The 115,343-nt window shown below is 47.9% G+C and carries 77 protein-coding genes (2 of these 77 running past the window's edge); 7 read left to right on the top strand and 70 right to left on the bottom strand.

Going from position 1 to position 115,343, the window contains the following annotated elements:
* Positions 1-793: the 5' portion of a glycoside hydrolase family 88 protein gene (locus tag GQF01_RS13810; protein ID WP_202556332.1), read on the bottom strand. Its footprint begins 359 nt before the window's first position; 793 of the gene's 1,152 nt are visible here — the first part of the coding sequence; it begins with the start codon at positions 791-793; its stop codon lies off the left edge, out of view.
* 12 nt (positions 794-805) lie between these two features.
* Positions 806-3,328, bottom strand: coding sequence for a glycoside hydrolase family 2 TIM barrel-domain containing protein (locus GQF01_RS13805; RefSeq protein WP_161407338.1), 2,523 nt, complete (start codon positions 3,326-3,328; stop codon positions 806-808).
* A gap of 121 nt (positions 3,329-3,449) precedes the next feature.
* Here GQF01_RS13805 and GQF01_RS13800 point away from each other — a divergent pair, with 121 nt between their 5' ends.
* The 3 genes from GQF01_RS13800 to GQF01_RS13790 all read left to right on the top strand — a co-directional run bounded on the left by GQF01_RS13800 (position 3,450) and on the right by GQF01_RS13790 (position 6,240).
* Positions 3,450-4,349, top strand: a complete 900-nt coding sequence (locus GQF01_RS13800) for an AraC family transcriptional regulator (RefSeq protein ID WP_161407337.1) — start codon at positions 3,450-3,452, stop codon at positions 4,347-4,349.
* 28 nt (positions 4,350-4,377) lie between these two features.
* Positions 4,378-4,851, top strand: a complete 474-nt coding sequence (locus GQF01_RS13795; RefSeq protein WP_161407336.1) for a MarR family transcriptional regulator — start codon at positions 4,378-4,380, stop codon at positions 4,849-4,851.
* Between the two features lie 147 nt (positions 4,852-4,998).
* On the top strand, positions 4,999-6,240 hold the full coding sequence (locus GQF01_RS13790; RefSeq protein WP_161407335.1) for an MFS transporter: 1,242 nt from the start codon (positions 4,999-5,001) through the stop codon (positions 6,238-6,240).
* A gap of 90 nt (positions 6,241-6,330) precedes the next feature.
* Here the strand turns inward: GQF01_RS13790 and GQF01_RS13785 are convergent, their stop codons facing one another.
* The 10 genes from GQF01_RS13785 to GQF01_RS13740 all read right to left on the bottom strand — a co-directional run bounded on the left by GQF01_RS13785 (position 6,331) and on the right by GQF01_RS13740 (position 18,530).
* The gene (locus GQF01_RS13785) at positions 6,331-6,657 is read right to left on the bottom strand and encodes a hypothetical protein (protein WP_161407334.1); all 327 of its coding nucleotides are present in this window, start codon (positions 6,655-6,657) and stop codon (positions 6,331-6,333) included.
* Positions 6,658-6,677: 20 nt separating this feature from the next.
* Positions 6,678-7,376, bottom strand: a complete 699-nt coding sequence (locus tag GQF01_RS13780) for a pirin family protein (RefSeq protein WP_161407333.1) — start codon at positions 7,374-7,376, stop codon at positions 6,678-6,680.
* Between the two features lie 75 nt (positions 7,377-7,451).
* Positions 7,452-7,865, bottom strand: a complete 414-nt coding sequence (locus tag GQF01_RS13775) for a DoxX family protein (protein WP_328803458.1) — start codon at positions 7,863-7,865, stop codon at positions 7,452-7,454.
* Between the two features lie 108 nt (positions 7,866-7,973).
* Positions 7,974-8,858 carry an SGNH/GDSL hydrolase family protein gene (locus tag GQF01_RS13770; RefSeq protein ID WP_161407332.1) on the bottom strand — a complete coding sequence of 295 codons (885 nt, stop codon included), beginning with the start codon at positions 8,856-8,858 and terminating at the stop codon, positions 7,974-7,976.
* 92 nt (positions 8,859-8,950) lie between these two features.
* Positions 8,951-10,633: an extracellular solute-binding protein gene (locus GQF01_RS13765; protein ID WP_407945404.1), complete on the bottom strand. Its 1,683-nt coding sequence runs from the start codon at positions 10,631-10,633 to the stop codon at positions 8,951-8,953.
* Between the two features lie 117 nt (positions 10,634-10,750).
* Positions 10,751-11,647 carry a carbohydrate ABC transporter permease gene (locus GQF01_RS13760; protein WP_161407331.1) on the bottom strand — a complete coding sequence of 299 codons (897 nt, stop codon included), beginning with the start codon at positions 11,645-11,647 and terminating at the stop codon, positions 10,751-10,753.
* Between the two features lie 18 nt (positions 11,648-11,665).
* Entirely contained in the window at positions 11,666-12,562 is an 897-nt protein-coding gene (locus GQF01_RS13755) for an ABC transporter permease (protein WP_328803457.1), read from the bottom strand.
* 481 nt (positions 12,563-13,043) lie between these two features.
* The gene (locus tag GQF01_RS13750) at positions 13,044-15,350 is read right to left on the bottom strand and encodes a helix-turn-helix domain-containing protein (protein ID WP_161407328.1); all 2,307 of its coding nucleotides are present in this window, start codon (positions 15,348-15,350) and stop codon (positions 13,044-13,046) included.
* Positions 15,351-15,543: 193 nt separating this feature from the next.
* Positions 15,544-17,136, bottom strand: coding sequence for an ATP-binding protein (locus GQF01_RS13745; protein WP_161407326.1), 1,593 nt, complete (start codon positions 17,134-17,136; stop codon positions 15,544-15,546).
* A 287-nt stretch (positions 17,137-17,423) separates the two neighbouring features.
* Positions 17,424-18,530 carry a glycoside hydrolase family 172 protein gene (locus GQF01_RS13740; protein ID WP_161407325.1) on the bottom strand — a complete coding sequence of 369 codons (1,107 nt, stop codon included), beginning with the start codon at positions 18,528-18,530 and terminating at the stop codon, positions 17,424-17,426.
* Positions 18,531-18,646: 116 nt separating this feature from the next.
* Here GQF01_RS13740 and GQF01_RS13735 point away from each other — a divergent pair, with 116 nt between their 5' ends.
* Positions 18,647-19,516 carry a helix-turn-helix transcriptional regulator gene (locus GQF01_RS13735; protein WP_161407324.1) on the top strand — a complete coding sequence of 290 codons (870 nt, stop codon included), beginning with the start codon at positions 18,647-18,649 and terminating at the stop codon, positions 19,514-19,516.
* Positions 19,517-19,824: 308 nt separating this feature from the next.
* Here GQF01_RS13735 and GQF01_RS13730 read toward each other — a convergent pair whose 3' ends face one another.
* Entirely contained in the window at positions 19,825-21,111 is a 1,287-nt protein-coding gene (locus GQF01_RS13730; RefSeq protein ID WP_161407323.1) for a Gfo/Idh/MocA family protein, read from the bottom strand.
* Positions 21,112-21,149: 38 nt separating this feature from the next.
* Positions 21,150-23,852, bottom strand: a complete 2,703-nt coding sequence (locus GQF01_RS13725) for a family 78 glycoside hydrolase catalytic domain (protein WP_328803456.1) — start codon at positions 23,850-23,852, stop codon at positions 21,150-21,152.
* A 350-nt stretch (positions 23,853-24,202) separates the two neighbouring features.
* Between GQF01_RS13725 and GQF01_RS13720 the strand changes: the two genes are divergently transcribed.
* Genes GQF01_RS13720 through GQF01_RS13710 form a run of 3 tightly spaced genes read left to right on the top strand, consistent with a single transcriptional unit; the run spans position 24,203 to position 29,498 of the window.
* Positions 24,203-24,889, top strand: coding sequence for a DUF5011 domain-containing protein (locus tag GQF01_RS13720; protein ID WP_161407322.1), 687 nt, complete (start codon positions 24,203-24,205; stop codon positions 24,887-24,889).
* Between the two features lie 18 nt (positions 24,890-24,907).
* Positions 24,908-26,848 carry a phage tail protein gene (locus GQF01_RS13715; protein WP_161407321.1) on the top strand — a complete coding sequence of 647 codons (1,941 nt, stop codon included), beginning with the start codon at positions 24,908-24,910 and terminating at the stop codon, positions 26,846-26,848.
* Positions 26,849-26,864: 16 nt separating this feature from the next.
* The gene (locus tag GQF01_RS13710) at positions 26,865-29,498 is read left to right on the top strand and encodes an Ig-like domain-containing protein (protein WP_161407320.1); all 2,634 of its coding nucleotides are present in this window, start codon (positions 26,865-26,867) and stop codon (positions 29,496-29,498) included.
* Between the two features lie 386 nt (positions 29,499-29,884).
* On the opposite strand, the gene GQF01_RS13705 is transcribed toward GQF01_RS13710, so the two are convergent.
* From GQF01_RS13705 to GQF01_RS13430, 56 genes are all read right to left on the bottom strand, one after another.
* Entirely contained in the window at positions 29,885-30,649 is a 765-nt protein-coding gene (locus tag GQF01_RS13705; protein ID WP_161407319.1) for an SDR family oxidoreductase, read from the bottom strand.
* A 100-nt stretch (positions 30,650-30,749) separates the two neighbouring features.
* Positions 30,750-32,915 (bottom strand): hypothetical protein, encoded by a 2,166-nt coding sequence (locus tag GQF01_RS13700; RefSeq protein ID WP_161407318.1) that lies wholly within the window; start codon positions 32,913-32,915, stop codon positions 30,750-30,752.
* Positions 32,916-32,929: 14 nt separating this feature from the next.
* On the bottom strand, positions 32,930-34,852 hold the full coding sequence (locus tag GQF01_RS13695) for an ABC transporter ATP-binding protein (protein ID WP_235959631.1): 1,923 nt from the start codon (positions 34,850-34,852) through the stop codon (positions 32,930-32,932).
* Positions 34,853-34,899: 47 nt separating this feature from the next.
* Positions 34,900-36,258, bottom strand: a complete 1,359-nt coding sequence (locus tag GQF01_RS13690; protein ID WP_161407317.1) for a four-carbon acid sugar kinase family protein — start codon at positions 36,256-36,258, stop codon at positions 34,900-34,902.
* 37 nt (positions 36,259-36,295) lie between these two features.
* Positions 36,296-37,555 (bottom strand): ribulose-bisphosphate carboxylase large subunit family protein, encoded by a 1,260-nt coding sequence (locus tag GQF01_RS13685; protein ID WP_328803455.1) that lies wholly within the window; start codon positions 37,553-37,555, stop codon positions 36,296-36,298.
* A complete protein-coding gene (locus tag GQF01_RS13680) occupies positions 37,549-38,223 on the bottom strand; it encodes an aspartate/glutamate racemase family protein (RefSeq protein WP_161407316.1) in 675 nt (224 codons plus the stop codon). Before GQF01_RS13680 ends, GQF01_RS13685 begins: the two co-directional genes overlap by 7 nt.
* Positions 38,224-38,236: 13 nt before the next feature.
* The gene (locus tag GQF01_RS13675; RefSeq protein WP_161407315.1) at positions 38,237-40,228 is read right to left on the bottom strand and encodes an alpha/beta hydrolase family protein; all 1,992 of its coding nucleotides are present in this window, start codon (positions 40,226-40,228) and stop codon (positions 38,237-38,239) included.
* Positions 40,221-41,546, bottom strand: a complete 1,326-nt coding sequence (locus tag GQF01_RS13670; RefSeq protein WP_161407314.1) for a Gfo/Idh/MocA family protein — start codon at positions 41,544-41,546, stop codon at positions 40,221-40,223. The genes GQF01_RS13675 and GQF01_RS13670 overlap by 8 nt, the downstream gene beginning before the upstream one ends.
* Before the next feature lie 162 nt (positions 41,547-41,708).
* On the bottom strand, positions 41,709-44,858 hold the full coding sequence (locus GQF01_RS13665) for an S-layer homology domain-containing protein (protein WP_161407313.1): 3,150 nt from the start codon (positions 44,856-44,858) through the stop codon (positions 41,709-41,711).
* 449 nt (positions 44,859-45,307) lie between these two features.
* Entirely contained in the window at positions 45,308-45,625 is a 318-nt protein-coding gene (locus tag GQF01_RS13660) for a MocE family 2Fe-2S type ferredoxin (RefSeq protein WP_145655747.1), read from the bottom strand.
* Positions 45,622-46,716, bottom strand: a complete 1,095-nt coding sequence (locus GQF01_RS13655) for a fatty acid desaturase family protein (protein WP_161407312.1) — start codon at positions 46,714-46,716, stop codon at positions 45,622-45,624. The genes GQF01_RS13660 and GQF01_RS13655 overlap by 4 nt, the downstream gene beginning before the upstream one ends.
* A 28-nt stretch (positions 46,717-46,744) precedes the next feature.
* The gene (locus GQF01_RS13650) at positions 46,745-47,647 is read right to left on the bottom strand and encodes a sugar phosphate isomerase/epimerase family protein (RefSeq protein ID WP_161407311.1); all 903 of its coding nucleotides are present in this window, start codon (positions 47,645-47,647) and stop codon (positions 46,745-46,747) included.
* Between the two features lie 34 nt (positions 47,648-47,681).
* Complete coding sequence (locus tag GQF01_RS13645) at positions 47,682-48,776, bottom strand: Gfo/Idh/MocA family protein (RefSeq protein ID WP_161407310.1); 1,095 nt, start codon at positions 48,774-48,776, stop codon at positions 47,682-47,684.
* A complete protein-coding gene (locus GQF01_RS13640; RefSeq protein WP_161407309.1) occupies positions 48,769-49,773 on the bottom strand; it encodes an aldose 1-epimerase in 1,005 nt (334 codons plus the stop codon). The genes GQF01_RS13645 and GQF01_RS13640 overlap by 8 nt, the downstream gene beginning before the upstream one ends.
* A gap of 13 nt (positions 49,774-49,786) precedes the next feature.
* The gene (locus tag GQF01_RS13635; RefSeq protein ID WP_161407308.1) at positions 49,787-51,520 is read right to left on the bottom strand and encodes a glycoside hydrolase family protein; all 1,734 of its coding nucleotides are present in this window, start codon (positions 51,518-51,520) and stop codon (positions 49,787-49,789) included.
* Positions 51,521-51,537: 17 nt separating this feature from the next.
* Positions 51,538-52,422, bottom strand: a complete 885-nt coding sequence (locus tag GQF01_RS13630; protein ID WP_161407307.1) for an ABC transporter ATP-binding protein — start codon at positions 52,420-52,422, stop codon at positions 51,538-51,540.
* 1 nt (position 52,423) lies between these two features.
* The gene (locus tag GQF01_RS13625; protein ID WP_161407306.1) at positions 52,424-55,339 is read right to left on the bottom strand and encodes an ABC transporter permease; all 2,916 of its coding nucleotides are present in this window, start codon (positions 55,337-55,339) and stop codon (positions 52,424-52,426) included.
* Positions 55,340-55,351: 12 nt separating this feature from the next.
* Positions 55,352-56,380, bottom strand: coding sequence for an efflux RND transporter periplasmic adaptor subunit (locus tag GQF01_RS13620; protein ID WP_161407443.1), 1,029 nt, complete (start codon positions 56,378-56,380; stop codon positions 55,352-55,354).
* Positions 56,370-57,077 carry an ABC transporter ATP-binding protein gene (locus GQF01_RS13615; protein ID WP_161407305.1) on the bottom strand — a complete coding sequence of 236 codons (708 nt, stop codon included), beginning with the start codon at positions 57,075-57,077 and terminating at the stop codon, positions 56,370-56,372. Before GQF01_RS13615 ends, GQF01_RS13620 begins: the two co-directional genes overlap by 11 nt.
* Before the next feature lie 87 nt (positions 57,078-57,164).
* Positions 57,165-58,556 (bottom strand): S-layer homology domain-containing protein, encoded by a 1,392-nt coding sequence (locus GQF01_RS13610; RefSeq protein ID WP_161407304.1) that lies wholly within the window; start codon positions 58,554-58,556, stop codon positions 57,165-57,167.
* A 57-nt stretch (positions 58,557-58,613) separates the two neighbouring features.
* Positions 58,614-59,978: an ABC transporter substrate-binding protein gene (locus GQF01_RS13605; protein WP_161407303.1), complete on the bottom strand. Its 1,365-nt coding sequence runs from the start codon at positions 59,976-59,978 to the stop codon at positions 58,614-58,616.
* A gap of 37 nt (positions 59,979-60,015) precedes the next feature.
* Complete coding sequence (locus GQF01_RS13600; protein ID WP_161407302.1) at positions 60,016-61,014, bottom strand: hypothetical protein; 999 nt, start codon at positions 61,012-61,014, stop codon at positions 60,016-60,018.
* Positions 61,015-61,088: 74 nt separating this feature from the next.
* Complete coding sequence (locus GQF01_RS13595) at positions 61,089-62,405, bottom strand: ABC transporter substrate-binding protein (RefSeq protein WP_161407301.1); 1,317 nt, start codon at positions 62,403-62,405, stop codon at positions 61,089-61,091.
* A gap of 123 nt (positions 62,406-62,528) precedes the next feature.
* On the bottom strand, positions 62,529-63,239 hold the full coding sequence (locus GQF01_RS13590) for a hypothetical protein (RefSeq protein WP_161407300.1): 711 nt from the start codon (positions 63,237-63,239) through the stop codon (positions 62,529-62,531).
* Between the two features lie 30 nt (positions 63,240-63,269).
* Entirely contained in the window at positions 63,270-64,010 is a 741-nt protein-coding gene (locus GQF01_RS13585) for a hypothetical protein (RefSeq protein WP_161407299.1), read from the bottom strand.
* A 27-nt stretch (positions 64,011-64,037) separates the two neighbouring features.
* The gene (locus tag GQF01_RS13580) at positions 64,038-64,742 is read right to left on the bottom strand and encodes a DUF4831 family protein (protein ID WP_161407298.1); all 705 of its coding nucleotides are present in this window, start codon (positions 64,740-64,742) and stop codon (positions 64,038-64,040) included.
* Between the two features lie 50 nt (positions 64,743-64,792).
* Positions 64,793-65,710 (bottom strand): carbohydrate ABC transporter permease, encoded by a 918-nt coding sequence (locus tag GQF01_RS13575; protein WP_407945405.1) that lies wholly within the window; start codon positions 65,708-65,710, stop codon positions 64,793-64,795.
* A 66-nt stretch (positions 65,711-65,776) separates the two neighbouring features.
* Positions 65,777-66,637, bottom strand: a complete 861-nt coding sequence (locus GQF01_RS13570; protein WP_145655765.1) for a carbohydrate ABC transporter permease — start codon at positions 66,635-66,637, stop codon at positions 65,777-65,779.
* On the bottom strand, positions 66,634-68,907 hold the full coding sequence (locus GQF01_RS13565; RefSeq protein WP_161407296.1) for a DUF5696 domain-containing protein: 2,274 nt from the start codon (positions 68,905-68,907) through the stop codon (positions 66,634-66,636). The genes GQF01_RS13570 and GQF01_RS13565 overlap by 4 nt, the downstream gene beginning before the upstream one ends.
* On the bottom strand, positions 68,904-71,018 hold the full coding sequence (locus GQF01_RS13560; RefSeq protein WP_161407295.1) for a YIP1 family protein: 2,115 nt from the start codon (positions 71,016-71,018) through the stop codon (positions 68,904-68,906). Before GQF01_RS13560 ends, GQF01_RS13565 begins: the two co-directional genes overlap by 4 nt.
* Positions 71,005-74,166, bottom strand: coding sequence for a glycosyl hydrolase (locus tag GQF01_RS13555; protein ID WP_161407294.1), 3,162 nt, complete (start codon positions 74,164-74,166; stop codon positions 71,005-71,007). The genes GQF01_RS13560 and GQF01_RS13555 overlap by 14 nt, the downstream gene beginning before the upstream one ends.
* Complete coding sequence (locus GQF01_RS13550; RefSeq protein WP_161407293.1) at positions 74,147-76,222, bottom strand: beta-galactosidase; 2,076 nt, start codon at positions 76,220-76,222, stop codon at positions 74,147-74,149. Before GQF01_RS13550 ends, GQF01_RS13555 begins: the two co-directional genes overlap by 20 nt.
* The gene (locus GQF01_RS13545; protein WP_161407292.1) at positions 76,219-79,386 is read right to left on the bottom strand and encodes a glycoside hydrolase family 2 TIM barrel-domain containing protein; all 3,168 of its coding nucleotides are present in this window, start codon (positions 79,384-79,386) and stop codon (positions 76,219-76,221) included. The genes GQF01_RS13550 and GQF01_RS13545 overlap by 4 nt, the downstream gene beginning before the upstream one ends.
* Positions 79,387-79,411: 25 nt before the next feature.
* The gene (locus tag GQF01_RS13540) at positions 79,412-81,490 is read right to left on the bottom strand and encodes a hypothetical protein (RefSeq protein ID WP_328803454.1); all 2,079 of its coding nucleotides are present in this window, start codon (positions 81,488-81,490) and stop codon (positions 79,412-79,414) included.
* Positions 81,442-84,513 (bottom strand): glycosyl hydrolase 2 galactose-binding domain-containing protein, encoded by a 3,072-nt coding sequence (locus tag GQF01_RS13535; RefSeq protein WP_161407441.1) that lies wholly within the window; start codon positions 84,511-84,513, stop codon positions 81,442-81,444. Before GQF01_RS13535 ends, GQF01_RS13540 begins: the two co-directional genes overlap by 49 nt.
* Positions 84,514-84,545: 32 nt before the next feature.
* Positions 84,546-86,195 carry a hypothetical protein gene (locus GQF01_RS13530; protein ID WP_202556340.1) on the bottom strand — a complete coding sequence of 550 codons (1,650 nt, stop codon included), beginning with the start codon at positions 86,193-86,195 and terminating at the stop codon, positions 84,546-84,548.
* Positions 86,188-87,063 carry a sugar phosphate isomerase/epimerase family protein gene (locus GQF01_RS13525; protein ID WP_161407290.1) on the bottom strand — a complete coding sequence of 292 codons (876 nt, stop codon included), beginning with the start codon at positions 87,061-87,063 and terminating at the stop codon, positions 86,188-86,190. The genes GQF01_RS13530 and GQF01_RS13525 overlap by 8 nt, the downstream gene beginning before the upstream one ends.
* Positions 87,060-88,154 carry a Gfo/Idh/MocA family protein gene (locus tag GQF01_RS13520; protein ID WP_161407289.1) on the bottom strand — a complete coding sequence of 365 codons (1,095 nt, stop codon included), beginning with the start codon at positions 88,152-88,154 and terminating at the stop codon, positions 87,060-87,062. Before GQF01_RS13520 ends, GQF01_RS13525 begins: the two co-directional genes overlap by 4 nt.
* 588 nt (positions 88,155-88,742) lie before the next feature.
* Entirely contained in the window at positions 88,743-91,097 is a 2,355-nt protein-coding gene (locus GQF01_RS13515) for a glycoside hydrolase family 95 protein (RefSeq protein WP_161407440.1), read from the bottom strand.
* 21 nt (positions 91,098-91,118) lie between these two features.
* Complete coding sequence (locus tag GQF01_RS13510) at positions 91,119-92,564, bottom strand: DUF5060 domain-containing protein (protein ID WP_161407438.1); 1,446 nt, start codon at positions 92,562-92,564, stop codon at positions 91,119-91,121.
* A 22-nt stretch (positions 92,565-92,586) separates the two neighbouring features.
* Positions 92,587-94,023, bottom strand: a complete 1,437-nt coding sequence (locus GQF01_RS13505; protein WP_161407288.1) for a DUF5605 domain-containing protein — start codon at positions 94,021-94,023, stop codon at positions 92,587-92,589.
* Between the two features lie 39 nt (positions 94,024-94,062).
* Positions 94,063-94,962, bottom strand: coding sequence for a carbohydrate ABC transporter permease (locus GQF01_RS13500; protein ID WP_161407287.1), 900 nt, complete (start codon positions 94,960-94,962; stop codon positions 94,063-94,065).
* Complete coding sequence (locus tag GQF01_RS13495; RefSeq protein WP_161407286.1) at positions 94,963-95,943, bottom strand: carbohydrate ABC transporter permease; 981 nt, start codon at positions 95,941-95,943, stop codon at positions 94,963-94,965.
* On the bottom strand, positions 95,930-98,905 hold the full coding sequence (locus GQF01_RS13490) for an extracellular solute-binding protein (RefSeq protein WP_161407285.1): 2,976 nt from the start codon (positions 98,903-98,905) through the stop codon (positions 95,930-95,932). The genes GQF01_RS13495 and GQF01_RS13490 overlap by 14 nt, the downstream gene beginning before the upstream one ends.
* A gap of 18 nt (positions 98,906-98,923) precedes the next feature.
* Positions 98,924-100,045, bottom strand: a complete 1,122-nt coding sequence (locus GQF01_RS13485) for an ABC transporter ATP-binding protein (protein ID WP_161407284.1) — start codon at positions 100,043-100,045, stop codon at positions 98,924-98,926.
* A gap of 198 nt (positions 100,046-100,243) precedes the next feature.
* On the bottom strand, positions 100,244-101,134 hold the full coding sequence (locus GQF01_RS13480; protein ID WP_161407283.1) for an AraC family transcriptional regulator: 891 nt from the start codon (positions 101,132-101,134) through the stop codon (positions 100,244-100,246).
* 119 nt (positions 101,135-101,253) lie between these two features.
* Positions 101,254-102,321 carry a sialidase family protein gene (locus GQF01_RS13475; protein ID WP_161407282.1) on the bottom strand — a complete coding sequence of 356 codons (1,068 nt, stop codon included), beginning with the start codon at positions 102,319-102,321 and terminating at the stop codon, positions 101,254-101,256.
* On the bottom strand, positions 102,318-104,474 hold the full coding sequence (locus GQF01_RS13470) for an MGH1-like glycoside hydrolase domain-containing protein (RefSeq protein ID WP_161407281.1): 2,157 nt from the start codon (positions 104,472-104,474) through the stop codon (positions 102,318-102,320). The genes GQF01_RS13475 and GQF01_RS13470 overlap by 4 nt, the downstream gene beginning before the upstream one ends.
* An 80-nt stretch (positions 104,475-104,554) precedes the next feature.
* Positions 104,555-105,580, bottom strand: a complete 1,026-nt coding sequence (locus GQF01_RS13465; RefSeq protein WP_161407280.1) for a sialidase family protein — start codon at positions 105,578-105,580, stop codon at positions 104,555-104,557.
* Positions 105,577-107,955: a glycoside hydrolase family 95 protein gene (locus GQF01_RS13460; protein ID WP_161407279.1), complete on the bottom strand. Its 2,379-nt coding sequence runs from the start codon at positions 107,953-107,955 to the stop codon at positions 105,577-105,579. The genes GQF01_RS13465 and GQF01_RS13460 overlap by 4 nt, the downstream gene beginning before the upstream one ends.
* A 20-nt stretch (positions 107,956-107,975) precedes the next feature.
* The gene (locus tag GQF01_RS13455; RefSeq protein ID WP_235959612.1) at positions 107,976-110,693 is read right to left on the bottom strand and encodes a hypothetical protein; all 2,718 of its coding nucleotides are present in this window, start codon (positions 110,691-110,693) and stop codon (positions 107,976-107,978) included.
* 6 nt (positions 110,694-110,699) lie between these two features.
* Positions 110,700-112,013, bottom strand: a complete 1,314-nt coding sequence (locus GQF01_RS13450; RefSeq protein WP_161407278.1) for an alpha-L-fucosidase — start codon at positions 112,011-112,013, stop codon at positions 110,700-110,702.
* A gap of 418 nt (positions 112,014-112,431) precedes the next feature.
* Positions 112,432-113,058, bottom strand: a complete 627-nt coding sequence (locus GQF01_RS13445) for an SGNH/GDSL hydrolase family protein (RefSeq protein ID WP_161407277.1) — start codon at positions 113,056-113,058, stop codon at positions 112,432-112,434.
* Positions 113,059-113,079: 21 nt separating this feature from the next.
* Positions 113,080-114,000: a dihydrodipicolinate synthase family protein gene (locus GQF01_RS13440; protein WP_161407276.1), complete on the bottom strand. Its 921-nt coding sequence runs from the start codon at positions 113,998-114,000 to the stop codon at positions 113,080-113,082.
* A 4-nt stretch (positions 114,001-114,004) separates the two neighbouring features.
* Positions 114,005-114,928, bottom strand: coding sequence for a 4-hydroxy-tetrahydrodipicolinate synthase (dapA, locus tag GQF01_RS13435; RefSeq protein ID WP_161407275.1), 924 nt, complete (start codon positions 114,926-114,928; stop codon positions 114,005-114,007).
* 77 nt (positions 114,929-115,005) lie between these two features.
* On the bottom strand, positions 115,006-115,343 hold the 3' portion of the coding sequence (locus tag GQF01_RS13430) for an iron-containing alcohol dehydrogenase (protein WP_161407434.1). It continues 811 nt past the right edge of the window; 338 of the gene's 1,149 nt are visible here — the last part of the coding sequence; its start codon lies off the right edge, out of view — the gene reads right to left on this strand; the stop codon is at positions 115,006-115,008.

The following is a 115,343-nucleotide window of genomic DNA, read 5'->3' as shown; positions in this document are numbered from 1 at the left end:
AATAATTCGCGACACGCTGCGCCGCACGCAAGTAACGCACTTCTCCCGTGTAACGGTAGACGTTCGCCAGACCATGCAGCGCCCACGCGGCTCCGCGGCTCCAAGCGGACAGCGGTCCAGCACCCTGACCGCCCAAAGATTCAATCAGCTCGCCTGTCTTCGGATCGAAGCTCAGGATATGATTGACCGATCCGTCTTCGCGGACAAACTTGTCAACGACCGTATCCGCATGGGCCCGAGCGATTTGCTCGAAGCGCGGATCGCCTGTCATTTCCGCTGCCCAGAAGAGGATGGACAGGTTCATGGTCGAGTCGACGATGGCCCAGCCAATTTTCTCCTGATTCCATGCACGAAGGAAGCTGCCAGCCAGATTAAATCGGCCAGCCAAGAAATTAGCAGCCTGCAGACCGCGGCGCAATCCGTCACTGTCACCTGTCAATTTATGCTTAATGACGGCTGTAGGCAAGTACTGAAAGCCCACATCGTGATGAAAGTTGTTGGTCCGAATGCTGGCTTGCTCCAGCTTCTCGTCCCATTTCCACGCGGCTTCCTTATAATGCTCTTTACCTGTCACATCATAAAGAATCCACAGAATGCCCGGCCAGAAACCGGATGTCCACCAATCAATCCGCATGTCATCATAAAGTCCATCTTCCTTGGCTACATGTGGGGACTTCTCTCCAAGCTGCTCGATCATCCGATCCACTTTTACCTGCAGCGCTTCCCATACCTGGGGCATGATTTCTTCAAATTTCTGAGCACTCGTCCATGTTGCTGTTTGATTTACACTCATCGTTTTGACCTCCTATTCATGGTTTGAAGCTTTAACTACAACTACCTTGGTAACGGTAGGCATTCCCTCGCAAGCTGCACTGATAACAGAGGTATAATGACGCTCATCTCGGCCGCCGCCAGGCTTCGAAGCAAGAGATGAGGCTGGGCCGCCTGCACTTACAAAATCCGTCACCGTAATTCCAGCTGGTAAGCCGCCATACGGATCGATATAAATACCTGCCCGCCCTGATGCAAGTTGGGTAAGCCGCGAACCATGGATCGTGCCCAAGTTATCCAGCAGCTTCCCGTCACCAGCTAGTCCAAATCGCACAAAAGCCGCCGCATCCGGGCAAAATACACCCGCAGCATCGTACGCGAGTACTTCTGCGTATACTCGCCCGTCTTCCAACGTTTCTGTCGTCAGCTCCAGCTGGACCGGCTCTCCCCAAGACTCCGTTTGATAATGAAAGCTCAGCTCGTCACTCACAACAATGCCGTTACGAACCGCCTCCGCACGCAGGTGGTTCTCCCCAGGACGCAGTTCCGTCTCCCAACGCAAGCCTGCGCATGGGAAATCCTGCGAGTCGCGCCGCTTCACGCCAAGACTCTCGCCATTGAGGAACAGTTCCACTTCCTCCGCATTGGCATACATTTTGATCATCTTCCGTTCGCCTTCAGCTCCCCAGCGTACCGGCATGGAATGACCGTATAGGCGCACCATCGGTTTCTCCGACCAATAGGATTGGAAAACATAATAAGCTTCTTTCGGCGTCAGATCCCGCTCGACGATCCCTTTCATATTCAAATAAGGAATAGGCGAATCCGGCCGCACTGGCGTTGAGAAATCCTTAAACGACCACTGCGCGGCTCCTGTCAACCAGCTCATAGTCTCTTGCGATTTCAAATACCAATCGATCATTTCACAGAAATAGGTCTCGGACCAATCGCCATCACGAGACACGCGCGGCTCGCCGCCGGTCAGCAAGTAGTCGCCATCACGCTCGTCTGTTGCACCTTCGGCTTGCTTCATAAATGTGAAGCCCGTGTAGGTTTCCTCGACATGCCGCGTCGGCAAATTATCAGCGCCCCATTCCATGTGGAAAAAGGAATCCACATTCTCGAAGGCTGCTTTGCTGCTTGACTCATAGTCCGTATAGACACCGCGATACCAACCTGCCCATATGGAAGGCGAATACACATCAATGATGTCCTTGCAAAATTCACAGCGGCGAATCGACGTTAGTCGGCTTGGGTCCAGGAGATGAGAAAGCTCATGCAGTTCTTTCATGAAAGCACGGATTTCCTGCTGATCGAAGTAATCAAAATCGCATTCCCAGTCGTTCTCATTCCCTAATCCCCATAGGATAATTGACGGGTGGTTGTAATGCTGTTCAATCATCGCTGTGAGCATGTCGATACACTGTTCACGATAAGCCGGTCCGCCAAGACCGCCGCGGCACCACGGAATCTCTTCCCAGACGAGGAGCCCAAGCTCATCGCATAAGTCGAGCACGATTCGTGATTGTTGATAGTGGCCAAGGCGGATGAAATTAGCGCCCATATCTTTGATCAACTGCATTTCTTCACGAATCAAATCCTCGCTCATCGCTGCGCCTACGCCAGCATGATCTTCATGGCGATGTGTTCCGCGCAGCAGAAGACGTTCACCATTTAGCTTAAATGGCCCCTGCTTTACAAATTCAAAACTGCGAAAACCAAAGCGTTCTGTCACCACAGTTTCGCCATCTTCACAAACCAGCGCCACGGAGCAGTCATATAAGTTCGGCTCTGTCACTGACCATAGATGTGGCTGAGGAACTTCCAAAGCAGCGAGCTCCTTCTCCCCTTGCCAAGCAGGTAACGTGACTTCAGATTGCCCGATAACAGCGCCATCCTGCTGCTTTACCGTGATTGTCAAAGTCACATTGCCAGCAACCGCTTCCGGATTGTATAGCTTAGCACGCACTTTGATTTTCCCGTTGTCTGCTTTTCCACCAGTAATCTCATCCAGATCAGTTAGCACATGCACGCTGGACAATGAAATTTGTGGTACATAAACAAGATTCAAATAGCGGTACACCCCGCCATACAGATTGAAATCGCTTGCATCAGAAGGAATGGTCTCTAGCTCCCTGCTGTTATCACAGGCAATTGCAACTGGAACCTGTCCGGCATAACGCTCTATTCCCTTAGCCCGCTGAGCGGCATCCGTGATGTCAACGGTAAACTCATCGTAACCGCCAAGATGCGAATCCACCTTTTCCGTGTAAACATACACATCCGTTCGCTGTCCTGCACCTTCGAAATGCAGCAGTGTTCTCCCCTGCAGATACGGGTTATCGACCGCAAGCCGACTGCGGTACCAGCCTTGTCCTTGATAGTACTTACTGTCCGGGTCCATGACATCGTACCCATTGTAAGTGTGGGGAAGCGTGACCGTTTCCCACGGCACGTTATAGTGATTTTGCAGTTTATCTCCCCGCCATACCTCCCAAGCACCGCCTAAGGATCCGCGATAATGCTCCCAATTTTCGTTTAACCTGCGCTTTTTCATGAACCCGTCGTTCCTCCTCTAGCTGCTCAATAACCTATCTTCATCGTACCAAAAAAAAAGCGAATAAAGTTTAGCCCTCTTATGATAAAATGTTGTTAGATTACGATGAGGAGTTTTCGTTATGAAGCTAATGAACTATATGAATTTAAATGTTCATCCTGTGCAATTATCGTTTTTCAAAAATAGAACGCAAGAGTTCGAAGAAATCTTTCACGCTCACCAGGGGATGGAGCTTCTCATCGTCCATGAAGGTAGAGGTATCGCCATAATTGAGCAACAAATCATTGAAATGACACCAGGGGCGATTTTTTGCTTCCGACCTTTTCAGCTGCATCGACTTCGTATGTATAATCTTCCGCAAGAAAGTTATGTTCGCTCGCTTTTCGTTCTCGAACCCGCGGTCTTGGAGGCTGCACTCGCTGCTTTTCCGTCTCTGCAAGAATTCTTGCGTAAACTGTGGAAAGATCCGTTATCTCCCCAATCTTTCCATCGATCAGATCTTACGGAGCTGGAGCAATTATTCCGTCAGTATGCACCAAGAATTGAGGCTGCTGTCGATCAAGGCACCGAAAGACTGCTTGAGGAGCAGCTGCTGTTCCTAACAGCTTTTATTCACCAAGTACGCACAGGTTTCGAGGCCACAGTCACTTCTCAAACAGACTTAGCGCAAGTGCACCCGCGCAAAAGCTCAACAACGGCTGAACGCATGCTCTCCTGGATCGAAGAGAACTATAGCAAGCCGTTCAAGCTGGAGGACCTCGCACAAGCTGTTCATCTCACTCCGAACCACGTATCTGCTACGTTCAGGCAATCAATTGGCAGTACGATTACCGAATATTTGACCGCCAGACGTATTCGTCAAGCCTGTTGGCTGCTCAAAACAACCGACATGTCGGTCCAAGACATTGGGGAAGCCGTTGGGCTCGGTAATTTTTCATACTTTTGCCAACTATTCAAGAAACACGTCGGCTACACACCATACACATTTAAAGGAATGCATCGTTATGAAGAGCTTACCTAATGAAGTCGGGCATACAGGAGGACAGGCCATGAACAAAGAAGATCAGGTCATCATTGGTTTCAGGGACGTTTTCAACAAGATGGTTTGGCTTAATAAGTTTAAAATGGAAGGCAGCCTTAAGGGGTATACGTCAACTGAGGTACATTGCATCGAATACATTGGAAGACATGTAGATTCCAACGTGACGAAACTGGCGGAATCCTTTTACATGACAAGCGGTGCCATAAGTAAACTGACCAAGAAGCTCATCATGAAAGGCCTTATCGAAAGCTACCAGAAGCCAGATAATAAGAAAGAAATTTATTTTAGGCTTACCGAGCAAGGAAAAGCAATTGACAAAATCCATGAGGACCTCCACAGAGAGTTTCAAGAGCGGGATAAAGCGGTATTCGAGCAGGTAACGGAGAAACAATTTGACAGTATGCTGAGCTTTTTGGAAACGTATAGCAAGCATTTGGATGCAGAGATAAAGAAACAGGGGATAGATCCCAAATCGGAATAAATAGGAATCATATAAAAACCACGGCAGCCGGGCTCTTATGAGAACAGGCTGTCTTTTTGTCGTCCCATTTTTGTTGACAAGGAAGGAATATCATGATACTTTTGTTTCCTAGGAAGCAAAATAACCTCTTTTAGAAGGAGAATGTAAGTGTCTATTTTCAAATCATCCAATAAACAGAACACAGAACAAGCCGTAGATAAACACGCTCTGGCTTTCGGCCTTATCTCTGTATTTCTTTGCGGAATTGGGTTCAGCATCATAGCGCCTATCGTCCCATTCTTAGTCCAGCCCTATACAAGTAGTCCAGGAGAACAAGCGATTGTTGTGACGCTGCTAACCTCTGTTTATGCACTCTGCGTGTTCTTTGCGGCCCCCGTACTTGGGGCTTTGAGCGACAAATATGGCCGTCGTCCATTGCTCTTCCTATGCTTTATGGGGTCCGCAATCGGCTACTTCGTTTTTGGCATAGGAGGAGCTTTATGGATTCTATTCGTGGGGCGCATCATTGAAGGGATAACTGGCGGCAGCATAAGCACGATCTTCGCTTACTTTGCAGATATCATTCCACCAGAGCAGCGAACCAAATACTTTGGCTGGGTGAGTGCGGTCGTAGGTGCAGGCACTATCATTGGCCCAACGCTGGGCGGATTACTGGCCAAGTTCAGTTATTCTACGCCGATGTATTTTGGTGCTGTAATCACTTTATTGAACGTTCTTTATGGATTCTTATACATGCCTGAGAGCCTTAGTAAGACTAATAGACTGAAGGACATTCCCTTGGCAAGGCTGAACCCTTTTACACAGCTTACAAGCCTACTTTCTATGAAAAGCTTACAAAGGCTGCTGATCTCCGCTTTCTTACTTTGGATTCCCAATGGATCTTTACAGGCCGTATTTTCACAATTTACTGTGGATACTTTCAGTTGGAAGCCTGCTCTAATCGGCATTATGTTCTCCATTATGGGTTTCCAAGATATCCTTTCACAGGGTTTTATCATGCCAAAACTTCTTATGAAGCTTAGTGATGCACAAATAGCCATTCTGGGAATGGTCTCGGAGATTGCAGGCTACACACTTATTGCGCTGTCAGCTTTGTTCTCATTTTATCCTCTTTTTATCGCTGGCATGTTTATATTTGGTTTTGGTGATTCGATCTTTGGCCCATCATTCAACGGGATGCTTTCCAAGTCTGTCGATGCTAGTGAACAAGGCAGGATTCAGGGAGGCAGCCAATCGATCCAGGCCTTAGCAAGAATGATTGGCCCCATCATTGGAGGTCAAATCTATGTATCGCTTGGTCATGCCGCACCGGCTTTTATGGGGATGATCCTTATATCTGCGGCAGCGCTAGTTCTGTATAAGGGGACTAGGCAGAAGAGGAGCGTATAGTCCAACAACCTGCTCTGCGGTAAAAATAAAAAGCTGTCGCAGACGTAGAAAATTCTACTTTGCGACAGCTTTCTTCTATTATATGTGATTTCACATGTCAAACTCATCCGGCACATAATCGATCCGGGACTGAGCCTTGATTATCAGTTGCTGGAGTTGATCTTCGTACCTAACCGGCCCCTCTTTGACGTAGAACCAGATCTTACGAGTTGGCTGATCATCAAACTCCTGAAAGAGAAATACATTAAGCTCATGCTTCCAGTTAAGCAGTTCCTCGATAGCCGCGTTCTTCGGTGTGGAAACCGTAATGCGCCAGCCCTCACCCTCTGGATGTACCTCATAACTTAGTGAATCAGTTCCCGAGTGAATGAATGTACGGCCTCCGACGGCATGTTTAACAATGAGTACTTCTTTCATTACATACCTCCTTGGTTCCGTTATGGAAGGTCAATCAACATCATAAATGCGTCTTTCTCTGCCTCAATACTCAGATAGGATTCGGACTCGATGCGAGCCGTATCGCCTTCATTGAGCTGCTGTCCATTTACAGTAACTTGCCCTTCGATGACAAACATGAACACTCGGCGCCCTTCTTCTTGCTCAAATGGCAGCGACTTCCCTTGATCCAGCCGACTCAAATAAAGTGTCACGTCCTGATTAATCATCGCCGCCTGCTCAGATCCCTCTGGTGTCACAACAGGTAACAGCGTATTACGCAACTGCTTAGAGTCGTAGGGGCGAGTTTCATACGTCGGGAACAGTCCCAGCTCACGCGGCTCAAACCACAGCTGCAGAAACCGGGTAGGTTCTGTTTTGGAAGCATTAAATTCAGCATGCACGACCCCAGTGCCCGCGCTCATCCGCTGCACTTCTCCCGCAGAAGTAATCTCCGAGTTGCCTAGATTATCCGAATGCTGAACAGCACCTTCAAGCACAATCGTCACAATCTCCATATCGCTGTGAGGGTGAGCGCCGAATCCTCTACCCGCTGCTACCACATCATCGTTACAAACACGCATAACCCCAAAGTCGGTATTATTCGGATCATAATATTCACCGAACGAGAAACTTAATCGGCTTTGAAGCCATCCTGCATTAACTTGGTAACGGTTCTCTGCCGCATAAATCTGAATCATAGGAACCCCTCCGTTTCAAACTCCACCGACCTATTATTTACAAGAAAGAAACGCCTATACCTTGTATTTGAACGCTTATAGTGCTGTCGATTGACCCTTTTTAAAGAAGGAATCGATCGCAAGTTTATGGCTTCCGTTGAATAGCAGATATACAGCCATACCGATCAAAGCTAGATCAAGCTCATATCCGGCCATTTGGCCATTTCCAAGAAAACCGACAGCCAGCTTCACTTTGAACGTTGCGATGAGCAGGATAATTGCCAATATTGCGGACACAATACGTGTACCTAGTCCTAGAATCAGAGCAATCCCACCTACCAATTCGATCGTTGCCACTACATAAGCCATGGATCCGGGAATGCCAATGCTTTCGAACCAACCTGCAATATTACCGATTCCTCCTTGAAACTTTGCAACACCATGTGACAAAAAGATGATTCCGAGCAACACTCTTAAAACCAATGCGCCCATTTGTTGATAACTCTTCACGCTATTTACTTCCCCTTCCAAAGCTAACTTTTTTAAAGTATTGAACTTTATGTTCGTATAATATCTTTATTTGCTTACTTTTGTCAAGCAACTAAATAAAACCACCTCCTAATAGCTAGAAGAATGGTTTTTAATTTGCATCGCTAGCTGCTTGCTTTCTTGCAAAGCCTCCTCCAGAGGTAAAGCTGCAGCTTTATTGGGATTGGAATGACCGATATGTTCTTTCCAAGCTGCGCTTAACACTTTCTGGCGCTGCAAAACGAGCTGAAAGAATGGTGAACTCTCTGGTTGATCGACGAACGTTGGACGGATCTCACAACTTAAAGCAAACAATTGACGGAGAAGTGTTTCGGCGATTACCCAATGACCGTCTGCCAGAGGATGAATCCCGTCACCAGATCGATAGTCAGGATCGTTCATTCGCGCTTGTTCCCTGGCCTGCAGCAGCGGATCATAGATATTCACTGCAGCAGCACCCTCCAGAGAAAGCAGCCAACGTGCATACGATCTAAGAACATCATTGTAATGTTCATAGGGAGTCATATAGCTGTATGCTTTTACATCATAACCATCAGCAAGAAGGGTCTCTGGCCTAATAGCGGATGAGTCAAATGGCGGAGGCGTCATAACGATAGCCTTGGCACCACTTGATGAGACGATTCGGATAGCTTCCAGCAGCCCATCTTGATAAGCTCGAAACCGTTCTTCGGAAAAAGGCGAATAGATCCCATCGTTCATGCCATAACCTAACACAACCCAATCGGGTTCGCATGCGGTTAGCGCACGCTCGATCCGTTCATGGACACAAGGCCGCGGAAATGGATGATCTTCCTCAGATAAACCCGAAGCTGTCTCACTAGGCACACCAAGGTTAATCAATGTGAATTGCTGATCGGGAAAGTGCCGAAGCAGGCAGGCCTCTAAATAGGCAATAAACGTTCCCTCAGCCGTTATACTGTCCCCTAGGAAAAGGATTCTCTTTTCATCCGTCATCCAAGTTACCCCCGAGTTAATGTTGTCGCAAGCGAAAATGAGGCTGTCGAGCAGGTCATTCCTGACCCCGCACGACAGCCTCACGCCAAACCTTATTTTTTAATCGCTGCCGTATCGTACGCTTTTTGAAGAATTTCAAGATATCTGCCGAGCTTCAGGTTGTCGAGACCTTTCACATAAGCGTCCCAATCTTTGTTCAAATCTTTGTTCCCCGTAATGAACTGGAGTGAGCTTTGCTCGATATAATTCTTGATGTTCGTTTGAAGAATACTCGCCTCATCCGTCAGCGCCGGATCAATCCAGATCGCCCACATTGGGAATAGTTCTTTCGGTTCATGCCCTTGGTACAGCAGCGTTGCGTCATACAATCTGCGTTCATAATTGGCGGAATCGTAAACATCCGTGCCTTGTACGATGCTGTCGCGATATTCCTGAGGCTGGTAGAAATGCCCCATGCCGCTCCATCCCGCGTTACGAGGCGGCTGCCCGTCAACCGCAGGAATCGTCGCGATTTGTGGCGTAACCCCTTTGCCCAGCGCTACTTCGCCTTCCTTCGGCTTTCTCCAGTCAATGCCTTCCATACCGGATGCCGCATTCGTTTGGCCTTCCATCGTGAACATGTAATCGACCATTTTGATCAAAGCAACCTGCGCTTCTTTGCTCGCCTTATTCGTGATGACGAATTTCGCACCTGGAATCAAGCCGCCGCCATCATGTGTGGACAGTGATCCGTGCGGCCCTGTAAGAGGCGGAACTGGGTTATAGTCAGCTGAGTTTTTATTGCCTTTATCGATATTAACGAAAATAGCTGGATGCATGCCTGCCCCTGCCCCAAGAATTTGACCGGACCCGTTCTCTCCGATTTTCTTGAAAGCCTCGGCATTTTGAGTAAACGCGCCTGGATCGATCAAACCTTCATCGTATAACGACTTAATATACGTCAGGCCTTCTTTCCATTCCGGCTTATTAGCCACTGTATCCGCTTTCCCATTCACTAAGTTCAAATAATTGCGGTCGTCGTCATAGATGAAGCCATTCATCAGGAACGGGATAACCCGTACACCGAAATCTTCCGTTGAACCGCTAAGCGGAACTTCATCAGCCTTTCCATTGCCATTCGGATCATTCTTTTTGAAGGCTTGAAGCACCTTTTTGAAATCCTCCGTCGTTTTCGGCATCTCAAGGTTTAACTTCTTCAACCAGCTTGTGTTGATCCACATTTTGTTCGGATAAGAGCAGTGGAAACATTGCGTATAAGAACCAAGACCATAAATTTTGCCGTCTGGTGCTGTAATAAAGCTTTTGAACGTTGCATCCTTCTCCATTGCCGCTTTGATCGTTGGAGCGTATTGGTTAATCAAATCATTAAGGGGCAGCAAGACGCCTTGCTTACCGAACTTCAAGAGATCCGCTTGGGAGAACTGATCGATATACGCAGTTAGCATATATGCTTCTGGATAGTCACCGCTCGCTAACGAGATTTGGCGCTTTTCTTTCGCACCGTCGTAGGGAATAACATCGAACTTGAACTTCGCATTAAATTTACTTTCCAAATGCTTCGTGAACAGGTTCGTATTCAAATCAATATCGTTCGCCTGCTGCGCAAAAACGCTGATTTGTACAGGTTTGCTTGCTGTAGCTGCGCTCAGCGAAGCTGTATCTGTAGAAGGCTTCGACGATGCCGATGGCGATGCCTCTTGTGTACTCGTACATGCAGCAAGAATCATACTGAACATGATGATGAAAATCAAAGCGCTGACCGATCTTCTTTTCAATGATATCCGCTCCCTTTATTGTTTTGAAAAGCTAACTTATAGGTTCATCCTTAGCCTGTAAGTTGTCGTCGATCACCCCTTTCAATTCTTCAAAGCATCGCCTTATCCCTCTTTCTGCTAACCTTTAACAGATCCAACTAACATCCCTTGCACAAAATAGCGCTGCACAAACGGGTAAATGATCAGCACCGGAATCGTCGCAACAACAATGAGCGAATATTTGAGGAGCTCAGCAAGCTGCTGTCTTTCAACCAATTTCAAAGCATCCGTCGCATTCGAGCTGTTATTCAAAATAATAATGCTGCGCAAAATGAGCTGAAGTGGGAACAGCTGAGCCGTTTTGAGATAAATAAGCGCATCGAAATAAGCATTCCACTGGCCTACCGCGTACATAAGAAATAAAACAGCGATAATCGGTTTGGACAACGGAATCACGACGCTCCACATAAATCTGAGGTCACTACAGCCGTCAATCTCACTTGAATCAATAAGTTCATCGGGAATCGAATTTTGAAAGAACGTTCGAGCAATGATGACCTGCCAGACCCAGATGGCATTGGGAATTAATAAGGCCCATCTCGTATCAATAAGTCCCATTTGCTTCACGACCAAATAAGTAGGAATGAGTCCGCCGGTAAATAACAGCGTGAATGTGACTAACATCATGAGGACGTTTCGTCCCTTAAAGGTTTTGCGTGCTAGCGGATAAGCGATCATGATCGTAAGCGCTACCGAAATCAGCGTGCCAACGGCTGTATAGAACAAGGAGTTCGCATAACCAGTGATGATTTTCGGATTATCCACGAGTTGCGCGTATCCCTTAAGAGAAAATTCCACCGGCCATAACCACACACGCCCTGACGTCACGGCTGCTGGTGAACTGAATGAGGAGCTAAAAATATAAATCAGCGGATACAAAACGATCACCAAGAGGAGACTCAGGATCACATAGACACTAATGACAAATATCCTATCGCCCGCTGACTCTCGGATCGTTGTTTTCACGGTGTTCATCGCATGGTTCCTCCCTTCTCACCAAATACTCGTATTCGAGAGCCGCTTCGCTACCCGATTAACGACAACTAACAAAATTAAATTGATACAGGAATTAAATAAGCCGACGGCCGTCGCAAAGCTATAGTTGGCGTTTAAGAGGCCGATTTGATACACGTAAGTAGCAATGATTTCTGAATTCATTTTGTTCAGCGGGTTTTGCAGCAAATAAATTTTCTCGAAGCCTAATGACATGACACTGCCAACGTTCAAAATAAAAATGATCGTGATCGTCGGCAGAATGCCCGGCAAATCAATATGGCGGATCTTCTGAAACCGCGATGCGCCATCTACTTTGGCTGCTTCATATAGCGAAGGATCGACACCAGCCAGCGCAGCTAGAAAGATAACAGCGGAATAACCAGCGGTCTGCCAAATATCCGACCATACATAGATCGAGCGAAACATCCCCGGCTGCCCGAGAAAATTAATGGAGTCCATCCCCATATGATTCATGGCCACATTCACGAAACCAAGTCGGGGTGCTAGAAACAGCATGATAATGGAAACCATGACAACGGTGGAAATAAAATACGGTGCAAATGAAACTAATTGCACAAAACGTTTAAACTTGCCATTTCGTATCTCATTAAGCGCCAGCGCTAATAAAATAGGAATTGGGAAGCCGGCGAGAAGTAAATAGCCGCTAATGAGCAGCGTGTTTTTGATTAAAGTCCAGAAGAGCGGATTCTCAAAAAACAGCTGAAAATGCTTAAAGCCTACCCATGGGCTTCCCCAAATCCCCTTGGTTACGTTGTAATCCTTAAAGGCAAGGACGGCATTCAGCATTGGATAATATTTGAAAATAATAAAAAATAAAGATGGCGGGATTACGATTAGATACAGCTGCCAATGTTTGATAAGACTCTTTTTCACATGCTCCCTCCTACAGTCCGATAAAGTGTGATAGCGCTTTCTATATGGCTGATTATAGGTGGCTGCCAAGGCTATCGTATAGGTACATTTGCGTCAAATTGCGAACATAAAGCCCGAATATAGCAGGGCACTTACCTTAGTGAACGTCCATTTAACCCGCTTCCTCCACCATCCAGTCAATCCACTGTCCACTCACGCTGCTCACGATTCAGCCAACTCCCACCATATGGCTAGAATTCCATTTAGCCTTATCTTGAGAGAACTGAGGTACCCTATTTTGGAGAAAAACAAGCTGATTCCTTGTTATGGGGAACTACAAGGCCTTATTCAGCCTCTATGCACGGTTTTCGGATAAAATCGGCTAAATAACGAACTGTAGTTCCCTTGCAGATGGAAAGTGTGCTTTTTCATAAAAAATAGCGGATCATTGTTCCCTCTAAATAATAAAAAACCTAACCGCAGCAGCAGTTAGGTTTTTGTATTATTCCTCGACCGATTGTCTGAACGAGCTTGGCGAAACGCCCATCACTCGCTTAAAAGCCCGGCGGAAAGAATGTGAACTGTTGTAGCCGACATGCGAAGCAATTTCGTCGACGTTGTACTGGTTTCTTTTCAGAAGACTCGCTGCGTGATCCATACGAACTTTCTCCAGATGATCGGATAAGTTCGTCCCCGTCACCTCTTTATACAGCTGGGAGATGTATTTCTCAGGCCGCTCTACATGCTCCGCAATTCGGTACAAATTAAGATCTGGATCTGCATATCTCGCTGCGATAAATTCATTAATTTGTTTCACCGTTCGAGAGTGAGCATCATTCTTTTTACTCGTGATAAGACCGCACATGTCCGCAATAATCTCATTTATTTCTCGGGAAATAAGTTCGATGGATTCACTGGTCACAATAGCTATGATGCGATTTTTGATTTTCTCGAAGGAGTGGGATTCCATAATCGCTTTCTGATCGAGCAGCTTGAGCAGCGTTCCCTTCAATTCCCCGATGAACTGGTGCTTCATCTCCATGGAAAGCTCACGATTCTCCGTATTCTGCTCGATCATTGACTTGACGATACGTCCTGCTTCCTCTTCATCGCCTGCTCTAATTGTGCTAATCAATCGCAGCTCCAAATCGATGGGATAATAGTAGGTATTGCTCTCAATCCGTGTATCGCCCAACCATACGATTCCTTTTTTGTTCATATATATGGCGTTTTCCAAGGCTTGCCGAGCTTGCTCGTAGGAACGGCTAACCTCCATAACAGAGGTGAAAGGATCGCTTATCCCAGCTGTTATCGTAATGCGATATTCACCAAAGGCAAGATTGACAAGCCTGCTCAAGAGCGCCTCGATATCCTCTTTGCTGACTTCCTCCACAGCTTCTTGATCGCCAGATGTAAAAAGGAGAACCAATCGATCTGAACCCAAATCGGTCATATGAACAAGTACACGACTTTCATCTTCCATCAAAATTTGTTTCAGAATCAATCTGGCAGCGCTCAATTCATTCAGAATTTCAACGCTTTCCATATCGGAGTACCCATTGATTTGCACAATACCTGTGTATCCGGAATTGAAGCTGACACCAGTATCCGCCTGAGCAGCCGCAGACATGATCTCTTCTTTCGTTTGAAACTCTCCTGCAATTAGTCGCTTGTAGAACGCATCCCGAATCAATGGAAGCTGACGCTTGAGCTCGGATTCTAAGTGCTTGCTGTTCATCAGAATATTCGAAATGTTCCCCTGTATAAAATCATATTCATTGCGTGCTAGTGCCGCTTCCTTGCCAAAGTGCTCTTTCATGACCTGAAGCAGCCTATTGATTGGAAGCGTGTTACGGTACGAAAGCAAGTAGCCTACAAGTAGCCCTATCAACAGGGCAGCCCCCGTTACCGACCAGGTGATATACTTAATTTTATTCGCATTCTCCATTAAAACATGTCTTGGAATCCCCGTACTGTAGACCCAACCTGTTGATTTGGAACGAATTTTGATTACAAGATCATCTTTATAAAATTGGCTGATGGACTCTTTATTGAAGTGCGAATCCGCAGAGAGCTGTTCAATTTCCGGCTGAGTAATTCCCTGAGAGCTAATGGTATGTCCTTGTGCGTCGCTAATGTACATCCAGCTTCCCGTGTCATTTCGCAAGCCGGATAACACGCTGTTAATCGTTTTTTCATCAATAATCGTAACAACCGTAGCTGGAGAAGAGTCACTGAAACTGTCTAGTGGAAGCGATTGCATGAAAGTAATAACAGAAGTTTGTGTTCCACCTGTAATGAACGGACTCAGCGGCATAATTTCACTGCTATGCGTTTTTTCTAGAATGTTTTTTTTCCATTCATCTAAGGAAAGATTGGTATAATGCGATGTCTGATAATAATGTTCCGGTCGAAAATAAGCGTTCCCAGGCGTCACAAGGACGTTAACCTTGGTGAAATAAATAAAAAAGTGCTTCAGAAAGTCATTAGTCTGACTATAAGCCATAATATCCTTGGATATTTTCCATATCCCATACACATTGGTTTTCTGATCTATTACGCTTTCATTCAAAAGTACACTTAGATCCTGATTCAAAGCCAGCTGCCTTGTGAAGCTCTCCACCTCAGCCATTCTGCGCTCCAAAATCTCCTGACTTTTCTGCAGTTGCGTCACATTGTTTTCAATCGAAATGGACTGCGTGACAGCAATGGAGGTGCGGTATGACATGTACCCCGCGATACTGGGAATGATTAAAATAAGGATGTACGAAAATAGAAACTTCCGAAACACGCCTGAGAATTTGGGCACTGATAACTCCCCTTTCTATGAGAGCGCTTACTCCACAACTTATTATATAGAATTAGGGAATCAACGCCTAGGGTACAATTATGCTGACTACCATACAAATTTCCATTTTAGAGCAACCAAACATCATAATCGCTGAAATAAAAAACTCACTTCAACTGAAGTGAGCAAGGCGTTTCTCCCGTTTATCAACGAATCAATCTAATGGTAACGTAACTTCAAACCGTGTCCCGTAGCCTTTACGAGAGGTTGCTGTTATGGTTCCTTTGTGATTTTCGATAATTCGATAACAAATAGATAAGCCCAGTCCTAATCCATTCTCTTTGGTTGTAAAAAACGGGTTCAGAATTTGATCCAATTCTTCCTTGGTCATGCCGATGCCATTATCTTCAATGCTGATTCTAAAGCTATGATGATCATGTGAGAGCTCTGCGGAAAGCTGAATGGTCCCATTTTTTCCGATCGATTCGATGGCATTCTGGATAAGATTAATGAGGACCTGTTTAATCTGGGAAGGGTCGATCATCGCAACTGTTAAGGCGTTATCCATAATCGCCGTGATGGAGGTGTTTTTGAGAATAGCCTGACTATCCATGAATCGTACGGTATCCTTTAGAAACTCTTGCATGTTCACGGCTTTTCGCTCCGGTGTGCTTGGCTTGGCCATAACGACAAAATCGGATACAAGCTGCTTCATACTTTGAAGCTCTGTTTCAATTAAATGAACGTAACTCCATAATTTGCTGGGATCGTTAGATTGTTTACTGAGCTGAAAAAAACCAATGATGGCTGTAAGCGGATTCCTGATCTCATGTGCTAAACCTGCCGCCAGTTTGCCGATAGCTGAAAATTTCTCCGAGTTAATCCACTGGCGCTCTAGGATCACACGGTCTGTAATATCGCGAAACTGAGCGAAGGCACCTAACAATTCACCTTGTTCATTGAGGATGGGCAACACATCAAAGAGACACACATTTTCTTGATCCAAGGAATAGCGAAAGGTAAGCTCAATATTTTCACTTTGTTTGCGATATTTCAGAGCTTGATAAAAATAACTGCCAAAATGTTCAAACGGAAATACCGGTGTGCCTGTCACACTCTTCCTGTTTCTTCCCGTAATTTTCTCCGCATAAGCATTAAATTCGGTTATGATCCCTCGTTCATCCGTCATAATGATCCCATTGCGCATATTGTTCACCACAAGCTGCTGGATCAGGCTCTGATTATGATTAGCGAGTCGCAGTGACAACTCACGCTCGATAGAATCTACCATATTAGTAAGCAGAGCTAGATACGTAGGATGATGATGCTCGACTGACGTCATGATGGAAATGGCGCCTGATAAGTTATGGAAATTGGAAAAGTGGAAGGGAACACAATAACAGGCACTTTCCTCCAACATCTTATGATAATGCTCTTTACCGATGATCTGAATGGGTTTCTGCTCAAGCAAAGCAAGCGCTACCACATTAGTGCCCATAAATTCTTCATCACACTTGATGCCTTCTTGAATGCCCAGCCTATTGATTGTCGACTTCATCGTCTCATCGCCATAATTATCTAGGATATAACCTGTATCATTCGTTACGACGATGAGATGAGGTGTCCCTGACAAGAAGGCTAATAATTTCTCTGCAAAATAATTAGTTACCACTAGAATCTTCCGATACTTATGCTTCTCTTCTTGCAGCTGTTTGGCCGTCAACGTTAAACCGGGTACAGGTATTGTGGTGGGGTCCAAACCTTGCTGCAAGCACCTTTGGCGGGATTCCTCGATCCATAGTTCCATATGATTCTCCTCATTTTTTGCTCATCATTCGGTACGATATCGACTCAGATCTTGAATTCAATCCTATTTTAGTAAATTATACCATACTCCTCTGCCCAATAAATATAAAACCAATGTACTATATTGTGCTCATTCTCTCTCAATTACGCAAGTTCTATTAAACTTAAAGGCGCAAAAAAGAGATTATCTCCTTGGCCATGTAGCCTCCAGAGACAACCTCTATAGGGTTTCGTTGCATAAATACCTGACGATCAAGCACCGCGGAATAGAACATACACACCTTGCAATTATCTAGGCCATCTCATCTCTACCGGTAGCAGAACCGGGAAATCCGCATGAGGCTCCATCTGATACCAGTAAGCGACCGAAGAAACATCATCAGATCTCTCAAATAATTGCGCGTGATCATGGCCAATTTGTTGAATCGTTACTTTCAGATCGCTCTCAAAGCGGATAGGATCGGGCAAATGCCAGCGATACATCCCATGCATAGGCACCTGATGTCCATACCATGGATCAATGTCGGTCGTTTCTTTATAGTACGTATAGCCTAAATATGGCGTGGAATAAGACTCAGGCTCGCCCGTTTTCAAATTGGAGAAGCACCAAGCGCCACCCACATAATCTTCGGTCCCAGTCCCGCAAATGGTCGGCCACTCCACATCGCCATCCATATAGAATTTCATCTCGCCTTCTCCCCACCAGTTCCTTTCAAGCGCTGCCCACGCCAAGTATGTACCCACAAATTGACCGGTACCTTTGACATTGTCCAGAATGGTGTAATCCTTGCCAATCTCCGTCAGTCGCTCCCTCCGCCATTGTGCATGGAAATAGGCCGCATTCTCGGGCAACTCATCAACAAGGGTGTAGTTAAATGTATAGAAAAATCCGCCAATGTCATAGGCGTGCTGATTTTCAATCGTAATTTTCGCTGAGGTCCGAAACGGCATCGCGAAATAGCAGTTCATCCCGCCTGTCGGATTAACAGAAATCGGCAGCGAGTTGACGTTAGTTCGTCTGGCGAAGCCATTGCAGAAGAAATCACCAAGCGGCACTTCAACGGATGGCGTTTCTTCGTCATCCCAATACATTCTGAGCACAAGGTCACGAAGTACAAACTGTGCAGGATGTCCTTTGGCACCTGTTTTATCGGTAACGGTAATCCAAAAGTGCTGAAGAACACCAGCACCCTGTATATGTGCAAGCGTAGCCGTCTCACCTTGTTTTAAATCGATGCAGGGACGACCTTTTCTAGCAGTCCCTAAATTGCTGGCTGCTTTGCCTCCTTGCCCCTTCTCCCCCGTCGGATTCTCCGCCGTAATGGAACGTGTCCGCCCGTTTGTCACGAGAGGAGCCGTAGTTAAGCCATTTCCCAAACCATGCAGTTGCAGCATGTCCATCACCTCATGTATCATATATTGTTGTACCTATATCCATTATAAAGCGTTCTATCCACATTTATTTAGCATAGATTGCCGATTTACTTACCATATATTGCTGAGGTGATAGGATGGAACTAGATCAAATTTCGCCTTATATCCGAGTCGCGATGGATAGTGTTATCGAGACTCCGTGGACCATTGAAGAACGTATGATTTGGGATTATGAACTGCTGTTCCTGATGGAAGGTCATCTAGAAGTGAGGGTGGAAGAGCAAATTTATGAAGGGCGTCCAGGGGATGTTTTCTTTTTTAAGCCAGGTGAGCGACACGCTATTAAATCAATAGGGACACACACGATTCGGCAGCCGCATGTCCATTTCGATCTTAACGCTCTGCCGAATAGCCAAGAGGTTACCGTTTCGTTTAAGTCCATCGATCAGATGAATGACAAAGAAAAAGGATGGTTTCGAAAGGACTTGCTTTCGTCACCTCCTCATTTCATCCCGAATTATTTTCGGGCACGAGATGCCACCCACTTGGAGCAGGTGCTGCTCGATCTCATCCGTGAGCATGAAACCAAGCCTCCCTATTATGAGCTCCGTGTCAAAAGCGCAATGCTTGATCTGCTGGCTATTTTATTACGCGAACAATATTATGGCGGCAAAACAAACAAAGAGGGACAGGTCGAATTTCTATCCGAAATTCGCACTTATATTGATCGTCATGTCAATCAGAATGTGACCCTCGATGAGTTATCGGAGAAGTTTCATGTGAGTAAATTTCATCTCATTCATCTATTCAAAACGATGTTTCAAATGACACCCATCCAGTACCATCAGCACATTCGCATGGAAAGAGCCAAAAATAGCATTCAATTTTCCAACACTCCCTTGAGTCAGATCGCTGAGCAGCTGGGGTTTGCTAATATCCACACTTTTAGCCGGGCGTTTAAGACCGTTATGGGCAAGAGTCCGTCGCACTTCCGGGTAAACCGATAGGCCGTGGTGTAGGAACTTTACAATTGTAAAGTGATAACCCCCACCGCGGCTGCGATGTGACACCCTGGTACTAGCTAGGAGGAACTGTAGGGCGCTATTCCGAGAAAATGATGGGATTTAACAGCCGAGGGGGAACTACAGGCTCTTATTTCATGGTTTTTGAGCATTTTTCTATTCACAATGTGAAAATAACGGACCGTAGTTCCCATTCGAGTGCCTAAAGGGCATTTTTCCATGATATAGCGTCCTGTAGTTCCCACCGCCCTGCCCTCCCCCGAGATTCCCAGAGGAAGGCAATCCTTTATAACTTATTTTAACAAATCAGCAACTTTGACAGGTTGCCCAGTCCGAATCGCGCGGTTCGCGGCTATGCCAACCAGGATGGAACGGGCACCGTCCACATGATTCGCAGCCCTCCTAAAGCGGTCCTCTGCCGGTTCGCCAAAGATGTCGTTCAGCAGCACAGGATCTCCTCCACCGTGCCCACCAACACCCGTTTCTACGTTCACCTCATAGGGGCGGTCAAACATAGGAAAGACGCGTATTTCCTTATTTTTTATCGCTCCTTCTAGCGCTTTGTCTCCACCTGAATTGACATAGGATTGTTCCATAATCGTCATCTCGATACGGCCTTTCGTCCCATTAAAAGCAATCCGGTAACCTTCCCATGGCGAATAGGCATTTAACGAATAGGTCAATATCGCTTTGTTTTTATAGCGAACCATGACACCCATGGTATCCTCAATGCTGATGCCGTCTCCGAAGACGTTTTGATCGCGATGGTAGCCATCCTCGTGCTCGGCATCTAAATACATCGCCTTCAGCCGTCCATTGCGATCCAGATGGAGAGCAAAAGGATCATCTTCCGCAAGCGGATTGCCCGTTGCTCGATCATAGAACTGAGTTACACCGCGCTTTTCAGCGTTTTCGCGTCCATAAAAGAGCAGATCGCCAAGAGCAAAGACGGTATCCGGCTCGGACCCGATCCAGAAGCTGACTAGATCGAAGTGATGCGTCGATTTGTGTACGAGGAGCCCTCCACTGTTGCTCTTGTTACGATGCCATCTGCGGAAATAATCAGCGCCGTGTTTGGTATTGAGCAGCCACTCGAAGTGGACAGAGTTAACCTGTCCAATGACGCCTCCTTCAATCAGCTCTCGCACTTTCGTATGATGTGGCGCGTAGCGATAATTGAATGTAACACGCACGTTTCGTCCGGTCTTCTCTACCGTTTCAAGAATTTGACGGCACTTCTCCTCGTCAATTGTCATCGGCTTCTCTGTTATCACATCACAGCCTAATTCCATCGCACGAATGATGTAGGTATGGTGGGTTCTGTCAACGCTCGTGACGATGACAGCATCCGGTTTCTCAATTTCGATCATTTGGTCGAAGGCATCCGGTTTATAGGTTCGCACCTCTGGGTAGTCAAATTTCTGCTGCAATTGCTGGTTCGCGTAATCCATACGTGTCTGGTTAATGTCACAGAAGGCCAGCAGCTCCGTCGTTCCCCGAAAATCCCCTGCAATCGCGGAATAAAAGAACCGTGCTCGCCCGCCGGCTCCTACTAATACGTACTTTTTCCTCGTCGTCAATGTCTTTCACCCTTTTGATAAGAATAGTAAAATCGACCTTAAACAGAAGCCTGGACTGCTAACAAATCACTTTCAAAGATGTAACGACCTGCTCCAAGTTTGAAGCAGCTTTCGTCTTCCGTACTTTCAAGCGGCTGGCAGCCTTCGATCTCCCAAGATCCTGATGTCCCTTTCACGCCATCGATGGCGTACACCCGGCCAGGTACATAGATCGTAGCCGTCGAATTGACGGGTATCGTCACTTCGATCCGGAAAACTGATGACGACGCGGATAAATGCCAAGCCACCTCAATAGTTCCATACAAAGAGTCATAGCTTGCTTTGACCCTGTCTAAGCTTCCACCAGGCCTTGGCCGAATGATCGTGTGTTTAAAGCCTGGCGCAGCAGGATCAGCCTCGATACCAGCCATATATCGGAACATCCACTCCCCTACTGAGCCAAGGGAATAGTGGTTAAAGGAGTTCATGGACGGCGTCTGGAACCCCTTGTGTTCCGTCCAGCCGTCCCAACGTTCCCAGATCGTTGTTGCTCCATGTTTAATGGAATACATCCAGGATGGGAATTCCTCCTGAGTAAGCAGCGTATAAGCAACATCCAACTTCCTATGCTCGGTTAGTGCCGGAAGCAGATATCCGACTCCGAGAAAGCCCGTTGACAAACGGTCACCTCGTGTGCGGATATCTGTCGTCAGGTACTCGATTGCCAGCTTGTTCTGCTCATCGGTCAGCAGGTTGAATTGCAGCGAAAGCACATACACAGCCTGCGTTTCCCCGTGAATTCGGCCATCACTGCCCACAAATGCATCCCGAAATGCTTGGGCAATCGCCGCAAACAACGTCTCATATTGGATCTGATCGTCTTTGCGACCCAGAACCCCGGCGATTTTGGCCAACAACTGTGTGCTATAGGCAAAATAAGCCGTTGCTAATACTTCCTTGGGTGTATCCGCATCAATCGATAACCAATCGCCATAGTTGGCATAATCTGGACGCACGTAATCTTCACTGTTGTCCCGAAGATAGTTCACCCAATCGGCCATCGCTTTGTAATTCGTTTCCAATATGCGTGTATCCCCATACATCACATACAGAGTCCATGGAATGATGACCCCGGCATCGCCCCATCCCGCATTATCAGGTGCGAACCAATTCAGATTCGCATTCCACATTTTGTGCCGGATCCAGCCGGCGTCAGGCGCCACATCGGTGAAAGCCCCCGATGGCTGCTGGCAGTCGAGAATGTCCTGCATATATTTAGAGAAAAAGCGCGACACATTCATGTTGTAAGCTGCTGTGCGGGCAAAAATTTGCGCATCTCCGGTCCAACCGAGCCGCTCGTCACGCTGCGGACAGTCCGTTGGCACGGAGAGGAAGTTCCCCCTTTGTCCCCATGTAATGTTGGCATGCAGACGGTTCACCATCGAATCATTCGTTTCGAGTCGTCCTGTCTCTGCCATATCGGAGTGCACAACTTTGCCTGCAATGGTAGCCAAGTCGGGTTCGCCAGGATAACCAATCAATTCGACGTAACGGAATCCATGAAATGTGAAATGCGGTTCGTACCTTTCTTCGCCAATCCCTTTTAGCACATAATGATCCTGCTGCACAGCTACCCGCAAGTTATCCAAATATAAGCTGCCATCTGGATTCAACATCTCGGCATGGCTGACCGTTACTTGGTGGCCTGCTACCCCGCTAACCGTCAACTCTGTCCAACCAACCATATTTTGTCCCATATCATAAATGAATGTCCCTGCTTCCGTGCGGCGGAAAGAGACGGGCTTCAGCACTTGCATGATGCGAACCGGAGGTTCTACCGTTCCCACAAGCAAACCATTGTACCCCGTTCGAACATCAGGAACCTCCCAAGCGACTTCTGCCTGATAGCCAGATTGATCCCAGCCAGTCGGCTCAAGCCGGGCATCATACGCCTCACCTTTGATCAGATCCGAATAAAGAATTGCGCCCTTAGCTGCCTGCCAAGACGAGTCCGAAACGATCCTTTCGCTCGTGCCGTCGAAGTATTCAACCCGCGCCTGGAGCAGTAAAAACGGCCTTTCTCCATACACATTTTCCCCCAGAAAACCAACAGTACCCGCGTACCAGCCGTCACCTAGGATGGCTCCAAAAACATTTTCACCAACCGTTAACTGGTCCGTAATCTCATAAGCTTGCACCTGTACACGTGTCTCATAATCCGTCCAGCCAGGCGCAAAGAGAGCTCCAATTCTACTGCCGTTAAGCCGAAGATCATACAAACCAAGCGCAGTCGCATAAACAAAAGCCCGTTTCACAGCCTTCGTAAGCTGAAAGCTCTTGCGCAAGTAAGGAGGAGGCTGCATGTCAACACCTTTTTCCGACTTGCGACCAATCCACTTGGCCTTCCAATCTGCACGCGACAGCAGACCCATTGACCAATAAGCCGTTTGACTCCAGGCGGACGCTTCTCCATGGGTATCCCAAACGCGAACTTTCCAATAATACGTTTGCTCAGAACGCAGAGTCTCTCCGGCATATGCAATGTGAATCGATTGATCCGAGGCCACTCGGCCGCTATCCCACCGATCAGCCACACCTTGCTCCAGCAGTTCTTGTGACGAAGCAACCATGATTTGATAAAAAGCTTGAGCTGCAGACCGGTCGCTCGACTCCAGCCTCCAAAATAAACGCGGCCGACTGACATCAATTCCAAGCGGGTTATTCGCATATTCCGTTAAACATTGGACAATGGTTAGACTCACTGTGATCCCCCTTAAATTAAGATCGTACTAGTTTGTATTATAAAAGGAGAAGCCTGCTCAATTATGGGGGGTTCGATAACAGTTTATAGGGCAAAAACATTAACCTTGAAACGCGATGGTCGCGCCTGCCTCCTTTTCATGAATAATTGAAATAAATAACCTATAAAAATGAACTCATTCCCCTAATGTGCCGGGATAAATATGTATTAAAGTTAAATTACATAGCTATTTCACGCTATATTTTTCACCCGTATTGTTGAAAACGATTTCACTTTTGAAGAAAAGACGGAAAGGGGATGAATAACTTAGGCATATCCCGCTCTTCATAACGAACCAAAGGAGGAATTACCTTGAGAAAATGGACATTATTCCTGCTGTCGCTCCTGATGTTCTTCAGTATATCGCTGAGGATTGCATCAGCATCCCCTGCGGAGGTAACAGCATCGCTAGACATGGCTACCGGCATTGTAACTATTGCTGGCAATTCGGGTTTGCCGGGAGAACATCTCATCACTGTGCAGGTCCGTGATCCGCACAATCGTCTTGCCTATTTGGATCAGGGGAAAAGTAGTGAAAGCGGAGACTACCTCTTTCATTTTACTGTGAACAGCAATGTTGCTGGCACCTATTCCGTTTCTGTTGCTGGTGAAGCCGATATTAACGTCTCCCAGACTTCATTTACCGTGAATTCCCTGCCTTCTATTCAAGTAACTTTGGACCCGGACACCATCTGGCCACCAAATAAGAAAATGGTCACCGTGACGGCCGATGTGTATGTGTCTGACCCTTTTTCGCAAATTGACAGCATTGTTCTTACTTCCATTACTTGTAATGATCCTATCCAGCCAAATGACATTCAAGATGCGCAGTTCGGCACATTCGATAAGACGTTTGCTCTTCGTGCCGAGAAATCAAAAGATCATTCTGAACGGGTGTATACGATCACTTACACGGCAACCGATAAAGCCGGAAACCGCTCGGTAGCTACCGCAACGGTAACCGTGCCTCACGACCAGTCTGGCAAAAATAAGGAATGATCTTTCGGAGGTGTTATTTTGAATACGAAGTTTAGACAGATTATCCCCCGCCTCGTTATCGCTTTTATGTTAGTCAGCGCGGTTTATGGCGCTCAACCTTTTGACACAAAAGCGGTGGCTGCAGAAACTCCAGCTAGTGACGGCTGGCAAGTGCTCGTTGACGACAATTTTGAGAATGAATCGGTCGGTACAAAAGCAGAAGATCAAGGTTATGTTGTGTACAAGCCTATGCTCGAGGAAGGGAACACTGGCGGTCTTGAAGGTGATGCTTATGTAGCCAAAGCTCCTGGTAAATCGGGCAACAGTCTATATGTCTACGATGACTTTAATTCCGTCAGCAATGTCGCCTACCGCAATACGACGAGAGTTGTCAAAACATTTGAGAAACAAGAAGGCGTAGTTGTAGCTGAGGTTTCCTTCATGCAGCCCGGGCCGCAGTTCGAAAGAGCGAAAGTGCTGAACCTGTTAAGCAGCAGCGGAGATTACATCGCGAGAATAACAGCAGATCCAGCGCAGGCCAAGTTCGTGTTCGATGCCAAAACGGGACCTGACAATATGTATCCATACGAACCCAATCGTTGGTACAACATCAAGCTTGTTGTCGACATCGTCAATGATCAAGTCATGGTCTATGTGGACGGCAACCTATGCTTCTCCAAACAGCCGACTGTCGAGGTGCGGAGCGCAGGCACTACTACAAGCGAGAAAATCAAGCAAAACATCGCAATGCTTGAAATGCTTACAGCGGGTGGTTCGCCAAATCCGGTCAATGCTTTCTACATTTCCCAAATCAAGGTATCTGCGAAGCCACCTGCCGCTTCTCCAGAAGCTCCTGTTGGACTCACAGCTTATCCGCGAGATAAAGAAATCTATGTCGAATGGGCACCTTCGGCAAGCGCCAGATCCAATAATGTCTACGTGGCTACCAAACCTGATGCCGCTGACTCCGAGTATGTGAAGGTTATGGATAAATATAATAAAAAATTTGTGCCGAGCGATTACGTCTCTATTACGAAGCTTGGGACCTCATCCAGCAGTCCTCCACTTGAGAATGGGAAAACCTATTATGTCAAAATCACACAAAACACCAGGCTGCTGTCAAAAGGCACCGATACGGAAGTAGAGAGTCCACTCTCTTTATCACAAGCCGTTGCCGTTACCCCTAACCCCAGAACAACACTGAATTCTGCAAGTACGAGCGTCATCCAAAACGTGTATGTAAACGATACCAAAAACATGTCCGGTTGGTCCGTCCAAAGCAATCTCACAGTAGGAAGTACTCCCTATGGAGATTCAGAGCGCACCATAACCAAATTGCCTTCAAATTATATCGGGATTGATTGGATTCGAACGTCAAATGCATCAGGTGCCTATACGGCCAGCGATGTCCTTACTACTTTTACCGTTAGGAATGAAGCCGACGTTTTTGTCGCTGTAAGCCGGAAGACGATGGAAGCCAACCTAGCCTGGTTGTCAACATGGACCAAAACTGCGGATACCATCGAGCTGGATGGGGGCGCAGAGGGGTTTGATGTGTACAAGAAAAGCTTTGCAGCCAATTCGCAGGTTACGTTGAGCAAAATCGGTCAATCAGACAGCAACGGCTATTTTATACTCGTTAGAGGTCGTTCGATTCAGTTAAATTCTTTCGAATTTATGGACTGGAATGGCAACAAAATTACCACGCTAACGTCAGGGATGAACGCAACAGCCAAAGTTGAGGTGACGAATAACACAGCCGAGCAACGCTCATTTGTCGTGATCTGTGCGTTATACGATGCAAATCAACGTTTGGTTACCTATACGTCTGCATCTGTATCGGCACATGCCGGGGAGAAACGCACATTAAACACCGGATTCAAGGTCCCTCTAAACATATCCGGCTATCATGCGAAAGCTTTTATCTGGGACAACCTAATAACTATGAAACCACTGTCGAGCAGTATATCCATTCAGTAGGCACGAGGAGGCAACAATGAAAAAAATAATTGCAATCTTATCATTCCTATTTATTGTAGCAAGCCTAGTCCCTTCGCTGGCGGCTGCGGCGGAACCCATTACGGCCTTTCCGGGAGCGGAAGGCGCCGCTATGTATATAACAGGAGGACGCGGTGGCGATGTTTACGAGGTCACGAGTCTCGAAGATTACACCTCCTCGGAGACCGCGATTCCCGGAACGCTGCGCTATGGGCTTGCCAAAGTTGCGAACAGCAATGCCAAATCAACCGTGATTGTTTTCCGGGTCTCTGGCACCATTCATTTGAAGGAGAAAATTAAAACCAATGTCTTCAATCTGACGATTGCGGGGCAGACAGCACCTGGAGATGGCATCGCGATTGGCAACTATTCGGTATCCTTAGGCGGATCCAATATTATCATCCGTTATCTTCGCTTCCGCGGTGGCTTCGCAGAGCTGGACGACACTTTTTCACCCAATGCTCCGAAAATGATGATTGACCACTGCTCTTTCAGTTGGAGCACAGACGAGGTGCTGTCATCCAAGGATAAAAGCAGCATCACGGTTCAATGGTCGATCATCAGCGATTCTCTGAACATGTCGATCCATGATAAGGGAGCCCACGGGTACGGCGGGATTTGGGGCGGCACCAATGTGTCGTACCACCATAACCTAATTGCGAACAATAATAGCCGCAACCCGCGATTAGACCGTGATTTTAGACTGGAAAAAGATGCCCCGCTGCTGTTTGATTTGCGAAACAACGTCCTTTACAACTGGGGCGCCAACAGCGGATATGGCGGTGAAAATGCGACTGGCGTCAATGTCGTAAACAACTACTACAAAGCGGGTCCCGCTACCTTTGATGATGTGAGAAGCAGGGTTTTCAATCCTTGGTCCGAGCAGCCCGGGAATTACTATATTGAAGGCAATTACGTGGACGGTTATCCCGGGATTAGCGCAAATAACTGGGCCGGTGGCGTTCAACCTGAGTATGGCTTGGGAACCGTCAACCGCCTGCAGAGTCAAGTGCCTATTACTTATAAACAGGCAGATGGAACAACCGTCGATACTTCTGTTACGACTGACTCGGCAACAGACGCTTATGGCAAAGTTCTTGAGCATGCAGGAGCAATTTTACCAAAAAGAGATTCTCTCGACGCTCGTATCGTGAGCGATGTAAGGAACGGTTTGGGGAAATTCGCCAATACCCCGGATGGTGACGGAGGCTTTCCAGCATTAACGGAGACGACATTGTCTGCCGATTATGACACTGATCACGATGGTATCCCAAACAGTTGGGAAACGGCAAATGGGCTTGATGTTAATAGCGCAGCAGATGGGAAAGCGGATAGTGGTGATGGATATACCTATCTGGAGCAATATTTGAACTCGCTGCTGGGCAATGGCTCCCATAATCCTGCTATAGCCATCACTAGCCCTTCGGCGAACGCAATGCTGCAAGCGAATCATGATATTGTGATTGATGCCACGGCATCTGACAATGATGATGATGGTGCCATATCCAAAGTTGAGTTCTCTTTCTACGATACGAAAGCAATGAAGTTGATCCCGCTAGGAACGGTTACTTCCGCACCGTATACGTACATATGGACGAATGCCCCTGAAGGAACTCATTATTTGTATGCTAAGGCGACTGACAGCTCAGGAACTCAAACCCTGTCGAGTATGGTTGTCATTCATGTCAACGATGCAAGTGGGACTGGAACGTGGACATCCGCAGACATTGGTACCGTGACCCTGCCAGGAGCGTCAAGCGTTTCAGAGACAGGGAGCAGTTCCTTTATCGTAAAAGGTACCGGTGAAATTGGTGCGACCGATGATGGCATCCAATCTTCCGATGCGTTTCAATACACCTACCGTGATATCGCAGGCGATATGGAGTTAAGCTCTACGATTAACTTCCAGAATCCTTCTGAGTATGATAATGGTGTGAAATCAGGACTGATGATCCGCCAGGATCTGACGGCTGATTCCCCTTTTGCCATGATAACGGTGATGAAGGAAGAATATTACGGATCGCGGATTCATTTTATGAGCAGATCGGCCCGAGGGGAATTGGTTGAATCCACGGCGAAGTCCAATGTGACCTTGCCTGCGCTATTGAAAATTAGCCGGTACGGGAATGAAGTCAAAGGTTTAATTTCCATTGATGGCGGAGCTAACTGGGAGGTAGTAGGTTCTGTCGCGCTTGATCTGCCAAGCCATGCTTACATGGGGATGGCCGTCGATGCGACGAAAAGCACGAACAATTTTAACTACTACAATTCGTCGATGTTTGAGAATACGAAGCTGCGTACAGATAACATCACTGGAGCTGTCTTCTCCACCGGGAATTTGCTCATGAACGAGAATGACGGTGATCCTTCTGTCAGCGTGCAATTTAGCAATCGCTCGGAGCTTGATAAAAATGGCGTGCTGGTCCTCGCGTTATATGATGCGGATGAGAATATCGTCAACTATTCCTATTCCAGCGACTTGGTTGAAGGTCAAGGGATAAGAGCGCTAACGGCGAATTTCCAGCTCCCCCTTCATGCAGCTGGTTATAAGCTGAAGGCCTTTGTGTGGGACACGCTTGCCAGCAAGCAAGTGATTTCTAATGTAGCTGAGCTGCCTTTGGTGCAGCGGTAATGATGGTTGTTGTTGTGCATGCTGCTGTGCGTGCATGATGAGCTGGTTGGTTGCAGGCGGCGATTCTTTATGCCGCCTCAGCTAAAATAGCTGGAAAAACTACCGCTAATCAGCGCTGCTCTGGGGCAGGGGATGAAATAGCGGTAGAAACTCCAGCTAAATCATCGGTTGCTAGGCGAAATTAGCTGGATTGGCTGAAATTTGCGGTATAAATTCCAGTTAAATGGAAATAAGTGGGGTTATTCAGGGAATTAGCTGGAGGAATCGGCGCTAATTACAAAGCAAGTGAGTAGAATGATGAGATAGTACCGGTTTAGTAAAGTAGCTAAAACTTAAGCCTGACGGCGTACAACCCGTCAGGCTTTTTATGTGTTCGCTTTACAAATCTACAAATGAGAGCCGCCACTGGCATCAATCAGTTGTCCGGTTACCCAGCGGCTATCGGAAGAAGCCAGAAAAGCAGCTATATCAGCAACATCCTCCGGTTGCCCCCATCTGCCAAAAATAGAAAAATCAGCGCCATATTGTTGGGAGGCAGGATCTTGCAGCATGCCGGCATTCATATCCGTGGCAACGAATCCAGGTTGGATGGCATTGATCGTAATTCCACGTAATGCGAGTTGGTTGGATAGAGCGAGTGTCAGCGTATTGATTGCCCCCTTGGTCATGCTGTATGCAGGAATCGCAGGCAAGGAAATTCTTGTTATCGCCGACGATAAGTTAATAATTCGACCATCGTCTCGTAAACGTGGCAAACCCTGTTGCGTCAGGAAAAATGGCATTTTTACATTTACTCTCATAATTTCTTCGTATGCCTCTTCCGTAGTAGCTTCTATTGGGGCTACTAGAGCAATCCCTGCGTTGTTCACAAGGATATCGAAGCGAGTGTCACCAGTGCGCTCCTTCAACACTTCAGCTAATGTTTGATAAAGTGTCTGTATGCTCTCTATAGAACCAAGTTTCGCACCTATCGTGAAGGCAGCGCCTCCACTCTGCTCAATATCTCGCACGACTTCTTCTGCTGCGGATTGGTTCGTGCCATAATGAACAGCTACCAACGCTCCTTCTTGCGCTAAGCGCAGCGCAATGGCACGCCCAATCCCCCGGCTTGCACCCGTAACCAAAGCAACTTTACCCTGTAATCTACTCATGATTTTAATCTCCTCTTGTGTCAAATAGTAACACGATAGTTATAACACAAGGGGAGTTCTGAAATGTTGCTCTCATATTCGTAGAACCCAAAACCAAGCATCAGTCCGAAGTAGCGAACCAATCGTTCTTCATCGTCCCCACTAACCGCCGATGACCTTGAAACTCCTCATAGATGTTAAAATCATACGACTTAAGGAAGGTCAACTTGTAGATCAAATCACCATTCTCCAAAGAGATTCGGAAGTCCTTATACTTGCCAACTTTTAACTTCGATTGCGGCGTTTCTGGTGCATCATTGGCTCGCAGCTCGAAACTGCTCAAGTCCGTCGACCATTCAATCGCTCTCAACCCATTCGCGTCGTTGATCTGAAAGACGATTTTACGACCCTCGGTGTTTACACTCGTGCTCATATCCTTAGTAATCTCATAGTTGAACTTTAAAGATAACTCGTTATTATCCAGTGAGGTGCCGACATGATCAATGGAGAGCGTATATGGTGCAAGAGAGATCCCTTGAAGCGGTGTCTTCACCTCGCTCTTCTCTTGAGGAAGCCAGAAGGCGAATGGCTTCACATACATGTCTGCATCCCCCGATTTGTCATCGTCATCATCATTTTCGTCATCGCCAGCAGGTTCTTCCGTTAATAGCTCACCATCCTTGGCGGCCTCTCCAAGCAAAAGATTCATTCCAGTTGTATCAACACCCTTTGGAATGATGCTAGAAACGATGAGCATTGCTTTCCCTCCAGGTCCTACTTTCTCTTTCACATCCAGCACATTTGCGGGATAAACGGTGCCACTAGCTGCTCGGAAGCTGGCAACCAGCTTCGCCAAATTCGTGAATCTCTTCTCCTGATTCTGGGCCAGCACCCTTACGGTGTATTGCGTCGTGGATTGTCCTTGATAGCTCATAACATGCTGAATCGAGAATATGGATTGATAGCCCGCGTCCGTCAGTTCGAAGGAAGCAGCTGAATCAAGGATCGGCACATGCAACAAATCAGTCTGTGACTCGAAATCAAGTACATCGATTATTTTCTCATCGGATGTTTTTTCTTGCAGTACAAGCTTTATTTTCGAAAATACATACGTATAAGGAACTTTAGCCGCCATCTGCATACCGACGGAACTGTCTTTCGTAAGTCCCAGCACTTTGGAAGGGATGATAACCTTCGCCTCTACCTTCACCTTTCCATCTAGCAAGAAGTATCCCGTCAATTCTGGAATGGGCAGTGAATCTGAGCCTTTGTTCTTCAACATGAAATCCGCAGTCAAAATGTCCGTGTCTTCCCATGGCAACCGATACATGCCGTTCATCTTAACCGTGTAGAGGCCATTCTCGTCTGAAAATGAGACCTCCTCCCCTGCACCCTTCACCTCTTCATCCGATTCCTTTGGCACTTCCAGAGAGGCGATGGGCACATTCAACTTCAAATCGGATAAGTACTGTGTAACAACGATCTGCCAGCCTTCCGTTGAAACCTCTGCGGGGACATTTCCCGTGAGCGTAATCTCCTTGGTTTCTTGGGAGTTAATAAGAAGGTCGTTTATGCCTTTTGCTATCAGCGGATAGGTATATCCCTCCGAAGTACGAACGATAAATTGATAATCAGGTACTGCTAAGCTGTATTTCCCCGTATTTTTCAGCTTCAGTGTTAGGTTAGGCAGGCTGTTTTTTTCATTCTTGCCACGGGTAAAATCAGATAGAGCTACCTCCATGATTGTGCCTGACACCTTAACCTCTTGGGAGCTTCCTGCAGGTGCTACTTGTGTGAAATCTTCAGGCACGGAGATTTCGCCAAGCTGGCGCTCAAATGGATTGCGGGAGAAATCCCATTTCCCAAGACGAAACTTCAAATCTTGTAAAGCAGTTGCGTCATTAATCATGGCATAGTAGGAAAAGTCTTGTGATGAACCCGCAGCAATTTTCGTTTTTTCTTTGTCCTGCGGCATCATCTTGGCCGTGAATGAGTCACCATTCTTACCTAGCAAGCGTATCCAATAATCAATCAGTGAGAGGGTCTCTGAGCTTTGGTTCGAAATATGAAGCGTGAACGTAACGATATTGCCGTTGTGATCGGACAGAAGTCTCAGCTGTTTGATCTCCGCATAGCTGTTGTCACCCAGCTGGATCTGCTCGAATGCAGCACCAGCATTGTCTGAATTGCCGCCTTCTGCGAATACGGATATGGACATGAACGAGCTGATTAGAACCACTATCGCAAAAACCATGAGGATGGGGAAACGTTTACAAATTCTAGTCATCAGCGGTCTCCTTTCTACGCTTCGTGTTTCAATACATCTAAGCCAATCAGTTCTTCCGGCCGCATCGCCTTGAGCTGCTTCTCGTATAATTCACGATATAACCCGTGTTGCGCTAGCAGCACCTGATGTTTGCCTCGTTCGACAATGCGTCCCCGGTCGATAACAAGAATCTGATCGGCTCTGACGACAGTCGCCAGACGATGCGCAATGACGAAGGTCGTGCGTCCTTGCATGAGCCGCTCCAGCGCCTCTGTGACCAAATGTTCGGATTCTGCATCCAGTGCCGACGTAGCCTCATCCAGAATTAAGATGCGAGGACTCTTGAGAAGCGCTCGTGCTATAGCAATACGTTGTTTTTGTCCTCCAGATAACCTCACGCCGCGTTCTCCAATCATGGTTTCATAGCCAAGCTCCCACTCTTCAATGAATTCATGCGCATTCGCAGCCTGTGCAGCAGCGATAATTTGCTCTTTGGGAGCTTTCGGATTGCCATAAGCAATATTTTCATAAACCGTTCCCGAAAACAGGATATTATCTTGGAGTACAAGCGCCATATGGCTTCGCAGATCATGTAGATCATAATTTCGCAAATCAACGCCGTCTAACAATACGGAACCTTCATCAGGGTCATAAAAGCGGAGCAGCAAATTAATAATGGTAGACTTTCCTGCGCCACTAGGTCCGACAAGCGCTATCACATCACCGCTTGCGGCTTTAAAGCTTATTCCTTTAAGAGCTGCCCTCGTCTCCAGAACCATCAGAGGCGGATCCGGTCTCATTTTTGGCGGAATCCAATAAAAGCGTTTGGCAGGTTTTTGGCGCTCGACCAGATCTTTATCCTTCTGATCAACTTCAGCTTGCTGCTTTTCGGGTCTTTCAATCACATAATCGAACCCGACTTGGTCGAACTGAATGTCACCTTTACAAGTTTTCAGGGGGATGGGATTGTCGTTATTCTGAATTTCCGGTTCAATATCGAACACTTCAAAGATTCTTTCCACGTTGGCAAGCGAATTTTGAATCGTAACGTTAACATCAGAAAAACGCTGAATCGGGCCGTACATCTGGGATAAATAAGCCTGGAAAGCGATTAGTTCCCCTACCGACATCTTCCCCTGAATCACCATAGTTCCACCAACGAACCAAATGATTAATCCGCCGAAATCCTGAAAGGTTTGACTAATACGGCCTAGCGTGTTGGATAAAAATTGAGCCGTCATCGCGTAGCCGAAATGAGCAGAAGCTTGCTTTTTGAACCGGTTCAGCTCCATGCGTTCCCGGCTAAATGCCTGCACAACCTTCATCCCGGCAATACGCTCGACTAGGACGCCTGACATTCGTTCCATCTGCCGATGGACAGAACGCCATGCGAAGCGGATATGAACATTGATGTTCGTAAACGTTAAATAGTAAACAGGCAGCATCCACAAAGACAACAGCGCCAGTTTCCAATCCATATGAAAAAGCATAAATCCAGCGAAAAGCACCAGGAAGAAATCAATGGCCAAATTAATGACACCAGCACCGACTAGATTCTGAGCGCCATTCACATCGTTCAAAATTCTTGAGACGATGCTGCCGACCTGACGGCTGTCGTAAAACCGTTGAGAGAGCTTTTGCATATGCTCATAAAGCTGAAATCGGATATCGATGACCATGGAATTTCCCATTTTGGCCATGACCCATTGACGCACATAATTAACCGCTGTTCCGAAAACGTAAACGCCTCCCAGTACCCCAATGACCTTGGACAATGTCCATGAGCTCTCTTTTTGCGGAAGTACTTCGTCGATCAGAACCTTGGTCATCCACGGTACCGTCATGGGAACGACGAATTGCAGAATACCAAGCCCAACAATGGTAATGATCATGTAACGGTACGGTTTTAAAAATTTAAAATAACGCCGTATGAGATGGGATTTTGTGTCCTTCTGCATATTAAACCTTCTTTCCATTCCCTGGATGTTATCCAACTGTCCGGCAGTCAAGATATCCCGTGAAGCACCCGATCGAAGAAATCAGGAGGCCCAACTTGACCGCCTTTCATAACGACTTCTAATCCATCAATCCATTCATCCTGCGAAAATGCCCGACAAAGCGGCCCCCCTGGAACAACAGGAGCTATCATTTCCAGCGCGTACATATTCATTCGCTTGACCGCAAAACCTGTCGTATCCCCTCCGGCTAAGACAACTCTTCTGACTCCCGTAGACTGAACAAGTGCTCTCGTCATTTCACCCAAACGTCCGCCAATACGCTCACCGCTTACCGCCACATTGTGTCCACGCGTTCGCATTCGCTCTTGCGTCTCCTGAATAGATTCGTCATGCGGTCCAAGTGCCGTATACAAAATAACGTTCTTCCCAGCCCGGAGCCAGTGCTCCGCCTCACTAATCAGCAAGTTCTGGGCCGCTGCCGCTGCCGACTCCTCTTCGAAAAAAAGAGGCGCAGGTACACGAATACCCACATAACCGTGCGCCATTGCCCATTCGATTTGCGCACAAGTCGCTGGAGAACAACTGCCCGATAGGACGAGGAGCCGGTCCGCAGGCTCTGCCTTCTTCCGCTCGGGCGCTGCGGGCAGTGAACCCCTCTGCTGCCAATAGGAGACTAGCGCATACTCCACGCCTGATGAACCAATCACAAACATCGGCTCACGCTTGTTCTCCTCTGATAATAAACCACCGATTTTGGTGAGATGCTCATCCGTCAACACATCAAATAGCAAAACATCATGTGCTTGATCAAGTTTTTCATCCAATCGATTTCGCAGATCTGGTTCACTTTGCTCCAAATCTTTAACGCTCATAAGCCCCATCGAGCATGAGGTCTGCTCAGCCAAATGAACCCGAAGATCCGCTTCTTTCATCGGTGTAACCGGGTGCTGTGTCAGGTTGGGATGCCGATCCAAACGAACAATATCATTCCCTTTTGCTGCAAAATGGTTCCCAAACACCGTATACCGCCCTAATGCAGGCGAACCTGCCAATAATGGGGTGTATCGTTGCTCAGGGAATACACGCCGTCCGATATCGATAACAGCTCCTATGCTGCCCACCACTCGTGATGAATCGAAGGTGGAACATATTTTGTAGTGTACAATTGGCGCTTGGAATGCCTTTAGAGCAGTAAGTGCGGGGTGAAGCGTCATCTCCATCTCATCTGGACTCATCGTCCGGCTAACGCCTGCCACCCCAAAGCCATCATAATGGCTAAACTTCTCCTTCCAAGTGGACAGACTCGGAATGTCCATAAACAGAATCATACGCAAACCGCCGATCGTTAGCGCTTCTAATACATCGGTAGAACCTGTAAAGTCATCGCCGTAATAGCAGATTCGCATTCGGTATCCCTCCCTTTCCACCCAATTGAAGATAGCTTTAGCCGAATGCGGCTAAAGCCTGCTTTAATTCCGGATGTTTGCTCGCATGCAGCTCCAAAGGAATCCCAGCTAGAGCCGCATCCCACCCTTGCACAAGACTGCGGAAGCCTGCTCCGGGACCCTCTGGATGAGCATGGATACCACCGCCAGCGATATTCATCAGATCTACAGTTCGAAGCGTACTGTATGTTTCAGGCGCTGCCCCCGCCCATTGCTTCGATGACAATACGGGCAGTGCTGTGTCAGTCTGATCGAACATTGGTGTCAAGCACTCGCGCACGCTCTCTACGACGGAGGCATTGTCTTCATAGAACTTGTTGTTGAGCCCGTTGACATGCAGATGATCCACACCGGCCAGCCGGCACAGTTTCTGATAGGCAGCAAATGACATGCCAAGATACGGGTATCGTGACATCATACCCCATTGGTTCCGGTGCCCATGTATACAAACGGGCGCATGCTTTCTCAAGTGCGCAAGGCCAGCAAACCCAATGCTGTTGATGCTGACCATGACGCAGTTGCCTCCAGCTTTCACGACCGCATCGAGATGACCTTTCATGGGATCGATATCGTCGGTAATATTAAAGGCATACATCGTCTTTTTACCCGTTCGGTCTGCTGCTCGTTCTATTTCTTCCATGACAACCTTGATGCGCTCCGCAATTGGGGCATATGGCGGATTACCATGTACCTCATCGTCTTTAATAAAATCAATGCCAGACAAAGCCAATTCACGCACAATCAACCTCAGCTGTTCGGTCGTCAATCCAATGTTTGGCTTGATGATCGTTCCGATGATTGGCCGTCCATGTACACCGGTTAGCTCCCGTGTACCCGAGATACCGAACTGCGGACCCTCGTAGCGCTCTTGAAACTGCTGCGGCAAATCCAGATCAAGCAGCCGAAGTCCAGATAGCTCTTCCAACTCATACAGATTGCCCGCAACTGTCGCCAGCACGTTCGGGATTGAAGGTCCAATGTTGGCATATGGGAATGCAATCTTCACGATACCACGACGGAAGACGCCTTTGCTGCCTGAGGGTACCTTAGCCCCGGGCAGCGAAGGAAAGGGCGCGCTCTCTAACTCCTGAATGGAGATAATCTGTGCGCGATGTTTTTGCTTCAAGCTGTCTGTTTCATTCGGCAAGGGCAGAAAAGTGCCCGTAGATTGCTCGCTGACGATAATTTCACAAGCCTTCTCCAGGGAAAATGCGGTTTCGAGCCAGTAGGTTGCAATAACTTGATCGTTCTTCAGCATGGATATTTCCCCTGTCTTTCCAATTCGGCCCGCACGGCCATGATGCCAAGACGCGGGCTGGCATACACAGGCAGTCCGGTTTCCTCGGTTAGCGTTTTTTCCATTCTCGCCATTGAGCCCTGAGCCAGCACGAGTACATCCGCCTTTTTAGCTACTAATTTAGCAGCTTCATAAATCAAACGATCATGCTCCTCAGGCTGGCCTGAAACTAGAGCTTGATAAGCCCCTTCCGCCAAGGCGTCAACTACGCTGACTTTTCGGTTTTGAAGATCAGCTTCTCTTTGCAGTAATTGCCTAGTCGGATCTAGTGTCGTCGGCAGTGTAGCCAGAACGCCAATTTGATCGAAATTTTTGGTAACCTGACGCGCCATGTCATCATCAATTTTAATAATCGGAATATTGAACAACGACCGCACCCGATCCGCTGCTTCACCTACCGATGAGCAAGTATTGAGGATCAGATCGGCTCCGATGTCTTCGGCATGTCGATAATACTGAACCAATCGGCGAACTACCGCAGTCGTCACTCCACCTGCCTGAATCACGTCGGCAATCAAACTGTCATCGATAATGTTGACGAGCCGGCAGCCTGGCAATTCCTCCCGAAACAGCGGCCCAATGCGATCCGATAACCCTTGACCCGTATAAACAGCAACAACTGTAGCCATTCCTTCTCCTCCTTTAGCTTGCCGTATTATTCATAAGCTTAATGGCTGTACCTAATCTGCCTTCTTGTGTGAGCCAATTGTCTGCATCAGGAATATCGAAATAGCGGAGCATGCCTGGCAATATGAAACTTAAAGAATCATTTTCATCATAAAATGGTTCTTTAATCCACGCTGCGAGACTGCTCATTCGATTCTCCAGACACACGCGTTGGACGCGTGAATCGAGCAGTGCCGCTAACTCGGCGTATATAGCGTATTTTCCGCAGCCGTAAAGCTCGATATCATCAGAATCGATATTTTTCAACGTTCCTGCTAGTTCAATAGCTCTCAATACATCGTAGGTTCGTACAGCTGCCATGCTGTCATTCAGCCACATCAATTCATCTGTATAGCGATCCATCATACCAAAGCGTTTGTAGGGTCTCTCTTCAGGTGAGTTCACATGCGGCAATAACGAGCCTATGCCCACTGGATTCAGTACCATGGCTATACGTCCGGAAGCGCAGGTTTCCTCGATCCATTTGGCATGCGCATTGATTTGTTTGGTTCCCCCATCCCATACGGCTATAGTAACGGGCAGCTTGCGGCCCGCCGATTCAGCTGGGAAAAATTGCAGCGCGTTGTTCAGCAAACCACGCTGGCTCCACCATACCGTCCTGAGTGCCCACAGATTCTCCACCTCTCCGCCTCCGGAAAGACGTGGATTCAGATCGCATGGCTTGCGGTTGAAGTAGACAGCATTGCGCAGCCATTTCAATGCCTGCTTCTTACGCAGATCTTCTGGCATCTCACTACGCGCTTTCTCCAACTGCTTCAACCGCTCGTTAGTTTCATCGTGTGTATTACGGGCATTCGGGCATTCCCCAATGACCTGCCCGCTCTGCGTGCAATGAAGCTGCTCCGCTGGCAGCAATTGAATAACTTCATCCTGCGGAGTTACCTTGTGACCCAGCAGTTGTTCCGAGAAGAATTCTGCTGCCGCACGGGCGAGCGGAATAGAAAAGCGATGAGCATTTTCATCCTCAAAAATGTCCAGCTTCTCGCTCTTGTCATACATCTCCCAGAATCTTCGGTTAACAGCGACAGTATGACGTGGACCCTCAATTGGTACAGAATCATAAGTTGTGGCAAGCACACGCACAGGTCGAGGTGCCATAGCAAGCACGATATCTTCGTGATCGAAACCCAGCGCAGAAAATCCAGGCCATTTCTGTTCCGCATCCTGCGCTTTACCTGTTAGTAGAAAGTACGGACGGTTCATGATGAAACCGCCTGGTGCAGCAGCAGCGATGCGCTCGTCGGCCATCATTAGCAGTGCCGTTTGGGTGCCGCCGCCAGAATGACCGGTAACTCCGATCCTTTGCGGATCAACTTCTTCTCTCGTGCACAAATAGTCGATGGCCCGCATCGCATCGTGAAGCATATAACGCGCATAGCTGTCGCCAAGCGGCAAACATTGCCGTCCTACATTTTCATGCTCGGTCACACTCGTCATCGGCGCCTGCCCAGTTGCAGGATCATAGAAGCCGAAACGCTCGCCCTGACCTACTGGATCAAGGGACAGTACGATAAGACCGGCATGAACCAAGTAATGACAGACAGTCTGGTACTCGTCGCAGTGTTTGGCCTGCTCGCGATGTCCGCATAGCAGAAGCACTGCGCCACGTGGCTTAGTAATTCCATCAGGGATATATAGATTTGCAGTCGCATAAACAAGTGGTCGCGGTTCAAAGATTACTTTCTCTACCTGGAAGCCATTTCCTGAGACCCTTCCTGTGATTTGGGGGTTTAACGGTGTATTGGAAGCATGCAAGCCACCTACGCAGGTGATGATCCCTTCACGAATCTCCTTTTGGCGCTGCTTAAGATCAGCTGCAGTCGTGATCGACTCACGCGCAAGCTCGCCCCTCTCCGCTGCTCGCATGGCGGATTCGTAAATCCATCTTGGCAGCTGGCTTTTCACATCAAAATGGGCGATTTGAACATTTTCAAACTTTTCAAACACGATGAGCCCCTCCTCCTCTTGATACTTCTGCCAGTTCTGATTCAACCAGCAGATCCGATAAACGGATTGGTTGATTGGCAGCTGCTGACTTCCAAATAGCTTCTCCTGTTAGCACCGCAAGGGCCCCCGCCTCAGCACCCGCCATTATGTCATAATGACGCTGCGGATCAGGTCCCAGGAATAAGTCTTCCAAAATAAGCGGATCACCTCCGCCATGCCCTCCTGCTTTCGGTACAACATGTATCGTTTCTTTGCCTCCGAACAGTGGGAAGTAGTCGATGGTTTGCTCAGGCACATGGAATGAAGCGCGTCCGGACATAATTTCCTTCGTTTCAATTCTGCCTTTCGTACCATTGATCGCAAGGCGATAACCTTCGTATGGCACCGAGAAATTGACGGAGTAGCTTAGCATAGCGCCTTTATCGTACTTAACAACAGCGGCATACGTATCCTCAATATCAATTTCGCTATCAAAAATGCAGCCATCAGGACGATATCCTGTGAAATGGTCTGGTTTGATTTCGAGCGCATTGACATGGTCGTCTGGAGGTACAATCTCTTTGCTCCGTGAGGACCATCGCATGAAATACGAACAAGAAGGTTTGACTCGGCATGTTCCGCAGTGTCTGCCGTCCTCCTTCACGGGATTGAGTTCCCCCTCCGGACCAAAATAATGCAAGGCTCCATATGCGAACGCTTCCAATGGTTTCTGGCCGATCCACCAGTTTACAAGATCAAAATGGTGCGTGCTTTTGTGCACCGACAACCCTCCGGAGTTGCCACGTTTACGATTCCATCGTTTAAAATAGCTTGCACCGTGATACGTATCAATGTACCAATTCAAATCTACGGAAGTCACCCGGCCGACTCTGCCTTCCAGAATCAGTTCCTTAATTCTTGTATGAATCGGAGAATACCGATAATTAAAAGTGACGTAAAGTTTCCCCTTGCTGTTACTCTGAGCATCCAATACCCGCTTGCAGTCGCTTCCCGTCGTCACCATCGGTTTCTCCGATATCACATCCAGATCGTGCTGCAAGCCCCCTACTATATAATCTGCATGGGTGTAATCCACGCCTGCAACGATGACAGCATCTGGTTTCGTTTCCTCGATCATCTGCTCAAACTGAGCCGGAGCATATACCGGGGTCCCTGTCAGCGCCGGAAATTTCTTAAAGCAATTGGCAAAGCGGCTTGGGTCCGCATCCAGCAAGCCGACAATCTCGCAATGCTGATGAAAAGTATCCAGCATAGGACGAATAAACATGCCGTTTGCCCTCGTGCTTACACCGCAAATCACGTATTTTTTCTTCGCCACGATGATATCCCTCCCTGCTTCTACTGTTAAGTATACAAAGTTGCGAATGGCAAACCATTAGTGAAAACGACTGTCATTATAGGTCAATCCTGTCTCGGGATCGTTGGACGTAAAAATGCCCTGTCAGGTAAACCGACAGGGACAAGAGGGTCGTGTTATCTTTTATTCCAATTTAACAACAAACGATTTCGAATATGTGCCAGCAACAACATAAATAGCAAATTGCTTAATGGTGCGTGTACCGCCTTTTTTGGTATACGTTAATGTAAAATCAGGATTGACAACAATTTGATCTTGCTTACTCGTATCCAACGTTGTGTATTCAATATCACTTATGAAAGCCTGCACACCAGTGACACCTAGCAAATAGGTTGCTTGATGCAGATTAATCGTACCGTAACCCGTAGTAGCCTGCAATTTACCCATTAAGCTGGAATCCCAGATGTACTTGCCGTTCAGTATTGCCGCTGGATCACCTGTAAAGGTTGCTGGGCCGCCATTTGTCTTAATTTCGGTAGGAACTAGAATATCAACGTTGGACCCTTTCGTAATTGTGAGCTTCTGAAGTCCTCCGAGTGGAGAATCGTACCAAACCGTCAAGTTCGTTCTACCTGTATCCAAACCAATAACCCGATTTCCCCTGGTGCCGATGACCTTTGGATTATCAGAAGTAACAGCCTTTGGCGTGATGGAAAACGCCTCAACGCTTGATCCGTCTTTGACTTTTACTACAGCTGTCTGAGTTAACATGGAGTAGTCAGCCAGCAGGTACGTTATATCTGTAACCGTGGGAGCAGCGCCAGTATCGAGGAGTGCTCTACCAATCGCGAAAAGATCACCACTAGCCGACATTTCAACCGAGTAGGTCAAGTTCGCGTTAGCGATGTTTTTGACGTCAACCGTCACAGAATCGGAACTCAACGCCTCAAGGATTTGGCCGGTAGTTGCCTCAACATGAACGATTGTAGCTGTCAGCTTATAACTGCCGCTCAATGTTGGTGAAGGGTTGAATGTTAGACTTGTTATGTCTACATCACCTAAATCTTTCAAAGCCACCAAATTGGCATCGCTAAGCCATACTTCTTTTTTACTGCCATAGGTCACACTAACAACTGAGCCTGTATCACCGCTGATTTTCTCAAGTTTCAATTGAACCTTATAATCATCACGCTTCGTTTTGTACTCAATGCCGAATTGATCGTAAATGATGAATTGGGCTTTGGCCGTAGTTACTCCATTAGCCAAACCATTCAGTGCCAAAACATTTGCAGCAGATCCATTAGCATCAACGATAATTTTATCCGGCTTGCGTCCAGTTTCAATATTCGTCTGGAGTGTTACCACCTGATTCGTGCCATTCTGACGAATATTGATCGTAGCTGGACCCGGTCCTGTCACCTGCTGGACGATAATCGCTCCATTCGCATCAATAGCGGGATTTCCTAGCGTTATGCCACCAGTGGCGAATAGCGATATTTTGCCAGATGATAAAAGAGATGCTCTTTCCGCTGGAGTTAATTCGTAATTGGAAGAGTCGACGATTTTTAAGTTGATAGAAACATTGGTGTCGCCTTCCGTCATTGGTTTGGCTAATGGACCGATCGTTATCGCCGAAGGTGACTTCGGAGTTCTTACTAGAACCGTCTGGGATACTTGCTTACCGTCGTAGAACAAAGTAATCGTAACTTCTTTGTCGCTGTTTAGTCCCGGGTAAGCCACCAATTGTAAATCGGGGTAGCCATCATTTTCGAAATCAACAAAGTCGTTTTGACCTTCACTTTTAAATACATTTCCGAGTCCCCCGGTAAACATCCGCTGAATGCCAATGTTCAAATACAGCGGATCAACGACTCGATTCTCATATTGGTCGTATGCTTTAAAGGCAAGATAAGCTTTCTCACCTGATCTAAAAAGCAACTGACCACTTGGGAGTTTTATATTGTTTTTGGCATCTCCCAAATCAATCTTTTTCACTTGCGGAGGATCGCCAACTGGAAACGTTTTACTAACGGAGATGTATCCACTTTTTTCAAGGATAACAACCGTTATTGAACTATTGTACAGAACATTACTCAAATCCATACCGATTGCGTTAATGCTGGAATAGATTGTAGGTACAACGTTCTTCGTTGCACTGGCACTAACAATTACATTCACATTGCTTGCCGACAATTCCATCTTCTCGCCAAACTGGTTAGTCGCCTTATACTCAATGAGCACTTTTGACTTTGGCAGCTTTTCGGTGTTCGTAACGAATTCAACCTTCGTAACTCGTTCCGTCTCCGGCATAAATGTCATTGTACCTTTTGCAACGTCCACATCGGATAGTACCACTTGATAGCTGCCGAATACGAACTTATCGTCCATATTCATTGTTGCTGTCGTATTGTCTTCCGACCAATCGACACCACCTGTTAGAGGCAGCGGTTCTCCATCTGAATCCAACAGTCCATCTTTGGTAACTGTCAAAACGGCTTTATTGGCATCCACATCGCGATTCAGCCTAACGATCATTTTGGTTTTACCGATTACTTTTACTTCTGCAATCGAAGCTTTCGCAGGTTTAGCCGTAGTCAGATGAAGCTGGAGAGCTGCATAAGAAGCCAGTGCAAGTGTTTTTCGAGTCACGGTAACCGTACCGCCGAATTTGCCATCTGCCTGATTAGTCATGAGCTTTTGCTGCAGCGCGTAGGTGACATAACTTTTATAATTAGCGTCTACCGTCTCATCTTTACTAGGAGCTGCTGCTTTCGCCTTCTCATCCAAGCCGAGTCCTTTGATCAACAGCATAGCGAGCTCTTGGCGGGTAACGTTTCCTGTCGGATTGAACTTGCTATCAACTGCATCATAGGTGAGATTTGCTTTCTTTAGCGCCTCCACATAGTGACTTGAAACGTCATTCGTAGAGACATCTGTAAAACTTGATCCCGTGACCATGTTTTCGATGGTTAATCCCAACACGAGCGTAGCTGTTTTTGCTAACTGAGCTCGATTGATGGCATCTTCCACCCCAAAAGTATCCGCAGACGACTTCTCAATCGCATCCATTTTCAAGAGAACATTGATTTTTTTCTTGTCATCCTTCGAAAGACTTTTCAGATCACTGAGTTGATCAGCTAAATAAGTATCTACCGTTACGGTCGGAGTTGCTGTGGGCTTTGCTGCTGGTTTTGCCGCAGGTTTGGTTGATGGTTTTGGTGCCGTCGTTGTGGATGGTGTTTTGGGTGCAGCGGTTTCTTCCGCACTGACAAAAGGGGTAAAGCAGTAACATAACAGCATAATGGTTAGTAACAAAGCAAGTTCTTTCCTCATTTCGTGCACCTCCTTATCAAGATGATACCCCATTATAAAACGCTTACATTATGTGCAAAAAAAATTATTGCCTCAATGTAATCAGCCCCGCTCTCATTCGCTCATTTTCTTGCATGGACTAACTTTATTACAAAAACGTGGCCGTATTATGGGGGCTTTTATGCAATTTTATAGGTTGTTTTATTCATCCTGCGTTAAAGCACCACGAATCCCACCAATAGCCGCTCACCCGACAAGCCCTTCCAAGTAGCTACTTTTTTTCTTAAGGACTCAACTGACGTTATTCCGCCAAATTCGGCTGAATTGGAGGGGCTATCGGACTGAGGAGACGTTATTCATGGATTCTATCGATGTTCTACGTGATTTCATAGCCGATAGCGGCTCGTGAGTCCGTTAGATACTAAAACTAGCCCAAAAGCACCAAATAGAGCTATCTGGGTCCGTTATGCTCAAATTTGAATAAACACTTTTCCCGCTTCTACCTTCACCGGATACGTCTGCAAATCTACACAAGCAGGCACGCGTTTCGCAACACCCGTGGGAATGTCAAAACGGCCATTATGCTTCGGGCACTCGATTAGATTACCCATGACTAAGCCACCAGACAAATGAAACTTGCCATGGGTACAAAAACCGTCCGATGCGTAGTAGTCGCCTTTCTCCGTGCGATAAATCGCAAATGTCCGATCATGGTGATCGAAACGGATGACATCTTCCATCTCCACTTCATCTGCAGGGCATGCTTCAATCCATTCTCCGAGACTCATCCTAATTCGCTCCTCTCTTTTAACGCATGAGCAGGCCCGTACATATATGGGCGCGCCGTTCTAGGAAGTGGTTTCACCACAACATAAGCAGGGTCTTGCTTTTGCTTTCTTAAAGCACCAACAACCTCTTTCAGTGCTGCCCCTAAACTTGGTCTCGCTGCAGGGCAATCGGATTTCATCTCCTCATGCAGCAGTGGCAGCGCATGGTAAGGAACCATTGGAAACATATGGTGTTCGGTGTGATAGTTCATGTTCCAATACAAAAACCGAAAAATCGGATTCATATAAACCGTTCGAGTGTTCAAACGATGGTCCAGCACATCTTCGTAGAGACCCAAATGCTGCGTAACACCGAACAGGAGCACAACAATTCCACCATAGAAGGAAGGCAGAAACACGAACATTGCAGGTAATAAGCTGCCTGTAACTAGGCATGCTGCCAGAACAGCAAGAATAATAAGCATATAAATGCGTGCTTCTCGAAATGTTTTCCGGTGCTGTGAGGAGGGAATATACGCATTCTCCTGCTCATCCAGCCTGCCGAACGTATGGAGAAAGAATCGTTTAATCTCAATAGGCCCGCCATACAGATGAAAAATTTGCATAATAAGAATTTTCCAAATCGGAGGCCGCTCAGTAATGATCTCTGGATCACGTCCAACGATGATCGTGTCCGTATGATGGCGGGCATGGCTCCACCGCCAAGGAGTTGCCGACCGCAGGACTAGAAAGGACGCAAACTGATACACGACTTCGTTCATCCAAGGCGTCTTAAATGCTGTTCCGTGCCCGCACTCATGCCATCTGGAATCGCCTGGCGTCGCATAGAGAATGCCATAAGCAAGAAAGGCAGGAATTGCCCACCAGGTTCCCCAGGACAAGTAAGCAAGATACCCCAGAATCAGAAGTCCGCCAATCCATATGGTCGTGTCGCGAATGGCCGGGCCATCCTTCCTTTTCATCAATTCTTTCATCCGCTGACGAGGAATTGGGCATGTATACCACTCCGCATCCGCTAGCCCGAGCTCGATTGCCCGATGATTCTCAGCTCCTGTGATGCTGTAGTCCCTTTTTTTCTTTTTTACGGACATGTCAAGTCACTCCTTCTTCCCTTACCTATTAGCCGCCGATTGTTTTCAGCTTGTCATCAAGGAATTTTTTCGCGCGCGGGATATCCTGCTCATCCAGATGCTCGATAATAATCGGAATATTCGGGTGCAGCTTAGACAGCTTTTGCAAATATAAGTCATAGTTCAGAATGCCAAGTCCGGGAGCTGGAAGCTCAACGGCACCTGCACCCCGGAAGGTATGCGACTCGACGGCGTCGATTTCAGCATGCTTCTCTGACAAATCCTCGGCAGGCTTGCAGTCTTTGGCATGCGCAATCTTTATTTTATCCCCGAGTGTATGGAAAATGCGGTTCAATGTCTCATCGACGTGGCCAATGTTGCTGTCCGTGAAGTAGTTAGTCGGGTCCATCAGCAGTCCGAGGCCTGGATGATTGACATCCGAGAATAAACGAGTTAGCGAGTCGACAGAGCCAATCACGTTATTTACGTAGTTTTCCACAAGGAATACCGATCCATGGTCATAAGCGAACTTGGCGAGTGCTTCAATTTGACGGCAAGTCTCCTCGTAAGCTTCCTCCGAACCATTCTTCGGATCCCACACCCAATCACTTTCCGTATGATAAGTGCCCGTCTCGCTGATGACGTACGGAGTCCCCAAATCGCGGGCAAACTTCAGCAAAGTCTGCAAGCCGAACAAATTTTGTTCACGCTTCTTCGGATCTGGATGAATGATGTTCGTATAACCGGAAATGCAGACGATCGGCAAATTAGCATCACGGAAGGCATCGCGAATACGGTGACACTTTTCTTTCGTTAGCGTTTCGTAGGCAAGATCCATGTCTTTGAAGGACAAATCCAGTTGCACACAGGAAAACCCGTCTCTTTTCATGCGGGAGATGGATTCCTCCAAGGAATACGGATAGTACCCATTAAAAATACCGACTGAGATCATTAGCAATTTCCTCCTAGTAAATGAAATGTATTTGTTAGGAATCTGATACTTCGGAAAATAGGACTGTCCTGCCTTCAGCAATGGACTTGTAACAAGCATCGACAGCTGCCATCGTCTTCAAATTATCCCTGCCGCCAATTTCAGGCTCGCTGTCTGATTCGACCGCTCGCAGCAGCTGCGCCATCGTGCCTTGGAATGCATCTGGAAACCAGACTTCGTCCCATGTTGGACGGAACCACTGATTCGGTGCTTGTGTCGTCGTATAGGCTAATGTGCTTGGCGATCTCTCTGGATAAACCGGCCACCCTATCGTGCCCTGTGCCATACCGCTAAGTCCCTCGACCCGCCATTTGATGTAAATATCCTTCTCAGTTCCTTCTCCCGGCCACGCCCAGACGTCATCCAGACTGGTCGCCATGAACTCATTCGCATACTGGAACGTATATTGCGATATCCCGTCTATATGTGGGAATTTGGTCCGGGGATCGCTGCGCGTAACGGCTGTAACTTTCTGCGGATCGCCGAACAAATACCTGAACACGTCAATATGATGAATCCCCATATTCATAATCTCAAGATGCTCATACTTATGCAGAAAGTCCTGCCAATGCGGAATTGCGCGCATTTCTATCGTCGCTATAACTGGCTGCCCAAGATAGCCCCGCTCAAGAATCGTCTTGAGAGCACGCATCGACTGGTCGTAGCGCATGTTGGAATTGACAGCGATTTTGATACCCGCATTCTCGCAAAGTTCCACGATCTCCCGGGCTTCCTTCGTATTCATAGCCAGTGGTTTTTGGCACAAAACGCCTTTGATATGCTTCATCTTCACCGCAAGTCGGACAACTTCAAGCTGCCGATCCGGGGGAAACGCGATATCCAAAATCTCGATATCCGAATCCTGCACCAGCTCCTCCCACGTCCTGTGCACAGTCTTAATGTTCCGCAGTTCTGCAACCGCCTTGGCGTTATCGTAGGTTCGCGATGCGATCGCCACGGGATTAAAGCCAGCATCACGATAAGCCACAAGATGGCAGTCTCGCATAATGAACCCTGAACCGATGCAGCCGATTCGGAAATCTTTGCGTGCCGGCATTTCCGGCCTGATATTCAAATCCAAATTATCCATGCGCTGCGCCTCCTCTTTTCTCAATCCACATCCCTGTTGTGAATCGGACATGTTCACCTGCCCGTATGCCTCGGGCTCCCGTCAGTTCGTGTTCGTAAGGAAGATTGAATGCATCCGTAACATAGGTGTAAGGTTCCAGCGAATAAGCCGATGCCCAATCGGGTCGAAATAAGACGACATAAGGAAAAATCTGATCAAACTGATAAGCAATCGTGTAGTCCCGATTCTTCATATCAATCCGGCATGTACGATCCGCAGCTTGCCCCATGGAGATCAATGAACAGCCAAGCAGCGGATAATTGTCGATAGGGACACCTTCAAGAAGCCCTTGGCTGAAAGCCGACACCTCTGGTGTCCCCATTACGAATGCCTGATTCGTAACAGGCCATTCCGCAGCCGCAGGTATACGAAGGGAAATCTCTTCACCGCTCCCGAACGGAACTGCAAAGTAAGGATGCAGCCCAAAAGCGAACGGTGCTTCCTCCACGCCTTCATTCGTAATTCCTCCTTCCAAATCAAGTCGTCCATCCCACAGCCGATAAGTCATGGTGAAGACCAGCTTATGAGGAAAATAGGCCATTATCTCTGGATGTTCGGCATAGCGAAATTGGCTGGTCACCCAAGCCCCTTCCTCCTCCGAAGCGCCATAAGCTATCACTTCCCATGCCTTGGCACATATTTCACCGTGTAAATGATGGTCAGGAGGCTCGTTCAGAGGCAGCTTATAGGCACGCCCCTTGAATATAAATTGACCCTTCCTCACCCTGTTCGGCGGAGATAAGAGAGGTGTGCCATACTTAAATACCTCATCCGATTCCAGTGAAAAAGATGTTAAGTTCGCAGGCGGCACAAGGACCTCATATCCACCGCAGGTGAAACGATAGAGATTATTACCGATTGCCGGAAGCAGTTCCGCGGAGGAACGGCTTCCTTCATCCGTTAACTTGATGATTGAGAATCCCTCTTTGAGCTCAGTGCCTGCCCGATATTTACCCATGGGCCCCCTCCTTTTACCAATAAAATTCCTCCTGCAAGCGGCGATACTGGCCTGTACGGAGGGGTGCTTTCTCAAATATTTTACGGTTATTATAAAAGGGGTGATGCGTCCCTGCCGGGCTCAAATGAATGACATCATCCCCGCGCCACCGTGTAATAAACTCCTGCCCCACCGCCTTCTCTATGGTTTGGCGCTCACTAAGCGGGAAGGTCAACGTGATTTTCTCGCCAGCCTGGACTTGGCCCATTGCGAGGAAACGCTGGTTCACCCACATGCTTGGTTCGCTTCCGGAATGTGTTCGTACGCTATCTCCAAGCTCTCGGTAAATCTCTACTTTCGCATAACCAGCCCAATCAGGGATACGAACCAACAGCCTAGGCAGGCTGCGATGAATCTCCAATTCCACCCGTCCCTCGTGAGGCAGATGGCTGGAAACGTCTAGCCAACGGGAGCCTCTGCTGAGCAGGAAGTTCACACTGATAGTCCCATTATGCTCTGTAATCGTATTGCTCCATCCCATAAATAAACCGCGCGTCCCTGAGCCGATACAGCAGGTCTGCAGATCGCTGGTATGCCCTCTGCCTCCGCTGACATTACAACAGAAATCGTTCGGTGCGGAGTACCCGGCGAACGCGCCACGCGTGCGCTCCGCCACGTTGAAGTAGGATTTCATCCCAACATCATCATTCGCTTTGTTGTCAGCTCCCACAACCCAATCCAGATTCAGCAGTTGCGACTCCGTTAAGTGGTTGCGCAGGAAACGTTCGACGACGCCCCAGTACTCGACATAGCCGACTCTAGCCAGCGTAATTCCCGTAGAAATCAAGTCCACAAGCGAGCAGGTTTCATGTTCAAATGCTTGTTCGTGCATATCGCCAGGCGTCCAGCCAAACGTTGTACAGCGCGTTAACGCCCAATCATAGCTCTTCTTGACGAAATGGATGATCGAAGCGTCCTGGGTATGCAAAGCAAACCGCGCAAGAGCATCCAGCGTACCAATACGGGTATGGAAATGACCGCTGCGATAAGCAAGCGAATCGTTGAAGCTGCCATCCGGATTGAAAACACCGCTGCGATGAACGATTAGCGCCGAGAAGAACTGGCACAGCTCGAAAGCATCCATGTTCCCTGTCAGCTCATAATACTTGAGCAAGGGCATGACCAAACGACCGCAGAAGGCAGCCGGGTCCGGGGCTAATCGCAGCTGAACCGCGTTCGTCGATGGCCAGCCATTCACCGTGTACTCAGAAGCCGGATAGTACCATACGTCTTTCTCTTTAATAGCGATACGCTTGAGCGCAGCCACATGCTTATCAGCAACATGCTTGATCTTGCGGTCGCCTGTGGACATAAACCAGGAAGTCAGCGCGAGGATGACGGCCCGCTGATCAATCAAATTAGCGTTCGTTTCCCAAGGCGCTTTCGGATTGATTTGGCGGTAACTGAGTCCATCTTCTTTAAAAAAGCTAAGGAAATTGGCTCTGTAACGCTCCTCAATATCCCGCCCCCGCTCGTCTCCTGTCATATGCCTCGCCAAGATGAGGGCATCCACCAAACGGCCATGGCTGGAGCCATAATCCCAATCCCCATGCGTCAGAAACGCTGGCTTCTCCATCAAATTCGCTGCAAAAAAAGGAATATATCCGGCATCCTCATCCGCCATGCCAATAATGGCGCTAAGCACATGCCCAGCCCGCTCTTCGAGCAGAAGGGTGTCTGGTATTTGTTTTGTTTCCTCGCTAATCATCGACAATTGCTCCTTCGTTATACTTTGATCGGAGGTATGAGCACAATCTTGCCATCCTCCACGGTAACCTTCACTTTGTTCGCTTCTTTCATTCCGATGGTCTCCAGATAACTCGCTGGAATTTGCAGCCGACCTGCCTGGTCAAGCACCGCATACTCGACGTGAGACTCCTCTTCTTGCTCTTCAATGCCTTCTTCTAGATCCAACAGTTCTTGCTCATACGACTTACGCCGCAAAATTTCTGACGATGTTCTTCCGTCCCGGATAGCTACCACACGATCCACTTTCTTAGCAAGCATCGGATCATGGGTCACGATCACGATGGTGAGTCCCAGTTCTCGGGATAGCTTCCTGAACAAATCAAGGATTTGGTTAGCCATGCGCGTATCGACCGAACCCGTGGGTTCATCCGCAAGCAGCAGCTTCGGATGATTCGCAAGGGCAATCGCAATCGCTACACGCTGCTGCTCACCACCGGATAACTGGTTCAATTTGTTATTCCTTCGATGGCTAAGCCCAACTGCTTCAAGCAGCTCAAGCGCACGCTCCCGTTTCCGTTTCCCCTGCAGAAGAATAGGCAGCTCCACATTCTCCTGTGCCGTCAAATAGGGGATTAAGTTGCGCGCATTATTCTGCCAAACGAAACCGACCGACTCGCGTTTATATTTGACGAGGTCCTTCTCGCGAATACTAAGAAGGTCCTTGCCATCTACGATCAAACGTCCTGCCGAAGGACGATCAAGTCCCCCAAGCATATTCAGCAGCGTTGATTTGCCGCTGCCGCTATTGCCGATAATGGCCATCAGTTCGCCAGCTTCCACATGCAGATCCAGCCCCTGCAAGGCCACAACTTCCAAATCAGCAATTTTGTAGATTTTAACCAGATTATCGCAGTGTATCATCTTAATCCTCCCCAAGCTTCACGGCTTGATGTATCCGGATGCGCGAGACGATATGTCCAAGCACCACAAGTCCAATGGAGATCATGACTGTAACGATCCCATATAGCCGCTGATGGTCGCGTGGATCGAACGTAACTTGAAACGGAGGTACCTGTGTGCTGGGATCGAACGATAACTCGAATAAGGGAACAAACAAGTGGCTTGCGACGTTGCCCGTCATCATCCCAATAAGAATTGCTGCTCCCGATACCATCACTTGTTCACCAATCAGCATGCCAATCAACTGTGCGACGGAAACTCCCATCGCTCTGAAGATCCCGAACTGCAGCGTCCGAGCGGATAAGGATAACACCCAGTAGAGCAGGAATCCGAAGAAGCAAACGACAACCGAAATGATAAACCCTAATGTCATCACACCGTTAATCGCTAGCTGAAAAGGATCTTTGACCGCCAAGATCTGCGCTTGCTTCGCGTCCGTCAACGACTCGATATCATAACCATGCTTGGTCACTGCCTGATAGACGGCTTGACTGCTCCCTTCCGGCTTCAGTTTCATCCAAACCTCATAAGGCTCAATCCCAATGTTGTTCTGTATGTAAGTCAGATGACCCACGATCAGCATCGGTTTCTTGACCTTCGTTGTCGTACCTTGCTTCGTGGTAACCGAAATCGTATCGCCTGCTCCAGGATTCGGATTCCAGGATGGCCAATAATCGATGATCCCGAAGACGGTAACAGAGGCAGGCTCAAGATTCTGCCAACCGACTGACAAAGTGTCTCCTACTTTGACGCCATATTCTTCTGCCATCGACTTGGAGATCAAAACGGCTGAAGGATTTTTGGCAATGAGATTCAGATACTCGTTAATATGATGATCCAGCAACTGATCTCTGAGCCAAGCCGTCTCACCGAATGCTTTCGTGTCAATGCCCATCAGCTGGACCGTTGCATTCGTTTTGCCTTTGGTGAACGAGGCATCCTTTCTGACAAACACCTTCGCTGCATGCTCCACCCCTGGGAACTGGGTAAATGGCAGGAAAGATGGCTCGCTATATTGAACCTTTGGAGGTGCGGTCACGGGTTCGTCTTCCGATGAGGTTTCCAAAGACGTGCTGTCATCGCCCGAGTCCTCTGCACCAAACAAGATTGCTGGCGGCGCATCATTCTCCCAATGAATCTTCATGACGATATCGGCGCCTGCGGAATACCGAATTTTGTCCGTCGTATTCTGATTGATTGTACGTGTGGCACTCGCACTGAAGAGTCCAGTTGCAATCGTAATAATGAGAAACACCATAATAAATTGATATTGAATAATCGAACGGCTCACCTGGATTAAAGTCGTATAAATCGTTGGCGGCCACCAGCGTTTACCGATTTTGTACAAAAGCTTCATGAACAAAGGATATAAGCGCAGCACTAGCAGTCCGAGTCCGAAAATAAACATCGCAGGAATGAGAAACAACAGCGGATCTACTCTTAAATCACCTGATTTCAGACCAAGTGAGAGGATATCTTTGACCCTTGTTTTGTAATTCTGCAAGCCGTATAACGAAATACCGATGATTGCGATATCGAGAAAAAAACGATGCCAAAATGACTGCTTCTGCATTCTTGCTGTTTGCTGCTTGTGGCCGACAATGGTTACTCTTGTCGCAAGGACGACGGGAATAAGCGTCATGACAAGCGATGCAGAGATTGCGACGAAAGCATACAGAAAGGCATCCTGATTAAGCGCAGTTTCTAACTTAGCACGCTGAACAAATTCAAGAAATCCGCTGGATGCACCTAATAGACTAGTAATCAACTCGCCAAAATACGGCCCAACCGCAAAGGCAATCGCTCCAAGCACCACGCCTTCAACGGCGTAACTGAGAACAATTTGTGTACGGCTGGCTCCCCGGCTTCGCAGCACGGCGATTTCCGTTTTTTGCCTTTCCGTAATGAGGTTGGCTACCATGAATAAGTAAAAAGCGAGCATCAGCATAACAGGCACATTAAGCGACCATAACATCTTCCGCAAATTCGCTTCTTTTACATAGTAGTTCGTGAGTGTTTGGAGTGCTGGCACGTTTTTATTATGGTTTTCATAATGAGCATCCATATAAGCATTGATGGCTTGGTCGTTGTAAAGAAATCCGTCGGCGGAAGCCAGCGTCAACAGCTTGTAGTCAAGTGCGAAGTACCAATAACTGGACTGAACATTCAGCTTACCGCCCTCCGTGAACGCTTTCTCAAACAGATTAAAATCGATAATGAAGCTATTCTTATAACTGCTTGTATTGTTGTACCAAAATGTATCGGTGTAGTCTTTGCGATCAAATACGCCAACAGGTTTAATGGAAATGGGTTCCTTCAAACCCACATCTTTGATAATGAAAACGGTGTTCAGCACCATCCCGAGTTCAGTTAAAGATTCGGGCGCAACAAGTGCTTCATACACCCCGTTAACCGGTTCTTTCGCCGGTAATCGTCCATCCACTAGCTTGATGTGGCTTTCCATGCCATCAATCGCAGAAATATCAGCCGATCTTTGCAGATTAATATCGATTTTGTCTGGTTGCGCCGGCATTAAATTATAGCGCTGCGTCGCTCTTTCGCGAACGAAAGTCTGCACGGGAATGCCGAATCGTCCCTCTCTTTCCTTCAAAAACTGTTCCGTTTCTGAGATCGTGACATGTTTCTGTTGTTTTTCTTGCGCGGAAAAAGAGGCCGACAGCCAATAAATGCCCGGATATTGATTGCTCCCCAGCTGCAGCTGCTGCATTTCTTGAATGAGTAGTCTTTGCAAAATGGCACTCGTATAAATCGGCATGCTGCTCGCCAGTGCGACAGACAGCACAAGCCCGAACAACAAGCTAAGCTCAAGCCATTTATTATTGATCATTTTGCGCAAGATCATGATAAATAATGCCAATGTCTTAGCCTCCTAGTTGTTCAGGATAATCTGCTGCCCTTCGCTTAACCCTTTGCGTATTTCCACTTCTGTTGCGGCAACGATTCCTTTTTCCACATCAATTTCCTTACGGCTCTCACCGTCGAGCACCTGTACAAAATCGCGCCCCATATAGTTGCGAAGTCCGGCTCTTGGAATTACCATGACCTGCTCCCGCCTCTGGGTCACAATCGTGATATCGGCTTGATTGCCAATCACGACTTCTGGAGGTAAACCTGTTACTTGGATGTAAACAGCTTTCGCATTTTTGTCCTGAATCGCTTTATTACTGTTCGGCGGTGCAGAGAGAGGGGTCTGAACGACCTTCCCAGGATACGTTTTATCTTTGATTTTCACCGTTACATCCATGCCGACTTCGACTCCACCCAAATCATTTGCACTAGAAGCCGTATAAACGAGCTTCATCTGTTTCTGATCTGAAAGTGTGATAACTTGTTTGTAGGCAACGACTTGATCCCCCGGCTGAAGCGTATCGATAAACGTCACGATCCCATCAATCGTAGAAGTCAGTCTTGTATTCTGAACTTGGTTCTCCAGCGATTCCAGTTGCAGCTGGGCGCTTTCCATATCAAGCAGCTTCATTCGAATATCGGGATCATCGGCATCTTTTTCCGCCATCGCTTGCTGGAGTGAAATTTTCAATTTCTCGATGGCAATTTGCTGGAGCTTCAGCTTCATTTCCAAATCAGACGTTTCTGTTGTTGCCAGGACGTCCCCGGCTTTTACCTGATCACCCAGTTTCACGTTGATTTTCTTCAAACGTCCACCGGACTCTGAATAAAATAAATAGTCCATTTTATCGGAAGCAAAAGTAGCAACACCCGTAATTTGCTGGGTAATATTACTGCGCTTGACCGTGTACAGGCTTAAGGTTTCCTTCGCCGGTTCCACAAGCGGTGGTTTCAATTCGTCTTCTTCAACTGGCAAAAATGAGCATCCTGCTAACATCCACGCCATGCAGCATAGGCCGATAATCGGCCATACGGCGCGTTTAAGTCGCATCGACAATTTGTCCATCCTCCAATGCGTAAACATGATCGGCGTAACTCATAATGGCGGGATCGTGCGTCGTGAGAATGATCGTCATTCCCTCATGCTGTACCAAATCTTTGAATACACGCATCACTTGCGCCCCCATCTTGCTGTCTAATTCAGCCGTCGGCTCGTCAGCGAGAATTAACGTCGGTTTATGGGCAATTGCTCTTGCAATAGCCACCCGCTGCTGCTCTCCTCCGGACATTTCAAACGGTCTATGTTTCATCCTTGCTTTAAGTCCCACATATTCTAGCGCGCTTTCCGTGTAACTCTTAAAATTAACCGATTTCACACCGGCAATACGCAAACCAAACTCGACATTCTCATACGCCGTCATTAACGGAACGAGGCCAAAAGATTGAAAAATAAGCCCCATATCCTTACGCCGGAGGGCGTTACGTTTACTCTCTGAATATCCGCTGATTTCATTGCCGCCAAAGAAAACGCGCCCTTCTGTCGGTCGATCCAGCGCTCCCAAAATATTGATTAGTGTCGTTTTGCCAGAGCCTGAACGACCCCTGAGTGCAATGAGCTGCTTTGACGGAATACTTAAGCTTGCTCCTCTCAAGGCATGAACAGCAGCTGAGCCGCGTCCAAATATGCGGGTAACGCCTTCGGCCTTAACAAGAGGTGAAGAACTTGCTTGTTGCTGCTGTGCATTCATGACCACTCACGCTCCTAGATGTGCGGATTTGGCTAGAGAAAGAACTCCAGTTCGAAAACTGGAGTTCGACATGTTGACTCAAAGCTATTAGCCGTTTTGCAGCGTCCACAAAACAAGGGCATCCAAAAGCTTCCAATTACTATCTGTCGCGTTATCATAATTACCAGCAAATGAGAAGAAAGAAAGTCGCGCTTGCACTTCATAACCGCTATCCGAGTGCGTTCCTTTGTTGTAATAGAAGATCGTTGCTTCTTTCGGTTTTCCTGGAACGGTAGCTACAACAGTTGCTTCTTTACCCGGAAGGCCATAAGCAATAGCTGTTTTGGGATCCGTTGTTAATAGAAGCTCGACATCTCCTGACAGTCCAGCTGCCGCTTTATCCTTCGGCTCAGCAATCGTCGTAGATTTAATATTATACTCGTTGGTGTTCTCCTCTTGGGAGGAAAGTCCGAGATAGTACATACCGTGATTTTTCAAATAAACCGTTGGAATTGCCACATCTTTCATGATGCCGGAACGCAGATATTTGGAGTTTAGCGTGTTGCTGACAATTATCAAATCGTAGCCTTCCGCTTTTTCAGCCGTAAATTTGTCGCAATTCACCCATGTCACTCTAAAACCAAGATCTTTCATGCGAGTAATTAGCTTCTCATCATCCGGATTTTCTTTCAGTTGTGTCATTTGCGAGCTTTGACGTGTGATGAAGAGCATTTTCTTGCCTTGTGCAGAAATTTCTTCAGCTGGTGCTGCTGGTTCATCTCCTGGCTGCGGCTGAACCTCTGGTTCAGCTGTTTCTTCTGGCGCACCGCCAGTAAGAATTTGTTTCGCTGCAAAGCTTGCAAGAGCCAACATTTTGCGTGTAGCGGATGTTTTTCCGCTGAACTTACCTGCCGATTGATTCGTTAGCAAATTTTTCTCAAGAGCAAGAGAGACATAACCTTTGGCCCAGTCATCTACGGTAGAATCATCAACGGGCTCAGCCGAACTAGCGTCAGCATCCAAGCCTAATCCACGGATCAGGAACGCCGCAAGCTCTTGGCGGGAAACCTCACCAGCTGGTTTGTAGGTTTTGCCTTCCTCATCGTAACCATTCGTAAGTCCTGCCTTCTTCAATGCCTCAATGTAAGGAAGCGCATAGGAATTGGCTGGATCATCGGCACTAACATCGCTAAAGGAAGAAACCGTAAGTGTATTGTCAACTTCAAGGTCAAAAATAATAGCAGCTACTTTCGCAAATTGTGCCCGATTCATCCGAGCGTCAAGTCCGAATGTATCTTCCGTCAACCCATTAAAAACGCCATCTTGGATAAGCGAATCGAACTTATCTTTATCTGCTTTCGGTAAATTTTTTAAATCTTTGAAATCGTCAACACTTTTGACTGCTGCGGCTGGTGCATCCGCTTCCGCTGCAAAAGCAAACGGCAGGATCGTTGAGAACATGAGTAGGATAGATAGTAATGAGAATACAAATTTTTTCAAGTGAATTCACCTTCCTAGATTTAATTTGTGAGGTATCTCTTGTTTGCTGGTAAACAGTTACTTCGTCGTGGTCGCTGCCTTATTAATCTCCGTTTTGGCTGCCTTCAAAGTATCAATTGCTTTGGTAGCTTGTTCCTGTACCATACGAATCGCTGTTACCGAGTCTTTGGACTCGTTGAAGATCAGCGGTTGGAATACACCTTGGACAGGGACATCATACCAAACTAAATCTTGCTGACGGGCAGCAGGAGGCATCGCATTTTTACCATAGAAAATAGATTCCACATGCTTACCTTGCATTTGCGGCAGGTTTTTACCAAATGCTGCTTTCACAGCATCCGTCTCAAGCGGTCCAATGACACCTTCTTTGGCCAGATCGATTTGATGCTCTTCCGATAGCAGCGCAGCCATGACCTGGAACGCAAGGTCTTTCTTCTTAGACTGCTTCGTGATGTACATCGAATAGACGTTAGGCTGATATCTGGTGTTTGGAGCATCGCTCAAAGAAGGCACAGAGGCAATGTCGAAGTTCAGGTTCTTGTTTTCCTCGTAGAATTTGACCAAATGATCGCTTACTGTTGCAACACCCATCGCGATAGTCGGTTTTGAAGCAAATGTTTCCACGGTATCAAACTGATTCGCAGGAATTTCATAGAACCTACGCATGTTGTCTACCAGCTTCTTCCAACCTGCATCGCTCATATCCCCTTTATCCTCAGTTTTGCTTAATGCAGAAAGGGATAACTGATTATAATTGAGATAATGACCTGGATTTTGTGAAAAACCTTTGTACGTGATGTCACCTTCAACGCGTGTCAGCTTTTTCGCCAACTCGTAAATCTCATCATAGGTCATGCCGTCCTTCGGATAATCAACACCGAATTTATCGAAGATATCTTTGTTGTAAAATAGAGCGAAATCATTGTTATAGAACGGCAGCCCGTATATTTTGCCATCTGGTGTTAAATTCTTTACTTGCGCCATGTGGGCCGGATTTAATTTGCTCGTATCGAAATTATACTTTTTGATCAAATCGGAAATATCATATTGCAGGTCGTTATTAATCAATTGACCTTGTACGTTACGCCTTGTGTCGTCAATAATAATGTCAGGAATGGTTCCAGCTGCAATCAAATCTTTGTGTTGTCTGCCAGGATTATCCCAGTGCACGTGTTTAATCGTGATATTCGGGAACTTCTTTTTGATGTAGTCGCCAATTTGCTTCTGGAAAATATCTTCCTTGACGTAATACGCTGGCCATACGGTATAAATAAACAATTCGTTATCAGGTGACGACTGAGCTTGCGTTACATTCTTCTCATCAGTTCCACCTGGTTTCGTACTTGGAGCTGCTTCGTTCGTGCAACCAGCCGCCATCGCAAGCGTGAGTGCAAGAGCTAAGCTTACTTTTACTCGTTTCATTACGATTATTACCTCCTTCATGAACGAAAAGTATTCATTATCCGTTTTGCAACGTCCACAAGACTATGTTATCCCAGAGCTTCCAACCAGCATCCGTAGAAGTATCCTGCATCCCATTACTCCAGTAGTAGTAGGATAATCGCGCTTTCACTTCATAGCCGTTATCGGCTTTTGCACCTTTGTCATAGTAATAAAGAGCAGCCTTCGCTTTGTCGCCAGGGACTGTCGCAATGACTTTCGCTTCCTTGCCTGGAATACCGTAGCTGACGCCGAAGTTATCACCAGTTTCCGTATAAACATCTACAGTCCCCGATAAGCCACCAGCAATTTTATGCTTGCTATCGACAATATCAATCGATTTCAGCTTCTTCACAGTCGTTCCTTCCTCTTGGGAGGATAGCCCGAGATAGAACATACCGTGGCTTTTCACATACACAGTTGGAATAGCGACTTCCTTCATGGCGCCTGTTTTCAAAAATTTCGAATTCGTCGTTTGGCTGATGTAAATTAAATCGTACCCTTTCGTCGCATCGGCCGTGAGCTCACGATCGCTGAGATGCGCTACGCTAAATCCCATTCCTTTCAACCGATTCGCAATCGCGACATCTTCAGCAGGAAGTGGTTCAGAATCCCTTCCAACCAGCAGCACTTTCTTCCCTTTCGGCGAAACTTCTGGTTTCTGTGCAGCCTCTGGTGTACTTGCAGCTGGTGCAGCAGCAGGCGTGGCCGGAGCTTCAGTTGCCTTAGTTGAACTAGTCGCAGCTGGCGCCTTTGTGGCATCAGCCGTTGGGCTAGCTGCCTTCGTTGCTTCAACGGTTGCTGCAGGCGTGGCTGAAGCAACTGGCGTTGATGAAGCTGCCGGAGTCTCGGAAGCCTTCGCTGTCGCTGTTGAAGCCGCAGTTGGCGTTGCCGTCGCTGTTACCGTTGACGTAGGAGCTGTCGATACAACCGGGTCAGCTGCTTTCTCTGATGATGAACAGGCGCTCATGGTGATTGTCATAAATACAGCTATGAGCACCATTAGAAAACGTTTCATGGATTGGGTCACTCCTTTTTCAAAGTGGAATGAAAGGCCCCTCCAAGGATCGGATGAAGGAGCCAATGGCTGAATTATTGGGCAGCTTTCTCGGTCTGAATCGCTTTCGTTGAAGATTCTTCAATCATACGCAGTGCGGTTACAGAATCCTTAGATTCGCCGAAGATTAGAGGCTGGAACACGCCGTGTACAGGCACATCAATGTAAGTTAAGCCTGAGGAGCGAGCCGCTGGCGGCATTGCGTTTTTGCCATAGAAGATGGCTTGCGTATGCTTTCCTTGCATTTGCGGCAAGTTTTTACCGAAAGCTTCTTGTACTTTCTGCGTTTGCAGCGGTCCGATAATGCCTTCCTTCGCGAAATTGATTTGCATTTCTTCAGAAAGTAGATATTGAATGACTTGGAAAGCTTGATCTTTCTTCGTTGACTGTTTCGTAATGTACGCCGAGTACAGATTTGGCTGAGCTTTGACGCCTGGCGCATCAGCGAAGGATGGCATAGCAGCAATATCAAAGTTCAAGTTTTTATTTTGCTCATACCACTGAACGATCTTTTCCGTCACGTGAACACTCATCGCCATTTTCCCTTTTGGGAAATCATCGACAGATGTAAATTGGTTGGCTGGGATCTCGTAGAAACGTCTTAAGTTGTCAACTTCCTTCTTCCAGCCTGGTGTATTCATTTCCGCTTTGTCCTCTGTCAAGCTGAGAGGTGAAAGTGAAAGCTGATTATAAGTCATATACAAACCAGGATGCTGTTGATAGCCCTTGTAGGTGTTTTCGCCTTCTACACGGGTCAGCTTTTTAGCTAATTCATATATTTCGTCGTACGTCATGCCATCTTTCGGGTAATCCACACCGAACTTATCAAAAATATCTTTGTTATAGAAAAGTACGAAATCACTCAATTGGAAAGGCAGACCATAAATCTTCCCTTCCGGCGTGATGTTCTTCATTTGCGTCATTGCCGCAGGATTTAAAGTGCTCGTATCGAAATTATACTTTTTGATCAGGTCTGTCATATCATACTGCAAATCATTCTTCAAAATATTACGCTGCAGATTCATACGGGCATTATCAATAATAATGTCAGGCACCGTGCCGGCTGCAATCAGATCCTTATATTGTCGGCCAGGATTATCCCACTGAACATGTTTGAAAGTGAGATCAGGGAACTTTTTCTTAAGGTATTGTCCGACCTGCTTTTCCCAAATATCTTCTTTGGCATAAAAGGCTGGATACACCGTATAAATGAAAATCTCGTTATCCGGCGATTTGTTTTCAGAGGCAACGGGCTGTTTCTCGGTCTCGGTTTGTGCAGGCTCGGACGTACAGCCTGTCAGGATGACAAAAGCCGAGGTGATCGCTAAAGATGCTTTGAGAAATTTTTTCATTTTCTCTATGAACCTCCCAATCGTTATTTCAAATTTTGTATACTTTAACTTTATTACGAAATGTTTACGTTTACATTAGGGGGGTTCTCCAACATTATAGGTTGTTTGTTGCATCATTCTGAATCATGATTTACCTACTGCCCAGTGAACGGCTGCATCAAATAGCTTCCATCCATTCTCCGTCCTGTTGATTTCTTCCCCACCCGTTAAATTGAAGAACATCCGCTTAGCCGGCAAAACTTGGCCGTTCATATTTTTCTGGCCTTTCTCGAAAGCGCAAATCACGGCACGTTTGTCGTTATCCGGCGCTGAGGCGATAATAACGCCCCCTTGCGGTACCACATAGCTAATCTTTGCTTCGGCCTTATAAATATCCACACTGCCGGGTAAGCCTGCAGCAAGCGCATGTTTACTCTCTTTGATGGCAATCGATAGGCCTGAATAATCGCCATAATCCGAATCGTCTTTGCTGGCTAGCCCTACTTGGCCTAATATTTTGCCATTGGCGTAGATCACAGGCGCAGTGGATTCGAGTAATTTATCAGCAACGCGATGAGAGCCTGCGAATGAACTGACAAACACCAAGCCGAAATTTGCCGCCTGATCCGGCGTAAGTTCCTTGTCGGACATCAGGGTAGCTTCAAACCCGAGCTCCTTGAAATGCTTCATCACGATTCGATCGTTTGCGCTGTCTGTGCCGACAAAAAGTACTTTCTTCCCATTCCCATTTCCACTTTCATTGCCATTCCCGGCATCTTTCTGTGTTGCCACTGAACATGCTGCGCTTGCCAACATAAGGACTACGATCAATAAGTAGGAAAACAACCGTTTCATTAACTCCCTACCTCCTTCAATAAATGAACGTTATTTGGTCTCTTGCGCCCAGCGGACAGCGGCATCGAACAGCTTCCATCCATCTTCGGTTTGATTGATTTCCTCACCTGTCATCATGTAAAAGAAAACCTCGCGTGCAGCAACGGTTTGCCCTTTCACATTCGTCATACCTTTGTCGTAAGCAAAAATGGTCGCCTTCATTTCATCATTGGGAACGGTAGCAATGACAATGGCATCTTTGCCTGGAGTCGCCCAGCTCATCTTCCCATTATCCCTGTAGACATCCACATTATTTTGCAGACCAGCTGCCAGGGCATGCTGATTGTTGCGGATTTGAATCGTCTTGACGGCATTGTTGCCTTCCAGTTGGCCATTCATGTCCACATCCGTCATGCCCGTATCACCGGAAATTTGCGGTTCGTCGTAAATGACAGGCACAGGAATGGTGACAAATTTATTTTTGATTTTCCCTGAATTCACGGACTCGCTGACAAAAATTAAAGAGAAGCCGTTCGCCTTCTCAGTCGTCACTTCTTTGTCGGAAACTACGGTCACATTGATCCCGTGTTTTTCTTTGAAGCGCTTGATCACTATCCCGTCTCCACCGCCTTCTTGGCCGACAAAAAGCACGCTTTTCCCATTGTTCTGCGTTTTGGCTGCTGCGCTGGACACTGGTTGGTTGGATACTGATACAGGATGACTAGTGGCCGAGCTGCAAGCGGAGAGTGTAACAACCATACAAGCCATGATGGCTGCATGTACCATTTTCATAACGGACTTCCTCCCTGTCAGGAACGTTTATTTTTGCCCATTTTGAGCTGCCCACTGAACAGCTGCATCCAAAAGTTTAAAGCCGTCGTCGGTTTGATTCATTTCTTCCCCTGCACTTAAATAAAAGAACACCTGCCGGGATGGAACTGGCTCATTGTTAATGTTTTTGGCCCCTTTCTCATAGGCAAAAACAGCCGCTTTCTTATCATCCCCAGGCGCTGTTACGATCGTAACAGCCTCTTTGCCCGGTATAGCGTACCCGATTTTTCCATCATTTTTGTAGACCGTTACTTGATCTTTAAGTCCCGCTGCCAGCGGATGCTTGCTGTCTTTAATTTGAACAGATTTCGCCGCGCTGAGCTCGTTGTAATCAAGCAGTCCTGTTAACGCAGAAAGACTAGCCACTTGGGGTTTGGCGTACACAACAGGTACCTTGGAGCTTTTGAGCTGAGCATCGATTCTGGAGGAGTTGACCGTAGGACTGACATAGACGACCCCGTAACCATTCACAAGTTCTGACTTGAATACGTTATCCGCCATATCAATGACGGTGTACCCTGCCTTCTCAAAATGCTTGACCACAAAGGGATCATTCGTCCCTTCCCCTCGTTTGATATAGAGCATTTTGACCGGTCCGCTTGACGTGCTTGCCGTCGTCTGTGTTGAATTCGAGCAAGCCGCCAGCATGGCAACCATGACGCCAGCTAAGCATATTGCGAGAAGACGTTTCATCTTTTTTTACCCTCCGTTTCAACTGTTAATTACCAGGTTTCGACTCTTTTCTATTCCACTAAGCCTGTTCGCTCTACACCTTCTACAAACCATCTCTGCGTGAACGTGTATAAGAGCAGTGGCGGAATAATCATTAAGAACGTTGTAGACATTCGGATTGCTTCATCGTTTACAGATGGCCCATAGGCTTCGGCTTGTTGGCGCAGCGCTGATGCGATCTTCTCGATCCCGAGCGATAGAGGCGCTGTTTCAATATCAGATAAGTACATGCTCGGCAGGTAGAAGTCGTTCCATGTCCAGATGAAGGAGAACAAAAATACGACGAGAATCGCTGGTTTGGCAAGCGGCATCATGACCTTGTAAAAGATTTTGAACACGCCCGCTCCGTCGATACGAGCCGCTTCTTCCAGTTCCTTCGGCTGCGTGGAGAAGAATTGGCGGTAAATGATGACGAACAGCGCCCCTTTCAGCCCCAAACCGAAAAAGGCAGGAACAATGATCGGATAAATGGTATTCAGGAGACCTAACTGTCTGGCATAAATAATATTAGGCAGGATCGTAACCTGCATAGGCACGATAAAGGTCAGCATCAGGAAAAAAAACAGCACTCGCTTAAACGGGATTTTCAATCTCGCAAAAGCGTAACCGGTTACTGCGCACGAGAGTGTTTGCAAGATCGAGACCGATAGTGACAGCCCTAGGCTGATGCCCAGCGCTTTGGGATAATTCATCCACGCCCAAGCCTCTTGCAGGTTCCCGAGATAGATTGTTCTCGGGAACCAGTTGACGGCAGGATCGAGCAAGTCGTCTGCATTTTTGACCATAGTCGCTATCATATGCAGGATCGGTTTCAAATAAATGTAAGCTGTATCCAGTAGAATCAAATAGATGAACAGCTTAAACAGCAGACCTTTATCCGCTTCTCTTCCGATAACGGCATAGCGGATTTTGCTGAGCAGCTGCAGCATGCCGACTGTCTGCTCTTCTTTCAATTTGATACGAAACATAGCGTCATCCCTCCTGTCGAAAACTTGTTAAGCACGATGTGACTTTGTCACTCTGGCGAAAATGATGAATAGGATCGCTAAGAAGAAGGCGATGATCATGAAGTAGATCCAAAACAATGCGCTGTATTGTCCATACTCGCTTTCCCTTACCTTCGATAGAATCGGATTGGTTGGAAAAGTAAACAGATCGACCACCGTATAAATCAAATTGAGGAAAATAAACGGTGTCATGGCAGGGAGCGTAATTTTCCAGAACGTCTCCCAAGGACCTGCGCCATCAATGCGGGCTGCTTCATAGGCGGAATTCGAGATCGTCTGTCTGCCGCCCAGGAAGATCATAATCTGAACGCCCGAGTACCACAGAATAAGCACGAATGAGTTCAGGATGGAAATCAGCGGGTCTGACCATGTAGCGGATAAATTAGCCTGGATAAGGCCTGAAATGTTAAATTTGGACATAAAGCCAAGATCGCCTTCGCCCTGCGTCAGAAATTCTTTCACGACCTCTCCTGTCGCCAAAATAACGGGCAAGAAGAAGATGGCGCGAAAAAAGGTACGGCCGGGAAATTTCTGGTTCAAAATAATAGCGATTAATAAGGCGAAAATGACAATGATCGGAATCATAAACAGCGCTTGGCGCAGGAACGGCAGCAATTGATTGTACAGCAGGCTGCCATTCTCAAACAGAATGTACTTATAATGCGTCCATCCGATGTAACGGGTCGTCGTCTTGGTTGCCGTTATCTTGACATCCTGAAAGCTCATAAATAAGGAGTAGCCGATCGGGAACGCCATAAAAAAGATAAAGCCGATGAACCATGGAGCTATGAACAGTGTTCCTTCCAGATATTCGATCAGGGATGACCTCATTCTCGCTTTCCGATTCATTTGCCTCCCCCTCCTCGAATGACAACAAAGTTGTGTGCCGGTACGATCAAATCCCCGTTCCGGAATTCTGTAAAATTATAGTTAACGAGTATTCTTTTTCCGTTGGAGTACGTCGTCTCTTTCACACCTTCAGCAAGCTTCTGATGTCCGGTGATAAACTGATCCTGCACGTCTCCGAGCGCTTCGTTATATCTCTTGTACTGTTCGGATGCGAAATTCTCCCAATCTGGGTAATACGTGTTGTAGAAGCGCAAGCCGTAGGAGTTCACGTATTTTTTCGTTTCAGCTTTCGTGAATACGAAGGATGGCGCTGCCCCGTATTCGATATCCCGAAGGAAATCGTTCACATCTTCCTGACGGTTGTTCACATATTCAGATGAATACGAAACTAAACCATGTGTAGCAATCTGGGCGAAAGGCACCGATTCATCCGAAAAAAGGTCGTAGGAATTGTCATACACCATGCCTCGGATGTAATTGATATGCGGCAGTGCGTAGACATTCGATTTATCCCCCTGTACACCGCCGAGCGTATCCTTGATCTTTTGTAAAATCCGTTCTTGAATTTTACGGGCTTCGTCTCTGGAAGATCCGTACGCTGTGTTGTAATCGTTGAAGAGCCTCTGGCCAAGCAATCCAACAGCAAGTCCGTCGACACCCATGGCTTTATAGGTAGGCAAATCTTTATCCACCATCTGTTCCACGTATTTATCGCTGACGACTGGCGTTCTCTCTCGATTGAACAAGGGGCTCTGCATAAGCGTCCGACCCGCTAAGTTCACCATCGCGTTAAACTTCTCATCAAACCCGCCGGCATTTGTATTATTCAGCGAATACTGGGCTTCCAAATACACCGGATACCCAAGTTCATGCGCATGATCGATGAATGCTTTCATGCCAGAGTCTCCGCCAATGCGGGAGTCCACCGGAAACGTTTGGCCAAAGGAGCTGTAACCGCCTTTTTGCCAGCCCGTATACGTGAGCGACATATTGTTTATTCCCTTGTCATGCAGAGAATTGATAATCTGAATACCTTCGCTCGTCGTTGTCAAATTGAGGTAGCGGTCGCTGATGACCCCTTTTTCCCGATCGCCTCCGATGATATTCGTATATAGCGGAATATTCGGGTCTTTGACCGTAACCGGTTTGGCCGCTTTTTCCTTTATTAAATAATTACGGTAAGCCTCAGCCATGCCAACGTAATCTGTCTTCTTTTCATCCAACATATAATAACGAACGGAACGATCGCTCCCAAATATCTGATCCCGATCATAATCAACGTATCCCCACGAATCAGGAACGTTCGTATTTCTTGTTGTAAACTGCAAGAAGCTGGAACGATAATTCATTTGTGCTCCAATCCAGTTGTAATTGCTTAGGACACCTGCAGGAGCGGCGACAACATCGGCATACTCATCGCCATCGTGCACGACAGCCAGAAAGCCCTTCGATCCCGATTTCATTCCGAAGACCGGCATCATCACTTTATTCCGGTTGTTATTGATGCCTGGGAAGGCAATATCTTGGCCATATGTTAATTCATCATAAATTTTGTTGACATTCAATTGATTCTCTTTGAATTTCACCAGGGCGCCTGCGCCATCCGGAATAAACAAGTACCCGTCCTGACCATCTGTGTATTCTGCTCCCAGAAATGGATACGGTCTCACCCAGACAAGACCCATTTTGGTTTCCTTAACGCCTTCCTGGATGATTTTCGTCTCTACATAATCCTGATTAACTGTGACCTGGACAGGAATCGTGAAGCCCGTAACCGGAAATTCATAGGCAAGCTTGAAGCCACCAGGAATCGTTTGAATATCCTTGATTTTGCCGCCTTCCGCCGCTAGATTCGTCTCCTTGGCCTGCAAAATATTTTTGGAAAAATCCACATATTGGACCATCAGCGGTGAGGCCAAATGCTTTTTCCACGTCTCGGAAATTTTCTCTTTCGCCCAATATTTCGGCTCTGGGTAGGAGCGGTATTTATTGCCGTTCCGTTTGTCTTCGACAATGAAATGTCCTGTTTTTTCGTCCATTTTCAATCTCAATGCATCGGATTCCGCTACCTGTTTAAAATCGGTATCAAGCGGCAGTTTAGCGGGAATACTCGCTGCTTCCGCTGTTGTATTCTGCTGCACCGCTTGCGAAACGTGTTGTCCTGAATCCTTGAACTCAAATTTGGCACGGGTCAGGAAGATGACAACGGCCGCCAAGATCAGGATGGTAACAATGAGGGCTGTTTTATTGGTTTGGATCATCCGGATCATCTCAAGGTCACCTCCTGATACATCTGATAAAGTAACGATCCGAGATCGCTGGTAAGTCCCATAATGATGAAAATCAGCACACCGATGACAAGCATCGTACAGAGCGTAAGGAAAACATTCATGATCGTTTCACCAAACGTGTAATTATGGACGTTCTGAATTTTCCAGAAAATGAGCAGCCCAATCCATACCGTCATTGCATTGCCCACGAAATGATAGATCGATGCCTCGGACATCGTCATGACATTGGACACAAAGGCAAGCGGGATGCCAATGGCTATATAAGGTAGGAGTGCATAAGCGCTGCCGATGAAAATGTGTTTGAACCGTCCCTCGCCCCGATATATCGAGCTGACCAGGTAATTAGCGACAATCCAAGCGATCCAAACGATGAAAAATTGCGTGAATGTAGAGTAAATATCCACAAATGTTTTCGGATTAAAAGCGAAGCTAGTCGCGAACTGACTGATGATCAGGGACAGGTAAACACCAAGCAGTACGATACTGGCGCTCAAGTAGCTGCCTTTGTTCTCATAGTGGATCGCTGAGAAGCCGTCAATTGGATGTTTTAATACATGCAGCGCAAGCCTGACATTCGAGAGGAATCGGTTCTGACTCTTCGGTCGATTCTGCCATCTAATCCGAAATTCACTCTTTGCGGTCAGTTTATTGAGTACGCCGTATAGGATGACAGAGAGCAGCATGACACTCGCTATCCAAGAGAAATTGCTCTGCAGCCACAGCATCCTGATTTGCCAAAAGGAATCGGAGTACCCTTGTTGATCTCCTGCTTCTTTGAACAAATCTTTTGCTGCCTCATATTGTTCTTTTTTGAAAGCTGACTTCGCAAGGCCCAGATAAGCCGGGGCGAACTGCCCATTTAAACGAAGCACTTCTTTCCATGGCAGCTCACTATCCTCATAACGTCCAGCTAGCGTAAGCTGGTTGGCTTGGTCGACCTTTTGTCCAAACTCCGATAACCGGAATACTTGCACAATATTCTCCTGATCGTCTAGGACGAACATTTCGTTCCTTTCATTAACGTCAAGCGCCACGGGACTTTTCAGCAGCCCGACTTGCGAGGAACCGATCGCGGAAGCGCCGCCCCAGAAGTACAATAAATTACCTGATGCATCGTAATGGCTGATATATTTGTTCTGTTGATCCACGACAATCATATTGCCGCTTTGATCGACGGCGACATCGCTCAGTTGAGGGCCTGTCATGATCCCCTCCGCCGGAACGTCCCATGGGGCTGTTTCACCGAACGGTTTCGAGGAGCTGCGCAGCAAATTATCACCTTTTACATTCAGCTTTTTCAATTGATTCGTAGTTGCTGTTCCACCTGTTACGGTGAAAATATAGCCGTTTTTGTCCGTCGCTACACTGTTGATCGGCTCTGGCCTTTTGGCTACCTCATTGGCGTACATTTTCTTGGTGTATAGCATTCTTTTCAATGCATCTAACGGGGAAATCGCCGTGCCGTTGGCACCGAAAAAACCTTGAAACTTGCCTTTCGGATCAAGCATCACGAGCCCCTCATAGCTGCCATGCACGGCGATATACATAAATTCACGTTCATCGACCATGACCTTCGCTGGATCAAAAACAAAAGTCTCGGGGATGTACCGCGATTCCGGCCGTTTGTACTCTTGCATGACTTTGCCGCCAGCATCCAGCTTAAGCACCCTTTTATTACCCGTGTCAGCGACATAGATACTACCGTCGTTCGTCACGAATACACCTTCAGGTTTATTAAAAGGGCTCTCCGGCAAAGTAATATAACGCAAGAGCTGTCCGGATTCTGTCATATGCACGATGCGGTTATTGCCTGTATCCGCGATATAAACCTCACTTTTCGCATCGATGAAGATGTCTTTGGGGTTTTTCATCGGCGAAACGACCTGAACTGTTTTATTGCTTGGATCTGGCGCCATCAGATTTTGCCCGATTACCCCCAGCGGAAAGTACGCCGGCTGAAGATATATGAGATTCCCCCGGCTGTCTTTTGTATACGTGGAGTATTTCACCGAGGCGACTGCTGTCGCAGGCAATAATGCGGCGCATAAGAGGAAGAACGATAGAAATAGCCCCCACTTATGGATTTTCATGCTCAAACCTCCGTTCCCATCTCTCTGTGTATAATGTAATTCGCCCTAACAAGCCATAAGGGCTCAGCTTATAGTCACTAGTAAAATGCCCGCCTTCTTTGCGGAACGACGCCCAACTCGTTGTCAGTGTATCGCCCGACGCCTGGTGGAAGGGTCCCAGCATATTGCGCGGGCTTCCCATGACTTCCACGTCCAAGCGGTTCACTCCCTCGTGAAGCTGCTTCGTCAGATCAAGTCGGTTCGCGCTCCGCCACGGCACATGTCCGGCTGTTTGCCCGTTAACCCGCACCTCGATGGTAACCGCGGCATAATCGCCAAGTTCTACGACCAATCGGCTATCCGCCTTATTTTCCACCTGATTGTCAAAATGATAGATCATGCTGCCGCAGTAATGAGGATATCCTTGCTCGCACCAATCACCGAAAGCCAAAGTTTCGGGCTCGGCCACAATGCTCCTTGAAGCATCAACGCCAAACTCTCCAATCAAATAAATATCTTCCACTTCCATGCGGTTTACATAGTTGCAAGATAAGGTCAACTCGTTCTCTCCAGCCTTCAAGCCGGACAACAGCACACGATCAAACGACCGATCAAGAAACCACCCGTCAGACCTATTGGCGATTCGTTCACCGTTAAGGTGGATCTCGTATTGCTCCACAGACTCCACAACCAAATACACGGCTTCTTGCGGCACTTCCGTCACTTGAAAAGAAAATCGGAATGCGACTGGCTTGCCATCTTCCGGGTGGGGTTCGTGAATCCATTTATACCTTTGCTCCATGCCATTGCCATAAATCTGTCTCATTCCCAAGACCGCTCGGATAGCTTTCTGTGCCTGCCATACTTCCATCTCGTGTGACCAAGCGTCACTACCCATGCGGTATGAGCACATATCCAGCGTGAGCACATTCGGCATGGATCGAGTGAACTTGCAGACTGGACCTAACACCTGTGCGTTGACTTCCTCTACGCTCACATCGCTCTCTTCTGATTCAGCACTTTGGGCGTTGAGGCCATGCTTATGCCATATGTATAGTTTGGAATCCGCCGGACCGAATACCTCATCTAAGCCGATGTATCCATCGCGATAACTGGTCTCAACAGCCTTTACTTCACCTGTCAAGGCCTTCCATTCTTCCATGTATCCCGCCGGCACGTCCGAAGCAACTCCGATTCTAACGCGATGTTCACGCGCACGGTCGTTATTGACAACGAAGAGTGCATAACGATCTCCCATATCTCTGAGCATATACAGGCAGGCAGTGGATTCCTCCGCTTCTGCGCTCTGTATGCTGACTTGGCGTATCAGCATATGTTCTAGTGCTTGTGCGGTCCCAGCTGCATCCCTAACGAGAACCATGTTCGGGTGGTCATAGAGCTCGGCTAGACGCTTCGTCGCCCTGCCTTCGAGCATTTCCGGGCGAGGTCCGACAGCGATCGCTTTGCCGCCAGCTTCAAGGAATTGGAGAAGCAACTGGAAAGTGCTGCTTAGCATCGTCCTAATTTCCGGGATGACGACGACTTGATACTTGGCCTTATGAATAGCAAGCAGATTCCCGTGAACAGCTCCGGTTTCCGCCATGATGGTTTCATCGCCTAGATCAAAATCATAGTGCGCCCTCAGCAGCTCACCGAGGAAAGCGTTAAATTCGTGACCATACCGGTTCGTATCGGAGACGTCTCGGTCTTTGCCTCGGGCAGGAAAACCGTAAGGTCCCGTGCCAACCATACTCCATGCGGTGGAAGCCGGATGAAGAACTAGCACGTCGCGCACCGGGCTGCCTTCTGTCAAAACCGCTGACAATCTAGCAAAATAATTTTCCACTATCGAGTTATATTTCCACCAGCTGGTGTTGTAATTAAATACAGGCGGATAATCCCGTTTCCGACAGCCTTTAATTGAGTACAGCGACAAGTGCTGCGACCTCAGATTAACCCCAAGAACAAATTGAAAATCTCCGATCCATCGCTGCCCTTCAAATGTGAAACCCCAGCCCGTACAGCCATAGGTTTCGGTTAAAACGAACTTTCTCCCATATTGGTTGGCAACGCTGGTACACTGCTTCACCGTGATGTATTCATTCGTTTGCTCGTTCAACATATCGATGCCCGGCACGTGCTGATAGCGATAATTGGGCATGACCGCCCCGCTAACGCGAGTGGCTGTGCCCAAATTATTTTCCCAGAGAAAGTGCCCGGTAAAAGCAAGCCCGTTGTTTTCGCACCACTGGCCGATTTGTTTCGCGTAGGATTCACTGAATCTCTCAGTTATCGTCCGCCAATAATCGTGGCGCGCTTCCGAAGAACGTTCCCCATTGAAATATAAATAGGGAACTAAATCCAACAGATCATATCCGCGTTTCTCCTGAAAATATGCGGGGAATGACCAGCTCCAGGGAATCCAGCCACGGCCCTCGGTAAATGTACAATGGCGGTCATGAAGGCTCGGCTCGTCAGTAAACACACCGCGAACGGTTTTGCCAAAATGTTCGCCTACGACCTTTTTGTAAGCTTCGTAGGTAATGTCGATGAACGCTTCAACCGATTCCGGATTCAATTGATCCGGAGGAGCTTCATTGTTGAACCAAGCACTCCTTTCGGATATTTCAACCCGGAAGAGCAGCAGCACTTCCTCGTTTCCTAATTCTCTGCTTCCACCCGCTGGAATTCTCTCACAGCGAAGCAAGTCTCTTTCGTTAATCACAGCTCTGAACATGGCTACGATGTCGGTATCGGTTTCGTCCATGTTCATTGAACCAATGAGACTATCATCGCCTTTAGGGAGTACCTCCAGCGTAAGGCCCTTAGCGCGGAACGCGTCGCCGCCCCTCGCTTGCACTAGCCCCCCGGCAAAGCCTGAAGGCCAGCGGTCCTCATCGTACAGCCAGGCCTGCATATCCTCCGCTTTAGCCGTTTCTACTGTGGAGCGAACCAGCTCCATCCACTCTTGACCCATGTAGACGGTTTCTAGCCCATCTCGGGAATGAATGAAAAAACCGCCCATCCCTTGCTCCTTCATTTGCTTCACTTGCCGGCTCAGCTCTTCCTCCTTCAAATCGTCATTCCAAGCCCAGAAAGGAAGCGACCTGTAGGCGTTCGGAGGATTCTCAAACTGATTTCGCAATAGCTTAAGCTGGGGCGCTTCCACAAGTCTCCGCCTCCTTCATCTGTTGGAATATCGCGACGCTTTTCGGAAGAAGTTCAACTTCTCCGCTAACGGTTGTGCCGCTGAGCAGCTCCAGTTGTTCGCGTGTCCCCACATGTATCTTGTGCACCTGATCACTATGATTCAACACAAAAGTAAAGAGCAGCTCATCTTTGTGACGTTGAATAATTTCCACGTCTTTCGGTGCTTCAAGAAGCGATGTGATCCCTTTACTAGCGCATAGATATTTCACCCATTGCTGTAAAAATGTACGGCTAGGATCCGTTGCTGCATACCAAGCTTCTCCTTGGCCAAACCGGTTGCGAGTCAAAGCAGGTGACCCTGCATAGTAATCGCTGCCAAAACTCGCAACAATCTCCGCTCCCTCCGAATGAACCACCTCGCACAACAACCCGCACTCGTATGTGCCTTGAAGCTCTCCCAGGTTCATCTCCAGCACGAGCTTGTTTTTTTGATCAGGATGCAGCGCATCAAGCTCTTCCACCCAGATGCCCAGCAGCTCGCGCAGTTCACCAGGATAACCGCCGGCAGTGACGAGATCATTTTCGTTCGCAACACCGCTGTAAAACGTTGTGAGGAAGGTTCCTCCGTTCTTCACATATTGCTCCAGCTTCTCTGCATATCCGGGTTTCACCATATATAAAACAGGGGCGACCACCAGTTCATAGGGGGTAAGATCTGTCTCTACATGAATGAAATCGACTTGAATGTGATTGTCGTAGAAAGCATCGTAATATTTCTGGATGTGATCCACATATTTCAAATGAGCGGAGGGTCCGCCTCCTAACTCGACTGCCCACCAATTATCCCAGTCGAACAGGATGCCTACCTTGCTCTTCACTCGTGCATCAAGCAATTGATTCCCTAGCTGCTTAAGCTCTTGGCCAAGCTCTGTACATTCCTTGAACACACGCGTATGCTCATGCCCGGCATGATCGATTACGGCTCCATGAAATTTCTCATAAGCGCCTAACGAACGGCGCAGCTGGAAGAACATCACTGAATCAGCGCCGCGTGCCACGGCTTGGTAGCTTCGAAGCCGCATAACACCAGGCCTTTTGGCCGGATTAACGGTTTTCCAGTTGAGCACACTCGGTGTCTGCTCCATCAGCATAAAGGGCGCTCCGTCTTTCAAGCCCCGCATGAGATCATATCGAAGCGCCATGTAGCTTTCGGGTGTTTGATTTTCCGGATATATATCAAGAGCGACGATGTCCAGATAAGGCGCCCATTTGAAATAATCAAGCGGCTTATAGGTCCCGTTCCCCTGGAAATTAGTCGTGACGACCGCATCCGGGATGAACGATTTAATCGCGTTATATTCCATCCGATAACAGGCCAGCCAACTGTCCGAATTGAATCGGTAATAATCGAGTGTCATGCCTTGAAATGCCGTTTGATCGGAGTTTCCTCCAGATAGTCCCTCGCTAAGTGCACTGGGAAGGACGATGTCTTCCCAGTCATAATAGGTGTGCCCCCAGAATCGCGTATACCAAGCCTCGTTCAGGCGCTCCAGCGTACCATAACGGCTTTTCAGCCATTCCCGAAATGCGTTCTCACAGTTATCACAATAGCAGCGAATGCCGATTTCATTGTTCACATGCCATAAAAGCAGGGCCGGATGACCCTTGTATCGCTCCGCCAGCTTACGGACCAGAGCCTCGGCATAATGGCGGAACGTCGGACTATTCGGGCAGGAGTTATGTCTTCGGCCAAACTTTCTTTTTTTCCCATCGGTCGTTACGGTTAGAATATCCGGGTGCTTCCTCGCCATCCAAGCTGGATGCGCAGCCGTCCCCGTTCCCAAACAGGCGTACATGCCATTCTCGTGCAGCTTGTTCATGACCTCGTCTAACCAGCCAAACTCGTAGGTCTCCTCATCCGGTTGGTTGAGTGCCCACGAGAACACATTGACTGTTGCAATATCAATGCCTGCAAGCTGAAACAGCCGCATATCCTCATCCCATATTTCCTTAGGGAACTGCTCTGGGTTGTAGTCGCCGCCATACATAATTTTGGGAAATGTCCGGCTGATCATCGAATCGCCCCCTGAAGTGTTAATGGAATAGTTGCTGCGCTGTTTGTATCCTCTAATGAAACTATCTCCGGCCACCGTTTGCTTAGCTGCATCGGCGATCCATCTCTTGCAGAGAATGGCTTCAGCCGCAACTGGAAAGTCGTATCCTTCGGATGAAGCAAATAACGAGCTAGCGGAGGAGCTTCCCCGCAGCTATGATTGCCAATCGGAGCCTGCTGATGATCCAGGTTCACGATCGTTTCATGTAACCGGACTAAGTCGGTTGTATGTTTCGCACTTGCTACATTCGCCGTGGAATAGTGACTCGCGCTTATATCGAACATCGGCAATCCGCCTACAAACAAACCCGTTCCTAGCGTGTTGGTTACGGTCGCCCATCGTGCTTCCGTTTTATTGCCGTGCTCTTGCGGCTTAATATAGGGAACATACTGCTCCTGCACCGTTCCTGCATAGACACCAAGCCGTCCGCTTTCCTTACGGTCGATATAACATTCGTGCGGGCCAAGCCCGAACCAAGATAATCGATCGAAGGTGCCGGGCATGACCATCTGTAGACCCAGACGTGGTAATGGTGGGAGTCCTGAACGTGGACTCACACGGACTGTCAGGAACACATCCCCTGATCCGTATACCGTGTATACCGTATTCGTCTCAAAACATGTACCTAATCCCGCTGCGCCAAGCGTCGCTTTCACCGTAATTTGCGTCGCATGGTTGCCAACCGGAAGCACAGAAAACTCATTCACACGCTGTTGCAAGGCATCGTAACCGGTTTTTCTCCATTCTTTCGCTTGTCGGCCATCATTATCAATGGGCGCTCGCCACACATTGACTTTCGGGCCAGACTGCAGAAGCGGAATTCCGTTATATTCGAATGCGTTCAAGGTTCCGCTCTTTTTGTCCCAAACCAGACAAAAATCGTTACCGCTCACTAGCAAGCTTGTGTTCTTCTCTTCCATGCGTAAACTGTGCATGGGCTTAACGCTGATTAGCGGAGCACCATTCGGCACAGGTGAAGGGGATAACGGCAAATCCGCCCACGCTACTTCGTGTCCTTGCTGCGCCCACCGTGTCTCCTGCCGCAAAGTAAACCGAATACGGAGCCAGCACTCGCCTTTCAATTGCTCATAGGCCTTACTGAAAGGTATGGTAATATCGACCTTTTCTCCTGGTGGCACATCGGTTCTCCGCAGCTCTCCCTGCTCTACGATGTCCCCGTCATGCAGCAGCTGCCACGAGCCATTCAGGTGATCAAGGGATAAGAAGTCGTAGCGATTCTCGATACTTACGATGCCAGATTGAACATTGACCGCACGAACTTTTACCGGCTCAATCACTTTTTTAAACTCAATCAGAGATGACTTAATCGTTCGATCCGGAAATACCAAGCCGTCTATGCAGAAGTGTCCACTGTTCGGATGATCGCCAAAATCGCCGCCATACGCGTACCACTCTTGGCCATCCTCTGTGTGCTGCCGGACTGCAAGGTCGGCCCACTCCCAGATCATACCGCCCAGCAGCCGGGGATACTGATAAATAGCTTCCCAGTATTCCTTCAAGTTGCCGGATGCATTCCCCATCGCATGCGCAAACTCGCACATGAGGAAAGGTCTTGGATCTTCCGTTTTCTCCCCTTCTTCAATCAGGGCATCCAGCGAGGGATACATGCAGCTCACAATGTCTACGACCCCAGCATCTTTGGCCCTTTCGTAATGAATCGGACGTGTCGGATCTGCTGCTCGCACCCAGTCAGCCATCGCATCATGATTAGCCCCATATCCCGACTCGTTCCCCAGGGACCAGATGATGATGGACGGATGATTTTTATCCCTCTCCACCATGCGGCGGGCACGATCGACGAACGCTTCTCGCCATCGCTCATCCTGAGCGAGATGACTTTCATTGCCAATGAAATGACAGCCATGCGTTTCGAGATCCGCTTCATCGATGACATAGAGCCCATAGCGGTCGCAAAGATCAAGCCAGCGTGTATCATTCGGATAATGTGATGTACGTACGGCATTCATATTGTGCTGCTTCATGAGGCGGATATCCTCGACCATGGCTTCCAGCGGTATGACATAACCGAGATCGGAGTGGAACTCATTGCGGTTTACGCCTTTGAGCGTAACGGGAGTGCCGTTGATAAGAAGCCGCCCATTTCGGATAGCAACATCGCGAAAACCAACGGAAACGCTTACAGTTTCTAGCGAAACCCCTGTCTCGCCCTCTAACTCCAAAACCAAGGCATATAAGTACGGATCCTCCGCTGACCATTTGTGTGGAGCCGTGATGGGGAGCTGCACGTTGAGCATTTTTTCATCCGTTAGCAAGAATGCTTCGGTTTTACCGGTGTATATCATTTGGCGCTTTTCGTCCATCAACGAAACATTTACTGTATGGTTGTGTGCCAATATCGCACGATTTGACAAGCATGCAACCGCCATCCGCAGGCTAAGCACTGCATCCTGCTGATTTTCAATGAAACTGGTTTGTACAGAAACATCTTGGATGTGCACATCGGGTGTTGCTTTCAAATACACATCTCTGAAAATACCGCTTAACCGCCATTTGTCCTGATCCTCCAAATAGCTGCCATCGCTCCATTGATAGACCTGCACGGCAACCGTGTTCTCTCCCTCTTTCAGCAAAGAAGCCACGCGAAATTCACTATGCATGTGGCTGCCCTGCCCATATCCGGCCAATATCCCATTCACCCAGACATGAAAGGCGGAATCAACACCTTCAAACACGAGAAACACTTGCCTATCCTCCCAGGTATCAGGCAGATGGAAGCTTCTACGGTAGCAGCCCGTTGGATTATCGTTTGGGACATGCGGCGGATCAATGGGAAACGGATAATAGCTGCTGGAATAATGCGGTTTTCCAACTCCCTGCATCTGCCAATTGCCAGGAACGGGCATAGCCTGCCAATCGCCCGTCTTATAAGAAGGATCGTAGAAGTTCTCTGGCGCCTCCGACGGATTTGAAACGTACTGAAATTTCCAGCTCCCATTCAGCGATTGGAAGTATGGCGAAAGCGTCCGCTCACCAAGAAGCGCCGTTTCTACATCTGCATATGGCATGTAACCAGTATTGGAAGGCTCAACGCTGCGTCCAAGCATCTCTAGATTCTCCCAATCCGGAATTTCTTTCTCTCTCATCGAAATGCCCTCCTATCTTTCACCTCTAACCCAAAGTATCCTTGAAACGCAAAGCGTTATTTAAAACTAGCGCAATGACCCATGACGGATTCCATTTATTGCTGTGTCCCCGATGATTCCAGTAGGTTTGAAAAAAACCTTCGCCTTGCTCGCCAACAACCGTAAAACCCCATTCGCCCGGCTTCGTACAAATGCCCTGTCCCATCGCATCCAGGGACACTCTGCCCCACCGTTCATATAGCTCATTGCCGGTTAAGCGGCCAAATTTCCAAAATTCGTAGGTTGGAAAAAAGACATCCAAATGATGGTTTTGTACACTGACGCCAGGCCATCCAACCGCCCTGAAATCCGTGTTCCGGAATGCTGAGCCCTGATTGTATGCCGGATTCCACACATATACGAACGTTAACAGCCAATCCGCAGAGATTTCAGCCCACTCCCGATACCGTTCCTCCTTTGTCAAAAGAAACAGTTCGTATGCGGCAAGGAAAAAGTACATCCCTGCTTCCTTGTCCTCACACTTAGCATCAAGAGTCGAGCGGGCAAACGGCCGTTCGAACGTCTCGACATGCAGTTCGTAATAGCGATGCATCATCGTTTCAGCAAATTCTAAATATTGGTTCTCCTTGGTGATCCCATACGTTTTCACGAGAGCGATCAAGCAGGGAAGTCCCGCTGCCGTTATCATGCCATCTGCAGGGTGGCCATTCATTAACCATGCGGAAGGATAGATACCCGCTGGAAGAGCTCCGCCTAGTAAGAATTCTGCGGACTCGCGCAGAGCCTCGATCCAGCTGCTTGGAACTTCTAGACAGCTTTCACGAAACAGCTCCACAATTTCTGCCAAATCAGAGATCGTTTCACCGTAAGATCTGCTTGAGACAACAGGTTGCTTGTTCCAGTAAAAGTCGTCCCATACTCCCTCATCCAAGCGGTACATGCTGTGTCTCACACCTGGCACTTGGGTACGGCTCTGGGATACATAGAAATCAACGGCGCGAACAGATCTATCGACTCTTTCTTCCTGTCCGCTTTCAATGCCTAACTTGGCATCGCACCAAGCCAGCTTCAAGCACTGCCCTGTCCAGCCGTACATATAATGCAGCGGATGCTTGGAGACATTCCCGTTCTGATTGGAGTCGGTAAACTTCACGTAGCCTGCGGCTCCCCGCTCCCCGCTTCTATAACGATCATCCATCGCGTTCGTCTTAAGTCTGATCATTTCATCCAGAGATAGCGGACTCTTCCCCACAGGCGCGAATAGCGGGATGCTTTTGCGAACAATTTCACGGAATGCATGCCCAGAACGGTCTGCCGTTCCCCAATCCAGCGCATACATTTTGGTTAACGTGCTGCCTTGTGCGAAATCCAAATATCCTTCGGGATAAGGTGCCGTTATGTTTTTCGCTATAAAATAAGTATCTTTCTCGCCGTTAAACATCAGAACGCCGCTTAACGCGACAACTAGGCTGCGACTCTCCTCTTGAATCGCTCCCAGGGAGCCATAATGTACAACGCCATCGTTCGTTTCCACATAATCAGGGATGGAGAACAAGGAGAGAAATCTTGTCTCCTCTTCCTCCCACTCCACATTCACGCAGGGAATTGGCAGCCGGTGCTCTTCACAGATATATCCTTTGCCAGGTCCCACACCAAGCCTTGGTACGATTCGATTCGGATCCGAGGAAGGGTTATTATTGTAAATCAGGTGGGGGATCGTCACCTTTTCCTTGCTTCGCTTTGGAAGTGCGAAAAGGAGTCCCACGGCTGCTTCACTTACTACAGTGTCAGTTCGATTCTCCCAACTCACTTGCACACGCAAGAGATCATTCTCGTCAAAAGTCAAACTCATCGAGACGTGTAAGGCTTCTAATGTTCCGCTAATCCGAAGCAAACCACTCTCTTCCGTCACTTCCACACTGGAAAACCCTGGAGTATCCAGCTGCCAAGGTCTTCCCGTGGAATAACAAAGCATCTCATTCAGCTGCCCCGTGAAAAAGGGTGAGTGCTCACCCTCTGATCTAAGAATGAGCCGTAGGCCATCTTGCGTGTCTGCTATCTCAGCTCGTCGCTTCTCACTGCGGCTAACAATGGCGTGCAACACTCCGGGCTCACTCCTTTCTCACTCATCAAGGTAACCAGCAGGCGGTCAAGTGTTGGATTAAATCCGACTCTGCCAGCTAACGGCAGGCAGATGAAGAACATGAGACCTTTGCCTACACGTTTCAATCCTACGACAGGAAGCTTACGCTTCCCCGGAGTCTCCGAATGAGCTTGATAAGCAAAAACAATGGGTTCTATTCCCTCGCCTAGCAAATGGCTATTGGTCATGCCGTCCAGCCGGTCAGTCGTTAGATTGTAAAAATAGGCGTAATCGTCTGGCTTTATGCCTGTCATAGTAAGGCTCTCATCTTGCATAGAAAGCGTATACACTTCTCGTAATTTCACCGTTTGAATTTGGGTATCCTCAAGCTCCCATATCCCATTGTCACTGTGCTTCAGGATGCATACAGCGGTCGCGCCATTACGAACTTTGGACAGAATAGCTGTCCGCTCGTTGTTGAATGCTTCTGGAGAAGATACAACAAGTGTGCAATCCTCCTGCGCCTCATCGGAATAACGCTCTCCAGCTACATCCAGCAATGAACCGAGCAGCTCTGACGCTGCGTCGAGATAAGCGACCTTCTGGGGTTTCTGGATTCTCGCCCTTGCAAAAGCCTCGAAAGCAAATCGTTCCGCATTGAGTATGCGCCCGCCTTCATCTATCAATTCCGCATCCACATACAATTTCTGTCTATCTTGCACAGAAGGCACAGAGAACCGAATCGAACCCGCATACATCGATGAAGCGATCGGTAATTGACCGGCTATTTCGTAATGTGCGTAGTCCCTTGAATCATCACGCAATGTTGCCACAATACGGCACTTCCCGTATTCCTTCGCTGTATCGTTCAGAAGCCACGCTTCTATTTCCAGTGACTCTCTCTCGTAAACCTTCCAGCGGTCGCTTCGCAAATTAACGCGAACAGGCTCCAAACTTGCTTGATAAGTGAAATACGCTGGTTTCGGCTTGCGATCAACACCTACAAGAGCTTTCATCCAACCGGCTGGCCAAGCGTCAATCAGCAGATGGATGGCGGTAGATACAACAAGGTCCGCCCTTCTGCGCCATGCATCCGTCATCAGCTTCGTTGCTAAACTTTGATGCTTCTGACTAGCCTGAATCCAACCTTGCATGCTCGTTTGTTCGGCATACCAATCTCCGTGAAGATTGTACGTTTGAGCGCCATGGATGTCATTCGGTAGCCAACGATCTTGCTCCGAGGCTGGGAGCCATTCTTGGGGATAACGGCTTAACATAAGTTCTGCATGATCCAGACCTTCGGTCCCATACTCTCCGCAGCCCGCTTTCCAACCTTCTCTGATGGTTGGAAGGAACCCTTTGTACATTTTCCCAACAGGAATGACATTGTTCGTATACCACAAATTATAACAATGAAAATCGGGCAGCCCTTCACGGGTAGGCGGGTTATAATCCCCTTCCACGTTCTTAACAACACGATCCGGATTCTCAACAAATATCGCTTGCCTGGAGGCTACGAAGAAAGCTTCCAACTCATTTCTGTGCAAATAGCGGTGACCCTTGCGTCTCTTTTCCGTCCTAGATGGCTCGTTAATCAGAGATACCATAATGGAGGATGGATGGCTGCGAATCAGCCTTTCCATCTCCGCTGCTTGCTTCACGCCTTCGACGAATTGGTTTCGGCGAATAAATCCGAACGTGGGCAAATCGCATTGATGCATCATGCCAAGCATATCGAAATAATCATAGATTTCTTCCTGCACGGGGCGTTGTGTAATGCGGTAAAAATTCAAGTTCGCAATCTTAGCAATCAAAATATCATCGATTAATTGTTCAAAATCGTTGTTCATCACGCATTGCTGCAGATGACCCATTTCATTGGCGCCTCTTAGGATGATCGGATGATTGTTCAAATAAAGCGTGCCTTTCGGTACCTGCTGCTCATCCATATGGAATTTGCGCATACCGAATGTGCGATCCCGGCTATCGACGCAGTGGCTGTCGTTCTTTACTTCAATCCGTACGGCATACAGGAAAGGGGATTCCGGTTCCCACATGTGATAGGTTGGAAATTCGATTTTATAGCGGAAATAATTAATGCCCGGCCCGGCATAAGCCACTGTGAATGAGATGGGCTCTATGCCTTCACCCTCAAAATTCTGAGGCATAATTTCCAGTTCCAACTCAAAATTTTCCATCACCCGCGTCGTGGTGTTCACCGCATCAATCCAAACTTCCACCGAACCGCTGTCAATATCCGGTCTCACGAAGACATCCTGGATAAATAGTTCTGACCGCTGTTCCAGAAATACCTTATTGTAAATACCCGCTCCTGGCGGACAGTGACTCCAGCCGTTGTATGGATCATCCCATCCCGGACCCGTCGCAGCGTATATTTTATCCCCATCCAGTTTCGTTCCACCGACACCCATCATTGGGATATCCGTCTGAACCTCAACGACGAGCGTATTGTTTTCCTGCAAAAAGTCGGTCACGTCAAATTCGAACGGTGCGAAAAAACCCTCATGACTGCCAATGCATTTGTGATTGAGGTATACCGTCGTTTTATAATCAACACCCTTGAATACGAGATAAACTCGTTTTCCGTCTGGAATGCCAGGATACGCAAACTCACTGCGATAAAATCCCGTCCACTTGCCATCTTCCCCCGATGGTCCACGGAAGTCAGGGATCGTCACAGCTTCCCAATCCCCTGCACCATCCAGTACGCGAGTAAAACTCACATCTGTAGGTGTCTGATAGCGAAATTGAAAGTGACTGCATACTTGCCGATCTCTTGTCATTGAAGGCGCTGGTACTAAATTTCTCATATAAGGTCTGTACTTCTCACGCTCTAGCTCTAATTCTTCATGAAATCGAACCATCTGCTCTTCAAATGTAAGCTCATCTACGTGCTTAGCTTTATCTGTGCTTGATGCGAAATATTTTTTCTCATAAGTTATAGGCGGAATGTCCCGCAGTTCGTCTTTATTACCGGGATGTTCACGAAACGCAATTTCCGCGAACTGATCCAAACGTTTCATTGGCTCCAATCACATCTCCACCTTACTTCTCGTCATACCCTCACGATTTCATAATCTAACGTATAACCTTCTTCATCTTGCGGATACATGCTTACTTCCGTCGATCCGAATCGCTGTGTCCAGCACCGTTTCTCACCTAGGAATGGCTCTACGGCTTCTTTCACTTCACTTGTCATAAAATCATTCGTCACGATCCAACTTCCGAAGCCTGCTCTACCGCTTTTCTTTCGTTGTTCCGGACAATCCGGAGGGAGGAGCCACTCTGCGATGACAACAACAGCCCCGTCGTCTGCCTTTTTCGTAATCATGGCAAAGGTCTCTGCCGAAAGTGTAGTTCCACCAACAAGAATTAACTTGGGCTGACCTAGTTTATCGGCAGTTACGTGTTCATCAAACGCCAGAACATTGGCTAGCGGATAAAATAAAGGATGTACCCGTTTACCTGTACCTCCGCCAAATCCTTCCACGAGAGGGAATTGATCAAGCGGTACTTCTTGCTTCAATTGATGTCTCGGGAAGTCATACCCCGGAATATGCTGGCAGCTGCCATGGGCCGGAATCGTGCCTCTACTTAGCAGATGCCAAATGTGAAACACGCTCTGGCTTTGCGTGATATCTTGCGTCTGACGTGCGCGATTGCCATACAGCCGCTCATTCTGACCATAATTGCTATCATCCGAGTGAATTACGGCTATATCAGGATCAGCTTGGGAGTGGTGCCAAGTTAGCGGGTTCTCGGGAATAAATTTCCGCACAAATTGCAGCCAAATCTCACCGAATTCCGTCTTCCTGAAGCCTTCTGGCTGATGTCTAAGCAATACATCGATATTTTCTACGAACAAATGGGTTGGTCCCATCAAGTAGCCCATCTTCAATGCTGATTCAAATTCCTGCGGCGAATGCCCAGGAAATCCTGGGAACCTTGTAAACCATTTACCTGTATCAGGTCCCCATAAATCGGCACAAATCCACAACGCCCGGCCGTATTGCTTGGCTGCACCTAATGCAGTTGACAGCTGCAGCGATTGGAATGATTCCTTCATGATTTTCGGACAAAGATCCATCCCAGCTCTGGCAAATGTGTGAAACATGGTAGGAAACACATGCTCCGCTATTAAAGGGACCGATGTACTCGCCAAGCCTGCTTGCTCCACAATTCGACTCACGTGGTTCGTACGGGATCTCACGGACTGTTCCACCTTGCTCCGCGCCTGTGCCACACTCAAACCGTCCGTGCTGCCCCAATGCGGGAACCATCCATCCTTACGGTACTGCCCGGCGTTAATTTGCAAATGCTCCGGCTCATCGTACAGCAGTCCTATGCATCGTCCTGAGGTCGAGGCTTCGACAATCGCCTGATCAGGAACATCATACCGATTGGTCCCTTCCACCCAGGGGCCGTTAATGTTGCCATATTCGTTTCCTAGGCAGATGTCCATCCCTGCTGCGGTAATGTCAGCAACCACATCCCAATGATCAGTGCCTGGAAGTACATGATGCACATAGAAATCCGTTCCCAGTTCACGCAAGCTATTTACAAAAGCACCTGGTTCCGGCTTCGGATCCTGTGAGGGACAGATGCTTCCTGTTCCCGTTCGCATGATGAGATCTGATGCCTCACCCGCCCATGGATCCTGCCAGGCTACGACGGGTCCCTGAATACCTAGCTTCGGTTTATGCATCACCAGTGTTCTTCACTCCCCAGCTCGCCTCAACATTCACGAATGATTGGCGAATGATGGACAGGCAATCGGCCACTTCCTCCGGCTTCGCATGTTCCAGAATCAAGGGAACATCCGGCATCCGGCGAGCAAGGAGCTCTGCATACACATGCCAATCCGCTTGACCCGCCCCAACCCGAGGTGTTGTGAACCCATCGGCTCCGTAGAGCGCATCTTTGGCATGCGCGATGGGACAATACTTGCCGATATGGTCAAACATGGTGGCCATCGCTTCGGGCTGCCTGCTCAAATCTTCCTGCTTCAAGTAGTTAAAGGGATCCATAATGAATGCCAAACCTTCCGTTCCTAGGCGCTCTATCATATCCTTGGCTTGTTCCGTAGTGGCAAGCACGTTGTTCACAAAACCTTCGGCTAGCAGAATGGCCCCCTGCTTCACCGCGCGATTGCGCAAGCGATCTATGATTTGCAGCAGCTGCTCCCACGCTTCGGGGGTACGGTTGCCCTCGTAATCACGCCAAGCGTTGGTCGGGTGAAGACTTCCCGTCTCTGTCGCCATATACCTAGTTCCGTAGACCGAACATAGGTCGATCATCTTTTCCAATTGCTCCAGCTTCGCTTCCCTTTTTGGGAGATTAGGGTTCATTAAGTTGGTATAACCGGATAAACCGACGACCGTGATCCCCTTATTCTCAAAAATCGAGCGAATTTTCTCAGCACGGGCGGGTGAAAGGGGTTGGTCATCCATCACCTGCATCGCTTGCTTCGGATCAATTTGCACATAGTTCATGCCCTGATTCCGAGCCTCTTCTGCCATGGCTTCTGCACTCCAGCCCATATAGATGTAGCTCATAAATCCGAGTTGATTCATCCCACAACGCTTCCTTTCAGCAAATCCGCTCTTTCTATTACACACGCTTCCTGGCTCGAATTTACCATCGCCGTAGTCAGCGCCACCGTCTGGATATTATCCTCTGCTGTGACCGGCGGGAGATTGCCTTCCTCAAGTGCCGTCATGAATGCGATCATCGAACCAGCGAAAGCATCCGGGAACCATGTTCCCTTAAGCTTGATTTCATGAACGACATTCTTGTGTTTATTCAGTGCCATATAGAGCGTATCTTGCGTGCACCACAAGCTTCCTTCTGTCCCGTCAATCCACCAAGTATTGCTGTGTGAGCGGCTTGCTTTGGCAATATTGTTAAAATGCAGCGTCGCCATGAGCGGGTTCCTGCCCCCTTTTGGCCCAAACTCTACATTCGCCGAATAGATAAGGGGGTCGACCGCATGTTGATTGGTTAACTGGGCTGTCGTACAGTGTACTCTTGACCATTCCTCTGGATAAGGGTTGAAATATCGACAGAGGTCCACATAGTGCACGCCATGGTCGACAATGTTGAAATTTTTCATCTTTGTCCACCACCAGCCGGCTTGATCCTGGAACGAGCGCATATGATGATGGATGCTGTATACTTCCCCAATCAAGTCCTGCTCCAGTACCGTTTTCAGCGCTTTGTGCGCTGGTGCAAAGCGGGCTTGTTGATTGACTCCGAGGATAATCCCCATCCTGTTAGCCTCTTCGCTCAGGCGTTCTGCTTGTGCCAGATCCAGGGCTAAAGGCTTTTGGCACAATACTGGCCTTGGTGCCTTTCCGATTAACCTCAGCACTTCCAGTCGCGGTTCCGGATGGATAGCCAGATCGATTACACCTACATCCTCCCTCTCAAGTAGCTGATTAACATCCGTCGTCCAGAACGGGATATTGAACTTTTCCGCTGTGCTGCGTGCTGCTTCCTCGTTCACGTCGCAGCATGCGGCTATGTGCAAACCGTATTTGCGGTATGCCGGTAAATGTGCCGTATTCGCTATACTGCCGCAGCCGATGAGGCCGATTCCGTATTCATTTACATTGGTGAGACGCTTCTTATTAGGCAAATAATCGTCTGGTCGAATGAACTCCATAGTTACACCTCTTTATTTCTTACATTACACGAGGATGGAAAAACATTTATAGGGTGTTCATGCTTTTTTGTAGGGAGGATTCAACCACGTTGGCTATTCCGTGTGAAAAGCATCGAATTGTGGCGAGTTGGGGGGGGGGCTCACACAAAACCCTAGCAGCAATCCCGCTAGGGATTACTTAACTTGTTAATAGCTGGTGTGGTCGAAGTTGGCAGTATGTGGGGTAGCCCGATGAGATGGTGGACGGTTCATAAGCAGCTAACATTTGTGCCTGACGGAGGTGATCCGCCAGGTGGATACAAGCCATGCCCCTTGCACTAGCTCCTGCATGGGGAACTCCAGGCTGCTATTTCGCTGAATCTGCCGCGTTTTCCGCATGCTGGGGGAACTGTGGTCCGTTAATCCTCCAATTTCACCCTGAAAACGTACAAAATCGGCCAAATAAGAGCCTGTAGTCCCCCCCAGCGTGGAAATAGCTCGTTTTCCTCGAAATAGAGGACTGTAGTTCCCCTTCAGGAATAACGCCCCCATGGTGTCCCCCCACTACAACAAAAAGGCCACCCAAAGGGTGACCTTCCCAAAAACCATTCAAATATTAGTAGCCTCTTTCAAACTCTCACTCTCCGCTCGCGTTCCGAGGGATAACACATACCGTTTGCCCGTCTCCGCATGGAAAGTAAGGATACCAGACTGTTCTTCCCGTACAGCCTCCACGACAGCACCGTCGGATTCCACAATAAGCGGTAACTGGCCGCCCTTGTAAACAACGGTGCAAGCTTGGCTATACTTGGCTTGAATAACGCAGTGAGTCATCGCTCCATCTTCCCAAGCCATGTCGACTTCGAAGCCGCCACGGGCTCTTAAACCGCTGACCGATCCTCGTGACCAAGCGCTTGGCAAGGCTGGCAGCAGGTTGATCTCTCCACGGTGCGACTGCAGAAGCATCTCTGCGATGCCGGCTGTTCCGCCGAAATTCCCATCGATCTGAAACGGCGGATGATTGTCGAACAAGTTCGGCAATGTGGAATGCGAGAGCAGCATGCGAAGATGCTCGTATGACTTCTCGCCATCCTCCAGACGGGCAAAGAAATTAATGATCCACGCCCGGCTCCAGCCCGTATGGCCGCTTCCGGCTTCCAGCCTGCGCTCCAATGTCCGTTTGGCCGCATTCGCCCACTCCGGTGTGTGGCGCACATGAATCATTTCGCCAGGGTGCAAGGCGAACAAGTGGGAAATATGACGGTGACCTGGATGAACCTCATCCCAGTCCTTCACCCATTCCTGCAGCTGCCCGTGCTTGCCGATTTGCGGTGGTGGCAGCTTGCGAAGCTTGCGTTCCCATTCTTGTCTTGTTCCTTCATCCATTTTCAGACGCTCAGAGGCATCGATACAGGCACGGAACAGCGAATAGATAATCTGCGTATCCATGGATGGGCCTATGGTCAAACAGCCAACGCTGCCATCAGCACCAATAAACTTATTCTCTGGTGAAGTAGAGGGTCCCGTGATCAGGTGTCCATTTTCATCTTCAAACAGATAATCCAAGAAAAACTCCGCTGCTTCCTTCATGATCGGATATGCCCGGTCGCGAAGGAAACGCTCATCCTGTCCATACCGGAAATGCTCCCAGAGATGCAAAGTTAACCAAGCCGCGCCCATCGGCCAAATCGATCCCGGCATAAAATTGCCCTCAATTTGGGTAGCTCCCCACATGTCGGTATTATGATGCGCAACAAACCCTCTGCAGCCGTAGACCTCCTGCGCCGTTTTCCTGCCATTTATACGCATACGGTCAATTAAATCAAACAACGGCTCGTGGCATTCGGGCAGGTTGCACACTTCCGCGTGCCAGTAATTCATCTCCGTGTTGATATTAATGGTGTATTTACTCTCCCATGGCGGTGTGAAGCTTTCATTCCATATCCCTTGCAAATTGGCCGGATTAGATCCGGGACGCGAAGATGCCATCAATAAATATCGGCCGTATTGGAAATATAATTGGGCAAGCCCAGGGTCGCTTCCACCTTCTTTGAACCGCTGCAACCGAGCATCGGTAGGCAGTACATCGGCTTCTTTGCTATCTTCCGGACGACCTAGCTCCAGCTTCACACGCTGTATCCGGCTGGTATGATCCGCAACGTGGTCGCGCTTGACTTTATCGTAACCTTTGCCCGCCGCGTGCTCTAACTGACGCGTACAGATGGCAATCGGGTCCGAGTGGCGGAAGGACGTTTGCGCCGCGATATAGATCGTTACAGCTTCTGCCTGAACGATGAGGAAATCACCAATCACTTTCACCGAACCGCCGTCGGGAACCGCTTTCACTGCCGCACAATAGGTGACTCCACCTCGGCCATTTTCACCGCTCATCACCAGTGTGTCGTTGGCAATTTTTTGGGTGCCTTCATCAAAAGGCCTGCGGCTCAAATGCATGCGCAGATTTAACTTGGCAGGTCGATCGCACTTGATGCGAATGACAATGACTTGATCAATCGCGCTGCTGAACATTTCCCTGGAGTGCTGAATATCATTCAGGCAATAGCCCACTTGCGCGACACCCTGCTCGATGTCCAGCTCCCGGTAATAATTGGAGATCATCTTCTTTTCACCATCATGGTAAATTTGGAAATCTCCAAGCGGCTGATAAGGATGCAGCGATTTGGGAATCGACATCATGCCCATTTGCGCAAGTTCTTCAGCCTCAATTTGTTTTCCTTTCATCAATAACTGACGGACCATTGGAAAGTATTTCTGTCCCTCTGGATTATCACCGTTAACGGGTCCTCCATACCAAACGGAGTCCTCATTGAGCTGCAATCTCTCGTTGTTCACTTTGCCGAATATCATAGCGCCTAGACGCCCATTCCCGATTGGAAGCGCATCGTTCCAGGATCTTGCTGGTTTCTCGTACCACAATTTTGTACCATTGGCTGAATTTCGCATTGGTTTCATCAGCAACACTCCCTAAATTTTTTGGATGCGTAACGCGTAATAGAGTTTTCCTGGCAAATCTATTCGAAAACGCCCTTCATGTTTGCCCTCTATCGGGGTAATATCCATATGCCATGTATCAATTAAATCGACTTGGTAAGTGCCTTCTGGTAATGAAAACTCGCGATACGCAAAGCGATGGGGGCCAAAATATTGCAAGTAATATTCACCCCGAACGGATAATGTCGCTGCATCATAGCTATCGCTCGTATAGGCCAATTGAGCAGGAGCTTCTTCAAGTATGCCTTTTAAAAATTCGATTCTCCGCATGCTTTTTCCTTGCAGTTCTCCACCATGCGACCACCATAAAATTTTCTCGGCATTCAAGTAACTTTCCCCGTGCGTCACATACCCGCCTCGGCACGTCCCCTCCCAGATCCCGCAAAGCAATTCTTCGGGCGTTAAGCTGCCCCATCTGGTATCCAAGTTGCCTTCATAGCCGCATTCGTCAATGATGACCGGCTTGCCGTATTGTTTGGTACATTCCGAAATCACTTTCACATCGGCATGCTGGATGCTGGCATGTGTTGTCCATGGTGTGCCAAAATCATACCATGTTTTGCAATTATGAATAGACCTTAAATGGCTTCCATAATCACATTCCTGAATAATCCGAAATAATCGGCTCCAGTCATCCCATTTCTTATGAGTCATTACATCGTATTCGTTCGCTAATGACCACCAAACATGGCTATAAGCGGCGAATCGAGCGACGACATAACGCACATAACGGTCATCCGCTTCTTGCGGCATCCGGTCAAATCCCCAGCGTCCTTCATCATAGGGATGAAACAATACGAGCTCCGCCTGAATGCCCAATTCGGCCAAATCCTTGACCCGCTTCTCCAAATGCGCGAAATAACCTGGAACAATCCGTGTATAATCAAAACCGGATTCGAGCGAACCTTCGAACGGATAACCGTCAGGTTCCCGATCATTCAGCATGTACGACTTCGGGAAAACCAACATTCTAATTTTATTAAAAGGGGCCTCGCTTAACGTCCGCAAAGTTTGCTCCTGAAGGTCGCTGTTTTGGTGATGCCACACATAACTCGTCGTCCCGACTGGCGTATACCGCGTTCCATCTGCATACCCGAAATAGACAGAGTCCTTAATTCTCACTGGGCCGTGGTTGTTCGTATGCGTTGCCGTCAGGCAGCTAAACTCCCCCTTCAGTTGGTCCATTTCCGTGGACGAACTTGAAGTCTCGAAGCACCATGAGCCTTCTTCCTCTGGCATGAATCGGATACGGTACTTGCCGTTACCGTCATAGAAGCCTTCAGCATAAGCCTCATTCCGTCCCTTCGTAAACCGGGCGCTAAGCTGAATGTCCGTAAACGGATTCCCCTGTGAGGGACCGTCCAGCGTAAGCTCGAACATGCCCCAGCGCTCTACATCCCTTGTATAGATCAGCTTCATCTCCTCCTTCCACATAGGCTGCTTATCCAATCTTTTGAATACGAAGCGCCATAAAAGGTTTTCCTGGCAAGTCTACCCTGCAGCTCCCACTGAACGTACCTGGCAAGGGTGTAATCGTCATCTGCCAAGTATCGATAAGTTCAATTCGGTAGGAGCTATCCTGTCTAAGTTCTAAGTTTAGGAACGCATGCTGATGACGCCCGAAGTATAGCAGCTTGTACGTGCCTTCTTCCGCTGTTTTCATCCAGTCCGCAGGACCTTCTTCCATCACTTTTCGCAAAAAAGCAATTCGTTCTGTACTCTCGCCATACAGCTTGCCTCCAGAGGAAATCCAGGCTCTGGTTTCTCGGTTGATGAAAGACTCCCCATGCCCGACAAATCCGCCCCTCGATAACCCCTCCCAGAAACGATGAGTCAATTCCTCGCCTGATATATTGCCCCATCGTCTAGAGCTGTTGCCTTCATAGGATATCTCGTCGATGACAATTGGTTTGGCAACAGCTTCCCGCCAAGACGTCGTTAGCTCCGCCTCCCAATGCTGAATGCTTTGATGCGTAATCCATGGCTTGCTAAAATCATATAAGCTTGAAGATTTGTACATCTTCGTGCCGTTATGAATGGACCGCAAATGCTGGTACGGATCGTATCGCTGGGTTAATTGAAGCAGTCGATCCCAGTCCGGGATTGATTTATATTTATTGAAATCATATTCGTTGCATAGCGACCACCATACATTGCGAAACGAGGCTAGGCGGGCGATCACATACCGTAGATAAAAGGCATCTGTATCCGCGTCCATATTGTCGACGCCCCAATACCCTTTGTCATAGGGATGAAATAAGACGAGATCAGCTTCTATGCCAAGCTGCATGAGATCATGGATACGCTGTTCCAAATGGGCGAAAAATGCCGGATTAAATTGTTGTTTGTCCAAATCCTCAGGGCAAGTGCCGGCAAAGGCTACCTGTAGCGGCGGCTGCATATCCCGTGTTGGCAACAGACACATCCTCACTTTATTAAAAGGTGAGTTCTTCAGTGTCTGCAGCGTAAGCTCTTCCAACTCCTTACTGCCATGGTGTGTCCAGTGGTAGCAGGTTGTTCCGAATGGCATATACGGAGTTCCATCTTCGTAGGCGAATAAGTACTCGTCTTTGACCCGCACAGTGCCATGGTTCCCGGCTGATGGCGGTGTACAAAGGAACTCACCGCTTAGTCCATCAAGCACTTCATGACTACTTAGCGTCACATACCGCCAAATGCCAGGTCGATCGGGCATGAAACGAACCCGATACGTGCCGTCACCGTCATAGAAGCCTTCTGGTTCGCAAGTATAGTTTTTATATTGAAATCGTGCGGAGAGTGTAACGTCCAGATAAGGATTTCCCTCAATTGGACCTTTCAATGTCAGCTCAAATTGTGCCCACTGCTCCACTTCCCGCCTGCTCTGCTCAATTGCCATAAGTTCGCAATCCCCTCCTTATCGCCATAACGACTCCTATTACTTAATCCCGGAATGAGCCATTGTGGCAATGACCTTGCTTTGAAAAACAAGAAACATGATCAGGTTCGGCAAAAATAAGAGGAGCGCAGCCGCAGCCGCAGCACCTTGCCTAGCCACACTGTTCGCCATCCCGCTCGTTAATGTTTCCACATAGAAGGGGAACGTCTTCATCGTCTCGTCCTGCATATAGAAGGTCGATGTGCCCGCATCCTTCCAAGCGGAGTCAAAGGCGATAATCGCAATAGTCGCAACTGCGGGCATGAGCATCGGAATTACGATACTGATGAAAAGTCTGAGTTCCTTAGCACCATCTATCCGTGCAGAATCAAGTAGTTCATCCGGCAGTTGATCAATAAACTGCTTCATGAGAAATACGCCAGTGGGCACAGCGACAAGCGGCAAAACGTGCCCCCAGTATGTATCGAAGATATGCAGCTTGCTAATGATCAAATATTTCGGGATTTCAACGGTTTCCGGTACGAATACCAGTGTCAGCAGAATCGTAGCAAACACCATCTTATGCCCCGGAAACTTATGTTTGGAAATCGCGTAAGCACACATTGCGCTTGTCATCGTGATCAAAAATACGGCCATTCCTGTGACGATTACGCTATTAAATAAATAGCGGGAGACGGGAACAGCCGTCCCTTTGGTTGTGGCAAGCAGCTCAGCAAAGTTCTGCAGCGACGGTTCCCTTACAAAGATATTGGGCGGATAGATAAACAGCTCCTGATACGGCTTGAAAGCATGGTTAATGATGTAGACGATCGGCAGCAGCATGAAGATGCTCAGCGCGACAAGCAGCACGGCCGCAAACATCTCGAATGGGCTGAGTCGCCGAATCCCCACCCGCCTGCGCCACGCGTCCAATTGACGCAATGTCCCTGCAATTTTCATTTATTCTTCTCCCTTCGTTCCGAACAGCTTCCAGCTCAGCTTTTGGGCGAAATAAACGATTGTTAGCAAACACACGGTCAAAGCCGTCGCATAGCCGAGTTCAAACCTTTTTAGTCCATAATCATCAATATGTGTTGTAATCATATGTCCGGCATACTCAGGTGTCGGATTCATACCAGACAATGCCGTTCCGATGGATGACAGCTGGATGGCTCCAACGATGGCCATGACGGCTCCGAACAGCATTTGCGGCTTCGTGGAAGGAATCGTAATGTACCAGACTTCTTCTAGACGGCTGCGAATGCCATCCAATCTGCCTGCCTCATACAATTCGGGATTCACGTTAAGAATACCCGCTAACATGCCGAGGAACCCGATCCCCATACTCTTCCACAGAGAGACAACAACCATAGACGTCATTAGATGCTCTTTACTTGTTACCCATTGAACAGGTTCGCTAATCAAGCTCATTTTTAATAAAAAGCTGTTCAAGTAACCAATTCTGTCGCTGGAGAGCATAGGTGTCCATATGATACTCATCGCAACAAGGCTTGCTAATGACGGGGTATACATGGCCAGTGTGAACCACTTACGGTACACGCCGGGCAGAATCGAGATCAGCCAAGCAAGCATGAAGGCGCACACATAGCCGCCCGAACCAACAATTAGTGCGAATGAAAGCGTATTGGGAAGCGCATATTTAATCAGAATGAGATCTTGCGAAAGCATATAACGGAAATTGTCCCAGCCAATAAACCGAGGTGCTTCGATTGCGTTGAAATAAGTAAAGCTAAGCGCTAAGGCGGACAACACCGGCAGCAAAATAAAAATGATGAAACAGATCAGGAATGGGGCGATGAATAAATACGAGACCCGATATTCCCAAAGCGTTTGCAGCCCCGATATCAGCTTATTTTTTCGGATTTTGACCGGTTGAAGCGCTCTTGGAAACACTTGAGTTTGCACTTCACTTTTTAACATACTTATCCACTCCTTCCCATGGCTTGGTAATCACGGGTAAATTCAATGATCGTACTAATTGTCCATTGGCATCAACGAAATGAAACTCCTGCATCTTCCTCTGGATTTCCCTGTCTACTTCTTTAATTGCCGTTTCGAGCGAAGTCCGATAATTTTCCCCGCCGATGACGGTTCGCGTCCAAGCGTTCGTAAGCTCACGCTCCATATAATAGCTGCCTGGTACTTTCCCAACTTCACGGAACCATCTCCACTGCTCCAAAATCGCTTGAAGATCTTCTTCCTTCCAAGGAAGTTTAACGAACGAATCTACGTTGGATGTGTACCAGCGGAATGTAACCCCATTGAGTGTTTCCAAGTCGAGACCGTATTTCTCCTGCACCTCTTCCGACATCCACCATTTCAGGAACTCCCAGCTCTCTTGCGGTTTCTTCGTGTGTTTGAAGATGGAGGATGCGAATTGATCGCCGCCGTTGCCACCTGTCCACCTAGCAACACTGCCATCCGCTTGCTTGACGCCAGGAATCGGTGCCACGCCCCATACGCCATTGAGTTCAGGCGCAGCAACAGTCAATTGGAGATAACCATTTAAGTCAGCAATCCCAATCGGATAGGATCCATCACGGAAATGCTGTACGAAATTATCGCTTCGTTGATCGATTCCATATTTGTTTTGCAGATCCGTCCACTCTTTGAAGGCTTCGAACCCTTTATCCGTATTGAGACCTGTTCGTGAACCATCCTGCTTGATGTATTCCAGACCATGCATTTGCATGAAGATGCTGTGTTCAACCGGCGTGAAATTCATGCCATTCTGTTGAAGCACTGGCAGCATTCGGTACATGTCTTCCCATGTGTCCGGCACACTAAGCCCTAGATTTTGCAGAATATCTTTCCGGTAAAACATCACGGAGAACGTTTGCGTTTCCGGAACGCCATAATAGCCTCCATCATAGAAATACGGCATCCACGCGCCCGGAGCGAACTGCTTATACACTTCATCGAAATCAGGGAATTGTTTTAAATCATAAACCCCATTCCGAATGGCATAATCGAACGGCGTATCATGCGGCAAACCGATACCGACGTCTGGCGCCATCCCTGCCGCATTCATTAATAAGAGCAGCTTATCATCCTTCAGCAGGTTAATTTTCACTTTAATGCCCGTTTGCGGTGTAAACGATTCATTCGCCATGCTTTGCAGCAAATTGACGTAATCCCGTCCACGGTTCATCCACACATTCAGCACTTGATCATCGGTTTTTTCAGAAACCTCTTTGCTCCTGAACGAATTGAAGAAATTGATAATCGAACCCTCGATTTTCTCGGTAAACGTCGATTCCATTTTCGGAAATGAGCTTTGAACCGGCACGATAAAAATTCGATCAATCTGCAGCGGCTGGGAGCTAAGCTGTTTGACCAAGTCAGCGAGCTTGCCTTGCATTTTATTCATCCTGCCTGCATCATAAGGAATTTCATCCGGATACTTTAACAGGGTTTCAATATCTTTGCTTACCGTTACTAACCCTTGGGACAAAGCATCAGAGCGGCCATTAATTGTGATTAACTGTTCCCTCGTTGTCGCAAGATTATCATTAAGTTCCTGTAACTGTTCCACGAATCCGGGTAAATCCTTTTTGAGATCCCATGTTCGGTTTTTGTCATCTACCCCGCCAGTCAGGGTGCGCAAATCCGTGGACAGCTTAGTCAATGTGGCAATGGCTTTATCCATTTCTGCAGCAGCCGAAATAACGGGAGCTTGCGTGACACGCATCGAGATGGTATTGCTTCCTTTTTCCAAATAAAACTGGTACGCATCGCCTTTCTCATTTGCTAACTCCCTCCCTTTCCATCCTGTTGCATAAGGGAATCGATAGGCTTTTAGCTCGGAAAATGGTACTTTCCCATTGATCATAATCGTCCTGAACGATGAGCGATTGGAAACTAACGATTGCTGCTGGCGCAGCGCTATTTTGTAGAAACCGGCTGCAGGAACATCAAAGCTCCAGCTGATTTCTTGATTTTTCGACGACCAGTGACTTCCATCCAGCGTATTGTAGCTAATTTTCCCCCGCACATAGGGACTATTGGCAATATCATTATCAAAAGCGAGCGTTATTGAGGAATCATTCTTCCAACCAACCTGCTCCGCTTCGATGACAATGGGATCGGCCACTACGGGAGCGATATTCTTAGGCTGCTCTTTTTTTACAGCTTCATAATCCGCAACAGGTACAGGCGCTTTGAAAGAAAGAGACTCTAAGGCCATTGGATCACTACCCGCCAAACGGATCTTATGCTTGCCAGGTGTCAAATTCCAAAGGAGAGGATCTAAATAAGCACCGGACATATCACGTAATTCCCAGGTCTGCCAACTTGAGATATCGTTAGCTGCTGGCCGAATTTCATCCCCATTGTCATCTTTGACAATCGGCATTTTATCTTTCCAGTGGCGATATAACTCAAGCGACTTGGCTTCGAGGTAAGGAGAAACCCCGTCAACACTAAGGCTGAGCGCAATCGGTTTGCGATCTCTCGAATCTACAAATGGATGATAAGACATCTCCACCGTATAAAGTCCGCCTTGTGCGACGTCCAAATCATATTCGATCCATTCGTCCCCTTTGGCCCTCCAGACCAGTACGTTATTCTTGCCATCATACGACTCTACCGTAACATTCGCATTAGCCGACTTTCCTGTCACACTCGCAGCCGATAACGTCATGCTGCCGGTATGATTGTCTTTCGCGCCATTCTTTTTCCAACCGTCAAGTACTTCTGCATAGGTAGGTATCAAATTTTTCGGTGAATTCGATGCAGCCTCCGCGCCTCCAGACGTGGAACTTGCTTTAGGCAATGTGCCGCTGGTGTCAGCCAGTGCCGACAATGTAGGACCCAGCACGCATACGACGGCTAACACGAAGGACATCACTGTCCGTGTTCTTAGTAACGCTTTCAACTCCATCCCTCCCGCTGCACCGCTCTAGTACCACAAATTCTCAGTGGTTTCTTTATCAAAAAACAGGGCTTTCTGCATATCTATGGTTAAAATCAGCTTCTCATTGTCTTCAAAGTCATGATCTGCCTGTGCTCTAGCAATGAGCAGTTTCGGCATTCCAATGTCCAAATACAAATACATGTCTGCGCCCATTAATTCATTCAATTTCTGAATGCCGGTAATTTGCGCATGGGGATTCGCCTCCCGAATGGCTGCATCCAAATGGATATTCTCGCAGCGTATACCCATGATGACATTGCGATCGACCTTCTTGTGCTTCCTCAGCATATCGGCATGAACCTTTGGAATTCTGAGATAATAGCGGTTGGTATGGAACTCAAGTGAACCTTCGCTGCCTTCTTGCACTTTACCTTCGATGAAGTTGATTGGAGGTGTACCAATGAACCCGGCAACAAACATATTGCGCGGATTGTTATAGATCAGCTTAGGGCTATCCACTTGCTGGATCACGCCGTCTTTCATGACCACGATGCGATGCCCCATTGTCATGGCTTCCACCTGGTCATGTGTGACATATACCATGGTTACGCCAAGCTGCTTCTGAAGCGCGATAATCTCTGTACGCATCTGAACTCTTAACTTCGCATCCAAATTCGATAGCGGCTCATCCATCAAGAAGACTTGCGGATTGCGGACAATGGCCCTTCCAAGGGCTACCCGCTGACGCTGACCGCCTGAGAGCTGTCTTGGCTTCCGATCCAGGAATGGTTCGATCTCCAGTACTCTAGACGTACTTTTGACGGATTGATCAATCTCGTTTTTGGCCATTTTCCGCAGCCGTAATCCGAACGCAATGTTTTCATATACACTCATGTTCGGATACAACGCATAGTTTTGGAAAACCATCGCGATATCCCTGTCTTTTGGCGGCAAATGATTGACTAGTTTATCTCCAATGTAGAGCTCGCCTGAAGTAATGTCCTCTAGGCCTGCGATCATCCTGAGTGTTGTTGATTTCCCACAGCCGGAAGGCCCGACCATGACAATAAATTCGCCATCTTGTATTTCCAAATTAAAATCTCTGACCGCATAAGCTCTCTCTTTACCAAAACGTTTTTCCACGTGATTTAATAGAATTCGCCCCATTACTGTACCTCCTATAGGTCATATCAACAGTTTGTTGATAACGGTTTCAATACGCTTGTTTTTTATTATACACCCCGCTTTTGAACGCATTATAGGTGATGATTACTTAGTTATAGGGGGAATCCTGCTTTCAGTTCTTTTCTTTTGTGTAAAATAAAACAAAAAAAGCTGCTCCATATCAATGGCCAGCTCCATAAATTAACAAGAAATATCGGATTCGTCGAGTTCTTGAAAGTTTTGACGATATTGTCTTGGTGTTACCCCTGTTTTTTTACGGAAAAGCGCATGGAAAAACTTCATATCCTGATAGCCAACTTGATTAGCAATCTGATAGATCGGGATATCGGTCGATTTCAGCAGTTCACAACATTTTTGAATACGTACATTTTGCAAATACTGGGTAAAGGATAGGCCTGTCGATTTTTTAAATAAACGTTGAAAATGGCTTGCGCTTAGGAAGAAATAATCCGCCACATCCTGAACCGTAAGGTTATGCGTATAGCGGGATTTGATGAAATGCACGACTTCATCGAACATCCGGAAGGAAGCGGTTTCCGTTTCGTTGACCATCTCGAAGCGCTGAAGCAATACCAGCATTTGGATTAAAAGCGCTATCAAAACCGTTTCGAAGCCAGCGCTCTTTTTCAAATATTCTCTATACATGTTTTGTACGATCAAAGAGAAGGTGTCGTGTTTATCCTGGAAATGCAACCAACGCGCCGAACATTGACTTGGGTTATTAATGGCATCGAACGTTACGGAATCTTGCTGCAGCAGATGTTTCCATTTGTCGAGCAGTTCAACACGGAAAATACAATTGTAGATGACCAGCATTTTGTCCTGTTTGGGAGAGGAAGGCCGGAATACATGGGACGTGCCAATCGGGATGACAAACAAATCCCCTTGCTTCACATAGATAACCTCTTCGTCAATGTAGTGGTAGCCGCAACCTTCGCCAACGAAGCTTATTTCTACGAAATCATGCGTATGCTGCAGTGTTGTAAACGATTCCAATTCGCGATTTAGAAAAATATCCATCTCATTTTCAAAAAATAAATCCCCGCTTAAATGATCGATTCTTCCATTCATAGTTGTCACCTTCTCTTACAAGTATTTGTGATCTATGTATTCATGTATGTGAATCTGCAGCAGGTCGAGGAAAGCGGGAGCACATGATAGGTGCTCCCTGCTCCGTCTTGACAACATGGTTATTGTCCCTCTTTGACCCAATCTAACGGCATGCGGATGTGTTTAATTCCTTTGCGCAAATAAGAGAAAGCAAGATGAATGTGATGGTCGCGTGTCGCGATAATTGATGGGTAGGAATACCCGACTTCCGATTCCTTGTACTCCAGATCAGCCATTTGCACGTTTCTGACATACGGCCAAGTGTTTCCTTCGTCTTCCGATACAGCAAGCGTAAGCGGTGTGCGAAGTGGTTTTTTACGAAATTCACCTTTGCGCTGAACCCAACGGAACTGATCTCGCTCCATCGTTGAATTGTTGTAAATTAATGCCAACTGTCCATTATGCAGCTTAACGAGCTGTGTGGAAGAATTATTATTCGGCAGTTCACTTTTCACTGGAACCGACCAGCTTTTCCCATAATCCTGAGAAACACTTGTATAAATTCGGTCTGCTTGACGACTGCGAAACATCGCATACAGCTTGCCTTCATCTAGTTCTACCACATTCATTTGAACACGATGAATACTGCCTGGCACCTCATGCTCTGTCCACGTCGCACCCTCATCCGAACTAATCAGAACAACGCTATAATGACCTTCTAGTCGGCAGTAATAGGCAGGTAACAGCCAATCCCCATTCTTCAGTGCAAGGGGTGGATGCCGCAAGAAAATGCCTAGCCCATCCGAGAGAACCTCTACAGGGCTCCAGGTTTCACCGCGATCCTCCGAGATTCTGTACACGATCCGTGACGTTTTCTGATTGTGAGGTTCATTCGACGTATGAAACAACCAAAGCTTGCCACTTGGCGCTTGAAACAGAACGGGATTCTGCTCGGATCGCTCAAGGTCATCAGAGAGCTTAACGGGATCTGACCAGGTATTGGAACCTGCTGCCAATCTCGACATGACGATATTCGTATCGGGATTCCCTTCCCCGCTGCCTGAAAACCAAACACATAATAAATCTCCATTATCTAGTTCCAGCAAATTAGCCGCATGATTATCATTCGAATGGAAAACTGGCAGGTAAGCCTCTTGTATGGTTGCATCTGTTCCGCCCTCGAGAACAGCACCGTTAAATCTACTCATGATAGGATCGCCCCCTTCATAGTCTCTAATTCCTGCAAGGGAATCTCAGCTCGGCAAAGTGTAGGATGCGAGAAAACAAGCTTGCCATCCACATATAGCCGATAGCCTTCCTCTAGATCAGAAACACTGGCTTGCACGTTCGGTTTCTTATACGTAATCCGATAGTTACTTCCAGCCACTTTCACGCGATCCAGAGAGAAAAAATCTAAATCGATATCGAGTGGATCCATAATGATGCGATCCGCTTCCACCGTGAAACCAGCTACATGCGTAATCATCAGATCAATAAAGAACGAATGGTTATACTCCTGTTCATCACTTAGCGGTTCGCCAGTCGCGCTGTTGTAATGCTCAACTAGACCGGGTTGATTGAGATCTCTTTTCATAAAATGTAGAAATGCGTACTCTCGCAGCGATTGAGCGAAAAATGCATCGTACTGATAACCGCTGCGCTTGCTCTCTTTCGCTAGCGCGTCTAGGGCGATTGAGTTCGTATACGGCCAGGTAGGACCATCCCATACACAACCGTTCCGCCCTTTCACAAAATGGCCCATCCAGCCCCCATCTTTGGAGTACGCCGGACAATCCATGGAAACCGAAGGAAACGGGCACTTCGAATTAAATTCGCGTTCGTTCAGTAAATGCCCGATCATCCCCTTGTAGGAATCATCAATGATTTGCGCCCAAGCCGGATAGAAGCCGACAATATTTTTCACGAACGCTTTCTGGTCAGTTTGATAATGGAGATCGTAGAAAAACTCCGTCTCTTCATCCCACATCTTTTCAAGAATATCTTGCTTGATGCCATCTGCCAGCTGGTGGTAGCGTTCCGCTTCAGAATCGCCTGCGATTTCGCACATATGGGCTACTGCAAGCGTGTTCAAATAATGATAGACAGTTCGATCCACTCTTTTTAGGTGCGTATATGTTTCTTTATCCTTCGGGTTCTTAGGGAAATTATGAAAATACCAGTAACTCGGCTGATATTCTTTCCCAGTTCGCGTATGCTTGTATTCAATCATTAACTGATCTTGATCGGTCCCGTGAATACGAATGGCTTCTGCGATTTGGTTTTTAAAAGCAGGAAGCATCTCGACGATCATATCCCGATTGCGCTGCACCAGATAGAGCTGGTAAGCTGCCCAGCAAGTAAAGTTAGCGAATGCATGCATAACTGTGTCGACGGTAAGGCAGCTGAATTGCCCGCCTTCCCCTGGGGATTCCGCCATATTGCGCAAGGGGCCTTCACTATATCGCCCATCATGGTGCCATCTGGCATCCATCAAGTGAAGCGGTACCGACAAGTTAATGAGTTTACTGAATTCCCAGCCGCCTTTGCTAAAAGGCTCTTTGCTTTTTTTATGAGATCTTCCTTCATAAAACAAGGGATGAGTCAAATTGCCGTATTGCGGATCTGATAAATTATGGCGGAGCAGAAACCAGCGATAGATCCACGTTTTGTTAAGCAGCGCATCATTGCTTGTGAACACCGGTGTGTGTTCAAACCACTCCTGATATTCCTCGCACTGTTTTTCAATAATTTGATCCGCTGTCCATCCGCCATCCGCATAAGCTGCGGCCCTGGCTTGCAGCAAGCTGGTGGCATCTTGCCCTGATATACCGAAGGAAGCCGCAATGATGTAAGTACCTGACTGTCCAGGCTGTAAACGCACTTCTTCATACAACGCAGGATCGCTTACAGCAATCGCACCAGCGACATCGAAACTATAATGCGGAATCTGAAACTCGCCTTGCAAATGATTGCCACTGCGCATCTGAAAGGCATCGCCGTACGTCGTCAATCGCAGCACGAGCTCTTCGCTGCTGTGGTTCGTCCAGGTTTGACAAGACACTGCACAGTCATTCCATGAAATAAACTTTTTCTCCACCAAGGAAAGGCGATAATCTGTATATGTCATAAGCAAGTAGCTGGGATACCACTCGGTATGACATGGCTCAAAACTCTTAATCAAACTATTTTCTACCCGATAGAGCATGGGAATGTTAACTTTGTGAATAAAATCGAATCTTCCGGTAAAGCCGGGCACTGGATCCAAATAATCCGCCCACAGCCTTGCTCCTGTCGAACCCAGCAGATGAGCACCGGGATGCGTGCGAAGCGTTTTCCTACCTGCATGCAGTTGCTCGTTCAATTGATAAGCAGTCAGAATAAATCCTCCCCTATCAAGGTTAAAGTTTTGCCAATTTTAACCTTTTTAAATATATAACAAACTCATAGTAGAATAGTAGTGTAATTATTCCCAGAATATAGGTCATTCCTGCTCATATCCAAAGAAATTTTTTGGAAGGCTATCCGTTCCCTTTTCCACGTGTATGTGATAAGTAACTCTAGGCCATTCGCAATGATGGCTGGATATGAATATTGTTTATCTCCTTCATCCAGCAATCGTTCATGATCCCATGTAAGACCGTTATCCTTGGAAAAGCTTAGAACCAGTGGTGTTCGAGGTCCCTTGATCTTCCCAGGTTCCGGACGAGTCGGATTATAAACAAGAGCGAGCATGCCATTTTCCAACTTGACCAAATCAATTCCGCTATTATTATTCGGAAGCTCCGTTGCATAAGCTTGGCACCACGTTCTTCCTCCATCTGCCGAGTCACTGCGATAAATAGCCCCTTCCGTACTGCGCGTAAGCATATGCACGATGCCTGGTTCAGACTCCCATAAAGTAGGCTGAATGATCCCTTTGCCCTGTAAACCGACGCGGTCCAACGGTACCGTTTCGCTGCGAGTCCATGTCTCGCCGCCGTCAAAGGATAGATCAACGAACGCATCCCAGGCGGGTTCGATCGAAGCAGGTGCGACCAATGTTCCGTCTTGCAGCACAATTGGCTTATTCTTTACTGGGCCACGGCCTCCTTGGTCACCTTCAACCAAAGGCACAGGAGCTGACCAAGTGAAGCCATCATCTGCTGAGCGAATGACCATCGTTACCCACTCTGCAATCGAGGTGCCAATTTTGTAATACAGGAACAGAACGCCATCTGCTCTGCGAAACAAGACGGGATTCCAATGCGGAACGTCCACCTCATCAGCTGCTTTGACTGGCGGTGTCCAGTGGCCGTCCACTCGGCGTGACGTCCAGATCGCAACGTCGCCGGCTTTCTCTTTCGTGCCGCCAAACCACGCTGCCAGGATGTCCCCACTGGGCAACAGCTCAAGCGTAGATGCGTGACAGCTTAGGAAAGGTCTGTCATCTTCAAATATAAACTCTTTCACTTGATGGATATCGCTCATCTCCTATCACTCCTTGGGACAATTTCGTAGCTCTGTCCCTTTTTGGTTCCAAACACGATGACATTCGGTTCAATGTCTTCGATTCGGATTTCATACCCGTTTTGCAGGACGCATACCGGCTCTGCCGTACGCAGCAGGAAAGCTTTACCGGCTGTTGAGAGGATCAATGCTCGCAGCAGCTTGCCATTCTCCCAGGCGATATCGACTTCAAACCCTCCGCGTGCCCGTAATCCTTTCACACAACCTTTCATCCATTTCTGTGGCAGAGAAGGTAGAAATTGGACGTTGTTGCCGTGGCTTTGCAGCAGCATTTCGGCAATGCCCGAAACACCTCCTAGATTTCCATCAATTTGGAAAATATCTTGTTTGACCTTTGGATGCCGATGCGCATTCATCATGTTCGGATGCAAACCGGCTAGCAATTCATTCACAAAGCGCTGCGCATGCTCCGACTCTCCAAGCCGTGCCCATAGATTAATCATCCATGCGCAGCTCCACCCCGTATGGGCTCCGCCATGCTTCAATCGTCGTTCAAGTGTGACTTTGCAAGCCGCCGCAAGCTCAGGTTCCTGATGTAAAGTAATCTGGTCCAAAGGATGCAGAGAGACCAGATGTGCGACATGACGATGTCCTGGCTCAAACTCTTCAAAATCCTCGCTCCACTCTTGGAGCTGGCCATATTTGCCTATACGGTACGGAGGCAGCCGCAATAACGCATGCTCCAATCGGCCTATAAACGATTGATCGGTATCCGCTATAATGCCACTTGCTTCCAAACAATGGTCAAATAAATTACGGAGGAGCGCTACATCCATCGTTACGCCTTGCGTTACACTGCTTTTCTGCCCATCGGGCGCGATAAAGAAGTTTTCCGGAGACGTTGAAGGGCAAGTAACCAGGCTGCCATCCTTGGCCTCAACTAACCAATCCAAGCCAAATAGTGCCGCCTCTTTCATCACAGGATACGCTCGCTTGAGGAACATTTCATCCTGACTGTATGCGTAATGTTCCCAGATATGCTGACATAACCAAGCCCCAGCCATCGGCCAAAAGGCCCAGCTTGGCGATCCCCCCACGGGAGTCGCTGTCCGCCATACATCGATGTTGTGATGGGCAGTCCAGCCCTCGCAGTGATAGTTGACATTAGCTGCTTTACGACCTGTGTGCTGCAGGTCCTCGATCAGGTCGAACAATGGCAAGTGGCATTCCGCAAGATTCCCCACCTCTGCAGGCCAATAGTTCATTTCTACGTTGATGTTGGTCGTCCAACTGCTGCACCATGGCGGGCGAATGCTGTCGTTCCAAATGCCTTGTAAATTAGCCGGTTGTGTACCGACTCTTGAGCTGGACAACAGCAAGTATCGGCCATATTGAAAAAATAAAGCGGCAAGTCCGGGATCTTCTACACCGTTTTTGATGGCTTCAATTCGGACATCCGTTGGCAGATGATTTCTTTCTTCTCCTCCAAGGTCCAGAGAAACCTTGCAAAAGCGTGCGGCATGATCCTGGATATGCCGCTCCTTCAAGAGCTCATAACCGAGTGAGGCCGCTTTGGCCAGTCTTGCTTCTCCTAGCTCCAAGTGCGGTTGATCCGACTTGGCAGGGTCTTTATCGAAGCCTTGGAAGCTGGTTTCAGCTGCCACCAGGAAAGTGACAGTTCCTGTACCGCTGACACGAATCCGCCCACCACTAACCTCGAGCCTGCCTTTATCTGTGAGGACAGTCACTCGAATATGGAAACCGATACCTTTCCCATCCGCATAATGGACAGGGTCTGATGACTTCACCGTATTAGGCAGAATATGAATGGGACTTCGCCCAGTAAGAATTAATTGATTCCATGCTACTTTCTTGACTTCATATTGCAGTGGACTGCTCAGTGCTGCGCTAACCGTGATGTTGCGCTCGCTATGCAAGCGAATGGCCATAACTTGGTCAACCGCAGAGACGAACAGCTCTCTGGTATGGACGGCGTTATTTTGCAAATATCGTACACGGGCAATTCCTTCCGCCAGATCCAATTCTCTGCGGTAACCCGAAATTTCGCCGGCCTCTTCCATAATAAGATCCAAATCACCGAGCGGTACGTACGATTCGATCTCTGGCCCTTGCATGTGCTGTTCGATCATCGCCTCAGCCTCGGCGTACTTGCCTGCGAAGATCATTTCACGCACAATATCCAAATATTCGGCTGCTTCTTTGTTAACTGTCTCTCTGGGTTCCCCGGACCATAACGTATCCTCGTTCATCTGTATGCGTTCCCGGTCCATTCCGCCATACATCATTCCGCCGAAACGGCCGTTCCCTACGGGGAGTGCTTGGAACCAAGATTTCGCTGGCTGCGCGTACCATAATGCCGTACTTTTGTCTGACACTTGATCTCCCCCACCTGTTCCTATTCGTACAACCAATCCAGTGTATCAATCCCATCATTTTTGTGTTCAACATCACGTGCACGTATATCCTGATCTACAGGAATCACGCCCAGAATCAGAAAAGCTCCTTTACCAAAATCAAGCGTTTGCCGTCCTGCTTCATATTGGAAGGCGTGAATATTCACAGAAGGATACGCGTATAAGCGCAGCCCTTTGCGCAATATGGGCGCATAACCGCCTCGATCGTCCGCATGTGTGTTTTCTTCCAGGCTTGGCACTTGCAGCCACTGATCATCTTTGGAATTAAAATAACCGACCAGCACTTTCGATGGCTGATTGAGTTCAATCTCAATGGCTAAGCCATGAAGGCCTGCTTGCCTTTGACTGAAACGGATACCTGTGAGCCCATTCAGCTCCTCAGCGCAGCCGACGATGTGAATATCACCGTCCGTGAAAACCTCTACTCCCTTTTCCACGAGGTACGACTCCGCATGTTCAGACAATAAGCGAAACGGTGCCTCTGCATAGGGAACGATCGGGGCTTTCAGATTTTTCAGAGCTTCGGGCAGTATCCCCGACTTCAGCTCTTGCACATGGAGACGGAAAGCTTTCAGCTCAGCTTCATACAGGGGCAGGCAAGCACTCCAATGCCTGTAATCAAGTCCTCCTCGAATCGGCACTTTCCGCTGTGGCGTCTGCATGGAATTAGCAAACAAATAAGTTTTCTCTGTAAGCGTTGTCAGTTCGCGATAGCTGTCCAAGCCTTGTGCCAATTCCCCCGCTGCTGCTTCCAGCAATTCGACTTGGTTAAAATACTCCCCTTTGACCGAATGCTTATAGGTTAAAATGAGGATCGCAGCTTTGACCTTATGCACATAGGCCTGCACCATATGACGGATTGCAGTCATATCACTCGCCAATCTTTCGTATTCTTCCCTGTTCTGCGTCACGAAATGGCTCGCTTGCTTGATGGCCAGCAGCGCTTCCTCCGCATGTCTCTGTGCATCGGCAATGATATCTGTCGGCGTCTCTCCAATGTGAGTTTCACCACTCAGCTCTTTCACGACGAAATCCTCCAACCGTTCTCCTTGCGGTGATTGGGATTCCCACAGATCCGGCCAAGGCATGTGCCGCTCTGGATTGGTGAGCTGGCTCATCGTCATGCCGAGGCTCATCGTTTGGCGATTGCCTTCCGTAATGCCGAACCTGCGCAACAATTTCGGCGCGCATTCACCAGAGGCTTCATATGCATCCAAAATCGATTTACCTGCCTCACGGCTTCCGAAGCGCTTCCCAAGCGTATCGATCCAGTAGTTCCGCTCCGCACTCGGATCACGATCTGGATTCCACGCATACCGGAACCACGCTGCAAACCAGATCCAATCGCGTTCCAACTGACGCAGTCGCTTCTCCGACTTATCCGGTGCATACGGCCAATCCCAGAAGAACAATGGATACAGATGTAGACCATTTGCTTTCAGGCGGTACTTGGCTGCCTGCATACATTTCTGAATAAACGAAGGAGCTCCATATCGGAATGGCTCCAAGTTCGCCAATATATGAACATTGACAATGTGAATCGTCTGCAAGGAACCTAGACGGTTGTGCGTTTCTTGCCATCTGCCTCGAGGTGTATAAGTCGTCAATGACTCCCCGTTATATTTGGCTTCCGTATACAAGTTTGGATACAACGGCAGTGCAGCTTCAATGACTTTTTGCGGCTCAATGGCATGTGAACGTAGAATAATTGGCGGCTTTTCCTTCACATTCGAATGTTTCAGCCCTTCTAACAGCCCGGCTAGAATCGTTTCATTAAACCATTCCACGCCGTAGATTTGACCTTGAAGCGCTTCGCCAAGGCACACCATCAGCCCCGCATTGGGAAATGATTGAACGAAAGCTGCAATTGATTTCTTATAGTAATCACTCGTTATGGGCAGTGGCTTCGGTTGATGAAGCTTCAGATCATGTTTCTGCGCAAAAGGAAGCGGAATATGGATGTTGTAAAACTTTAAAACGACCCATATACCTCGGCGATCAGCTTCTTCCGTGATCCAGCGGAACGTCTCCCGATTAAAGGCTAGCTCCTCTTCGGTCACTTCCAGCGCTTCAGGATAATCTTCCAGCTGTACCAGGGAAGAAAACGGATGGCCGGACCACAAGTAAACCACGTTGCAGCGCTCTTCAACCATCATGTGGAGGAAGTCCTGCCACAACGACCGGTCGTAAAACCAAGGGAAACGATCTGTCGTAATCGGGTACTCATACGTCTGACGTGGCGGTTCTACCGTCGTTTTCTGCAAACCGATTGCAGGTCCACGCAATGAGAAGCGCGGTTTATCCCCATAAGCGATGTCACTTGGCAGCTTTTGATCTTCACCAATTCGGCTTGCCAGCTCCAAGCAGCCGTACAGTACGCCGGAGTCGCTTCCCCCGGAAATCACCGTGATACCGCCAGGGCATGAGGCTAAATAAAAGCCTTCTCCCTCTGGAGCTTCCGTGTGATATAACAAAACGTCTCGCTTTTCCAGTTGCTGCACAAACTCTGATTCTAGGCGGTTCCCAATGTAAATTTTCAGTCCCTGCACAGATCGGTAATTGTGCAGCGACCAAGGTGTTTCTGCTGCAAGCACCGTATAGCCGGAGTTTTGAAGCGCTTCTCTTAGTCGTTGAATACCATATGCCACACGAGGAGCAGCATTCCGATCATAATTAAGCGTAATAACTTTCATTGTCATGGTCGTCTAAGCCCCTCCTTTCAAAAATAATTCAATGACCGGCACCGCTACATCGGGCTTTCTTACAGGGAGTGACAAGACCAGCGTCTTCTCATCTCTGCCTTCTTTATAAGCTCCATTATCGATTCCGCTATGGACAATGCCTTGCTTAAAACGGATCTCTGAGGCATCGTTAAGCAGCTGCGCGTACTCGACTTGCCCAGCTAAACCATGCAAGTGAATGCTTTTAAAAGGCCAACTATATACATGCACATATAAACGATTGGTCTCGGGGTTATAGGTCAGTCGGCAATCCTGCGGGCACTCCATCGTCTCAGGCGCTTGTGTGCAGCCATAAATCGAACGACTATGACGCTTCATCCAGTCGCCGATGCCTCTTAACCGATCGATAGAGCGTTCATCGAACTCGCCTCTTCCAGTCGGCCCTACATTCAGTAGCAAATTGCCCCCTTTGCTGACGACATCAATCAGCATTTTGACCAGCATATCTACGCTTTTCCATGACTCCTCATCCCGATGATATCCCCAGGAACCACTAAACGTATGCGGCGTCTCCCAAACTACCCGTTTACCGTCAATCTGCACCCATTTGGTCGGCAAATACTGCTCAGGTGTCGTAATATCTCCGCCTATTTGTAAGCGATCGTTCAAAAGAATGTTCGGCTGCAGCTCGCGAATAAGCTTGATGAGCTCCCGGCTCTTCCAATCTTCCTTGCCTTTGCCTGGTAATCCGTTCTCCTCTGGAAAAGAAAAGTCGTAAAACATCAGATCCACATCGCCATATTCGGTTAACAATTCCTTCGTTTGGCCAAATAAGTAGTCACGGTATTGCGCAAAATCCTTCCTAGCGCTTTCGGCGATAGCCTCTTCATCAACTCGTAACGGATGCTTCGTGTCGATCGTGTAATGCGGATGATGCCAATCAATCAGGGAATGGTAAAAGCCAACCTTCATGCCACGCTCACGGAACGCCTCCGCCATAGGTCTGATCAAATCCCTGCCAGCTGGGGTATTGGGCGCCTTATAATCAGTCAGCTTGCTGTCCCATAAGCAGAACCCTTCATGATGTTTGGTCGTTACCACGGCGTACTTCATTCCGGCATCGTAAGAAAGCTGCGCCCACAGTTCTGGATCGTACAAATCCGGATCGAACTTATTGAAATATTTGTTGCGGTATTTCTCACCGCTTAATCTCTCTCTCGATTGCAGCCATTCGTGTCTGGCGGCTAGCGAGTATAGCCCCCAATGAATGAACAAGCCGAACCTGTCGTGCGTGAACCATCCGCTGTCTCCGGTTGTTGGTTCTATTTCGTATGGCATTGCATTTACCCCCTTGTACTTCCGTAATAGGATTGGAAAGTCTATGGAGCCGACCTGCCCCTGTCCACGGCTACCGCATGATCAGGCGATACTTTCCACTTGCATGATGATGACCTCATGATCAGTTTACAAGAAAGCAAGCGGCCCATTATAGGCTGAATTCATCACATATATAGGTGGCGCGAAGCGACCGAGTGCTCTTCCGCATGGCAATTAGGGAACTACAGACCGCTATTCCCCTGAAAAAGTGCCATTTACTCCAGGAAGGGAACTACGGTCTGTTATTTTGTCCATTTCAACTATGAAACGCTCTATGAAGGCTGAATAAGACCCTGTAGTTCTCTTCAGAAAAGGAAACAGCTGGATTTCCACAAAATAGCGGACCTCAGTTCCCTCAGTAAAAACCTAGGATTAAGGTTCAACGCCCCTCAACAGTCTTCAACCACGTCGTGGCCATCAGCATATCCCCGAGCGAGTTCATGTGCACACCATCCGTTGTTAAATCCTGACCCGTCTCCAGCTTAATAAAATCAACAAAAGCAAGATGCGTCGGAACCAGGATGGCATCGTACTGCTCCGCCAGTCGATTCACGATGTCCACATACGGCCTCAGCAGCCGGTTTCCTGTCGCATCCGGATACTCCTTGATGACTGTAGGCTGCATGAGGATCGCTCTGCAATCCGGGATTTGCTTCGTTTGATCGAGCAAATTACGGTAGACTTCTTCGAATTTGTCAGGGTATACCTGTTCGCCCATAGGCGAGTCTAATTGGCGCCAGACATCGTTAATCCCGATGGAGATAGATACCCACTGCGGTTGATGGTCCATCACATCCAGCGTCCATCTTTTCTCCAAATCGATCACACGATTGCCGGATACGCCCTCATTAATAATTTTCAGACTAAGCTGCGGATACACCGCTGTCAGGTAATCGTGAATGATCCGCACATATCCCGATCCAAGCTTCAATGGGTCTTTTTTTCGCCCTTTATCCGTTATGCTATCCCCGATAAACACAATGCGATCTTTCTTTTTAAACGGCACAGCGATTCCTCCTTATTCTAATCAGCTAGACAAGCTGTCTTTTAGCATCCGATACACCGCATCCAGCTGCTCCACTTCAAGCTTATGATTTTCTCGAAAAGCGCTCGCATCCTTGGAACGGCAATGCAAGGAAACGGGCAGTCCTCTTTTGCTCAGATGATACTTCGCATTAATAGGGTACATCTGCAGCTCAATTAGAGATGCAGCTCCAACAAAAGATTGCAGCCTATCCGCAATGATCGGCTCCTCGTTCCAATTTTCGGTCAAGCGTACATAAATATTAGGATGAAAATTAGCCATCACGCCGCTGAAACCAGAAGCGCCCATCCTTAGGGAGGCAAGCAGCGTAGCAGAATTGGCATTAAATAGTTGGAGTGAGCTGCCTTTCACCGCTTCAATTTTCGCGGCAATTTGCTGCAGATCACAGCTGGTGTCCTTGAGAAAAGCGAATCTCCCCGTATCTGCACATTGTTTGAGCAGCTGTGGACTGAGCAGTCTTTTGTACGGATACGGACATTCATAAATGCCCATTGGCACATCCGGGACTCGATCAATCAGCTGCAAAACACGCTCGAACCATATCTCATCAGATTCATTCGAGCTAGCCAGACGATTGCTGACCAGCACCACGGCCTGAACCCCTGTCTCAGCTATCCGCTGCAATTCTTCTACCTGCTCCTCGAACAGATCGGAGGTATGACCCGAAGCGATGACCGGAACCCGGCCAGCAGCTTGGTTCGTGACGAATCGAGCAATGCTCACTCTCTCCTCCAACGTCAAATAAAACATCTCACTGGATTGACACACGGCAAATAACCCATGCACACCGTGGTCAATATACCATTCAATCAGCTGCTCCAGTGCAGCGTAGTCCACTTTGCCGGTATTCGTGAACGGTGTTATCATCGTGGGCCAAACACCTTTTGGTATGTTCATAGCCATGATCTCAGCTCCTTTCTTGATCCTTTGTCGCCATCACAACTTCTGCCAGATAAGTGTCCATGACCCGCCCCAGCTCCTCTTTCGCTGATGGACTCAAGGGTTGCACGGGCAGTCGCGGTTGTCCTGCAGGCAATCCGATCATGCACATCGCTTCTTTCAGAACCGAAGGAAGCGTCCCCATTGCAAACGCGCTGCGCAAAGCTCGCAACTTCCGCTGCTGCAATTCTGCTTGCTCAAGCTCCCCCTGCTTCCACAAATCATAAATGCTCTTCACAACTTCTGGAAACACATTGGCTGTTGCAGCGATAGCTCCATGTCCGCCAGCCATCAATGTGGGCAATATAAGAGAATCCGTTCCTGCCAATACAGAAAAGTTCTGCCCAGCTGCCTCTATGTATTGCAAAATAGTATCAAAGCTGCCGCTGCTGTCTTTGATCCCGACAATGTTAGGCACTTTGCTGAGTTCCTTCACGGTTTGAGGCTGCAGGGAGTTCCCGGTCCTTGCAGGAATGTTATACAAGAGCACGGGAAGCTCCGTCGCTTCGGCAATCATGCGGAAATGACTCAGGAGCTCCTGCTGGGTATACGTCAAAAAATACGGGGTAATAACGGACAAAGCATCTGCACCCATACGCTCCAAACGTACGGCGAGTTCAATAGACTCCTTCGTACTTGTGCACCCTGCACCCACGTATACCGGTAAGCGTCCCTGTGTTTCCTCTAGGACAATTTCGGCGACCCGCAGTTTTTCCTCGAAGGACATGGAGAAGAACTCCCCATTCGTACCGAGACAAAACAATCCGTGTACTTCCGCGTTAATCAATCTGCGGGTTAATTGCCGCAACGCAGCCTCGTCAATCTGCTGATCAGCATCAAAAGGTGTCACCATAGCAGGAATGATCCCTGACGGTTGTAATAAACGTTCCATAACATCGCTCCTTCTTTAAAATTACGGCAGGCGCGCTTCGAAGCCGCCAACCGCTTCTCTCCCTCTTACTCCAGTTCTCACGGAAGCAATTTGTGGTAAACGGCTCCAATATCATCTATGTTCATTGGTTTCGGATTGTTATGTAGAAGCCTTGTGACCTTGGAAGCAGCCGTTGCCAACGCCAGGACATCGTCATCCTTTACGCCGAAGGCGCGCAAATTCTGCGGGATGCGCATCTCCAAGGTCCACTCGAATATACGCCGATTAACCGCTTCCGAAACTCCCTTCCCGCCTTCAGTTCCAACCTGCAGCCCCATCGCGCAAGCAACATGCCCGAGCCTATCCTGTATGGCATCCATATTAAAGTTCATGACATGCGGCAGCAGCATCGAATTCGCAACACCATGTGTAATAT

Origin of the sequence: Paenibacillus silvestris, assembly GCF_009882985.1 — a bacterium.
Classification (GTDB): Bacteria; Bacillota; Bacilli; order Paenibacillales; family NBRC-103111; genus Paenibacillus_E; species Paenibacillus_E silvestris.
This window is presented reverse-complemented; position numbering and strand designations above follow the sequence as displayed.

Excerpts from the sequence above, each read along its gene's own strand:
- GQF01_RS13485 (WP_161407284.1), bottom strand. The coding sequence starts at position 100,045 with ATGGGGCGAATTCTATTAAATCACGTGGAAAAACGTTTTGGTAAAGAG.
- GQF01_RS13745 (WP_161407326.1), bottom strand. The coding sequence starts at position 17,136 with ATGGAACTATGGATCGAGGAATCCCGCCAAAGGTGCTTGCAGCAAGGT.
- GQF01_RS13660 (WP_145655747.1), bottom strand. The coding sequence starts at position 45,625 with ATGAGTCTCGGAGAATGGATTGAAGCATGCCCTGCAGATGAAGTGGAG.
- GQF01_RS13585 (WP_161407299.1), bottom strand. The coding sequence starts at position 64,010 with ATGAAAATGGTACATGCAGCCATCATGGCTTGTATGGTTGTTACACTC.
- GQF01_RS13580 (WP_161407298.1), bottom strand. The coding sequence starts at position 64,742 with ATGAAACGTCTTCTCGCAATATGCTTAGCTGGCGTCATGGTTGCCATG.
- GQF01_RS13530 (WP_202556340.1), bottom strand. The coding sequence starts at position 86,195 with ATGCATAAACCGAAGCTAGGTATTCAGGGACCCGTCGTAGCCTGGCAG.
- GQF01_RS13630 (WP_161407307.1), bottom strand. The coding sequence starts at position 52,422 with ATGATACACTGCGATAATCTGGTTAAAATCTACAAAATTGCTGATTTG.
- GQF01_RS13595 (WP_161407301.1), bottom strand. The coding sequence starts at position 62,405 with ATGAAAAAATTTCTCAAAGCATCTTTAGCGATCACCTCGGCTTTTGTC.
- GQF01_RS13495 (WP_161407286.1), bottom strand. The coding sequence starts at position 95,943 with ATGTTAAAAAGTGAAGTGCAAACTCAAGTGTTTCCAAGAGCGCTTCAA.
- GQF01_RS13735 (WP_161407324.1), top strand. The coding sequence starts at position 18,647 with ATGGAACTAGATCAAATTTCGCCTTATATCCGAGTCGCGATGGATAGT.
- GQF01_RS13560 (WP_161407295.1), bottom strand. The coding sequence starts at position 71,018 with ATGAAAATCCATAAGTGGGGGCTATTTCTATCGTTCTTCCTCTTATGC.
- GQF01_RS13615 (WP_161407305.1), bottom strand. The coding sequence starts at position 57,077 with ATGAATGCACAGCAGCAACAAGCAAGTTCTTCACCTCTTGTTAAGGCC.
- GQF01_RS13760 (WP_161407331.1), bottom strand. The coding sequence starts at position 11,647 with ATGAACACCGTGAAAACAACGATCCGAGAGTCAGCGGGCGATAGGATA.
- GQF01_RS13710 (WP_161407320.1), top strand. The coding sequence starts at position 26,865 with ATGAAAAAAATAATTGCAATCTTATCATTCCTATTTATTGTAGCAAGC.
- GQF01_RS13475 (WP_161407282.1), bottom strand. The coding sequence starts at position 102,321 with ATGAGTAGATTTAACGGTGCTGTTCTCGAGGGCGGAACAGATGCAACC.
- GQF01_RS13800 (WP_161407337.1), top strand. The coding sequence starts at position 3,450 with ATGAAGCTAATGAACTATATGAATTTAAATGTTCATCCTGTGCAATTA.
- GQF01_RS13510 (WP_161407438.1), bottom strand. The coding sequence starts at position 92,564 with ATGAAGCTGATCTATACAAGGGATGTAGAGCGCTGGGGCATGTTCGAG.
- GQF01_RS13705 (WP_161407319.1), bottom strand. The coding sequence starts at position 30,649 with ATGAGTAGATTACAGGGTAAAGTTGCTTTGGTTACGGGTGCAAGCCGG.
- GQF01_RS13545 (WP_161407292.1), bottom strand. The coding sequence starts at position 79,386 with ATGAGAGAGAAAGAAATTCCGGATTGGGAGAATCTAGAGATGCTTGGA.
- GQF01_RS13505 (WP_161407288.1), bottom strand. The coding sequence starts at position 94,023 with ATGGCAATTGAGCAGAGCAGGCGGGAAGTGGAGCAGTGGGCACAATTT.
- GQF01_RS13785 (WP_161407334.1), bottom strand. The coding sequence starts at position 6,657 with ATGAAAGAAGTACTCATTGTTAAACATGCCGTCGGAGGCCGTACATTC.
- GQF01_RS13635 (WP_161407308.1), bottom strand. The coding sequence starts at position 51,520 with ATGATTAGCGAGGAAACAAAACAAATACCAGACACCCTTCTGCTCGAA.
- GQF01_RS13620 (WP_161407443.1), bottom strand. The coding sequence starts at position 56,380 with ATGCGACTTAAACGCGCCGTATGGCCGATTATCGGCCTATGCTGCATG.
- GQF01_RS13665 (WP_161407313.1), bottom strand. The coding sequence starts at position 44,858 with ATGAGGAAAGAACTTGCTTTGTTACTAACCATTATGCTGTTATGTTAC.
- GQF01_RS13645 (WP_161407310.1), bottom strand. The coding sequence starts at position 48,776 with ATGGATAATTTGGATTTGAATATCAGGCCGGAAATGCCGGCACGCAAA.
- GQF01_RS13535 (WP_161407441.1), bottom strand. The coding sequence starts at position 84,513 with ATGAAACGTTTGGATCAGTTCGCGGAAATTGCGTTTCGTGAACATCCC.
- GQF01_RS13655 (WP_161407312.1), bottom strand. The coding sequence starts at position 46,716 with ATGTCCGTAAAAAAGAAAAAAAGGGACTACAGCATCACAGGAGCTGAG.
- GQF01_RS13480 (WP_161407283.1), bottom strand. The coding sequence starts at position 101,134 with ATGAATGGAAGAATCGATCATTTAAGCGGGGATTTATTTTTTGAAAAT.
- GQF01_RS13600 (WP_161407302.1), bottom strand. The coding sequence starts at position 61,014 with ATGAAACGTTTTCTAATGGTGCTCATAGCTGTATTTATGACAATCACC.
- GQF01_RS13525 (WP_161407290.1), bottom strand. The coding sequence starts at position 87,063 with ATGAATCAACTCGGATTTATGAGCTACATCTATATGGGCTGGAGTGCA.
- GQF01_RS13515 (WP_161407440.1), bottom strand. The coding sequence starts at position 91,097 with ATGCGAAATTCAGCCAATGGTACAAAATTGTGGTACGAGAAACCAGCA.
- GQF01_RS13795 (WP_161407336.1), top strand. The coding sequence starts at position 4,378 with ATGAACAAAGAAGATCAGGTCATCATTGGTTTCAGGGACGTTTTCAAC.
- GQF01_RS13490 (WP_161407285.1), bottom strand. The coding sequence starts at position 98,905 with ATGGAGTTGAAAGCGTTACTAAGAACACGGACAGTGATGTCCTTCGTG.
- GQF01_RS13550 (WP_161407293.1), bottom strand. The coding sequence starts at position 76,222 with ATGATCAGCCGGACATTTCCCAAAATTATGTATGGCGGCGACTACAAC.
- GQF01_RS13440 (WP_161407276.1), bottom strand. The coding sequence starts at position 114,000 with ATGGCTATGAACATACCAAAAGGTGTTTGGCCCACGATGATAACACCG.
- GQF01_RS13565 (WP_161407296.1), bottom strand. The coding sequence starts at position 68,907 with ATGATCCGGATGATCCAAACCAATAAAACAGCCCTCATTGTTACCATC.
- GQF01_RS13650 (WP_161407311.1), bottom strand. The coding sequence starts at position 47,647 with ATGATCTCAGTCGGTATTTTTAATGGGTACTATCCGTATTCCTTGGAG.
- GQF01_RS13455 (WP_235959612.1), bottom strand. The coding sequence starts at position 110,693 with ATGACAATGAAAGTTATTACGCTTAATTATGATCGGAATGCTGCTCCT.
- GQF01_RS13500 (WP_161407287.1), bottom strand. The coding sequence starts at position 94,962 with ATGAAAATTGCAGGGACATTGCGTCAATTGGACGCGTGGCGCAGGCGG.
- dapA (WP_161407275.1), bottom strand. The coding sequence starts at position 114,928 with ATGGAACGTTTATTACAACCGTCAGGGATCATTCCTGCTATGGTGACA.
- GQF01_RS13690 (WP_161407317.1), bottom strand. The coding sequence starts at position 36,258 with ATGCGAATCTGCTATTACGGCGATGACTTTACAGGTTCTACCGATGTA.
- GQF01_RS13640 (WP_161407309.1), bottom strand. The coding sequence starts at position 49,773 with ATGGGTAAATATCGGGCAGGCACTGAGCTCAAAGAGGGATTCTCAATC.
- GQF01_RS13465 (WP_161407280.1), bottom strand. The coding sequence starts at position 105,580 with ATGAGCGATATCCATCAAGTGAAAGAGTTTATATTTGAAGATGACAGA.
- GQF01_RS13740 (WP_161407325.1), bottom strand. The coding sequence starts at position 18,530 with ATGCTGCAACTGCATGGTTTGGGAAATGGCTTAACTACGGCTCCTCTC.
- GQF01_RS13685 (WP_328803455.1), bottom strand. The coding sequence starts at position 37,555 with ATGCTGAAGAACGATCAAGTTATTGCAACCTACTGGCTCGAAACCGCA.
- GQF01_RS13605 (WP_161407303.1), bottom strand. The coding sequence starts at position 59,978 with ATGAAACGAGTAAAAGTAAGCTTAGCTCTTGCACTCACGCTTGCGATG.
- GQF01_RS13805 (WP_161407338.1), bottom strand. The coding sequence starts at position 3,328 with ATGAAAAAGCGCAGGTTAAACGAAAATTGGGAGCATTATCGCGGATCC.
- GQF01_RS13590 (WP_161407300.1), bottom strand. The coding sequence starts at position 63,239 with ATGAAACGGTTGTTTTCCTACTTATTGATCGTAGTCCTTATGTTGGCA.
- GQF01_RS13575 (WP_407945405.1), bottom strand. The coding sequence starts at position 65,710 with ATGCTGCAGCTGCTCAGCAAAATCCGCTATGCCGTTATCGGAAGAGAA.
- GQF01_RS13680 (WP_161407316.1), bottom strand. The coding sequence starts at position 38,223 with ATGGCTACAGTTGTTGCTGTTTATACGGGTCAAGGGTTATCGGATCGC.
- GQF01_RS13770 (WP_161407332.1), bottom strand. The coding sequence starts at position 8,858 with ATGACGGATGAAAAGAGAATCCTTTTCCTAGGGGACAGTATAACGGCT.
- GQF01_RS13570 (WP_145655765.1), bottom strand. The coding sequence starts at position 66,637 with ATGAATCGGAAAGCGAGAATGAGGTCATCCCTGATCGAATATCTGGAA.
- GQF01_RS13450 (WP_161407278.1), bottom strand. The coding sequence starts at position 112,013 with ATGCCATACGAAATAGAACCAACAACCGGAGACAGCGGATGGTTCACG.
- GQF01_RS13520 (WP_161407289.1), bottom strand. The coding sequence starts at position 88,154 with ATGGAGTTCATTCGACCAGACGATTATTTGCCTAATAAGAAGCGTCTC.
- GQF01_RS13695 (WP_235959631.1), bottom strand. The coding sequence starts at position 34,852 with ATGCAGAAGGACACAAAATCCCATCTCATACGGCGTTATTTTAAATTT.
- GQF01_RS13780 (WP_161407333.1), bottom strand. The coding sequence starts at position 7,376 with ATGATTCAGATTTATGCGGCAGAGAACCGTTACCAAGTTAATGCAGGA.
- GQF01_RS13700 (WP_161407318.1), bottom strand. The coding sequence starts at position 32,915 with ATGACTAGAATTTGTAAACGTTTCCCCATCCTCATGGTTTTTGCGATA.